This window comes from Paenibacillus sp. 1182 (assembly GCF_017833915.1).
In the GTDB taxonomy this organism is placed as follows: domain Bacteria; phylum Bacillota; class Bacilli; order Paenibacillales; family Paenibacillaceae; genus Paenibacillus; species Paenibacillus polymyxa_D.
In genome coordinates this window covers 1-115343 of the sequence record NZ_JAFICR010000013.1, presented here as the reverse complement: position 1 = coordinate 115343, position 115343 = coordinate 1, and the positions used below count along the sequence as shown (strand labels likewise).

Annotated in this window: 112 protein-coding genes and 1 riboswitch (1 of these 113 running past the window's edge); of the genes, 34 read left to right on the top strand and 78 right to left on the bottom strand. The window is 44.7% G+C overall.

Annotation, left to right across the window (positions count from 1 at the left end):
• Positions 1–638, top strand: the end of a protein-coding gene (locus JOD82_RS23160; protein ID WP_029517595.1) for a helix-turn-helix transcriptional regulator. It extends 688 nt beyond the left edge of the window; only the last 638 of its 1326 coding nucleotides appear in the window; its start codon lies off the left edge, out of view; it ends in the stop codon at positions 636–638.
• Positions 613–1413, top strand: a complete 801-nt coding sequence (locus JOD82_RS23155) for a WYL domain-containing protein (protein ID WP_029517596.1) — start codon at positions 613–615, stop codon at positions 1411–1413. The genes JOD82_RS23160 and JOD82_RS23155 overlap by 26 nt, the downstream gene beginning before the upstream one ends.
• A gap of 86 nt (positions 1414–1499) precedes the next feature.
• Here JOD82_RS23155 and JOD82_RS23150 read toward each other — a convergent pair whose 3' ends face one another.
• From JOD82_RS23150 to JOD82_RS23100, 11 genes are all read right to left on the bottom strand, one after another.
• Positions 1500–2477, bottom strand: coding sequence for an aldo/keto reductase (locus JOD82_RS23150; protein ID WP_039272461.1), 978 nt, complete (start codon positions 2475–2477; stop codon positions 1500–1502).
• Positions 2478–2816: 339 nt separating this feature from the next.
• Positions 2817–3575: a TraX family protein gene (locus tag JOD82_RS23145; RefSeq protein WP_029517598.1), complete on the bottom strand. Its 759-nt coding sequence runs from the start codon at positions 3573–3575 to the stop codon at positions 2817–2819.
• 46 nt (positions 3576–3621) lie between these two features.
• Positions 3622–4401 carry a LytR/AlgR family response regulator transcription factor gene (locus JOD82_RS23140; RefSeq protein WP_029517599.1) on the bottom strand — a complete coding sequence of 260 codons (780 nt, stop codon included), beginning with the start codon at positions 4399–4401 and terminating at the stop codon, positions 3622–3624.
• Positions 4398–5636 (bottom strand): sensor histidine kinase, encoded by a 1239-nt coding sequence (locus tag JOD82_RS23135; RefSeq protein ID WP_230585094.1) that lies wholly within the window; start codon positions 5634–5636, stop codon positions 4398–4400. The genes JOD82_RS23140 and JOD82_RS23135 overlap by 4 nt, the downstream gene beginning before the upstream one ends.
• A 228-nt stretch (positions 5637–5864) precedes the next feature.
• Entirely contained in the window at positions 5865–6461 is a 597-nt protein-coding gene (locus tag JOD82_RS23130; protein WP_256026160.1) for an accessory gene regulator AgrB, read from the bottom strand.
• 9 nt (positions 6462–6470) lie between these two features.
• Positions 6471–8264, bottom strand: coding sequence for an ABC transporter ATP-binding protein (locus tag JOD82_RS23125; RefSeq protein ID WP_209949992.1), 1794 nt, complete (start codon positions 8262–8264; stop codon positions 6471–6473).
• Positions 8265–8278: 14 nt separating this feature from the next.
• Complete coding sequence (locus tag JOD82_RS23120) at positions 8279–8836, bottom strand: DUF5823 family protein (RefSeq protein ID WP_016819877.1); 558 nt, start codon at positions 8834–8836, stop codon at positions 8279–8281.
• Positions 8837–8851: 15 nt separating this feature from the next.
• Positions 8852–10123, bottom strand: a complete 1272-nt coding sequence (locus tag JOD82_RS23115) for a lanthionine synthetase C family protein (protein ID WP_069012940.1) — start codon at positions 10121–10123, stop codon at positions 8852–8854.
• Positions 10124–10133: 10 nt separating this feature from the next.
• Complete coding sequence (locus JOD82_RS23110; RefSeq protein ID WP_069012912.1) at positions 10134–13217, bottom strand: lantibiotic dehydratase; 3084 nt, start codon at positions 13215–13217, stop codon at positions 10134–10136.
• Positions 13218–13221: 4 nt separating this feature from the next.
• Complete coding sequence (locus JOD82_RS23105) at positions 13222–14163, bottom strand: S8 family serine peptidase (protein WP_209018268.1); 942 nt, start codon at positions 14161–14163, stop codon at positions 13222–13224.
• Between the two features lie 66 nt (positions 14164–14229).
• The gene (locus tag JOD82_RS23100) at positions 14230–14391 is read right to left on the bottom strand and encodes an epilancin family lantibiotic (protein ID WP_080561132.1); all 162 of its coding nucleotides are present in this window, start codon (positions 14389–14391) and stop codon (positions 14230–14232) included.
• Between the two features lie 326 nt (positions 14392–14717).
• Here JOD82_RS23100 and JOD82_RS29565 point away from each other — a divergent pair, with 326 nt between their 5' ends.
• Complete coding sequence (locus JOD82_RS29565) at positions 14718–14846, top strand: hypothetical protein (RefSeq protein WP_256026159.1); 129 nt, start codon at positions 14718–14720, stop codon at positions 14844–14846.
• Between the two features lie 944 nt (positions 14847–15790).
• On the opposite strand, the gene cysK is transcribed toward JOD82_RS29565, so the two are convergent.
• Positions 15791–16714 (bottom strand): cysteine synthase A, encoded by a 924-nt coding sequence (gene cysK, locus JOD82_RS23095; protein ID WP_209949991.1) that lies wholly within the window; start codon positions 16712–16714, stop codon positions 15791–15793.
• Positions 16715–16930: 216 nt separating this feature from the next.
• On the opposite strand from cysK, the gene JOD82_RS23090 reads away from it, so the two are divergent.
• The gene (locus tag JOD82_RS23090; protein ID WP_209949990.1) at positions 16931–18139 is read left to right on the top strand and encodes an MFS transporter; all 1209 of its coding nucleotides are present in this window, start codon (positions 16931–16933) and stop codon (positions 18137–18139) included.
• A gap of 129 nt (positions 18140–18268) precedes the next feature.
• Entirely contained in the window at positions 18269–18760 is a 492-nt protein-coding gene (locus JOD82_RS23085) for a DUF1036 domain-containing protein (RefSeq protein ID WP_165149987.1), read from the top strand.
• A gap of 124 nt (positions 18761–18884) precedes the next feature.
• Here JOD82_RS23085 and JOD82_RS23080 read toward each other — a convergent pair whose 3' ends face one another.
• From JOD82_RS23080 to JOD82_RS23070, 3 genes are all read right to left on the bottom strand, one after another.
• Positions 18885–19883, bottom strand: coding sequence for a glycosyltransferase (locus tag JOD82_RS23080; RefSeq protein ID WP_025721310.1), 999 nt, complete (start codon positions 19881–19883; stop codon positions 18885–18887).
• A gap of 54 nt (positions 19884–19937) precedes the next feature.
• Positions 19938–20975 carry an aminoglycoside phosphotransferase family protein gene (locus JOD82_RS23075; protein WP_209950020.1) on the bottom strand — a complete coding sequence of 346 codons (1038 nt, stop codon included), beginning with the start codon at positions 20973–20975 and terminating at the stop codon, positions 19938–19940.
• A 146-nt stretch (positions 20976–21121) separates the two neighbouring features.
• Complete coding sequence (locus JOD82_RS23070; protein ID WP_029517613.1) at positions 21122–21814, bottom strand: pectate lyase; 693 nt, start codon at positions 21812–21814, stop codon at positions 21122–21124.
• A gap of 554 nt (positions 21815–22368) precedes the next feature.
• Here JOD82_RS23070 and JOD82_RS23065 point away from each other — a divergent pair.
• Positions 22369–22941, top strand: a complete 573-nt coding sequence (locus JOD82_RS23065; protein ID WP_029517614.1) for a shikimate kinase — start codon at positions 22369–22371, stop codon at positions 22939–22941.
• A gap of 104 nt (positions 22942–23045) precedes the next feature.
• Here JOD82_RS23065 and aroD read toward each other — a convergent pair whose 3' ends face one another.
• The 3 genes from aroD to JOD82_RS23050 all read right to left on the bottom strand — a co-directional run bounded on the left by aroD (position 23046) and on the right by JOD82_RS23050 (position 26210).
• Positions 23046–23810 carry a type I 3-dehydroquinate dehydratase gene (gene aroD, locus JOD82_RS23060; RefSeq protein ID WP_069012909.1) on the bottom strand — a complete coding sequence of 255 codons (765 nt, stop codon included), beginning with the start codon at positions 23808–23810 and terminating at the stop codon, positions 23046–23048.
• A gap of 102 nt (positions 23811–23912) precedes the next feature.
• On the bottom strand, positions 23913–25169 hold the full coding sequence (locus JOD82_RS23055) for an MFS transporter (protein ID WP_165149983.1): 1257 nt from the start codon (positions 25167–25169) through the stop codon (positions 23913–23915).
• Between the two features lie 129 nt (positions 25170–25298).
• Entirely contained in the window at positions 25299–26210 is a 912-nt protein-coding gene (locus JOD82_RS23050) for a LysR family transcriptional regulator (RefSeq protein ID WP_069012907.1), read from the bottom strand.
• A 216-nt stretch (positions 26211–26426) separates the two neighbouring features.
• Between JOD82_RS23050 and JOD82_RS23045 the strand changes: the two genes are divergently transcribed.
• Together JOD82_RS23045 and JOD82_RS23040 are read left to right on the top strand one after the other, a co-directional pair.
• Positions 26427–27617 carry an MFS transporter gene (locus JOD82_RS23045; protein ID WP_029517617.1) on the top strand — a complete coding sequence of 397 codons (1191 nt, stop codon included), beginning with the start codon at positions 26427–26429 and terminating at the stop codon, positions 27615–27617.
• A 29-nt stretch (positions 27618–27646) separates the two neighbouring features.
• Positions 27647–28537: a shikimate dehydrogenase gene (locus JOD82_RS23040; protein WP_029517618.1), complete on the top strand. Its 891-nt coding sequence runs from the start codon at positions 27647–27649 to the stop codon at positions 28535–28537.
• A 151-nt stretch (positions 28538–28688) separates the two neighbouring features.
• Here JOD82_RS23040 and JOD82_RS23035 read toward each other — a convergent pair whose 3' ends face one another.
• The 8 genes from JOD82_RS23035 to desA form a co-directional block, all read right to left on the bottom strand.
• Positions 28689–29915, bottom strand: a complete 1227-nt coding sequence (locus JOD82_RS23035) for an RtcB family protein (RefSeq protein WP_165149979.1) — start codon at positions 29913–29915, stop codon at positions 28689–28691.
• Positions 29916–30158: 243 nt separating this feature from the next.
• On the bottom strand, positions 30159–31595 hold the full coding sequence (locus JOD82_RS23030) for a purple acid phosphatase family protein (protein ID WP_209949989.1): 1437 nt from the start codon (positions 31593–31595) through the stop codon (positions 30159–30161).
• A 248-nt stretch (positions 31596–31843) separates the two neighbouring features.
• Positions 31844–32845, bottom strand: coding sequence for a Gfo/Idh/MocA family protein (locus JOD82_RS23025; RefSeq protein WP_029517621.1), 1002 nt, complete (start codon positions 32843–32845; stop codon positions 31844–31846).
• A 197-nt stretch (positions 32846–33042) separates the two neighbouring features.
• Positions 33043–33684 (bottom strand): deoxynucleoside kinase, encoded by a 642-nt coding sequence (locus tag JOD82_RS23020; RefSeq protein WP_013308920.1) that lies wholly within the window; start codon positions 33682–33684, stop codon positions 33043–33045.
• Positions 33684–34304 (bottom strand): deoxynucleoside kinase, encoded by a 621-nt coding sequence (locus JOD82_RS23015; protein WP_029517622.1) that lies wholly within the window; start codon positions 34302–34304, stop codon positions 33684–33686. Before JOD82_RS23015 ends, JOD82_RS23020 begins: the two co-directional genes overlap by 1 nt.
• A 145-nt stretch (positions 34305–34449) precedes the next feature.
• Entirely contained in the window at positions 34450–35049 is a 600-nt protein-coding gene (locus tag JOD82_RS23010; RefSeq protein WP_029517623.1) for a response regulator transcription factor, read from the bottom strand.
• Positions 35046–36179: a sensor histidine kinase gene (locus tag JOD82_RS23005; protein WP_029517624.1), complete on the bottom strand. Its 1134-nt coding sequence runs from the start codon at positions 36177–36179 to the stop codon at positions 35046–35048. Before JOD82_RS23005 ends, JOD82_RS23010 begins: the two co-directional genes overlap by 4 nt.
• A gap of 68 nt (positions 36180–36247) precedes the next feature.
• A complete protein-coding gene (gene desA, locus JOD82_RS23000; protein ID WP_029517625.1) occupies positions 36248–37309 on the bottom strand; it encodes a Delta(5) desaturase DesA in 1062 nt (353 codons plus the stop codon).
• A 213-nt stretch (positions 37310–37522) separates the two neighbouring features.
• Positions 37523–37607, top strand: a riboswitch (ZMP/ZTP riboswitch).
• 113 nt (positions 37608–37720) lie between these two features.
• On the opposite strand from desA, the gene JOD82_RS22995 reads away from it, so the two are divergent.
• From JOD82_RS22995 to JOD82_RS22985, 3 genes are all read left to right on the top strand, one after another.
• A complete protein-coding gene (locus JOD82_RS22995) occupies positions 37721–38587 on the top strand; it encodes a bifunctional 5,10-methylenetetrahydrofolate dehydrogenase/5,10-methenyltetrahydrofolate cyclohydrolase (RefSeq protein WP_029517626.1) in 867 nt (288 codons plus the stop codon).
• Positions 38584–39219 (top strand): cyclodeaminase/cyclohydrolase family protein, encoded by a 636-nt coding sequence (locus tag JOD82_RS22990; RefSeq protein ID WP_069012904.1) that lies wholly within the window; start codon positions 38584–38586, stop codon positions 39217–39219. The genes JOD82_RS22995 and JOD82_RS22990 overlap by 4 nt, the downstream gene beginning before the upstream one ends.
• 213 nt (positions 39220–39432) lie before the next feature.
• On the top strand, positions 39433–40935 hold the full coding sequence (locus JOD82_RS22985) for a stalk domain-containing protein (RefSeq protein ID WP_209949988.1): 1503 nt from the start codon (positions 39433–39435) through the stop codon (positions 40933–40935).
• A 116-nt stretch (positions 40936–41051) separates the two neighbouring features.
• Here the strand turns inward: JOD82_RS22985 and JOD82_RS22980 are convergent, their stop codons facing one another.
• Positions 41052–42044, bottom strand: coding sequence for an iron-hydroxamate ABC transporter substrate-binding protein (locus JOD82_RS22980; protein WP_081317626.1), 993 nt, complete (start codon positions 42042–42044; stop codon positions 41052–41054).
• Positions 42045–42237: 193 nt separating this feature from the next.
• The gene (locus tag JOD82_RS22975; protein ID WP_068938572.1) at positions 42238–42630 is read right to left on the bottom strand and encodes a winged helix-turn-helix transcriptional regulator; all 393 of its coding nucleotides are present in this window, start codon (positions 42628–42630) and stop codon (positions 42238–42240) included.
• Between the two features lie 144 nt (positions 42631–42774).
• Here JOD82_RS22975 and JOD82_RS22970 point away from each other — a divergent pair, with 144 nt between their 5' ends.
• Positions 42775–43449 (top strand): NAD(P)H-dependent oxidoreductase, encoded by a 675-nt coding sequence (locus tag JOD82_RS22970; protein WP_209949987.1) that lies wholly within the window; start codon positions 42775–42777, stop codon positions 43447–43449.
• A 101-nt stretch (positions 43450–43550) separates the two neighbouring features.
• Here the strand turns inward: JOD82_RS22970 and JOD82_RS22965 are convergent, their stop codons facing one another.
• From JOD82_RS22965 to JOD82_RS22950, 4 genes are all read right to left on the bottom strand, one after another.
• A complete protein-coding gene (locus tag JOD82_RS22965; protein ID WP_209949986.1) occupies positions 43551–46400 on the bottom strand; it encodes an S-layer homology domain-containing protein in 2850 nt (949 codons plus the stop codon).
• A 422-nt stretch (positions 46401–46822) separates the two neighbouring features.
• Positions 46823–47530 (bottom strand): hypothetical protein, encoded by a 708-nt coding sequence (locus JOD82_RS22960; RefSeq protein ID WP_029517090.1) that lies wholly within the window; start codon positions 47528–47530, stop codon positions 46823–46825.
• A 136-nt stretch (positions 47531–47666) separates the two neighbouring features.
• Positions 47667–48593: a hypothetical protein gene (locus tag JOD82_RS22955; RefSeq protein ID WP_209949985.1), complete on the bottom strand. Its 927-nt coding sequence runs from the start codon at positions 48591–48593 to the stop codon at positions 47667–47669.
• A 390-nt stretch (positions 48594–48983) separates the two neighbouring features.
• Positions 48984–49400 (bottom strand): MerR family transcriptional regulator, encoded by a 417-nt coding sequence (locus JOD82_RS22950; protein WP_209949984.1) that lies wholly within the window; start codon positions 49398–49400, stop codon positions 48984–48986.
• Positions 49401–49740: 340 nt separating this feature from the next.
• Between JOD82_RS22950 and JOD82_RS22945 the strand changes: the two genes are divergently transcribed.
• Complete coding sequence (locus JOD82_RS22945; protein WP_209949983.1) at positions 49741–50781, top strand: NAD(P)-dependent alcohol dehydrogenase; 1041 nt, start codon at positions 49741–49743, stop codon at positions 50779–50781.
• Positions 50782–51361: 580 nt separating this feature from the next.
• On the opposite strand, the gene JOD82_RS22940 is transcribed toward JOD82_RS22945, so the two are convergent.
• The 3 genes from JOD82_RS22940 to JOD82_RS22930 all read right to left on the bottom strand — a co-directional run bounded on the left by JOD82_RS22940 (position 51362) and on the right by JOD82_RS22930 (position 54086).
• On the bottom strand, positions 51362–52741 hold the full coding sequence (locus JOD82_RS22940) for an amino acid permease (protein ID WP_061831603.1): 1380 nt from the start codon (positions 52739–52741) through the stop codon (positions 51362–51364).
• 382 nt (positions 52742–53123) lie between these two features.
• Positions 53124–53570: a GNAT family N-acetyltransferase gene (locus tag JOD82_RS22935; RefSeq protein ID WP_209949982.1), complete on the bottom strand. Its 447-nt coding sequence runs from the start codon at positions 53568–53570 to the stop codon at positions 53124–53126.
• Between the two features lie 48 nt (positions 53571–53618).
• On the bottom strand, positions 53619–54086 hold the full coding sequence (locus JOD82_RS22930) for a MarR family winged helix-turn-helix transcriptional regulator (RefSeq protein WP_209949981.1): 468 nt from the start codon (positions 54084–54086) through the stop codon (positions 53619–53621).
• 197 nt (positions 54087–54283) lie between these two features.
• Between JOD82_RS22930 and JOD82_RS22925 the strand changes: the two genes are divergently transcribed.
• The 6 genes from JOD82_RS22925 to JOD82_RS22900 all read left to right on the top strand — a co-directional run bounded on the left by JOD82_RS22925 (position 54284) and on the right by JOD82_RS22900 (position 59633).
• Positions 54284–55159: an SDR family NAD(P)-dependent oxidoreductase gene (locus JOD82_RS22925; protein WP_209949980.1), complete on the top strand. Its 876-nt coding sequence runs from the start codon at positions 54284–54286 to the stop codon at positions 55157–55159.
• Positions 55160–55325: 166 nt separating this feature from the next.
• Entirely contained in the window at positions 55326–56006 is a 681-nt protein-coding gene (locus JOD82_RS22920; protein WP_039272430.1) for a hypothetical protein, read from the top strand.
• Positions 56003–57409, top strand: a complete 1407-nt coding sequence (locus JOD82_RS22915; RefSeq protein WP_209949979.1) for a phage baseplate assembly protein V — start codon at positions 56003–56005, stop codon at positions 57407–57409. Before JOD82_RS22920 ends, JOD82_RS22915 begins: the two co-directional genes overlap by 4 nt.
• Positions 57410–57421: 12 nt before the next feature.
• A complete protein-coding gene (locus tag JOD82_RS22910) occupies positions 57422–58684 on the top strand; it encodes a pentapeptide repeat-containing protein (protein ID WP_209949978.1) in 1263 nt (420 codons plus the stop codon).
• The gene (locus JOD82_RS22905) at positions 58681–59211 is read left to right on the top strand and encodes a hypothetical protein (RefSeq protein ID WP_176715766.1); all 531 of its coding nucleotides are present in this window, start codon (positions 58681–58683) and stop codon (positions 59209–59211) included. Before JOD82_RS22910 ends, JOD82_RS22905 begins: the two co-directional genes overlap by 4 nt.
• A 5-nt stretch (positions 59212–59216) precedes the next feature.
• Positions 59217–59633: a DUF4280 domain-containing protein gene (locus JOD82_RS22900; protein WP_069012891.1), complete on the top strand. Its 417-nt coding sequence runs from the start codon at positions 59217–59219 to the stop codon at positions 59631–59633.
• Positions 59634–59746: 113 nt separating this feature from the next.
• On the opposite strand, the gene JOD82_RS22895 is transcribed toward JOD82_RS22900, so the two are convergent.
• Both JOD82_RS22895 and JOD82_RS22890 read right to left on the bottom strand, forming a co-directional pair.
• On the bottom strand, positions 59747–61225 hold the full coding sequence (locus JOD82_RS22895) for a protein adenylyltransferase SelO (RefSeq protein ID WP_209949977.1): 1479 nt from the start codon (positions 61223–61225) through the stop codon (positions 59747–59749).
• Between the two features lie 115 nt (positions 61226–61340).
• Entirely contained in the window at positions 61341–61790 is a 450-nt protein-coding gene (locus tag JOD82_RS22890; protein WP_209949976.1) for a VOC family protein, read from the bottom strand.
• 120 nt (positions 61791–61910) lie between these two features.
• On the opposite strand from JOD82_RS22890, the gene JOD82_RS22885 reads away from it, so the two are divergent.
• A complete protein-coding gene (locus JOD82_RS22885; RefSeq protein WP_209949975.1) occupies positions 61911–62849 on the top strand; it encodes a helix-turn-helix transcriptional regulator in 939 nt (312 codons plus the stop codon).
• A gap of 91 nt (positions 62850–62940) precedes the next feature.
• Here the strand turns inward: JOD82_RS22885 and JOD82_RS22880 are convergent, their stop codons facing one another.
• The 3 genes from JOD82_RS22880 to JOD82_RS22870 all read right to left on the bottom strand — a co-directional run bounded on the left by JOD82_RS22880 (position 62941) and on the right by JOD82_RS22870 (position 66677).
• Complete coding sequence (locus JOD82_RS22880; protein WP_238437976.1) at positions 62941–63312, bottom strand: hypothetical protein; 372 nt, start codon at positions 63310–63312, stop codon at positions 62941–62943.
• A gap of 158 nt (positions 63313–63470) precedes the next feature.
• On the bottom strand, positions 63471–65645 hold the full coding sequence (gnpA, locus tag JOD82_RS22875) for a 1,3-beta-galactosyl-N-acetylhexosamine phosphorylase (protein WP_209949974.1): 2175 nt from the start codon (positions 65643–65645) through the stop codon (positions 63471–63473).
• A gap of 12 nt (positions 65646–65657) precedes the next feature.
• Positions 65658–66677: a glycoside hydrolase family 88/105 protein gene (locus JOD82_RS22870; RefSeq protein ID WP_069012888.1), complete on the bottom strand. Its 1020-nt coding sequence runs from the start codon at positions 66675–66677 to the stop codon at positions 65658–65660.
• A 219-nt stretch (positions 66678–66896) separates the two neighbouring features.
• Here JOD82_RS22870 and JOD82_RS22865 point away from each other — a divergent pair, with 219 nt between their 5' ends.
• Together JOD82_RS22865 and JOD82_RS22860 are read left to right on the top strand one after the other, a co-directional pair.
• Positions 66897–67838 carry an AraC family transcriptional regulator gene (locus tag JOD82_RS22865; RefSeq protein WP_069012887.1) on the top strand — a complete coding sequence of 314 codons (942 nt, stop codon included), beginning with the start codon at positions 66897–66899 and terminating at the stop codon, positions 67836–67838.
• Between the two features lie 186 nt (positions 67839–68024).
• On the top strand, positions 68025–69452 hold the full coding sequence (locus tag JOD82_RS22860) for a pyridoxal phosphate-dependent decarboxylase family protein (RefSeq protein ID WP_165149965.1): 1428 nt from the start codon (positions 68025–68027) through the stop codon (positions 69450–69452).
• A 198-nt stretch (positions 69453–69650) separates the two neighbouring features.
• Here the strand turns inward: JOD82_RS22860 and JOD82_RS22855 are convergent, their stop codons facing one another.
• The 7 genes from JOD82_RS22855 to JOD82_RS22825 all read right to left on the bottom strand — a co-directional run bounded on the left by JOD82_RS22855 (position 69651) and on the right by JOD82_RS22825 (position 76005).
• Complete coding sequence (locus JOD82_RS22855; protein WP_069012885.1) at positions 69651–70220, bottom strand: SF0329 family protein; 570 nt, start codon at positions 70218–70220, stop codon at positions 69651–69653.
• Between the two features lie 54 nt (positions 70221–70274).
• Complete coding sequence (locus tag JOD82_RS22850; RefSeq protein WP_209949973.1) at positions 70275–71264, bottom strand: tRNA dihydrouridine synthase; 990 nt, start codon at positions 71262–71264, stop codon at positions 70275–70277.
• A gap of 359 nt (positions 71265–71623) precedes the next feature.
• A complete protein-coding gene (locus JOD82_RS22845) occupies positions 71624–71920 on the bottom strand; it encodes an N-6 DNA methylase (protein ID WP_245249115.1) in 297 nt (98 codons plus the stop codon).
• Between the two features lie 13 nt (positions 71921–71933).
• Positions 71934–73649: a 23S rRNA (uracil(1939)-C(5))-methyltransferase RlmD gene (gene rlmD, locus JOD82_RS22840; RefSeq protein WP_209949972.1), complete on the bottom strand. Its 1716-nt coding sequence runs from the start codon at positions 73647–73649 to the stop codon at positions 71934–71936.
• Between the two features lie 222 nt (positions 73650–73871).
• On the bottom strand, positions 73872–74753 hold the full coding sequence (locus tag JOD82_RS22835) for a diacylglycerol kinase (protein WP_013308843.1): 882 nt from the start codon (positions 74751–74753) through the stop codon (positions 73872–73874).
• Positions 74754–74926: 173 nt separating this feature from the next.
• Positions 74927–75715, bottom strand: coding sequence for a sirohydrochlorin chelatase (locus tag JOD82_RS22830; protein WP_209949971.1), 789 nt, complete (start codon positions 75713–75715; stop codon positions 74927–74929).
• Positions 75715–76005, bottom strand: coding sequence for a YerC/YecD family TrpR-related protein (locus JOD82_RS22825; protein ID WP_007428885.1), 291 nt, complete (start codon positions 76003–76005; stop codon positions 75715–75717). Before JOD82_RS22825 ends, JOD82_RS22830 begins: the two co-directional genes overlap by 1 nt.
• Before the next feature lie 226 nt (positions 76006–76231).
• On the opposite strand from JOD82_RS22825, the gene JOD82_RS22820 reads away from it, so the two are divergent.
• Positions 76232–76747: a tyrosine protein kinase gene (locus JOD82_RS22820; protein ID WP_209949970.1), complete on the top strand. Its 516-nt coding sequence runs from the start codon at positions 76232–76234 to the stop codon at positions 76745–76747.
• A 6-nt stretch (positions 76748–76753) separates the two neighbouring features.
• Here the strand turns inward: JOD82_RS22820 and corA are convergent, their stop codons facing one another.
• From corA to JOD82_RS22805, 3 genes are all read right to left on the bottom strand, one after another.
• Positions 76754–77713 (bottom strand): magnesium/cobalt transporter CorA, encoded by a 960-nt coding sequence (gene corA / locus JOD82_RS22815; RefSeq protein ID WP_209949969.1) that lies wholly within the window; start codon positions 77711–77713, stop codon positions 76754–76756.
• A 563-nt stretch (positions 77714–78276) separates the two neighbouring features.
• The gene (locus tag JOD82_RS22810) at positions 78277–79005 is read right to left on the bottom strand and encodes an amino acid ABC transporter ATP-binding protein (RefSeq protein ID WP_039272400.1); all 729 of its coding nucleotides are present in this window, start codon (positions 79003–79005) and stop codon (positions 78277–78279) included.
• Entirely contained in the window at positions 78998–80446 is a 1449-nt protein-coding gene (locus tag JOD82_RS22805) for an amino acid ABC transporter substrate-binding protein/permease (RefSeq protein ID WP_209949968.1), read from the bottom strand. The genes JOD82_RS22810 and JOD82_RS22805 overlap by 8 nt, the downstream gene beginning before the upstream one ends.
• Positions 80447–80509: 63 nt before the next feature.
• Here JOD82_RS22805 and JOD82_RS22800 point away from each other — a divergent pair, with 63 nt between their 5' ends.
• A complete protein-coding gene (locus JOD82_RS22800) occupies positions 80510–80653 on the top strand; it encodes a hypothetical protein (protein ID WP_155271710.1) in 144 nt (47 codons plus the stop codon).
• 32 nt (positions 80654–80685) lie between these two features.
• On the opposite strand, the gene JOD82_RS22795 is transcribed toward JOD82_RS22800, so the two are convergent.
• The 3 genes from JOD82_RS22795 to JOD82_RS22785 form a co-directional block, all read right to left on the bottom strand.
• Entirely contained in the window at positions 80686–81675 is a 990-nt protein-coding gene (locus JOD82_RS22795) for an inorganic phosphate transporter (RefSeq protein ID WP_029517123.1), read from the bottom strand.
• Positions 81676–81688: 13 nt separating this feature from the next.
• Entirely contained in the window at positions 81689–82303 is a 615-nt protein-coding gene (locus tag JOD82_RS22790) for a DUF47 domain-containing protein (RefSeq protein WP_007428879.1), read from the bottom strand.
• A gap of 188 nt (positions 82304–82491) precedes the next feature.
• Positions 82492–83586 carry a DUF3048 domain-containing protein gene (locus JOD82_RS22785; RefSeq protein WP_069012879.1) on the bottom strand — a complete coding sequence of 365 codons (1095 nt, stop codon included), beginning with the start codon at positions 83584–83586 and terminating at the stop codon, positions 82492–82494.
• A gap of 248 nt (positions 83587–83834) precedes the next feature.
• Here JOD82_RS22785 and JOD82_RS22780 point away from each other — a divergent pair, with 248 nt between their 5' ends.
• Both JOD82_RS22780 and JOD82_RS22775 read left to right on the top strand, forming a co-directional pair.
• Positions 83835–84353, top strand: coding sequence for a DoxX family membrane protein (locus JOD82_RS22780; RefSeq protein WP_029517125.1), 519 nt, complete (start codon positions 83835–83837; stop codon positions 84351–84353).
• 214 nt (positions 84354–84567) lie between these two features.
• A complete protein-coding gene (locus JOD82_RS22775; RefSeq protein WP_069012878.1) occupies positions 84568–85491 on the top strand; it encodes a hypothetical protein in 924 nt (307 codons plus the stop codon).
• Positions 85492–85563: 72 nt separating this feature from the next.
• Here the strand turns inward: JOD82_RS22775 and JOD82_RS22770 are convergent, their stop codons facing one another.
• From JOD82_RS22770 to JOD82_RS22760, 3 genes are all read right to left on the bottom strand, one after another.
• On the bottom strand, positions 85564–86355 hold the full coding sequence (locus JOD82_RS22770) for a dioxygenase family protein (protein WP_029517127.1): 792 nt from the start codon (positions 86353–86355) through the stop codon (positions 85564–85566).
• A gap of 92 nt (positions 86356–86447) precedes the next feature.
• Entirely contained in the window at positions 86448–87272 is an 825-nt protein-coding gene (locus JOD82_RS22765; RefSeq protein ID WP_029517128.1) for an alpha/beta hydrolase, read from the bottom strand.
• A 271-nt stretch (positions 87273–87543) separates the two neighbouring features.
• Positions 87544–87843, bottom strand: coding sequence for a hypothetical protein (locus tag JOD82_RS22760; protein ID WP_029517129.1), 300 nt, complete (start codon positions 87841–87843; stop codon positions 87544–87546).
• 219 nt (positions 87844–88062) lie between these two features.
• Between JOD82_RS22760 and JOD82_RS22755 the strand changes: the two genes are divergently transcribed.
• Positions 88063–88494, top strand: coding sequence for a hypothetical protein (locus JOD82_RS22755; RefSeq protein ID WP_069012877.1), 432 nt, complete (start codon positions 88063–88065; stop codon positions 88492–88494).
• Positions 88495–88655: 161 nt separating this feature from the next.
• Here JOD82_RS22755 and JOD82_RS22750 read toward each other — a convergent pair whose 3' ends face one another.
• The 10 genes from JOD82_RS22750 to JOD82_RS22705 form a co-directional block, all read right to left on the bottom strand.
• Positions 88656–89603 carry an ABC transporter substrate-binding protein gene (locus tag JOD82_RS22750; protein ID WP_069012876.1) on the bottom strand — a complete coding sequence of 316 codons (948 nt, stop codon included), beginning with the start codon at positions 89601–89603 and terminating at the stop codon, positions 88656–88658.
• Between the two features lie 129 nt (positions 89604–89732).
• On the bottom strand, positions 89733–90758 hold the full coding sequence (locus JOD82_RS22745; protein WP_069012875.1) for a FecCD family ABC transporter permease: 1026 nt from the start codon (positions 90756–90758) through the stop codon (positions 89733–89735).
• Positions 90758–91843, bottom strand: a complete 1086-nt coding sequence (locus JOD82_RS22740; RefSeq protein WP_069012874.1) for a FecCD family ABC transporter permease — start codon at positions 91841–91843, stop codon at positions 90758–90760. Before JOD82_RS22740 ends, JOD82_RS22745 begins: the two co-directional genes overlap by 1 nt.
• 201 nt (positions 91844–92044) lie before the next feature.
• Entirely contained in the window at positions 92045–93019 is a 975-nt protein-coding gene (gene abnA, locus JOD82_RS22735) for an arabinan endo-1,5-alpha-L-arabinosidase AbnA (protein ID WP_029517134.1), read from the bottom strand.
• A 222-nt stretch (positions 93020–93241) separates the two neighbouring features.
• Complete coding sequence (gene ilvA, locus JOD82_RS22730) at positions 93242–94528, bottom strand: threonine ammonia-lyase IlvA (RefSeq protein ID WP_029517135.1); 1287 nt, start codon at positions 94526–94528, stop codon at positions 93242–93244.
• Positions 94529–94739: 211 nt separating this feature from the next.
• The gene (locus tag JOD82_RS22725; RefSeq protein ID WP_029517136.1) at positions 94740–95579 is read right to left on the bottom strand and encodes a carbohydrate ABC transporter permease; all 840 of its coding nucleotides are present in this window, start codon (positions 95577–95579) and stop codon (positions 94740–94742) included.
• A gap of 3 nt (positions 95580–95582) precedes the next feature.
• The gene (locus JOD82_RS22720) at positions 95583–96545 is read right to left on the bottom strand and encodes a carbohydrate ABC transporter permease (protein WP_029517137.1); all 963 of its coding nucleotides are present in this window, start codon (positions 96543–96545) and stop codon (positions 95583–95585) included.
• Between the two features lie 27 nt (positions 96546–96572).
• On the bottom strand, positions 96573–97865 hold the full coding sequence (locus tag JOD82_RS22715) for an ABC transporter substrate-binding protein (protein ID WP_069012873.1): 1293 nt from the start codon (positions 97863–97865) through the stop codon (positions 96573–96575).
• Positions 97866–98105: 240 nt separating this feature from the next.
• A complete protein-coding gene (tlp, locus tag JOD82_RS22710) occupies positions 98106–98330 on the bottom strand; it encodes a small acid-soluble spore protein Tlp (protein WP_025721177.1) in 225 nt (74 codons plus the stop codon).
• A 72-nt stretch (positions 98331–98402) separates the two neighbouring features.
• Positions 98403–99014: an alpha/beta hydrolase gene (locus JOD82_RS22705; protein ID WP_069012872.1), complete on the bottom strand. Its 612-nt coding sequence runs from the start codon at positions 99012–99014 to the stop codon at positions 98403–98405.
• Between the two features lie 213 nt (positions 99015–99227).
• Between JOD82_RS22705 and JOD82_RS22700 the strand changes: the two genes are divergently transcribed.
• Complete coding sequence (locus JOD82_RS22700; protein ID WP_029517140.1) at positions 99228–99539, top strand: autorepressor SdpR family transcription factor; 312 nt, start codon at positions 99228–99230, stop codon at positions 99537–99539.
• The gene (locus JOD82_RS22695; protein WP_209949967.1) at positions 99536–100189 is read left to right on the top strand and encodes an SdpI family protein; all 654 of its coding nucleotides are present in this window, start codon (positions 99536–99538) and stop codon (positions 100187–100189) included. The genes JOD82_RS22700 and JOD82_RS22695 overlap by 4 nt, the downstream gene beginning before the upstream one ends.
• A 91-nt stretch (positions 100190–100280) precedes the next feature.
• On the opposite strand, the gene JOD82_RS22690 is transcribed toward JOD82_RS22695, so the two are convergent.
• Both JOD82_RS22690 and JOD82_RS22685 read right to left on the bottom strand, forming a co-directional pair.
• The gene (locus tag JOD82_RS22690) at positions 100281–101105 is read right to left on the bottom strand and encodes an aldo/keto reductase (RefSeq protein WP_209949966.1); all 825 of its coding nucleotides are present in this window, start codon (positions 101103–101105) and stop codon (positions 100281–100283) included.
• A 44-nt stretch (positions 101106–101149) separates the two neighbouring features.
• Entirely contained in the window at positions 101150–101443 is a 294-nt protein-coding gene (locus tag JOD82_RS22685) for a putative quinol monooxygenase (RefSeq protein WP_069012869.1), read from the bottom strand.
• A 160-nt stretch (positions 101444–101603) separates the two neighbouring features.
• On the opposite strand from JOD82_RS22685, the gene JOD82_RS22680 reads away from it, so the two are divergent.
• From JOD82_RS22680 to JOD82_RS22660, 5 genes are all read left to right on the top strand, one after another.
• Positions 101604–103277 (top strand): ATP-binding protein, encoded by a 1674-nt coding sequence (locus JOD82_RS22680; protein ID WP_069012868.1) that lies wholly within the window; start codon positions 101604–101606, stop codon positions 103275–103277.
• Complete coding sequence (locus JOD82_RS22675; RefSeq protein ID WP_069012867.1) at positions 103270–103998, top strand: response regulator; 729 nt, start codon at positions 103270–103272, stop codon at positions 103996–103998. Before JOD82_RS22680 ends, JOD82_RS22675 begins: the two co-directional genes overlap by 8 nt.
• Before the next feature lie 200 nt (positions 103999–104198).
• Positions 104199–105179, top strand: a complete 981-nt coding sequence (locus tag JOD82_RS22670; protein WP_069012866.1) for an ABC transporter substrate-binding protein — start codon at positions 104199–104201, stop codon at positions 105177–105179.
• Positions 105176–106180: a FecCD family ABC transporter permease gene (locus JOD82_RS22665; RefSeq protein WP_069012865.1), complete on the top strand. Its 1005-nt coding sequence runs from the start codon at positions 105176–105178 to the stop codon at positions 106178–106180. The genes JOD82_RS22670 and JOD82_RS22665 overlap by 4 nt, the downstream gene beginning before the upstream one ends.
• Complete coding sequence (locus JOD82_RS22660; protein ID WP_209949965.1) at positions 106177–107154, top strand: FecCD family ABC transporter permease; 978 nt, start codon at positions 106177–106179, stop codon at positions 107152–107154. The genes JOD82_RS22665 and JOD82_RS22660 overlap by 4 nt, the downstream gene beginning before the upstream one ends.
• A 63-nt stretch (positions 107155–107217) precedes the next feature.
• Here JOD82_RS22660 and JOD82_RS22655 read toward each other — a convergent pair whose 3' ends face one another.
• From JOD82_RS22655 to JOD82_RS22610, 10 genes are all read right to left on the bottom strand, one after another.
• Positions 107218–108456: a serine hydrolase gene (locus tag JOD82_RS22655; protein ID WP_069012863.1), complete on the bottom strand. Its 1239-nt coding sequence runs from the start codon at positions 108454–108456 to the stop codon at positions 107218–107220.
• Positions 108457–108639: 183 nt separating this feature from the next.
• Positions 108640–109065: an OsmC family protein gene (locus JOD82_RS22650; RefSeq protein ID WP_029517152.1), complete on the bottom strand. Its 426-nt coding sequence runs from the start codon at positions 109063–109065 to the stop codon at positions 108640–108642.
• Between the two features lie 54 nt (positions 109066–109119).
• Positions 109120–109869, bottom strand: a complete 750-nt coding sequence (locus JOD82_RS22645) for an amino acid ABC transporter ATP-binding protein (RefSeq protein ID WP_280921462.1) — start codon at positions 109867–109869, stop codon at positions 109120–109122.
• A gap of 35 nt (positions 109870–109904) precedes the next feature.
• Positions 109905–110552: an amino acid ABC transporter permease gene (locus tag JOD82_RS22640; RefSeq protein ID WP_209949964.1), complete on the bottom strand. Its 648-nt coding sequence runs from the start codon at positions 110550–110552 to the stop codon at positions 109905–109907.
• An 85-nt stretch (positions 110553–110637) separates the two neighbouring features.
• Entirely contained in the window at positions 110638–111495 is an 858-nt protein-coding gene (locus tag JOD82_RS22635) for a substrate-binding periplasmic protein (protein WP_069012862.1), read from the bottom strand.
• A 99-nt stretch (positions 111496–111594) separates the two neighbouring features.
• Positions 111595–112272 (bottom strand): TetR/AcrR family transcriptional regulator, encoded by a 678-nt coding sequence (locus tag JOD82_RS22630; protein WP_061832076.1) that lies wholly within the window; start codon positions 112270–112272, stop codon positions 111595–111597.
• A 511-nt stretch (positions 112273–112783) separates the two neighbouring features.
• A complete protein-coding gene (locus JOD82_RS22625; RefSeq protein WP_019685981.1) occupies positions 112784–113131 on the bottom strand; it encodes a winged helix-turn-helix transcriptional regulator in 348 nt (115 codons plus the stop codon).
• A 160-nt stretch (positions 113132–113291) separates the two neighbouring features.
• Complete coding sequence (locus JOD82_RS22620; protein ID WP_165149917.1) at positions 113292–114038, bottom strand: SDR family NAD(P)-dependent oxidoreductase; 747 nt, start codon at positions 114036–114038, stop codon at positions 113292–113294.
• A gap of 175 nt (positions 114039–114213) precedes the next feature.
• Positions 114214–114624 (bottom strand): HAD family hydrolase, encoded by a 411-nt coding sequence (locus JOD82_RS22615; protein WP_245231537.1) that lies wholly within the window; start codon positions 114622–114624, stop codon positions 114214–114216.
• Positions 114625–114969: 345 nt separating this feature from the next.
• The coding region (locus JOD82_RS22610) for a DinB family protein (protein WP_209949963.1) at positions 114970–115343 on the bottom strand (374 nt) is incomplete at its 5' end.

Genomic DNA, 115343 nt, shown 5'->3' with positions numbered 1-115343 from the left:
ACGAAGCCCATATTCATCCGCTTCTACACGCCATTCGGCAACGCCGCTGTGTAACTTTTTTATATTTTTCGACATCCAAACGAAGCATGTACGGGTCACAAAACACAAACCCGCTGTTTGAAAAAGAGACCGACGGCCGTGAACACACCATTCTGCCCCTACAAGTCATCTATGATCATCAATATGGACGTTGGTATATTCTGGGTCATGTAGGCGGTAAAGGAATCATGAAGTTTCGTATGGAGGGCATGACTCAATTGGTGGAGGGCAAGCCTGTACCAGAGCAGTTTCATGCCGATCTGCTAGCGGTGTTGGAAGAAAAAATGCGGTACAGCTGGCTTGTTGATACGGGTCGTCCTGTGAAGGTGCGGGTACGTTTTTTCAATCCTGAGGGCGCGAAGCGCAACTTTATTCGGGAACGTGTGCTGTCACAGGGACAATGGGGTACGATCGCGGAGGAGGAAAGTGAATCCTTTATCTATGAAATCACAGTGAATGGAATCACTGAGATTAAACCGTGGATTCGCAGCTTCGGATCAAGCTGTGAGGTATTGGAGCCTCAGCGGCTACGGAAGGAATTCAGACAGGAATGGAAGGAGCTGCAAGCCTATTATGAGCCTGTTCGAGAAAATATTTAACTACCAGATCGTCTCACGGCTGGATGAATCGGGCGCTTTTGCTACCACATCACAGGAAAGAATTTGGCTCAAATCTATGCTTGCAGACTCGGCAGCGACAGAGGGTTTTACCCCGGCTACACTTGATAAGCTTCGGCAATTACTTGCAGACGACGAGCCGCTGGAGGCCGATGGAAGTTTGCGGGAAAAGGCAGGTATCCCTGCTGTCTCGGTATACCATCCACTCTTGCGTGAATTGCGTTCCATTCTGCGATCCCGTTCTGGCATCTGTGTGACCTACAAACTGCGCAACGGACGCTTGCATGAGCGAATGTCCGGTTTTCCATATAAGCTGGAGTTTTCCATGGTCAAAAAAGAATGGAGCCTGCTGTGGTATAATCGCAGACACCGCGCGCTCATGTCTACCAAGCTATCTAATATCGTGAACATCACGGAAGATGAGCTTCTACCCGAAGAGGCCGATAAATTCACCCAACGTATACTCGGTATACTGGAGTCGCGCAAGGAACAGGGCATCATCGAAATTGTTCCTGTATATAACGGTGAAATGTCTCGTATTTTATATGCTTTTTCCTGCTTTGAAAAAGAGGTCGAATATGTTCAGGAAGCAGATACCTATCGTATTACACTCACTTTCCAGGCAGACGAATGTGAATATGTGTTATCCAAAATCCGTTTCCTGGGCAAACGTGTCAAGGTCGTCCAAGGCTCCCGGCTGATCTCACGAATGAAGGAGACAACAGCCAAGGCCCTTGCACGCTACGAAGAGGAATAGCTACTGAGGCAAATATGAGATTCATCCATGTAAATAGCCCCTCCCTCCGTCTGTTAATGAGACGAGGGAAAGGGCTTTTAAACGAGTTATGGCAAGGCTTGTCCGCGCGCACTGACGTACAATTCATACCATTCCTCACGGGTCATCAGCTCGCTCTGGCGTTCCGCATCCTGACATGCTTTGATTCGTTCAGGATTGGCGCTGCCAATGACAGGCTGAATCCGTGCTGGATGCTTCATAAGCCAGCCAAGGACGATCGCTTCACGTGTCGTTTCCTTTTCAGAAGCCAGCTTCTGCACCAGCTCTGCCGTCTTAACGACATGCTCAGGCGCCCCTTCCAAAGAACCTCCGCTAAAACGTCCCTGCGCCAGCGGTCCCCAGGCTTGGAGCTGAATATCCTCGGTTTGGCAATATTCTAGCAACCCTTCACCAAAATGTACATTCGTCCCCGCCTGCTGGTTCACATGTACGGTCTGATCTACAAAATGCAGATGTGCCAGGCTCATCTCCAGTTGATTAGCGATCAGCGGCTCCGTCAGGCTCCGCTCCAGAAAACGAATTTGGCTTACATTCATATTAGAGACGCCAAAATGCCTTACTTTGCCGGATGCCTTGAGCTCACTGAACGCTTTCGCTACTTCTTCCGGCTCTACCAGCGGATCGGGGCGATGCAGCAGCAAGATGTCCAAATATTCCGTACCCAGACGCTTCAGGATCCCATCCACGGACTCCATAATATGAGCATATGAGAAATCAAAACGGCCCGGGAGCGTACCATCTGGCAGAAAAATACCACATTTGGACTGAATTACGATTTGCTCACGCAAGCCCGGCTGTCCCTTTAAAATCTGACCGAAAATCTCTTCCGCTTTCCCCATACGATAAATATCCGCATGATCGAACATCGTAATCCCAATGGATCGTGCAGCTTCTACAGCTCTCTCCGCTTCAACGACATGCTCCTGCGTAAACGGTGCATGGCTCCATTCTCCACCAAAAGGCATACAACCAAGCGCCAGCCGACTATCGGAGATTCCACGTTTCTGTAAAGGCATAATCTTCATGCTGCTCCTCCTTCAACCTTCAAAATATTCCCTGCTTCATCCACATATGAAGAGTCCGTGGGACCGCTATCACACACCTATTTTACCACTTACTTACGGTCGTGTTCGACAATGCTTGTATTGAGTTCAGTCCTTCCACAGCATACTGAAGAAAGAACTGATTCACCTTAATCGTTATGAAATCCGGGACGAGGCCAAGCAAGGTATTTTTGCGTATATTGGCGGACTTTCACCGCCAAGTTATCATTCATACCGATCGCACTATATAAAAAAATAGACGGAAAACATGTCGTTTCCCGTCCAATTTTTTTATTTTAGTTACTTATTAGACAGCCCTTCTTATATGTAATAATCAATAGCCAACTTCAGCAGATAAAGCGCGAGCAAATGCAGCGGATAAAACAAATAGAAAAAGGTTCGTGGGCCTTTTCCCCTCTCTCCATTATATCGGGATAGCAGAGGGAGTGCAAAAATACAGGCCCCGCCGATCGCAAACGGATAAAGATATTCGTTCATTGTGCTGGCGTTGATGCCCATGATGCTGAGCGAATCGGGAACAGCCCATATAATGATGACTCCGAAAATGAACATAAGCGCAATTATTGCAATAATCCATCCGTTGTAAATCTTCTGTTGTTTGCGAGCGACATAGAAAGCTAGAACCAGTAACACTCCAATTACACTCCAGTCTCCCAAAAAAGAGACTACGCAAAGAGCCGAAATCGCCAAGTATTTAAGTACAGGATTGGTCGTGTTGTCATAGAACCATATTGCCAGTAGGCCCATCAACAACGTTAGCATGATGTTTCCCGAAGTATACCAATCTTTAAATACCAATCCGTAAGGCACCACACTGGCTAGCCCGGTTAGAGCAAGGCGTATTGTATATTTTTTGAAGCTTCTGGTATGGATATATCCTTCGGCTACAAAAAAAGCCATGATAGGCAATGTAATTCTGCCTACCACCTGAAAGCCCAAAAAATCGGCAAAAAATAGCCCTCCAATATGATCAATTAGCATTGCTAATACTGCAATTAATTTTAAACTGGTGGCATCAATGCCCTTCACCTCTGCTTGAACGGATAATCTTTGTTCCATATTCCTCCCCTTTTCTTCCCGAAGGACTATGCCCTCCATATCTATTCTATTCGTAAACAGGTCTGTTCAGGAGGCTCCGGTCTCCCATCTTATCTAAGAGGTGCTTCAACAATTGGCGGGAAACGGGAATAATGCGCCTTGCTTCTCCGGAATTCTGATTGGTTTGAAAAATGATCTCCTTCTTGCTCTTATCTATAGATTCCACCTTCATCAGGTTTACGATAAATGCCCGATGACACCGGAACAACCTGGGGTCCTTAGCCTCAATATCTTTCAGATCGCCGTAAAACTCAAGAGTTCTGTTTTCGGAAACCAGACGGATTTTGTGGGGAACACCGGTTGTTTCAAAGTAATAAATGCTGGAGAAGGAAATTTGAAATTTCGTAAATTTATTGTCGAGTATAAACCAATCATCGACATCCAACACAGGCTTTCTTTGATGGGCAACAGCAAGAACGTCTCTTACCTTTTTTTCCATTTCATCCTGAGTAGCATCCTTGATAATGAAATCAAGAGCTGCTACCTTGTATTGGAAGGTAAGCGGAGACAGATGACCGTGGGTAGTTACAAAGACAATATGCCCATACATATCATATTTTCTGATTTCTTGGGCAACTTCCAGTCCCTTCATCTGGCAACCCGAGATTTCAATATCAAGGAAATACAAGTTATTCGCACAAGCTTTAGATTCAAAAAGCAGGAGATCCGGCTTACTGGTGACAATGAGATTGCTGCAGCAGATGCCAAGTTCCTCGCAGCTTTTACGGACCATCTTTTCCATTATGCGCTGCTGGATAAACTGATCTTCCAGGATAAAAATATTCATGATGTCGCTCTCTTTATAATTAATGTTTGCGTGAAAAAATCCGGTTCCTTTTTGGTATCCAAAGTTACATACTTGTTGCTGCGCAGCACCTTTGCTATATTGTACAAGCCAAGACCCCGATTGTCCGCTTTCGTTGAAAAGTTCCGTTTGTAGAGATCATTCACCTTAATCCCGTCAAGTGCAGAATGATTATAAGAGTTTCGTATCGTCACCGTCTGAATATCGTCTTCATGGATCAGTACAATATTTATGGACGGATTGCAGGTCTCTAATGCCGCATCGATTGCATTGTCCAGGAAACAAGAGATTACTCTGCAAAGGTCTATAATATCCATATACATTTCACTGATACCGCTATCAATTTCCAGTTTTACGTCAACTCCACGCTTCTTTGCCACCAGCACCTTGGATGTAATAATACTCTTGAGCTCACTCACGTCCAGATTAATCAGGTTATCCAGACTATAGGAATATCCGTTCAACTGTGAAGCAGTAGGTTGGATAGAACTCTCATATATCCGCTTGATCATCGACAAATCCCCAGTTCTGATCCCCTCGTCCAGCATTAACAGGATATTGGTATAGTCATGTCTGAAGCCGCGGATGTCTTCGTACATTTTTTCAATCTCCATAATATAAGCCTCCAGCTGCAGGTATTGTTCCGTCTTGTTCTTCTCTAGCTCACGTTCACGCAGGAAGCGATACAGCCAATTGATCGTCATCAGGAAGATGGAGGTCAAGCCGATCAGCATCAACACAATCTTTAATCTGCTTGGATACGGATTGTTGCTTTCACACTCCGAATAGATAATGAGTCCGAGTCCGATGATCCCCAAGACTAAGATTAAAGAAGCTCCGACGATAAGCTTAATCCGATATAGCTTCAAAAGCCTGACCGCCGGAGTAGGAAACAAATAAGACACAAGCTTTCGGAGCGCCAAGTAGATCAGCGGAGGTGAACAAGCGGTTAGGAAGGGCGCCGTCCATTTGTTTTTATATTCATAAGGAACCGCATAGCTGATTACCGTTATGAAATAACCCAGCAGTGTCGTAATAAAGATGGTAAGGATGGCGTAGAAGCCTATGACCCACAAGGATTCATATTTGTCGGTCAACCACCCGTATAATGCCAGTAGCACAAATAGAAATAGGTAAACAATCAGTCCGAAGTTATTCAGAGCTGTTATTCCGATAAAATAATACATGACTAAAAACAGCAGCAGCTTATAATTCATACGGAAAACGCTTAGACCATTGCCGCTGACCATATGATATATTACAAGATAGCTGGTGTATTGCAAAAAATAAATGCCGGATGTAATCATTTTTTGTTCAATTTCCAAACTTTTGGGTTGACTGGTTCATAGAACAACCCGAAACAAATCCCTCCTCCTTCACCTCTTTTACTCATATGCTCCAGTAGCTTAGCCTTGAGTCTCTGGGTATGGTTGTTTCTGTGTTCTTTAATATTCTTGATATTGTTCATAATTAGCATAACTCCTTCTCATTATGGAATAGAATACTGGTGTGATGACGACTGCTTCAAGAAACAGCCCGAATATTAACCAAGGATAAAAATCTAGTGCGATGGCCACGAAAACAAACACTATACTTAAAAAGATAGCTTGTAATCTGCATGCTCTTCTTAACTTCGGATCTACCAATGGATTGCACTCCGTATCGGCCGGAGCGTATCTGGCAATCAGAATGATAGAAAGCAGACAGAGCGTCGCCAAAAAAAAGCGGTTCCATTCTACTTCCTTTAAGAGCCAGGGAAGAAACACAAAGGTCAGTAGACTGACCCAGGTGCAATGATGCGACTTGCGAGCATGCCAGCCAAAGGACTTTCGCCGGACCACTGTATAGGAAAGCAGCATCGCAGCCGTTTCGGCTAATACACCGAGCAAACAGGCACTGACCAATACAAGAAGTATTTTTTCTGTGCCAGCCAGTATGTTCTCTAGATAATAAAGCACATAAGCACGCTTCTCCGCTTCCAATTCTTCGTCTTGAAAGTATTTATCAATGATCCACGTTGACAATTGATGATACAACGCCACCGCCCCTCCCTAACTTAATTGTGTAGGAAGCTGGAATTGAACATAATCACGATATTTATCATGCCAACTCATTAATTCGTGATGCGTGCCTACCCCCGTTACTTCTCCTTTATCCAAAAAGATTATCTGGTCCGCTTTGTAGATGGTTGACAAACGATGAGCGATAACAATGGTCATTTTATTCTTGGAGAGAAGCTTGATTACATCATGTACAAGCTGCTCTGACTCGCTATCCAGATTGGCGGTAGCTTCATCAAACAGCAGAATCTCATGGTCTGAAAGCAAGCATCTGGCAATCTGGATTCGCTGCTTCTGTCCCCCCGATAATTTGACTCCCCTTTCTCCAACAAAGGTATCCAAACCATCCGGTAATTGATAAATTACCTCCTTCAAGCCTACTGTATCAAGAGCCGCATAAATCTCATGGTCATCCGCGTCTCTGTTTAGGCCATATACCAGATTGTCTCTCACTGATCCTACCAGTAAGTCACTATCCTGCATAACATAGGATATTTTGCGACGCCATTCTTCCGTCCTAATCTTATCCAAATATACATTATTGTAATAGATTTCTCCATTATATTCTGAGTAAAATTTCTCTATTAAAGAAAATATTGTTGTTTTTCCCGAGCCGGAAGGCCCTACGATCGCTGTAGTGGTACCGCCTCTGAAGGTTAACTCCACGTTGGATAATACCGGTTGGCCCTGGTTGTACGAGAAAGAAACATTGGCAAAATGCAGGATATCCGAATTCTGATCATGACTTTTCATGTCCGGCACACTGCCTAACTTTTCTTGCTTCTCATCCTGCTGGTTATATATAGTATAAATTTCCTTACTTGCTCCCTTGGCCTTCTGATACTGCGAGAAAAAACTGCTGAGCTGGGTCAGAGGCGAAACCATTGTAAACAAATAAAAGATCATGGATACCAAAGTACCTGTAGTGATATGTCCAGCGGCAATGCCGGCGCTTCCATACCAAAACATTCCTACCAAAGCTAGCATGATGATAATTGTTACAATCGGCTCAATGACAGCTGACAATATTCCCTCTTTGATGTTCAAGCGAAAGATACGTCCAAGTATCTCCCGAGTATATTTCATTTCAAGCTTTTCCGACGTCGTCGCTTTAATGAATCTGATGTTATAGAGAATTTTGGATAACTCACCGGAAAAATCTGCGGCTGCATCCTGTGCCTCAATCGCTACTCTATTCATCCTTCTTCCAATGGGATAGATTAGTAGCGCCGTTATAGGAATCAGAGCAACGAGTACACTCATTAATCTCCAATCCAACACAAATAACATGATGATGCAACCAGTGACCATCAGGACATCAGCCAGAATAGAAGGCAGAGTGATAGCCAGAAAATTACTTACAATAGCAAGGTCGTTCGTCATTCTGCTGATGATTTTGCCGTTCTCGTTGTTATCAAAATAATTAACCGGCAAATGGATAATTTTTTCCCAAATTTTCAGTCGCAGTTCCTGAAAAAACTTGCTCCCCACATATCTGAGGAGCAGAGAAGACACGGCGTTTAAAATCCCTCCGGCCAGAAACAGCGAAATAAGCACAGCTGCGGTCTGGATCGTCAGCTCCATAGCTGAGATCTTATCGACAAGCTTGCCTGTAATGATCGGCAATACTAATGAAAAAGCGGCGGAAATCAGTGTAAATACGATGCTCCAAGCAAGCGCAAGCTTGGGCCATCTCGCAATTTTGATTAACTCCAGCAAGGAATGGACCGTTTGTTTTTCTTCACCAATCTTTTTATATGCCGTGCTCTCCATATTCAATTCCATTATGGCTTAATCACCTATTTCTCTTTGTGATTTTCGTATTCTAGCAAAAACTTCATTGCCATTGTATAGACACCTGCGGCTATCGCTACCATGACAATATAGGAGAGCGACAGCTTGGTTCCTATCCAGTCCGTTTGGTTGCTTAATTGGAACAGTAAGAAGCACACGGCGCTTCCGGCAAGAAACTCCAAAGAGTAGGAGAATTTCCGCCCTCTCTTCAACCTATCTAGTATAATATCCACTATAATTACAGCGGATGTAAGCATAAAAGAAATTTTATACAGCATAATCTTATCTCCAGCAACAATCTGCTGATCCTCAAAACTTGCAAAGTATCTGGCCAAAATTGTACCGATTACTAGGTATAATACGACAACTAGCACATTTATTCCGACACATTCGGCTGTGCTGTAGGTAATAGTCCCTTCGCTTCGTTGAACCAGGGTCGCTGCCAAGCTTGAAATAAACAGGACCAGAAACCAAATATAAAAATATGCATCCAGTTGAAAAGAGAGAAAATCGGTAATCAGTCCCACCATGACTGTAATAATTTCTTTTAATAAAATGAACATTACCGTCTCCTCCTTTTAGCTAAATACCAGCATCTGCTTCCATGTACTCAAGTTCTCATTATCACAGGTCAGCAGTGTCAGCAATACACCTGCACATCCATCGAGCAGCCCTACTTTATCGAGAGATAACGGATCATCAACTCTTCCCTCAAGGTCTGTAAAGGGTACTGCCTCTTGAGTATTCCGGTATGATAACATACGATGCAAAAAATCATTCTTGAACGGTATGGCTGCCGTACGGCTGAAATGGTGCTGAATCAGGAGCAAGCCTGCATAGCCGTGACAGATCGTCGGTGAAATTACCTTTCTTAGCGAATCTGGTCTGGAGTAGACGGTATTGAACAATTGCAGAGCCTGCTGCTGCAGCGCTTTGTCCTCCAGGGCCAATCCCAGCCGGAACATAGCCACAGAAGCTCCCGGTGTGCCGTAACACCATGCATCTCTGTGATAACCTGGATTCCGACTAGTCTCTGCGGATTCATCCGGTGTGAACATATTAGGTATGACAAGGGTGCCGTTCCACTCTCTGATATTTCCGAGTAGAAAAGTCTTGGCAACTTCCAGTACTTCTCTCAATCCTGTTAACGGGTAGCGGCGGAGATGTGCAACAGCCAGCAAATTAATGGCTCCTGTAATTCCGTGCGCCATGCCAAGATTATAGTAAATGGTCTGTTCGGGAAGTTCCCCGAAATGTCTCAGCTTGCCTACAGCATCCGTAATCAGTTGAAGGATCTTAAGGAGCACCGCATCCAGCTTCCCAGCGTATCTGTCTTGGCGTTCCTTAACCTCCATTAATGCAGCTGCAATCCCCGTCCATCCTGAAATCAAATCCAAGTCGCTATCCTCAATCAAGGAGTCTTCCAATTTCCCCCTTGTCTCCTCATAGAATTCCCCATAGCTGCTAAGAAACATATCCAGCGTCTGTGAGAGCACATTCGTATATCTTGTTGAACCTCTTGAACACTCGTTGAACAGATAAATAACACCTGCCAATCCGGTATACAGTGACAATGAATGGAACGGTATATTGCCGATTAAGCGCACAATCTCCTGATTGTACTTGAAAGCAAGCGCATCCCACCCTTCCCCCGGGTAGACTTCATCTAGTTTATCCAGAAGAAGGCTGATCCCGGGATATCCTGAAGCCAATGATATCAGCTCCATTTCAGGGTAATCATGCATGGCGTGCTTCTTGATTAGCAGGGTTACAGTATCTATATCTTTGTAAATTTCTGCGCTTTGCCTGACTATTTCAGATAAATTTCCCGGGACTTGTTTGACCGCCATAAGCTCCTCCTCAATAAGCAACATGGTATTTGCTTACCTGTAAATAATCTTCCAAACTGTAGTAGCACAGGTGTAGGGCAAGCTCTTCCTTTTCCCGGTCCAGGCCGAACACTCTGTTGCAGAACATGTGCATGATGCTGAACATAATATCATCGTAATAATTGGTTCTGTCGTCAGCTTCCCGGATAGCCGTGAAATATGCAGCGTATTGCCGCAACCTGTCGCCTGTATCGCTTGCTGGCAAGGATATGGAACGGGTCTGTTGAATTCTTTGGAATAGCGCTTCTTTGTGTTCCCGATACTCCTGTCTGAATTTCTTTGGATCAATAATCGCAGCCATAGCCTTCAATTGATCTTCTGCCAGCGGATACGCGCAGTTCACAACCTCAAAAAGTCCGGTACAGCAAAATAACATCTGATCGGTTGCATTAATTGACCTCTTGCCTGCATAATAGCCTGAAACTAGATAAGAATCGATAGCAAATAACCTCTCCGCTTGTTCAATGAAGGCTGCGCCGCCATACCGCAAAATTTCAGGCCGGTAAGGAACAACCGAATAGGAACTAACCAATCCGGACGAGGTTACAGTATTCAGGAAATCAAAAACATAGTTCAAGGCCGTGAAACGCTGATGCTCTACGCTTCCCGACATTTTGCACCTTAGCCTGATATGCGGCTCCTTATCTGCATACTGGACAAAAAAAACCTGGTCAATGAAGTACTCGGCGCTATTGTCCATGAATGTCTTAAACGCACTGCCCAGCAAATCGGTTAGCATTTCCTGATTGTAATATACCTGCAGGGATATCCAATCCGAACCTGGATAATAAACGGCATTCACCGAAGAACTCAGCACTTTATTTAAGCTTTTATCGGTAGCCTGTGCAGACAATCTGTCTATCGGCAAGTACTGAAACATCGGGCTTTTGCAAAAAAATACGCACTCCTCCATATATCGGTTAGCGGAAGCGAACAATTCTTTCTCCGTTTCCATAATAACGGCCGCCTTGCCTTCCGGATTCCGGGTATATTCTTTGTGCAAAAGCTTTCGATGATGATGGCGATCCAAATCCAGCAACAGCTTATTGTCCAGCTCCACCAAATATACATATCGCGGAATGTTATACTTTATGATCCAATCCTCCAGAAAGGACAGAAACTGTTCTTCGCTCTGGAGCTGTTTATCCGCATATAATGTCCATTTTTTGGGGCAGATGATGATATTTTTATAGGTTACTCTCGGTGTAAAAGAAGAATCATAGAGATACTCCTCCAGATGGGACCATCCGGTCTGATACTGCAGATTAATATCATTCAGAAACCGGATCAGATAAGGCGCCAGCTCTGTATTGTACATGCTGCTGAGTTTGGGAAATACCAGTTCGCCTGTTTCCCTGTGCTTCAGATAAAAGTATCCCGAATCCTCCACCCCTACCAGCAGCTGGGAAACATCTAATTTCCGATTCTCGGGAAACGTGGCCATATCCATAGATTGGTCTGGTGTCGGGCCTGCCGTCATAATATTAGTTATTTTGGGACTGAATGGGTAAAATGAGATTTCAGCGGCGCTCTCCCCTGCTTTCTGATCCTTCGGGTTCCTGACAAAATTGAAGATTTCATCACGGCTATCCTTGTCAAACATGTAGGCAAATCTTCCGAAGCTCTGACACGCTTCCAATGATCCGGCTCTGTTGTTTAAATAAAACGTAACTTCACCTTGCTCATTCTCCATGCAGGAATAATACAAATCGAACGAGACATGGACATTCTCCAGACTCAATTCAGACAGCTGTTGGATTTTGACCTCGTCAAGCACGATATCCGAATGATTGACAAGCGCTTCGGTCTGCCACTCCGCAATTAGCGCCTTAAGCTGTCGGAACCTGCCTTCATCCTTGTGCCTGTACTTATCTCCGTTCTGGTAGTGGCTCTTGTACTCTTCAGGTTTGCCGAGCCCCAAGGTTTTACTGAACAACTGCAATAAGGGCACTTCTTCATATACTCCGTACTTCTCAGTAAATTGCTGACGATAGTCGGAAAGTGTATCCTCTTTCCTGTACGTAGAAAGCATGCTCAATATTGAAGCTATTTGGGCCAACGATTGCCTATCGCTGTCCGACAATAGAATTTCATTTACCTGATTCAGTCTTACGTCTATTTTGACCAAGTCGCCCTGATAATCGGGAAGGATAAGCTGGACTAGTTTTCGGACAGCCTCAATGCCTTCGCGTTTGACCGCAGCAACTGTAATGTCCTGAATGGCTTGTCCAACTCTCTCCAAAATATCTGAGTAATATGCTGCCTTGGGAGTAGCAAGCAGCTTTAGTGTACGTATCAGATGCGCCAGAGGAGCGCTATCCCGAGGATTGGGAATCATCTCACTTACCAAAAAGCCTTGTTCTATCAATTGCTGCAAAAAATCTGTGCTGATCGTGTCATCCACGCCGAAGGCGTCTTTTATAGCTTGCATAAGCTGCAGAAAAGTCTGCTGCTCTTTATCAAGGATCTTCATGATGAAATCTATGACCGGGGTTTTGAGAATAGATATATTTTCAGTGCTTCGTTCCTCCTGATCTGCTGCAAACAGAGTCTGATAAGAGATGACGAGCCTGTGATGGTCAATGTAAGAGGTGTTATTTACACTCAGTCTCAATTCATTGCGGACATCCGTATCCCCATGGAAAAGCCCTATTAAGCGGTAAATTAGGCTATAATCCGGAGTTGCCCAGACGACATGTTCCCCGGCGCCTCCCGTTTTTCCAAATCGGGAAATGCCTACTCCCGCGAACAGTCCAAACGGTGTTGGTCTACAAATTGCCCGCGAAATGAACTTGCTTAGACTTAGGATAAGATTCCGCTTTTTTTTGGACTTCAATGTTCTGCCTTGTTCCAGGCTTTGCAGTGCAGCGTAGGTCGAGGGGCTGGAGACATAAATGGAATCTATCAACCCCTGCTGCTGAACGAACCGTACAAGTCTGTCAAGGTATTCATCATCATCTAGTTGTTCATGATCAAATATCTGCGTATAATACTCCATGCCAAGCAACGTTTTCCGGTACATGTAATTTTCCGAGATTTCAAAGTTCTCCAACATGCAATCAACCTCTCATCTGTCTTAAAGCACGAATTGAACCGGCAAGGCTTACTTCATAATAATTCCGCTGAACATCAATCAGTCTCGCGCCTTGACGGAGCAGACACTCCATTTCTGTGCGTCCGGCATTCATCCCCTGCGCGATAAGCTCTCCGCTAAGAGAGGCAACAACTCCGCTGAATAAGGCGCTGGCAATACTCGTACCGATACCCACTGTGTATGCTTTGTCAAATCCCAGCACTTCATATAAGTAATCCTCTGTGTCGAAGCTCGATTTGGCAACCATTACCCAATCATTGTTGTAATTGATTTCATACTCATCACCACTCGGCGCAAAAAATTGATCGTTGAGCGTATTGCTGAACCCGGAGATATCCCCGTTCTTATTAGTTGATCCAATTGGGTATACTCCCTTTAAATTCGCAGGTACTCTGTACTCCTGCGTAATATCGCGTCCATCGTTTCCTGCGGAACAGACTACCCATATGCCTTGCGCATTGGCGCAGTCAACCAAAGCCTGAAACCTATTGAACTCGAATAAGTCGACCTCATATTCTGTACGATAGCTGACGTTGATAATTGGATATCCTTTAGCAATACCCTCTTCCAGCGCTCTATACAACCATTCAAGCTTGCTTATTCCTTTTTTGTCCGTAATTTTGTAGACAACAACCCGAGCGAAAGGGCATATCCCCTTCAATATATATTTGCCGGTAACAGAGCTAACCATTTGTGTACCATGCCCGACGTAATCGCTTAGACAAGGCTCATAAGGTACAAATGACTTGCATTCTGCCTCAACTAGATTACCTTGGATCTCTGAGTGGGATTTATCGACGCCTGTATCAATAAACAGGATAGTAAGCGGCTGACCAACAGTTGCACCACAACTAAAATGATCGGTCAGCCGGGCTACATGCCAATTGTATATATTAGGTTTTATCATGCAATCTCCATAATGTAAGTAGGGGTAGCCTATTTCACTACCCCTGACTTACGAATCGCTTATGAATTATTTACAATTGGAACAAGAACCGGTACAGATACAGGTAAGAGTTTTACATACTGCTTTGGATACCTTAATGGTTGTTTTGATGATTGAAGCTTGTGGGCTAAGCTCACTGGCCTCATAGCTCTTTCTTAAATCAAGGTCAAACATTTGATCTACTTTCATTTTCCTCTTCCTCTCTGAATTAGATTATAATAAACATGATTTCAGTGGTACCCCTAAATCACGTTTATTGTGAGTGACCGTATGTCATATCTTGCTGTCGATGAATAAAGAATATATCTAATTCTCCCGTTTTTTATACTTTATTCCTGAAAGGTATTCCAAACCTCCTAAATTGCAGTCATTTTGCTGCCCATGCGGCATGGCATAAAAAAATACCGACACAGAGCGAAACGATTGACGCTTAGAGCATGGCGTATGCTTGCAAGAATCCGATATGTTCTTATACAGGTGTCTCGTATAAATCGGCTGAAGAAGAGATGCTTAGCATGAAGCGCTCGTCCTATGGCTACGATGTGCTGGCTCTTGTGGACGAACTGCGATTCAAACAGGACATGACTGTAAAGGAACTGACTGACGCACTACAGGCATCCCAACAAGTACCCAAAATCTGTTGAGCGATATCAAGCTCTTTTTGCTGCATCTCGATGACCATATTCGTACGATACTGGCCGAAACGACGGAACAAAACGGTGACGTTCTCTTGTCTATGGGTGGAGTCCAGCCGGAAAAAGGCAATGAAAAATTGTACGTCTTGCGCGAAGTCTTTAGTGGAAACGTACTAGCCGCCAAAAATATGAAAAGCGAGGCAGCGAGCGATCGTTTGCTGTTCAGTCCATTTAACCTCTATAGGTGCGTTCGGAAGAGTTGTGGCCTGATGGTGTGCGAGTGGTCACAATCGATACGTGGACAACCGATCAACCCACTTGCGTAGCCGCTGCATATTTTTGATAAATAGCTTGAATTGGGTATAATCGCTGCACGAATATTAGAGAAGCCAAAAAATGTCAGCGTACATTATACTATTTTCCACAACCATTTAAGCAGTCAACTAATAAGTTGACCCGTTTGAGGCAGCTCTTGCTGAAATGGATAATAGGCTCGGTGTTTCCTTCTCTGATTATTTGGGTTTTTCAAGAGGATCCTGAAGAGACAAATAAGATCGAAGAACGGAGCATGAACCGTGAGACTTTTAAAATTCTCACGAATATAAGCTATAATCGACAATTAATAAGCCACAACCTTATGGATTGTGGCTTATTAATTGTCAGGAGTGAAATTAACCTATGAATTATGAAAAGGATGTATTCAATGTCTATGTTCCTCCATTGAAAAAGAATCTACTATATCGCTCCCATCATCCTTTATTCTTTCAAAGATAATATTTCAAGGTCGAGCTATAATAGGCTAGTGAAGAAGTAGGCGCTCCAGGAGTCATCTTGTTATACTTGTGTATTCTTGATTGCCATATCGCCAATTCACTTTTGTTACTTCGCTTAATGAGGCTGGATCATACTACATATAAATGAGTCGAATCACTTTGGTCCCAATCCACATCTTTTTATCCGAATATCCCCATGCTCAGATATCGCTCTCCGGTATCCGGGGCAATGCAAAGTACCCGTTTGCCTGCTCCCAAACGCCGAGCTTCCTGAATCGCCGTCCATATCGTAGCTCCGCTAGAGAGGCCCACCAGAATCCCTTCCTGGGCAGCAATCGCCCGTGTCATTGCAATCGCATCCTCATCCGAAACCTGCACGATTTCGTCATACACTTCCGTATTCAGCACGGTGGGAACAAAGCCTGGACTGGTGCCAACCAGCTTATGTGGACCGGGTTTTCCCCCAGATAGTACTGGCGAGCCCTTCGGCTCAACTACAACAATCCGCAGATCTGGCAAATGCTGACGCAGCACTTCACCCGTTCCCGTAATGGTACCGCCCGTTCCCGAAGAAGCGACGAACACATCCAGTTTCCCTTCCGTCTGTTCCAAAATTTCAAGTGCTGTGGTCGTACGGTGAATATCGGGGTTTGCCTCATTTTCAAATTGATGCGGGATAAAGCTCCCATCAATTTCAGCCCCCAGTTCAAGTGCCTTGCGAATTGCTCCTGGCATCCGTTCTTCTGCTGGTGTCAGTACGACCTCAGCCCCGTAGGCTTTTAAAATGTTGACCCGTTCCTTCGTCATATTCGAGGGCATCACCAAAATCGCACGGTAACCCCGGGCTGCCGCATTCATCGCAAGGCCAATTCCCGTGTTGCCACTCGTCGGCTCAATAATGGTGCCTCCCGGCTTTAGATGTCCTGCCTTTTCCGCCTCGGCAATCAGGTTGCCCGCCGCTCGATCTTTAACACTGCCGCTTGGATTAAAATACTCCAGCTTCACATACACTTCCGCATCCTGCGGCCCTGTGAGCCGTTGGAGCCTTACACAAGGTGTATCTCCTATTAAATCTGTAATACTATATACCACTTTAGGTGCCATCGTTGTATCCTCCTTGGATCGTTCCTTACAACGTTATTTACGATCTTCATATCATACTACCAAAATAACACACTTGGCTCCTTCCTACCTGTCGCTTTTGTAAATTACATAAAACTTATCAACTTAGTATGTAAAATTCTTGCAAAATGGGTCGCCAGATATCGCCTGTAGTGATATACTCGCATTACTATTTTTTCAGGAGGATACAAGACACTTATGAGTACTCAAGAAAATATGACAGCAAACCGCTTCCCTCCCTCCTTGCTATGGTTGACCCTTGGTGCCTTCGCCATTGGCATGACCGAATTCGTCATTATGGGACTACTGCCCAATGTAGCCCATGATCTTCATGTTACAATTCCGCAAGCCGGGCAGTTAATTACCAGTTACGCACTTGGTGTGGCTATTGGTGCACCTGTGCTTACCGTATTAACTCATAAGGTACCGCAGAAAAAGCTGCTATGCCTACTAATGACCATATTCATTTTAGGTAATCTTTTTTCCGTCATTGCTCCCAATTACGAACTTCTGATTGCTGCCCGTATGGCTACTGCATTATCGCACGGAACCTTTTTGGGAGCCGGTTCCCTGATCGCTGCCCGATTGGTTCGTCCTGACAAACGCGCGGGTGCTATTTCTATGGTGCTGACCGGTTTGACCGTGGCGAACATTATAGGCGTACCCTTTGGTACCTTTATCGGACAACAACTCGGCTGGCGTGCTTCCTTTGGAGCCATTGTGGTCATCGGCTTGATTTCTCTGTTTGGTATCATTCGTTATATTCCGGTGATTCATCAGGACAAGCCTTCCAGTCTCAAACAAGAAGTCCGAAGCCTGTTTAATCCAAAAGTGCTGCTGATGTTGCTCACAGGTGCAGTCGGTTGTGGCAGTCTGTTCACTGTCTTTACGTACATTACGCCTTTGCTTACGGATATTAGTGGCTTTGCCGAGCATAGCATTACCTGGATTCTCGTCCTGTTTGGCCTAGGGGTAACGATCGGCAACATCGTTGGCGGCAAGCTTGCGGATTGGAAACTGCTGCCATCCCTGATCGCAAACTATGCTGTACTGGCTATTATTTTGGCCATTCTGACGTTTACGCTTCAAAACAAGGTACTGGCGGTTATTACAGTCTTTATCTGGGGCATTGCTGCGTTCGGCATCATGCCGGGTATTCAGGTTCGCATCATGAATCTGGCCTATGAGGCTCCTTTGCTTGCCTCTACCTCCAGCCATTCCGCATTGAATCTGGGTAACGCAGGCGGCGCTTTTATCGGGGGAGCTGTTATTAATCAAATGGGGCTAGCCGCTATTCCATGGGTTGCATCGCTAATTACTGTCGGCGGTCTGCTACTCATGGTAGTTAGCTACATTGTGGATCGCAAGACAGCTCATACTGAAGCGATAGCAGAGATACAATCATAGAATCGTTTAGTAAATTGGACGTAAACGATTGGTTCATTTTTCATAGATTGAGAGATATTGTCCACTCTCTTCCTCCAAATTCCTCATAGTATAACATTGTAATACCAATTTATGAGGAAAGAAGTGTGTATGATGAGCCTTTTTTTTACAAACAACACGAGTAACACCATCTATGCTGCCTATGCTTATCCTGATTCCGACTGTCATCCCATGAATTATTCTAAAATGGGCTGGTATCGGCTAGAGCCTGGTGATACGAGAGAAGTATGGAGCGGGTCTGTAGGGGGAACCACATTCTATTATTATGCTGAGAATCACTCCAATAGGTGGCGTGGTACGTACCGCACACGGCTTCCGAGAAGTACTGACCATGATTTTCATTGGTGTTGGAACGATAGCAGTGGATCATCCAGACGAGTGGGGATGCGCCGACTTGCCATTGATTCATCTGTAGACAATTACACTGTTGAGTTCAGCAGAACCAATCAAAGCTTACTGTCAACAAAGAAAACTCGTAGAGCATTACCTTCCAAATCGGAGGACTCCGGCATTAACAGAATTCCGAGAAGACCGGTTCGCTTTAAAAAAGGAACCCCGGTTCCAGTAAAGTCCAAACGATAAGTCAATGATGAACCGTAACCCGCAAGATGGAATTTTTGAAAAAAAGTGACCCCCTTGCGGGTTATTTTTATTTCACTCTGGATACCCAAACGCGAGTTGCAACCACAGTATTATGCCTCGCTGCTCAGCTTAACCAATGATCAAAAAAGTCTCGGTATCCCTGCTTCATCACCTGACTTGAAAACTGTTCCATGGCGTATGCCTGATTTTCTGTAGAAACCCGACGGGGTGAGGCGGCAGCCATATTGACCAGCTCAAACCAGTTTTTCTCATTCCCTGAAAAAGAATGCGTAGAGCTGATATGTCCATAGCAAGGATGCTCTGGCTTAACCACGATTTTACCCATAGCGAGCGCTTCGGTCAGCGGCATGGCGAACGTATCAAATTTGGAGCAGCTCCAGTACACCTTCGCCGTGTTCATCAGCGCAAACACCTCATCTTGCGTCAACGCAAATTGAAGTTTAACATTGTCCGGGATATCATATTTCTTCATACTTTCCTTGTAGCGTTCACCGCCAAATACCATATAGACATCCTTGTCAGGATTATGCCTCGCATACTCCAGTACCAAATCCGGACGTCGGTTCTCCTCATCTCTACCAATCCACATCACCCGGTTCTCTACCACTTGCGAGGGATCAAAATGCTTTTCCACCAGCCGCTCATTAAATCCGATCGGGATGACTGTCACATCGGTTACGCCAAACTTCGAAGCCATCTCCTGCTTGAGAAAGGCAGTCTGTACGATAGCCTTGTCCACGATCTGATAAAAAGGCTTCATCATTTCATAGCCTGTCAGTGCCGGATCAGGAAAACTATGCGGAAAAAGCACGCTGTTTTTAAAAAACATGTTCAAATAGGTAAAGCCAGATACCGTATAAATAACGTGCTCAATCTGCTGCTCATGGAGTTGGTCCAGTACGACGTCATAATTGACCAGGTCGCCTTTTTCGTGTTCATAACCCGGAAGCCAGTCATGACTGCTCACATGGCGCTCCGGTGATACAAATACGATGTCCACCCCCAATTCCAACCCGATCTGCTTCAGACGCTCTGCAAAAATACGTGGACCCTGTGCTTCAGCAAATTGTATTTTTCTCATGACCAAACCAACTTTTTTCATGGATATATTCCCTACCTTCTTTGGCTAACTAAATACGGTCTATGTCTTAAGCTACTATCTACATCGCTGGGCTTGTCCCCAATTCATCATCGCAGCACACTGGTTCAAACAGGCTAACGTTTCGTCCAACTGGGACTCTAATTGCTCTTTTGACCATTTGTCGCCGTTTCTATGCAGGTGCGTTCCAATCCTTTGCAAATCACTTGTGATTAACAACAGCATCCAGAGCGAAAATACCACAGCAAACATGCCATATTCCAGCATAAAAGCCGTTCGATCCACTCTTATCCCCAACAGCTCCAGCTGCTCCACGTAGGTGTCCAGTATACGAATACGCAATTCGGACGTCATGCGTCGGGGAAACAACGGATGGGACATGTCGATCAGGTGATATACATCCCACAGCGGTGTGTTCAGATGAGTATGCTCCCAATCCAGCACCATAAGCCGTTCCCCGCTCAGCGCATAGTTCCCCGGATGAAGATCACCATGAGACAGTACAAGCTGCTGTGAAAAAGATACATGCTCCAGCTGTACATACATACGCTGCATCTGTTGCTTAGATAATCCTAGTGAGCTGCAAAGCTGTAACACATCCGGCTTGCGCGTGTATAGCTCGGACACCATCTCCTGAATGAGTGGCTTTGGTCCCCGCAGCGGTATCCCAGCAAAACGATCCGTCGGCAAAGCATGCCACCATGCAACAAGTCTAACAGCTCGCAATAAAGTTTCGTCTGCGTGTAGATGATGTAACGGACCAAGATCCTCAAAAACCATCCATTCTTCTCCGCCATCCACACCTGCATCAGACCAGGCTAGCAATCGGGGATAGATCGGTGATAACGCAGGAAGCACATGCTCATACACCCATCTCTCCCGCCCCTTCTGATCATCGTTGGTTAGCGGTTTAAATATATAACTTTCAGAGGATGACACGTAAAAACGTTCCACATGCCGGCCATTCGTACCTGTATATAAAACCTCACGATTCCGCACCAGCGTATCATTTAAGGTACCGTCAACATTCACATATTTATGAAAAGGATTCATAGCCACCCAACTTTTTTGTATAAAATGTAATAGCACGATCATATCACAGTCCTCGTTCCGAACGAAGCCCAGATCATTTTGGGGTAACTCGCTGCACCCAAAAAGGGGCTTGCCCAAGCAGATCATACGACCTGTTGGGCAGCCCCTTATCACATCCGTACTCCTATCCTTACTCTCTTCTATACCAATTAATATTGAGTATTGCCGGATTCACTCGTATTACTGGATTTAAAACCTTTGAACAATTGTTTTACATTATGATAACGAGTATTCGTAATTTTAGCTTTGCTGTTAGGACCGTCCGATCTCAGGATCGAGTCCTTTACATTGGAAATATCCGAGTTATCCAAAGTCATATTCACTCTGAATGTAGAGCCCCCAAGTTGGCGAACCAGCTTACCGATATCATCGGCTCTAAAGTTTTTAATGTTAATCGTACCTTCGGCATTAATTTGGAATACTTTATCATATGCGTGGAACGCTCCACCACCCGTAATGTTTACCGTGCCTGGTTCTTTAAGCGTCAAGGCATCTTCACCGACATCCTCCCACGTTACGTTGGAGATTGTGCCGTTGCCATATACATGCACCCCATCCGCAGCAGGGGCAGCGATGATCACATTTTTCAGTGTTGCATTATTTTCAAGCTTGAAAATAGGCTTTTGGGCCTCTTTCTGGCTTCCATCTCCCAAGGTATCGGGATCAGCCACTACAGTCTTGCCTTTACCATCGTAAACTTCTCCAGCTTTAACAAGTATGGTCTTATGAACGACTTCTGGAGCTGCATGTGCAGAATAATTGCCGACAAATAAGGCGACCAACATTCCTGATAAAGCGATACTGATTCCCTTTTTCAATACGTTAGCTGTGTTTGTTTTCATGTCAATTCATCCCTCTCGTAGATATTTTTCATTGTTCCAACTCTTCGTTGACTAGAACGTGTAGACCGTATCACCACCTTCGCACAATGAACCCAATGACCGATACACGTCTATAAAGCATCATTCAACTATTTGCATATGTATACTTGGTTTTTGGTTCAAAGTAATTTTGTCTCATAAATTATATAAAGCACAAATTGTAAATAGAGCGATTACATTTACAATTTGTATAATTCTATTATAATCACACTTCCAGTAATTTCAATATATTTCTCGGCAAAATATGTCCTTTTTTTCAATTTAGTACATAAAATTGCCTCTTTTATACTTGTACAAGTTTGTATTTCTTCAATTTACACATTAAACAATACTTGAATACCTTGTTTCGTTTGCCTGCTGTTTATCACTTAATTGGTATTCAGAATCCCTTTTATCGTATACCTCATTGCTGATGTGATCTATACTATTGAATGACACGTTTGATGAACGTATAATGTATTTAGTGCTTTGAAGCGTTACATCTCAACATTACTGGTGAGAAAAGAGTGGTTATCGTGCAAAACAATAGTGAGATTCCATTAAAAGAACAAAATATTGTGCTCATCGGCTTTATGGGTGTAGGCAAAACAACGATCGGTTCCCATCTAGCGCGCAAGCTGTATCGCGATTTCGTGGATATTGACCAGGAGATTGAACAAGAATACAACATGCCAACAACAGAGATTTTCAAGACTTATGGAGAGAAGCGTTTCCGTGAGATTGAAAAAGAGCATATTTTGAAGCTGTGCAGCAACACACGCCTTAAAATCATTTCCGTTGGCGGTGGTGCATTTTTACAGGAAGAGGTGAAGCAAGCTTGTTTGGCTTCATCGATTGTTTTCTTCTTGGATTTAAATTGGGATTCCTGGAAAGATCGGCTCAAGATGCTGATTGACACCCGTCCTAATCTACAAAACAAGACTTTAGGGGAAATTGAGGATTTATTCCGTTCCAGACAGGACATCTACGCGGTGAATCACTCCAAGATCGATACAGATCAGTTGGATGCGGAAGAAGTCGCAGACTATATTATTCAAACGCTGAATCTAGGTTGGGAGTTATATGAACCTACTCGGGGATTGAATTAAGAGTTACACCAAAAAGGAGGGCTCCAGCATGCTTATCGCATGGGGGCCCTCCTTTTTGGTTCACTGCGGATATATTACTGACTGGCGAGCATGCCATCCGTCTTTTAAGAATGGCTATGCAGCACCGTCAATATCTCTCTCAGTTCAGTGACAGGAATCTGCCCCGGTGCGGAAGCTTTCTTAGCGGCACCAAAGGTCAAAGCCGAACCAAACAGTTCTCCGGTCAGGCGGCTCACGACACCTTTCCCCGCCATCGACATCGTAATAATCGGCCGATCTGCATGCTCTTCTGCCATAGTACGCGTGGCATCCAGCAAAGTGAGCACATCGGCTGTATTGGTCGGCATCACTGCTATCTTAGGCAGATCGCCTCCCAATTCCTGCGCCTTACATAACCGGGACACAATCTCCTCCTTCGACGGCGTCTTATGAAAGTCATGATTAGATATAATCACATACACGTTATGCTTATGTGCTGCTTCTACCAGCGTCTTCACATCAGCCTCCTCATTAAAAAGCTCTACATCAATAAGTTCGACTTGCCCCGTTGCGGCTATTGTACGATTCAATTCCACATAACTCGCCGCACTGATTTCCTTTTCTCCGCCTTCCCGAGCGCTACGGAACGTAAATACGAGTGGAATATTGGCTAAAATAGACCGAATTTCATGTAAGGCAGCCTTTACCTTTTCCAGATCCTCCACATGTTCGAAAAAATCGACTCTCCACTCCACGATATCCAGGTCGAGCGTACGTAAATAAGTAGCTTCTTCCTTCAACTGCTCCAACGTTTCTCCCACCATGGGCACACAAATTTTTGGCGCTCCTTCACCAATCAGGACATCTTTCACCTTTACGATTTTAGCCATCTCTTTCTCACTCCCAAATTACAGTTTCAAGTCGAACATGTACAATAATTCATAGTATAACGCATTCTGAATAAGCATGCAGATGATATGATCCAGTCGTCGTTATTTGGGTTCAAGTGCAATTTTAGGCGACAATTTGCGACTTGCTGGAAAAACTAAACTGTACCGAAAATTAACAAACACCGCCAGTACGATCCCTAGCACATTCACAATAATAGCTAGCATAAAAACACTCGATATCTGAGAATGTTTCAACAGAAAGCCTGTAAACACAGGAATGATCGTGTATGAAAGCGAGGTTGCTGTATAAACAAACCCGGTAATCTGTCCTTTTCGTTGACTAAAAAATTCACTCATTACGGTTAATGTCAGCTGAAGTACACCTGATATTGAAAACCCGATAACACTCGCACAAATAATGGACGCAGCCCCTGACTTGAAAAGGAGAAGCGCTCCAAAAGCCAACAGGGAAATACATGGATAAATAAGAATAATGTGAACTGGTTTAACCCATTTTCTTAACACAATGACCAATACAAACACGGAAACCAGCGAACCCATATTGTAATAAACTAATAATCTGAGAGACTCTGATTCGGTCATACCGATAAACTGTTGTCCAAAAGTAGGCAACCATAACTGCACAATATAAAGCAAGGTAGGTCCCGTAAATCCGAGCAAGATAAGGCATAGCCCTTCCTGCCAAAACCGCGGCTTACTCCGGTCATTTGCCTCCAATTTTCCCGCTAGGCTTGATACAGAATTACCGCCACTTTGCCCCTTGGCGGGCTGCACGCGCATGTCTGGGAACTTCATTTTGAACAAGTACATTGCATTCAAAGCAAATATGAGGGCAGGTAAAAAGAAAGAGAACCCGTAGAAAATATCGTGATTCATAAAAAAGATAATCATTAACGGTAAAAATGCCGCCCCAACGGATATAAAACCTCTCACCAATACTGTAGCCGAACCAGAGGATTGGGGGAAAGCTTCGATCAGCGCTGGATAAGTACCTGAATCAAGAAAAGAATTCGCTACGCCTGCCAGCACAGCCAGTACGATCGCCATCTCAAAGCTGGAACTCAGCGGTATACCGACCAAGAATACAGCCATCAGTAGCCCGGCTGCCACAATAAACGGTTTGCGACCATAACGGTCGGAGAGCACCCCGGATATGTACAGGGTAAACAACCTGCCAAATCCCATCGCAGAAACCAAGAGACTGATGCCCGCCTGATCTGTATGCAAATGCTCTGTTAAAAAGGACATGTGCGATGCCAGCATAATATTAAACATGCCGAACAAAAGATAGTTTACATAAAGTCCTGTCGCCACTGGAAAAGAAGTACGTTTCATCATGAATTCACCTGCTTTTGTAAGTAAGTCTTGTAGTATCAAAACGTGAATCATTTCACATTGCTTGTGTCGATGATGAAGTATAGAACACAATTTAAAATTTATCAAGTTTAAATATTGCGAGACTCCGGCTTAGACACGCTGATGTGTTTTCAAATAAAACTCCTTGCCATAACTTAGGGCAAAGTTCCGAAACTCTACTACTGCCGGGGATAAATATCTATTTTTAATGCTGGCTAGGTAGATAAAACGCTCGTATTCTGGATTAATAATAGGCAATGTTTTGACGTTAAAATAATCTAACGATGAAATGCGGGGCATAACTCCGATCCCGTAATTGATAGACACCAGTCCTGCCATTGCCGTATCTTCTTCAATCTCGCAAATAATCTGTGGCGTAACGCCCGCCTTGGCAAACAAATTCTCAATAATGGGCCGAACCCCACTCTTTTTGTTGAAGAAGATCACCGGGTAATCTGCTGTATCCTTGAGATCAATTTGGTCCAGAGAAGCCAGCGGATGATCAGGTGAAACAATGACCACCAGTTCCTGCTGAGCCAACGGAATAAACTCCACATCCGGTTCATTTTCCACGTGAGAGCAGAACGCCACGTCATAGTGTTCCTGCTTCAGGCCTTGAATAATATCGTTCGTATTCCCTTGGTGAAACGAAAAGGAAATGTCTTTACGGGCATCCAGAGCTGAAAAGGCTTGGATTATTGCTGGAATGAAGTGTGAACCTAGTGTGTAAATGAACGCCAAATCTATATTACCATGACTTGGACTCACTAATTCCCGTAAGTTATGCTCCCCCTTTTCCAATTCATCCATCGCGTGCTCCACATACTTCAGAAAAAATCGTCCGTATTTGTTTAACCGAATATTTCTCCCCTGCTTCTCAAACAGATGAACGCCCAAATCCTTTTCTAATTCTGAAATCGCATGACTTAAACTGGGTTGAGTGATACATAGCCGCATAGCTGCCTGAGTAAAATGCTCCATCTCCGCAAGTACACGAAAATATTGTAAGTGCTTCAGGTTCATAATTATGTAATTCCCTTCTTTAATTCATATTTTAAATTATAGACCCAAACTATGAAAAATGATAAAAATATGCATTGGATTTATAATATCACCCCTTATATAATTAAGACATAGACATTATGTGAATATTTTCACTTGTTTGTGGGCGTACTTTAATACACCTGGACGATGCCTACCTAGGCCATTGATCTAAAATTTATGTTGGGAGTTACACTTATGAAAAATCCTTATATCAGAATGGCAACAGGGCTTTATATCAACTATTTTCTTCTGGGTATGATTAATGTTATTCTCTCGTCGAATATGAGCTTTCTGACCGTGCAATTGAACACGGATAAAGCAGCCATCGGCTATCTGGTGTCAGCGATTGGAATCGGTAAACTGCTCGCTCTCGGAGTAGCCGGAAAAATGTCAGATAAATACGGAAGGAAACCACTGATTGTTATTGCATCATTTGCTTATTTAATCTTCCTAATCGGTATTCCGCTTGCACCTAACTACACGTTGGCATTCGTGTTTGCCATTATCGCAGGGCTCTGCAACTCGATGATGGATGCGGGGACTTATCCCGCACTCATTGAAGGGTTCGGAAAAAAAGCCGGGTCTGCAACCGTCCTAGTCAAAGCATCCATCTCGATCGGTGCCATTGTTATTCCATTCATGATTGCATTTTTTATTAATCACGATATGTTCTATGGATATTCCTTCTTTATTCCAGCAGGAATTTATCTGCTGAACGGGATTTTCTTGTCAATGACCGCTTTCCCCAACCACAAAGCCGAGGAACAAAAGGCTCCAGCCGAGACTGGACAATCAACGGATTCGTTCCACAGCGAGCCTAAGTTTTGGCAAGAAGGTTTGTCTCTGATTATTATCGGTTTTACTTCAACTGTATTGTTCATGATCGTGCAGCTATGGCTTCCTACCTTTGGACAAGAGGCTCTTGGCATGGACAAAGCCAGCGCCATTAAGCTGCTTAGCTACTATAGTATAGGTTCACTAGTTTCCGTTATTTTGTTGGCTATGGTACTTGGTAGATTCATTAAGCCCATTACCGTCATGATTGTGTATCCGCTTATTGCCCTGCTTTCTTTGCTGGCTTTAATTGTATGGCACAATCCTGTCGCTACCTTGATCAGTTCATTCTTAATCGGCTTGTCTACCGCAGGCATATTCCAAATTGCCCTTACGGTAATGACGGAATTTTTCCGCAAGAACAAAGGAACTACGACTTCTCTCGTAAACATAGCAGCCAGCCTATCGTTCATCCTGATGCCTTTGGCTACCGGGAGCATGTCCAAAAGTCTGGGAATTACCTCCGTATTCATTCTGGATATTGCGATTGCTGTAGTCAGTATTTTGCTGGCCGTGTTTGTTGCTTATCGATATAAAAAAGTGTTTCATTAAACTACACACGTTACTTGGAGGCTTATATCATGAAAAATGCTGGACGTATTGACGGAAGAACACAATTAATCGGACTGCTAGCTACACCGATCGGACACTCTTTGTCCCCGGCTATGCATAATCTTGCGTTTGAAAAGCTGGGCCTAAATAACGCGTATATGGCCTTTGAAGTAGGCAATGAACAGCTTGAAGAGGTCGTACGGGGGATGCGCGCTCTGAACATACGCGGTTATAACGTGTCCATGCCTAACAAAACAGCTATACTCCAGTATCTTGACGAGCTAGACGACAGCGCTAAATTTACAGGTGCCGTCAACACTGTCGTGAATACGGATGGTAAGCTGAAAGGCTACAGTACAGATGGATCAGGTTATGTTCGTAACTTGCAGGAGAACGGCATTGATCTGAAAGGTAAGAAAATGACACTCGTCGGCTCAGGCGGTGCTGCAACGCCGATTGCTATTGAAGCCGCTCGAGCTGGTCTCGCTGAAATTTCAATTTTCGCTCGTAATGACCAGTTCTTTGCCCGGGCGGAAGAAAATGTCCGTATGATTAATGAAGAGATGAAACATGCCCAAGTCAAGGCGAATATCTATGCATTAGAGAATCAGGAGAAGCTGCGTGAAGAGATTCTTACAAGTCATATTTTCGCTAATGGTACAGGTGTGGGTATGAAACCGCTGGAAGGCAAAAGTGTAATTGAGGATGTGTCCATGCTTCGTTCCGATCTGATTGTAACCGATGTAGTATACAGCCCAGCTAAATCCAAGCTGATGGAACAAGCTGAATCCGTAGGTGCAACCGCCATTAACGGTCTGGGCATGATGCTGTGGCAGGGCGCATTAGCCTTCGAACTGTGGACAGGCCAAGAGATGCCAGTCGCTTATATTAAAGAACAGCTTTTTGCTGATCAACTGTAAGATTTAGAGCTGCTCAACAAGCACATCAAGCCATGAGTTCCTTCTATTATATACGCATATATGTACTTTAAATACGATGCTCGGCGAATGAACACTTCTGCCGGGCATCGTCTTTTTTATGGGTACAGCCCCGTTCTTCCTTCTCTTTTCATTAATCCTTATACGGGTCAAACTCATTGGCCCCAGCCATGCATACCCCGATTGGCTTCAGCACATGCATAACTTCCACGGTCTCGGAATGAGCGTCCAGTACCTCGCGCAGTTTGCGGTAGACGAACGGACTTTCGTCTGTACCTGCTCCGCGCAGCTCGACACCGTAGTTCCGAACAGCCTCCTTCATCTGTACATCCGTGATTTGTCCACCACTCCGTGTGCGGGTTTTCCAATTCATTTTACCGGCTGCCTGGGTACGACTCATAATACGACCTGCGCCATGGACTGTACTATAGTAGGAATCCCGATTTTCTACCGAATCTTTCCCACGCACAATCACCGAGATATCGCCCATGCTTCCTCCAATAAAGCCCATTTGGCCAGGGGCCGAGGGGGTTGCGCCTTTGCGGACTACAATGGTGTCGCGTCCATCATGCTGTTCCTTCCACGCGTAATTATGGTGGTTATGCACCGTAAAATCCGCTTCGGTCCCCATAATACCAAGCACTTGTTCTATCACATAGTCACGTCCCGCATACGCATAGCGTCCGGCAAGGCGCATCGCACGGTAGTACATGTCTCCCAGCTCACTGTTCATATCCAGCAGTACAGGCGGCTGATCCATATGTTCTCCCGGCGCCTTTCCGAGAAACTCCCGTCCTGCAGCCAAATTTAGAAACCCGCTTGCTGTTTTGTGCCCAAAGCCTCGGCTGCCGAAATGATTGGCAATCCAGACCTGTCCTGTCGCTTCCTCCACAAATACATCAACAAAGTGATTACCACTCCCTACTGTACCCAGCTGTTCCCTCGCCAAGGACTTCAGTTTGTCATGTTCTTGTTTCCCAATCGCCGCATATACTGCCCAATCCGGGTCATCGAACAGCTCATGGTCTACCTGAATTGCATTCACACGGCCTACGCCAAACGAAATATGACGTGCAATCTCATCCATCACGGCTGAAATACGTGGCATAATATCTGCGGCAAACAGCTTGGATCTTACCGCCTTATTCCCGCAGCCGATATCATACCCTACACCTGAAGGTGAAATTTGTCCGTCATACACCATCACACCGCCAATCGGCTGACTGTAGCCTTTATGATGATCTGCCATCAGTAGCGCCTGAATCACATTACCATTTTCGGCACATGTGCGGGCTTGAGATAGTGCTCCCGGGTCAGGTGATCCCCATACGCGTACTCCATTGATTTCTTGATAAGCCATCGCTTTATCCCTCCATATTTTGCAAGAAAATTTCTATATGTAAAATTGACTACTTTTGAACTTTGGATCTCTTAATAGCATTATGTACGGTTTACCCGCTTCCGAACAGGGCGTAAGTATTACAAGCACAACATCAGACGTCTCTATAAGAAAGTCCCTATAAGAAAATGAAAAAGGATATCCATGCAGCCGACCAGACTGTAGGATATCCTTTTATGATTATTTAGAAACCATTAATCAATTTTACTGATATTTTTTGATGATTCCGAATTGATCCACAATAAAAGGTTTGGCATCATTTTTGTTTTGATCAATTTCGTACGTTACGGCTGTAAGTTTATTTTCGTCTACGGTGATGCCAACAAAATTCTGTACCTGTCCTCGTACAGGTCTACGATTGTCACTCGGATCCGGGCCATATACTGCCGCATGATTCTCTTCAGCTAGTTCAAAGAGATTATAGTACTTATCTCCAAGTTTTTCACTCGGGTTCTTGTAGTAGACTTTGGGGCCAGCAGTTGCTGGGATGACATAGATACTTCCATCCGGATTCACACTATATTCAATCGTCTTTTCATTTAATCTATCTTTTAATTTGGTTGGCGTTGTTGCTTTACCCTCTTGGTTGATTGGCTTCGTACGAGCGTAAATATGATCGTGCCCCTGCACGACAAAGTCGATATCAAGTTTGTCCATGAGTGGAGCGATTTGGTTACGAACTCCATTGTTATCCATGATGTCAGAATCTGTTGCATGATTAGAGGTAGTGTAGGGACCTTTGTGAATGTTAACAATGATCCACTTTGCACCTGCCCTTTTGGCTGCCGCAGCATCTTTCTTTAACCATTCAACTTGATCTTCAGAAAAATTGGCATATTTCTCTGAGTCCTCATTGGAGTTCAGTACGATAAAGTGAGCATAGCTGTAATCAAAGGAGTAGTACGCTCCTGTTTTAGTAGCAGAACCAGCTGGTTGATTAATATTAAAGTGATCATAAAAAGCGTAGTTCTCATCCTCATGATTACCTGCTGAAGGAACAATGGTTGTATTCAAAAGACTTTTTTGTGAATGTCCCAACAACCAGTCCCACTGCTCTTCTTTGGTACCGGTGTCTACGATATCTCCGTTGTGGACTACAAACTGAGCATTACCTACAGTTTGAAGTGCTTTTTCGAGCGTCTGTGAAGACAATATGGCTTCATCTTCGCTTTTCGCTTGTGTATCAGCTAAATCAATGAAGGTAAATTCGCCGCTCTTAGGAGCCGTTTGAAACGTACCTGTTTCGCTCCATATCCCGCGCGCTGCATCACCCACACGATAATAATAAGCTGTGTCCGCTTGAAGACCTGTAGCTACAGCTTTATGGACAAGCTCTTCTGGAGAATTGGTCGATGGAGAAGAAGTCCCTTCAAATGTAAGAGCACTCGTAAAATCAGCTTCAGAAGCCGTTTTCTTGATTACTTGAACAGTGCTCTTCGTGGAAAGTTTTGAAGTATACCAGGTAAATCCTTTGGAACCTTTTGTGTCTCCATAAAATGTAGCTGTAACTTTACTAATACCATGATCTGTATTCCCTGATGACTCAGCATGGACAGGCAAGGCTGACATGCCCGTAATCAAACCTAGTGCAAGAGCAACAGACATAGATGTTGCTGACCATTTTTGAAACTTCTTAAACATGTGTACACTCCTCTGTGTAGTTAATATGTAAAAGTTATAAATATGATCATATCAATCAAATGTTAATACGTTGTTTTAGGAAATATAGTAATTTGTAAAAACGAGGTGTTAAGTGACCTAGCGATTGAGGAGAAGGATAACTGCTTTACCCTTTTAGGGCTACAAAGCCAAATAAGGCTAACCGTATATTTGCAAAGTTTGCAAAATCGGCAGCCCTTTGTGCATTGCAATTTCGATCATTCCACTGACTAATGTGCAGAAGTATTTTTCAAATCTGCTTCATAACGAAGGCCGAATTGTTGTCTTGCCTCCTCCATCACTTCAGCGACTGTAAGTGAACACTCCAAAGAGTTAATGGAACTGTTGCGTTCACCAATCTTGATCAGATCTATAAATTCCTGAATTTCATAATACATGGGCTCACGCGTCTGAGCTTTGGTCAGATCCTCAATCGTGCCGTCCCGATAATGAATTTTCACCTCATAGGGCTGACTGATTTTGTCGATCACCATCGTTCCATTCTCACCCTGAATTTCAGCAGGCAGATAGGAATCTGTAATTTTGGAATACATGACGATAGCATCCATATCAGGATACTTCATCACGATACTGCCCTCGCCATCGACACCAGAGGATAAAAGCACACCAACCGCCCGAACCTCCTCAGGTTTGCCGAACAAAGTCACCATAGGATACAAACAATACACGCCAAGGTCCATCAGGGAACCATTGGAAAAGGCCGGGTTAAACGCATTCAATACCTTACCTTGCTTAAAAGCATCAAAGCGGGAGGAGTATTGACAGTAGCTTGCAAAATAACGCCGAACCCGGCCTATTTTATACATATGATCCTTTATTATTTTAAAGTTAGGCATAAGTGTGGATTTAACGGCCTCCATCAGCAGAACATCGTTGTTGCGCGCGGCTTCGATCATACTCTTCACCTCTGCTGCATTAGACGCAAAAGGTTTCTCACACAACACGTGCTTTCCGTGATTCATACATAAGATCGCCTGCTCCGCATGTAAGGAATTGGGGCTGGCAATATATACGGCATCGACCTGGTCACTTGCGGCCATTTGCGCCAGGTCTGTAAAAACCTCCGGCTGGCTGTTATATTTGTCAGCAAAAGCTTTGCCCTTATCCTCTGTGCGTGAGTATACCGCCGTCAGGGAAAATTCGTCCGTCTCCATCGCAGCTTGAATAAACCTCTCTGTTATCCAGTTGGTTCCAACAATACCAAAACGCATCACAGTATCCCATCCTTCCCGTGAGTCATTACAATTCATATGTACCTATTCTCGCATTCCAGCCTAAACTTGTCCACTATACCGTTAGTCATATCTCGTGCTTCAACATGTTTATTCGACAAAAAAAGACTGCGGTCTATCAGCTTAATTTATACTGATTGTACCACAGTCCCTGTCAGTTATTTGGGGTTATATCTCTATTTTTTTGATATTACTTTTCCTACTTCTTCCAAAATAGCATCCATGGAAGCAGGGTCATGTACATCATACTCATCAATGTTCAGACGCAGTACAGGACAGGCATCAAATTCGTTGATCCAATTGGAATATCTGCGATGCATTTGCTCCCAATAAGAACGCTCGGTCTGGATCTCCATCTCGCGACCGCGCTCCTCAATCCGACTCAGAATGGAGGGCAAACTGCCTTCCAGATAGATCAGCACATCAGGGTGAGGGAAAAACGGTGTCATCACCATCGCCTCAAACAGGCTAGTATACGTTTCATAATCGGTAGGATTCATCGTTCCCTGATCGGCATGCATTTTCGCAAAAATGCCTGTATCCTCATAAATAGAACGATCCTGCACAAAGCCTCCACCAGACAGGAAAATATTCTTTTGTTCCTTGAAGCGTTCCGCGAGAAAATAAATTTGCAAATGAAAGCTCCATCTTTCGAAATCGTGATAAAATTTCTCCAGATAGGGATTATGATCGACCTGCTCCAAAGAGGTTTTAAAACCAAGGCGTCCGGCCAAAGCACCGGTCAACGTGGATTTACCTACACCCACTGTGCCCGCTACCGTAATCAAGGCATTTGCAGGAATGTTGTAATTATTCACTATATAAGCTCCTTTACATCGGAAACAATTTGTTTAAATTGTGCCTGATTTTCTACAAAATCAATTTCATTCCCGTTCACGGTCAATATACGAGGGGAAGGGGACTGTTCAGCGAGAAACTGCATGCCTTTATCATAATCTATGATCAATTGCTCCAGATAGGCAGGGTCCATCTCCTGTTCAAAAGAGCGTGCACGCTTGCGAATTCTCCCCAGCAAGGTATCCAAATCTGCTTTGATATAAATGATAATGTCCGGCTTAGGCATATCATCTGTGAGCAAATGATAGATTTGACGATATTTTTCGAGCTTCACACCCTTAAGCGTACGTTCAGCAAAAATCAAATTCTTGTAGATATGATAATCAGAAATAACAGGCTGAGCTTTCTCGATATATTGCAGACCAGTATCCTCCAACTGCTTATACCGATTGCAGAGGAAGAACATTTCCAACTGGAAACTCCACTCATCTATATTCTGATAAAATTTATCGAGAAATGGGTTCTCCTCGACAATCTCTTTGATTATCGGCCAATGTAGCTCGGTTGAAAGCATCGAAGCTAACGTCGTTTTGCCTGCTCCGATGGGCCCTTCAACGGCTATAAATGGGGCTTGTTTCATGCGGTTCTGCTCCTCCTTGTACTCCAGTCCATCCTGTGGACAACTATCCTATTGTATCACAAGGTAGTACGCTAAAGGCATACCAAATCTATGGATAAAACAAAAAAACAGAGCGCTATATTTTGCTTCATAGCGTCTCTGTTTCTCATTTAAACCAACCTTTTTCATTAAAACGTGTAATCGCTTCGATCCGGTTACTGACACCCAACTTATCGAGAATGACTGAAATATAATTGCGCACCGTCCCTGTCGTTAAATACAGTTCACCAGCAATCTCTTTTGTGTTCTTTCCGTCAGCGATGAGCGCCAAGACGGTCTTTTCACGCTCTGTTAGCGGGTTGACTTCGGCATAAGCATCATCGACCAGTTCCGGAGCATAGATACGCCGACCTGCCATAATACTGCGAATGGAGGAAGCCAGCTCTTCACTGGGACTGTCCTTGAGTAGATAACCGTGTGTCCCCGCCTTGATCGCTCGTTCAAAATACCCAGGGCGGGCAAACGTAGTTAAAATCAGCATCTTGCAGTTCAAGCCTTTGAGTTCTTCAGCCGCATCCAATCCGCTCTTTATTGGCATTTCGATGTCCATAATGCATATATCCGGTTGATGCAGCTTCACCAGTTCTATAGCTTCTTCCCCGTTGCTTGCTTTTCCGACTACTTTCATGTCCTCTTCCAAGTCTAGCAGAGAAGCTAGAGCACCCAGCAGCATACGCTGGTCTTCTGCAATGACAATTCGAATCATGGCCCCACCTCCTCGTTCGGCTTTTCAGGGATATTGGGCACTTTAATGACCAAGGTCGTTCCCTGATCTGAACGCAGCTCCATACATCCGTTCACGAATTCGAGCCTTTCCTTCATACCTTGCAGGCCGTTTCCACGAAGGGTTCCATTTTCTCTCGTAATACCGACTCCATTATCCTGAATCCGAAGAGTTAATTCCTTACGAGACGGCTCAATCGTGATGGAGCAAGCGGTAGCTCCACTGTGTTTCACTACATTGGTTACGGCTTCCTTCATACACATGCTAAGAACATTTTCATTCATTAATGATGTATGCTCCAGCTTCGGGTCGCCCTCTAGAGTTAATTCAATGTGAGCAGCCTTTAAAATCTGCCGAATACGTAGTAGCTCATCCTCTAGTCGCATACCGCGCATTTGAGTAACCATTTCCCGTACCTCTTTTAACGCGCTTCTTGCCGTGAGACGAACATCGTTAATTTCGACATGCGCCCGCTCCGGGTACTGATCCATCAGTTTGCCCGCCAAATCGCTCTTCAGCCCAATGAGTGACAACTTCTGACCTAAGGTATCGTGCAGGTCACGCGCAATTCTTTGCCGTTCCTCCAGCTTAATCAATTCCGATATTTTCTTATTGGCATCCTCCAATTGGACTTGGAGCCGATCGCTTTTGTTGCGATTAAAATTCGTAATCGGAAGGAGAATCACACCGATCAGATTAAGCAGGATAAAAGGAATCTGTTTAATAAAAACGGGATTCTGAGAAACAAAACCATAATTGATCAATCCAATCGTAATAACCATTAAAATAATATACAGCGTCGTAAATGCAGCCTTACTTTTAATATTACCGATCAAATAGGCGATAAATATGGAAAAGTACATATAGCTGAACAGCAGTGTCATGGTAATCGATATGGCAATCTGTACACTGGTCCAAAAGTATATGAGCCAGCCTTTTGAGACAAAAGCCAGTACATAACATGCAAAGAATACCAAAATAATAGCAGTACCCAAAATAATATGACCTGTAGATGAAGAGCTAAAGTAGTAAAAGGGCAGGATGTAAAAGACGACCCAAACATAAGGGCTAAGCCCTGTATTTCTTTGGAAGATCTGATACCATTTTTGCATCCTGCCCACCCTCTTCTACTTCACATGACTTATATTCCTTATCTTATCATACCAGGTTTTGTTCAACGTTATTTTCTTTCTGTGCCTACAACAGGTGTAGGCATGGGTTTCGTAACTGCTACACGTTTGCTGAGGAGCGGCTTCACTTGTTTAAAGGTCAAAAAGGTTTTCGTATTTTCATCCCAAAGTCGGAACTTCAACGATTGCAGACTGCTACTCACTGTGATCGTGGTCGCCTTTTGAAGTAACGGTGTCGCTTCATGTGCTTTTTCCAAATTATAATTTGGAACTTTGGGACTCAGGTGATGAACGTGATGAAATCCGATATTGCCCGTAATCCATTGCAATACTTTAGGAAGCTTGTAGTAAGAACTGCCTTCTACGGCTGCATTAATATAACTCCACTCTTCATCGTGCTCAAAATACGAATCCTCAAATTGATGTTGTACATAGAACAACCAGATTCCCAACATACCGGATACAAAAAAGATAGGTGCCTGTACGAGAAGGAAGGCCTGCCATCCAATAGCCCAGCACAACAGTGCATACAATGCAACGATGGATATATTCGTCACATGAGTGTTCATTTTTTCCTTGCGTTTGGCTGTCTTGATATTAAAGCGATAGGAAATCAAAAAAGTATAGATCGGACCTAGTCCGAACATAACCCAAGGATTTCGGTATATGCGATAGGCCAACCGTGTCCATGTGGAAGCCTCTGTGTACTCTTCTACCGTAAGCACCCACATGTCACCTGTGCCTCTTTTATCCAGATTACTGCTGGTTGCATGGTGGATCGCGTGACTATTTTTCCATTGGTGATAAGGGCAGAGCGTAATAATACCTGTAATCGTTCCCACAATGTCGTTCAGCTTGCGGCTTTTGAAGAAGGATTGATGACCACAATCATGAAAAATAATAAACGTCCGTACCACAAACCCCGATGCAACAATGGCAATGGGAAGCGTCAGCCAGTACGAAACCGACAGGCTAAGATAAGCAGCATACCACAATAGGATCAGTGGACCCAAAGTATTGATAAGTTGCAGAACGCTGGATTTCGTGTTTATTTTCTCGTAGGGAGCCATATTTTTTTTCAATTGGGCTAATGGGAGTTGTGTCATACTCATTATGATCCTCCTTAAAGATGACGCCTATACCTTGATCCTGTTAGGCGTACATGTTGATCTAATCTCAGTATAAGGAGAACGCTCTAGGCGCTGTAGTCATAAACGTCAGTTCGTGTATATGACATTTGTCATATAGACAAGTAACATAACCCGTTTTCCAAATGTTCGCGGGTTTCTTTTCTGATGATTGTTTGTTAAAATATAAGGTATAATAACGCTGTATGTGACTGGCGAAGTCAGTGGAATGAACCACGAGGGAGCATACAAAAAAAGCGTACCGTTCGCCTGGGAGAAGTATTTGCAGAGGATTCGTCTGTCTTGACGACCTTGTGCAAATACTTTTTTTCGTTTTACAAGACCATGACACCCTGTTGATTCCATTATGCAATAAATTCAGAGGAGGCTCGGACTATGGCTATTATCATGAAATCCAAAGAAGCAGCTGAGCAAGTATATGCAACGATCCGTTCACAGGTAGAAGAAATGAAGCAGCAAGGACACCGTCCCCATCTGGCAACCCTATTGGTAGAAGGTGATCCGGCATCTGCATACTATGCACGGACCAAGCAAAAAATAGCGGAGAAGCTGGGCATCTCATTTCATCTCCATACGTTTGATCGTCATGTTAGCGAAACCGAGCTACTGCACCTGATCGGCAGTCTGAACGATGCATCCCATGTACATGGCATTATGCTGGAACTGCCGCTTCCCCAACATCTTTCCGCCTCCGTTATTAAACAATCCATTGCCCCCTACAAGGATATTGATGGGATTACACCCGATAACAAGCTGGCTACTGTAACAGGTGACGCCGGACTATATCCCGCAACACCTCAAGCCTGTATCGAGCTGCTCAAGCATTACGGTCACACATTGGCAGGCAAAAATGTCACGCTCGTGGGCATCGGACAGACAGTGGGACTTCCCCTTTTCCACATGTTGCAAAGAGAAAACGCCACCGTTACCGCCTGTCATGCAGGTACGCGTGATATTGCAGAGCATCTGAGCCATGCAGACATTGCCTTCGTGGCAGTCGGATGCCCTGATGTGATTACGCAAGATATGGTTCATCCCGGTCTGATTTTGGTAGATGCGGGAATTAATGAGACGCTAGAGGGAAAAATAGTGGGAGATGCCGCTTTAGACGTGGGGGAAAAAGTACATGCTATTTCTCCGGTTCCCGGCGGTGTTGGCACCTTAACGACTGCGATTTTGTACAAAAATTTGCTTAAAGCGATACATCTGCAACACTACTCCAGAGAGGTGGTTTACTCATGAGTGAACTGTCGTGGAATCATTCCATCGGACATTTTCTGAAAGAGGCTGCAAGTGCAGCTCCTACCCCTGGCGGAGGAAGTGTATCCGCACTGGCTGCGGCACTAGGCGCGGCTATGACCTCCATGACCGCCAACCTTTCACAAGGAGAAAAATACGCGCACATCCATGAACAAATCACGGACGTCATTAGCAGCATGGAAAGATTGTCTACACATTGTGAGGAATTAATGGTCGCAGACATCCAATCCTTTGAACAGTATATGACTGCCCTGCGTTTGCCCAAGGAAACAGACGAAGAAAAGCGCTATCGTACCCATTCCTTACAGACAGCGGTGATCGCTGCCATTGAGGTACCCATGCGCCTGCTGGAAGTATGCCGAGACGGATTGTCGCAAGCCTATAACATTGTGGAAGTGTCCAATAAAAATGTGATTTCGGATCTTGGCATCGGCGCGATCCTGTTCGAAGCCGCCGCTCAATCTGCCCTGCTTACCGTCGACATTAACCTTGCTTCGCTGAAAGATTTGGATGTCAAACAATCCTACGAAGCTAAAACAGCCGCACTCCTCCGTGAAATCGGACAAATCAAAGAACAAACCTTATTGATGGTGCGCAGCCGAATAACGGGCTGACCATTGGAAGAACCCGTCCCAAGTCATATTCTGCTTCCATGCTCAAAAATAGCCTCTCAAACCCGCCTCTGCTCGTGGGTTTGGAGGCTATTTTATTGGAATCCAACGATTTGTGGAAAACTTTTCTATATATTCTTCGTCTATTGATAAGGAGATATTCCCCAAGGCGTTATTTAACCTTATATACATTGATGAAGAAATGAGGAAAAACGCATGAAAAGACGTACTCTGTTAATCAGTATGATCGCGCTGTTATTGTTCAGCTCCAGTGCATGGGCGGCCGGTGATGAATCGGCGTCCCGTATTCGTTCATATGATTCCGGGAGTCTGATTCAATCCGATGGAAGCTTGTGGTTATGGGGCTATAATCAATCCGTACCGACTCGTGTAGAGGATAAGCCAAACGTTGTAAGAACATTTTCGAATATAATCCAGGAAGGCGATCTGATATTTACCTTACAAGATCATTCCGCCTGGTATGTGCCAAGAAACAACATTTCTGAATCCGTGAAATTCATTTCTCTGGAAGGACTACCAAACATCATAAACGTGCGTATTATGAATGATCATGTGCTCGCCCTAAACGCCGAAGGAACCGTATTATCTGCTGATCGAATCGAAAATGGTGGCAACTTTGCTCCTTTTCAAACCCTATCCGGCATCGAAAATGTTACAGAATTGGATAGTTACTATGAAAAAAGACCGCAATATGAGGAACGCTGGATCTTCTTGAAGAAGGACGGAAGTGTATGGAAAAATACAAGGTCCTTGCAGGGCTTCGAGCTTGTTCCATCATTAAAGGATATTACTGCTATCTCCAAAAACATAGCCTTAAAGAAAGACGGTACTGTATGGACATGGCCCAAAGAATTTGATAAAAATGTAACTCCGTCCGAAACTTTATCCGTATCGCAGATTCAAGCCTTATCGGACATCAAAATAATTAAGACCAATGGAAGTTCCAATCTCGCGATTGATCGACAAGGACGGTTATGGTTCTGGGGTGAAACGGTCACAGGTTACTCAGATAATACAACCTATCACAATGAAAATACCCCTGTGCTATTATCAGGAGTAAAAGATGTTAAAGACGCCTTTTTCGCCGAACGCTCCATACTCGCCCTCACCACAGCTGGGAATGTATATGTTGCGTCTCTAGATGGTGAAAAGTTACCATCCAACGCCCCCTTTACATTGCTTGCTAAAAATATTCAAAGTATCAAAGCAGGTCCACGGCACGTAATCATGCAAAAAGCAGATGGGGCCTTATGGGGCTGGGGTGTCAACAAACACGCGCAGCTAGGTATAGGAGACTATGAGTTTCTGTATAGTTCACCAGTTCCTGTACAAAAACCGATTCTTGTCCGTCTCAATGGTTCGCCTGTCTCTCTGAGTAATGGTGTCATTACCCGCAACGGGCAAGCGTTTATTCCCCTTCGTTCTGTTTTTGATAAACTGGGGGCCGAGATCGCTTATGATTTCAACAGCAAAATAGCAAAAATAGATCAGTCCAAGGTAGAAGATCACCCTGTCTTTCTAGAAATAAATTTCAAAACCAGCCAAGCAAAAGTGAACGGTAAAGCTGTAAAGCTTACCAATCCGCCCTTCATGGTGAATGGTATTGGTTATCTTCCATTAAGGCTGATCAGCGAAACGCTGGGGGCCAAGGTAGATTGGATACAAAAAGAAGATACTATTGAAATTACGACAAAATAGTAAATCAAAAACCAGTCCAAACATGATTCATGTTGGACTGGTTTTTAATGCTATATACTGTGTATAATATGCGATCTCTTATCTATTTCAACAATTTGTTATAGCGCAGAATCTGCTTATTGTTTAGCTTTATTCTCTTTTTCTCTTTCGACCAGCATATCTACGATCATATCAATTTGCCCGGTAATAGCGATTGGATCATAGCGATAATACGTATCAAAATCGTTAAAGAACACTCTATTGTTCTTCACCGCAGGAAGATTCCCCCATACAGCGGACGACTTCAGTTGCTTGAGCGCGTCACCCTTTTTCTCGGGATCATACGTAGTCAGGAACATATAATCTGCGTCATACTGTGGCAATACCTCCATCGAAAGCTGCACCGTTTGTTCCTTGGAGTTCACAGTTTTCTTTGGCATATTCAGTTTGAGCGCATTGTAGACAGCTTGTCCGCCTCGACCCGCATTGTCGCCAAAGATCCAAAGTGCGTGCTTGTCCGTCAGCTCATACAGACCGAAAGTTGCCTTTTCGTCAATCACACCTTTAAGACGTGCGCGACCTTCAGCGGCCTTTTTATCAAATGCAGCAATAAATTGCTCAGCCTTCTCCTTTTCCCCGGTGATATCGCCGAACAACTTGACCGTATCATAAATATTAGTCGTCGTGCCGTACGGAATATACAGGGTAGGTGCAATTTTAGACAAAGCCTCATAATTCGTACCCTTCATAACCACGATCAGATCGGGTTTGAGTTCCAGCGTCTTTTCCAAATTGGTCGGATCACCCACCTCTTTGGTTCCCTTTTCCTTCAGCAAATCGGTCAGAAAGGGATTTTGAAACGTTGTCGGCTCTACACCCACCACATTAGCACCTACGGACAGCAGTTCTCCACCGTAAAAATCCGTTACAATACGCTGTGGCTTAGCAGGAATTTGAATATCCCCTTTAACCGTATTAAAGCTTCTAGTCTCTCCAGTAGTAGCTGACTCTTGCTTATCTCCTGAAGATGAAGCCGGATTACTCCCATTATTATTTCCGCCGCAAGCGCTGATGAATACAGACAATACAAGTAACATAGCTGTCATCATAAAATACGATTTTCTTCTCAACTGATTAGCCCCCTATATATTGTGGAGAGATCTCCCCGATACACATGATAATGATTATCAATATCGTAAGAAATATATCAAGCGTCGTCCTTGCTGTCAACTGAAAAACGAACTTTGTACATTCCTCCTTAATAAATCAAAAGACCTGCCAAAATGATGGTCAGGTCTTTTTCGTGGAGCCGTATTCAAAAGCCTACACATTGGGGCTAGGTTGCTGAAGGCTGCTTTCTGGTGATCGCTGTTTTGTTTTATATTCTTCTCCCCAATCTTTCATCAAGTTAATAATCGGGATGAGCGTTTTCCCGAATTCGGTGAGAGAGTATTCAACCTTAGGCGGAACCTGCTGGTATACTTCACGGTGAACGACACCATCCTCTTCCAGCTCGCGCAATTGGAGTGTCAGCATACGCTGGGTGATCCCCGGACAGATCCGCCGAAAATCACTAAATCGCTTAGTCCCATACATGAGATGATATAAAATAATCCCTTTCCATTTGCCCCCAATCACGTCCAGCGTGAACTCAACTGGACACGCCTGATCATTTCCAGCGGTACATTCCCCAAAGCCGCCTTTCCGATTACGCATAGGCTTTTCTCCTCCTTAGTATCATTTTATATACTACAGCACATTAATGTGCGTACTTCAAAAACGGTCATGTATATTCTAATATTAAGCATGTCACTTGGTAAGCGTCAATCTTAATCAACATCTATAAGGAGTGGAATAACGATGGAAACCTTAGCTACTACTAAAGATCAAATCTTATCTGCATACGAGTTCAGACATGCAACGAAGGAATTTGATAGTCATAAGAAAATTAGCGATTCCGATTTTGATTTTATTCTTGAAACCGGTCGTTTATCTCCAAGCTCGTTTGGCTTTGAACCCTGGAAATTTGTTGTCGTTCAGAGTAAAGCTATGCGTGAGAAGCTGCTGCCTTACTCTTGGGGGGCACAAAAACAACTGCCAACAGCCAGCCATTTTGTACTCATCCTCTCTAGACTTCCTGAAGATATGGTAGCCTCCTCCGATTATATCAAGAGTATGATGGAGAACGTGCAGCAATTACCAGCTGAAGTGATGCAAGGCAAAGAGAAAGTATATGACGCCTTCCTAAAATCAGATTTTGCGCTGGAGGAAAACAAAAGAGCCTTGTTCGAGTGGGGCTGCCGACAAACCTACATCGCACTGGGCAACATGATGACTGCCGCAGCTCAAATCGGCATTGATTCCTGCCCTATCGAAGGTTTTAATAAACAGGAAATCGAACGCATCCTCTCCGAAGAAGGCATTATGGATGCCAAGCATTTCGGTATTTCTTGTATGGTGGCATTTGGCTACCGTCTCAACGAGCCGCGTGGCAAAACTCGGCGACCTGTAGATCAGGTTATTGAGTGGGTGTAAAACCTTTTCTCTAAAACAAGGGGGTGTCCCCACAGCCATTTCGATGGCTGTGGGGACACCCCTTTTTCATAAAACCTCAGCTCTTAATTTTTTCCAATTACTTACTGATAATTCACTTCTTCTGCAAAGTAAATATCCTTCAAACGATCCTTTACGCGTTGAATTTCATCCGCTGTTAAAGGAGCCGTTGGACATAGCTTGAAGTTCCTTCCGGTGACATAGCTTACGTCCGTGTGACCATCCAAGTTGTAGTCCATCTTCGGAACCGGCTTTTGGGTATAATCGGTAAAGTCAATAATGGACCATGCCGCATCTCCATCCTCTTTGGATATAATAATCCGCTGTGAGGCATTTTCGGTCCACAAATAGCGCAGATTCGCTGGTGAATTATTGGAATCCATAGCCGTCTTAATACCTGAGCCTCTAAACATGAGCGTAAACTCCGTATGATCATTATTGGATCCTGCTACCGATTCATAAATCTGTTTCAGCCCGTCCACGCCTACAATCTCAACCTTGCGATCAACAGGGAAGTGGTTCACAAAATTCTCCCATATTGGAGCCATGTTATGGGTGTTGGCAAGTGCGTTGATGTCCAAAATAATGGACAAGTAGTTTACCGTATTTATACGTTGATAAGGGTTATCCAAATATTGCTGTACTATATACAGTTGTGGTGCTGCATCCGTCTCAGTCACATATGGGTCAAGCGGATGAAGAGTCCAGCGTGAGGAATCTTTCGTATAGCGTGATCCAATCGGATCAATCGTAACCGAGTTCATGAATACGGTACCGCTATTATCTGCTAGTCCCTGTGCGGGAACAATTGGATTGTCCTTATGGGACCAGTAAGGCATCAATGGAGAGCCCTCACCATACATACCGTTCACATTATATTGTGTAGCCGACCATCCCATCGCGGAAGTAATCCGATAGTGATCTTTAAGCCATTGAGTCTGTTCGGGATTTACCGTAAAGCTGGTCAATGATTTCGGAAGATACTTCCGATATTGGTCTGTATCCATGCTTTCAAACACCGATGGTGATCCCATTGTACCGGATTGGTGCAGCTCATTGAATGCATTGTAACGATACATGTACAGCCACTCATCCATCTTTGCTTCCCATATAGGAAGCTCGTACTGGTTCGGATACCCCATCAGAATTCCGACTTCATCTCCATACTGATCGACATATGCCAAAACCTGTTTAAGCTGCGGGCGATTTGCTTCTACAAAAACAAATCCGTTTTCCATCGCCCACGTCACTTTGATATTGGGACCAAAGTGGTCCATCAGCAATTGACGCGCTTGCTTGATTTGATCTACCGTCGTCGCGCTTCCCTGCAGCATGATGGAGACAGCAAAGTATTGCTTTTTGCGTCCCCCGGGTTCTACCGTTAATTCCGCATCAGATGTGAAGTGAACCCCTTGAGATGGTGACTCAACCGTGATCTTTAATGGAATGACCGAGTTTACTGTCGGAATCAAATGCAGGTTGGCAATCTTCCCATCCTCATCAAATATTCCTCTGGAATCCTCTACCCGAAGTATCAAGTCTGAGGGCAGCAATCCAGGAGCTATAACCTCTCCATTAGCATTATGAAATACGTAGGACATATTCCAAGCAGCAGGATCTAAAGTAGCAGCCTCTGAAATGGTATACGTAGCCAAGTATACGGACCTGATTACGTTCGGTGGCTCTGCCGGCGGAGTCTTCCCTTTCACGATTAGCTTGGCCTGAGCTGTAAGGACCTGATAAGGTTTGGCAACGGTGACCTTCATTTCTACAGGAATGAAGCTGTCCGCAACCGGAATATTTTCGGGATGTGCAATTTTCCCTTGTTCATCAAAAATACCTAACCCATCACTAAATGTGTACGTAACACTTGTGACGCTGGCAGCAGGAATGCTTACGGGTCGCCCTTTATTGTAGAGCTGAAAAGATAGCTGATACGAAGGGTATGTCTCCGGTTGATTTACCAGCTCCTGCGCCTTGATCACGACCTCATCTACCAGAAAATCCGAAGAATGATCCGGTGGATCTACCGGAATTACTGGTGGTTTGGGTTTAGGTCCCGGCGGTGTCACCGACGGTTCCGGCTTCGGTTCTGGTGGTGTCACCGGAGATGCTGGTGAATCAGGGCTTGGGCGATGCCTTTTAGGCTCCTCGACTTCCGAATTCACAGGTTGTTGACTAATTTCCGGTGTCACATCGACCTCGATCTTCTTCGATTCTTGTTGGCTGGTCGTCTGAGGCATCGTTGCAGTTCCATCTCCTAATGACCCTAGCAAACGCTTGGCACGTTCTCTCAGACCGTCACCGCCTAACCATATTCGATAAGCAACCAGCGTGGCATCCTGCCGTCTCACAGACTCTTTAGGATGGAAATAGTGATTCGTATCTCCCTCGATCAGTTCCAGCCGTTCCATCAGCCATACGCTCGTTTGTGCATAATCTGATATATCAGATTGATCCACAAAACTGGATATACCAGCCGATCGGGTATCTTCAGTAACACCAAAATAGCGGGCATACCAAACGGCCATATCCTGACGAGTCATATTGTGCTTGGCACCGAATAATTGATCACTAATTCCTTTCGTAATGCTCTCTTCCTGTAAGGCCTGTACATAAGGTAGAGCCCATGGTGACACATCACGAAAAGAAGTTACGCCTCTGTTATTCGATGTTCGCTTTAAGGTTTTAGCGAAAATGCTTGCCCATTCCTGTCGCGAGATAAAATGTAAAGGTCGAAAGCTCCCATCCTGATAACCCGTAACATAACCTTGAGCAGCCATGGCCTCAATCGCATCAGCTGCATAGGAATGTTCGATATCGTTAAAGGCTCTGTCCGCAAAAACAGGCGCACTATGTATACAGAACAACCAGACAGCCAGTAAACCAGCCATGTAATGCCTAATTTGTTTTAACTTTTTTTCATAATTCATTATTCGGAATCATTACACCTCCTTTACTAGATAGCACTGAGCCACTTTCGCCTGTACTTTCATATCAACTTTGAAAATTAGTCTCTCTTGTTTTCAATCGGTTTTTCATTACTGTTAACACCAAACTGTATATACTTGAATTATCGGAATAATCTCCCTAGGATTGAATAAAGCCAGTAAAAAAAGTAGTTTTGGCAATCTACTATCCTGTTTATTCACCATCTTTTTTTAAGCCGTAATTCCCTATCACTAAACAATGGTTTTCATTGGTAATTAAATATTTATCATCTTTTTGTGTTACTATGTTGATCCCGTATACAAATAAAAAAAGAGATAACATCTGTATCCGCATTCGCTTGAAGAATACAAAATGTTATCTCGTTCTCGTGTACATATATACTTATAAAATCCTGTCTGCTGTTTTAATTCTCTTTAAACTCAGAACCCTTATAAACATAAAAGTAGCCGTTTAAAGCCCCATTTTGTGGATAGGCAGCAGGATCTTTGCCTTTTATTTGACCAACCAACTCTCGATTTATAAACGCAGGGGGGCCTTCCTCAACTAGCGCTTCAGCAGACATTCCAGTGATTGATTTTACTGTGTTGGACCAGAATGTAACTAAGTAGACATCGTCAGCATTAAAATGATAGCGTCCTTCACTTGGAGTTCCCTCATAAAACAGCTCTGCCAAAGAAGCTGCCTCAGACCCTCTCATAAAAATTCGAATCTCATCGGTTCCGTTCCATGTATGAGGAACTCCACCTTTTGGATTAACGTATTCTACAGTTTCTGGCTCCTTGTCGCTAATAAAATCAACAACTGCATATTTATAAACCTCATCTGTTACACTCTTGGTTGCAATTTCAGTTGTTTTCTCTGTTCTATAGCCACTGAACTTTCCATACACATTCGGGGTTTTGCCAATAGCAGCTAAGGCCTTTTCCTGATCCATGAATCCGGCTCTTCCAGCTACTGGTGTCAGCCTGTACGTCTTGATTTCAGTCCCCTTGTACTGATCCCAAGTGTATTCGTAATAATATTTCGCATAAGATACTCCACTGTTCCAGCCTACGGATAACAGCATGAGAATACCTATCATGAATACTAACGGCCATTTTTTCAACTTCATACCCTCAACCTCTTTTCTCCAAGTACACTCAAATCATCATTAGCATTATAGCTTTTCAATAAATCTATCGACAGTTAAATATTAGAAGAAAGTGTGGATAAATTATGTCCTTGATAATTTACTATTTGCCTGTGTTTTACTGATCGGTTGCAGCTTTGAGACGTTTTTCCATTTCTGTAGACACCATAATGTTTAATAGCCCCATAAGATTATTGGTCTCATCTCTTGCTTTTTGATAGGCCGCAGCGAAGGCTTTTTCATTCGCGGCAGGGTTTTTAATGTCACTTAGTTTCTTCCACTCGGGCTTAACGCGTTGATCGTACATATCGTACAAGCTGATGTCTGTAGGTGTCTGGGCAACAGGCATCATAGACTCAAATTCTGAGGCAACCTTAAAAAATCCCAGCGTATTTTGGACCGATGGACTAGTGTAATCATGCGTCTTCATCGCTTCTTCTAAAATATGAAGTCCCTCGCGTGACAAATAAAGCATCTTGACGAGTCCTCTTTCTGTATTAGAAGTTTCCTCCCACTTCTTGTAGGACTCCCCTGGAGCAACTCCCTCTGTAAAAAAATTATAAGCTTCATGAATAAATTCATCTGTATTCAGGTGGATGGGTTCTTCTGTATATAAATTCACGACAGAATCACTGTAATTTGCAATGTTTACATGTTTTCCGGTTGGATCGGAAACTCGCCGAATCGGATGATCCTGCACTCGTACCAGCCCATAACGATCTGCAAAGGTAAGAAGCTGCTCCTGCGTCGTATTTAACCCTATTTGTCCTGCTGGCCGATCGGGCTTCGTTGCTTCTTTAGCCACGTCGGAATACGTCTTCCCATTACCTTTTGTAGCTTGGTCTGTAGTATTGCTCACAACACCATCCACACCAGCCTGTGCCGCATTGTCCACCTTGGCATTCTGTGTAGTCGTAGTCGTTGCCGTTGCTGCTCCAGTCGTAGATTCACCTTCAATTTGCTTCTTGGAGTCACCGCATGCAGTCAGCAAAGCAGCTAAACTTATTACAGCAGTCAACAAAATAATATACGCTTTTGCCTTCATTAGTATCTTCCTCATTTCCTTATGTATCTTTCTTTATACCTTCGCGGTCTGATTGTAGCCTTCAATAATATGGAATTAATCTTATCAAAAATAAAAATGAGGGAATACTGGACCATACTCCTGATTATCTTCGATGATTCTATAGTAATTCGTTGTTTTCTGAACTAAAGTCGTGGCTCTCAACCTATATAATGGGTAAATTGCCCGTTGACTTTCGGAATACTTGATCCTCGGTACTACTCCTGTCTGTTCAAGTTACATCATAGTTGGTTCCTAGTTTTCTAAAGCAGATCGTGCTGTTTTAAATCAGTAGGTTGTAGTAAATCGAATATTACAAACGAAAGCACCTGTAATTCATATAGAAATGGATGAATTACAGATGCTTTTCTATTAGTTAGTAATGAGACTCCCTATTTTATTGTTTTTATGAATATTTTCCGTTCCGGCTTCCAATGCAGTTTTGTAATATGAGCATTTATGTTCAATAACTTCCATTGTTTTTTTAAGTTCTTCCATTTGTGCTTCTACAATAGCTTTTCGTTCCATAAACATGTCATATCTTTGTTGTAGTGTGGAATCCCCACCAGAACACCAATCAATGAAATTTTTAATTTCTTTGATCGGCATCCCGGTGGATTTTAGACATTCAATTATTTTTAAAGCGTCGATATCGGATTCTTTAAATAATCTTGTTCCGCTAGATGTCCGTTCTACAAAAGGCATAAGTCCCTCCTTGTCGTAGTAACGCAAAGCGTATGCTGTAAGATTCAATTCTTTTGCAACTTCGCTGATAGAATATGTCTTCATCATATATCTCCTATTTTTAATGACATAGACTTCGAGTTAACTCTATGATACAAGGGGGATTTTATCAAGTTATTTGTTGAATGTCAAAGTCCCCTTATAGGAAAAGTAGAATCAGGTGCTATCTAACGAAATATAATTAGCAAGAAAACAACATTACTGGATAGAGGCTTATAAATCTGCGCTTGACTTAGAGTTAACTATAAGGATTAACATTGATTTGCAAGAGAAAAAGTATAATTGGAAATAAATGAAGAGGAACTTCAACCGACTTCAGCTAGTTTTCAATTTATACCGATATAACTGCATTCTCTTGAAAAATATAAATAATAGGAGGCTATTTATGATAACTGCTAAAGCACGAGCTGTCGATGGCCCAGACAAACCATTTCGATCGGCTGAAATTAAACGACGGGATCTTGTTTCACACGATGTTCTGATTGAAATTAAATATGCCGGCATATGCCATTCTGACATCCACACTGCTCACGGCGAATGGGGGCCAGTGAACTACCCTCTCGTACCTGGACATGAAATTGCAGGGATTGTCACGGAGGTAGGATCTGAGGTTACAAAGTACAGAGTTGGTGATCGGGTAGGGGTTGGCTGTATGGTTGATTCCTGTGGCGAATGTGAGAACTGTCGTAAAGGAGAGGAACAATACTGCCTTAAAGGAAATGTCCCTACCTATGCTGGTGTTGACAAATACGGCGAGCCTACACAAGGCGGATATTCTACCCACATTGTCGTAACTGAGGATTTTGTAGTAAAAATTCCAGATAACATTGAGCTTGACGTGGCTGCTCCATTACTTTGTGCAGGTATTACGACTTATTCACCGTTGAACCGCTGGGGTGCTGGTCCAGATAAGAAAGTGGCCGTTGTGGGAATGGGAGGCCTTGGCCATATGGCTATCAAGATCGCACATGCTATGGGTGCTGAGGTAACCGTTCTATCCCAAACATTAAAGAAAAAAGATGATGGCTTGCAATTTGGTGCGGACCACTATTATGCTACAAGCGAACCAGAAACATTTAAAAAACTTGCTGGGCACTTTGATTTGATTATTAACACGGTAAGTGCTGCCATCGATATGGATGCTTATTTTGCACTACTCAATCTAGATGGAACTTTGGTGAATGTCGGTGCCCCTGGGGAGCCGTTGTCACTAAATGTGATGTCCCTTATCGGACATCGCCGTTCATTTGCTGGTTCAATGATAGGAGGCATCCGTGAGACACAGGAAATGTTGGATTTTTGTGCAAAACACAATATTGTTCCTAAAATTGAAGTAATTTCGGCCGACCAGATTGACGAAGCCTACAAACGAGTGTTAGCTTCTGATGTGAAGTATAGATTCGTGATTGACATTAGCACAATGTAAGCTATGTAAATCATAAGTTGTACAAGTGATTTTAATTGTGAAGGTGTCCCCAAAGTATTACTTGGGACACCTTCACTTTATTCTGTGTACCATCCTATTGTCCATTTCCTCTTTTTGTATTTATTTGTAATCCAAAGATTCCACCCTTAGAATATAATACATTAGGAATAAATAGGAAGGTGGAACTTATCTATGTTTAAGAAAATGGATATTTACAAAATCCTCACTTTAATATTTGCTGTAGTTGTTATGATCTCTTCCTCTTTATCACTCGCATACCCAAACACCTACGAGGATTTGTACAAAGTCTCACAATTTTTTCTAGGGTTTATATTTTTATTTTCGGGAATTACAGAGTTTAAGGCTAACCGTAAGAGTATGGCAATAATCAACTTCTCCATTTTCGTTCTCACTTTTTTTGTATTTGTATTTACACTTGTAGTGCGAACTGGATAACCACACGGTTCTATACCTCAGTAACAACCTTTCCATAGCCCCTCCCTCGTCATGTAAAAGAAAAGCCGAGCGAACTCAGGTCATCTGAATTGCGCTCGGCAAATGTTACGTATTTAGCAATCTTTTAGTTTTCCTCTAATTCTTCAATTCTCTGCCGCTTTCCTATGCCAAAGACAAAATATCCAACAATGACGATCGCCATGAATGTTGCCCCGACAATCAACGACAAGCGTGTGTCTGGATTAAACCACATTCCAACGATCACAAGCAACAAAAAGACAATGGTGATGTAATTACTGATTGGAAAAAAACGAGATTTAAAGGTGTGATCCTTCATTTCATCCTTCCACTTTTTCCTGAATTTAAATTGACTGATGGCTAATGCAAACCACGGTACCATGCCTGGAAGAACACTGGCGCTGTAAATATACAGAAACAGTTTGGAATCAGGCATTAAATAGTTAAATAACACCCCTACCAGTAGCAAGGAAATGGTCGTTATTATACTATTTCTAGGGACGCCGCTTGGAGAAACTTTCCCAAAGAACTTAGGAGCTTGTCCGTTCTTAGCCAATGTATATAACATTCTGCCCGCACTGTAAATACCACTGTTACAACCAGACATCGCAGCTGTAAGTACAACAAAGTTAATGATACCCGCAGCAGCCACAATTCCTACCTTGGCAAAAGTCAGAACAAATGGACTACCGATCTCGCCTATTTGGTTCCAAGGATAAATCGTAACAATGACAAAGATTGCACCCACGTAGAAAATCAGAATACGCCAGATGATGTTTTTAATGGCTTTTCGCAGTGTCATTTTCGGATTTTCTGCTTCACCTGCCGTAATACCCACCATCTCTATCCCTTGGTAAGCCGCTGTTACAATGCAGAGTGCAAATAGAAACCCTTTCAAACCACCTGCAAAGAAGCCGCCCTGGCTGTACAGATTGGATAGACCTATCGGTTGTCCACCGTTACCGAGGCCAAAGAAGATCATCCCCGTACCCACTACTAGCATGAAGATAATGGCGACAATTTTAATCATCGCAAACCAAAACTCAAATTCCCCATAAAATTTCACAGCCGCCAAATTGGCCAATGCAATAATAATTACACCTGCCAAAGCCGGCAACCATTGCGGGATATCCGGGAACCAGTAGCCCACATATACCCCAATCGCAGTGACTTCTGCCATCCCTACGGTAACCCATAAAAACCAATAGCTCCAGGCGGTCAAGAAACCGGCTAAAGGGCTGATATATTTATGAGCAAATGTAGCGAATGAGCCTGTCACCGGTTCAAGAATCAGCATTTCCCCCATGATCCGCATGACAAAAAACATAATAATCCCAGCTAAGAGATAAGCCAACAGTACTGAGGGACCTGCCCATTTTATCGTACTTGCCGACCCCATAAACAAACCGACGCCAATCGTGCCTCCAAGCGCAATCAACTCAACGTGCCGTGGCTTTAGCCCTCTCGTTAATTGTTTCGATTCCAAAAGAACGCTCCCCTTCGTATATGTTCATCATCAAACGCTAATGATCCGGAAAACTGCCCCCAAACATTATTAATTTTTCAGACTGACGTGGTCGTGAGTGAACGACTACAAAGTAGTTCCACGATTCTTAAATATACAAGGAAACCACGTCCTATTTACCGTCCAAACCTTACTGTTTCTAAGACCGAGTCCGTAGCATTAGATGCATTGTATGACAAAAAACGCCTAAATACAACTGCTAATTCGCAGACATATTTAGGCATGAAATGGAAAGGAAGGTGATTCATGTTTTCTGAACAATGGTCAATTTAATGCGATGCATTAGAGTGCTAAACATAACTAGTTTTTCAATGATAAATATCACGATATTAAGCCTATGTATTTATTTGAGACTTTTTATAAAATTTTTCTGATCCTTGGTAAACATATAGCCACGTCGTTCATAGAACCTGTGAGCCTGTATCCGACTTGGGTGAGATAACAGTTTGATCCCGGGAAATCCATGGGACTTTCCCCACTGTTCAAGACGCTCAATCAACATGCTACCTACACCTTGATTTCTATACTTTTCTTTAACAACAAATCCTAGTATATTCACCAAAGATTCAGAAAAAAGTAATTCATGTGGGCTTCCATGAATATATCCTAATACCTCGTTGTTTTCTTCATAAACAAAGATTACATCTTTTGATTCCTTTATAATCATTTCAATTTTCTCTTTTACTTTTACTTCAGGAAATAGATATAGATTGGGATTAAAGTCTTGGTTTAACAAATAAATATCATGATATTCAGTTCCCCTAATTTCCCTAACATTTTTTTCTTTCACTTTTGAAATGCCCCCTATTTTCATCATCCGATGCTTTATGTCGAATCATTACTCCTCGCAATCTTGACCGTTAAAACAATTCAGCATACCAATAAACGCTTCAAGTTTGGAATCCTCCCATGTTGAAATGCGTTGATAAAACTCATTTTCTTTTTCTTTTAAAGCTTCTAGGGCTTTTTCACGACCATTAGCTGTCAGGGATATTAACACTCCCCGACGATCCTCAGGGTGAGTTTCACTTTTTACATAATTCAAGTGTTTAAGCTGAGTAACAAGTCGGCTGACAGAGCTTCGATCCATAGCGGTGGATTCCGCCAAAAATGTAGCGCTTGCCGGACCGTACGAAAGAAGGCAGCGTACGATCAGAAAAGCCGCAGGTTGCAATGATGGATCGAAAAGTGCCGCTGTTCTTACATTGAGTGCATGTGACGCGCTTATAAGTGCATTAAGTTGTTCACCAAGATTCAGTTCTAATTGCTCTCTTGTAGAATTTGAATGTTGAGTTTTATGATCCATATGTCTCCACCTTATTTGAATGAGTTCGAATATATTTGACATATATCAATTAAAATACATATACTTGATATATATCAATCATATTTTCGGCTTTGGTAAGTGTCAAGCAGAAGATCTACAGTATAAAGCATCTACAACCGTAAAGCGTAAGCATGAATAAGAATGTAATTGGATCGAGAATTAGGAGGATGATGTATATGTCGACATACCCGACTATTGTAATCACTGGTGCTACTAACGGTCTTGGACAATTAGTAGCAATTGAATTAGCCCAACGCGGAGCGCATCTAGTCTTAACAGCCAGAAATGAAAAGCGTGCTGAAACGACTAAAAATATTCTAAAAGATCTGGCGCCAAGTACAAAGGTAGACTTTTTTTTCGGGGACTTGTCTCTTATGAAGGATGTCAGGCGTATTGGTGATGAAATTAAAGCTAATTATCCAAAGATTGATGTATTAGTGAACAATGCTGGATTACATGGATTTGAACAGCGAATAACCTCAGAGGGTTTGGCAGAAATGATAGCCGTAAACTATCTTGCCCCGTGGCTGTTAACGCATACCCTACTCAATTCACTCATGGAATCCACAAATGCTAGGATCGTCAATGTGGCTTCTGAAGCGTCACGCAACCATGGCGAATTAAAATTACCGGAGGATTTAACAGATATATCTGCATTTACCGCAAGAGGTTCATCTAAGATATACGGAAAGACTAAACTTCTTAATATCATGTTTACAGAAGAACTTGGACGCCAGTTGGATGGAACCGGAATCGTAGTTAACGCACTTAATCCAGGATTTAACGTTACTGGCCTTGGCCGTGAGTTGGGATTTTCTTCAGTACTTGCAAAAATATTGAACACTTTGCATATTGGAGACCCACGGAGAGGAGCAGAAATTATTATTCGTTTAGCAACAGAATCTCAATATCGAGAAGTGACAGGTGGATATTTTAATGTTGGCACTGGTAAGCCGATTGTGCCGACATATCCTGGTGGGGATAGCAAGATGCAACGCCTACTTTGGAGTACTACTACCGAATTGTTACGGCAAAAAGGGGTTATGGCATGAAATAGGAGCTATTATCAAATAATGCCCCCCCAACGAATGGTTCATTTTGTAAACTAAATCTCTCTTTTAACCGATAAATACATATGCTGGTTCTGTACTTAAATATCTCCTCCCATCTTTACATATTCAAGTACAAACGTGTATTTTTCCTAAAAGGGGGCTTCCTATGAACTATCTAGACGAGCATATACTTAGCCTCAAAGCTAAAATGGTGGATCGGAAGACAGCTAATAACGATAATGTGAAATCCATTCCAGCTCAAACTCAGAAATCGGAACAGGACGGTTCCATGTTTGAAGAAACAAAGCTACTTCATATTGAAAACGATTATCTCGCATTGGAGCCCATTACAATACTACACGGAGAAATTGGTTTCTACATTCCCAAGTCCTTTACTCCTATGCCAATGGAGCAAGCTATAATCAAATATCCTTCAGAGCATCGACCAAAGGTCATTTATACCTCATCTGAGGAGACTATCAATATCACTTTTAATCCTACAGATACTGCCCTGGAAGCGGAAGAACTGCCCGATTTTGTAGAGCAAATGGCGGATATTTTACGGTCTGTACAACCGATTCGCAACTGGTTAGGTACCGAAATGGTTATCAACGGTTCCGGACTTTCAGTTGGGCAGATTCGTTTTGTGGCGGCGGGGATCGACGGTAATCTATACAACGAAATGCTATTCTTCATCCACAATGGACGAGTTGTCATAGGTTCCTTTAGCTGTCTGGAGGTAGATCTCGAAATCTGGTTACCTGTAGCAGAATACTGGGTTCAATCCCTTTCTGTCCTTCCACCCTCCACCTATTCTACAAATGAGAAAGGAATGACTACACCATGAGTCATCAAATTCACATTCACCCTTATGAACAAATGGATCTAGAAGAGCTCACCTTAACGAAAAAAGTTAACGAGCATACTCGGCTTTATTTTACAGGTGTTATCCCCGAAGACTTGCAAGACAGTTACGTGGAAACGACAGAAAAAAATACCATCATTGAAGTCAGTCAACAAGATGAGTCTGGCGTAAGCAAACCGCTATTTAGTGGGATTGCCCTCTCGGTCGAGGTAAAAGTCGTGCGAGGTGTGTACTATCTGGAAGTGGAAGCTATTTCCCATACGTACCGGATGGACATCAAGCAGCGTACCCGCTCTTTTCAGTATACGAAAATGACGATTCCTCAAATGCTGGAGCACATAGGTAAGGACTATGAAGGACTGGATGTGATCGACGGGGCTACTGGCGGAGAAGCCATCGGGCGGCTTGCCATTCAGTATCAGGAGACAGACTGGGCTTTTTTAAGACGCATAGCCTCCCGTTATCATACGAGTCTGATGCCTGTAGCCCGTTTTGACAGTCCCAAATTTTATTTTGGTATTGAGGACAGCCCTGCACAGGCGATACTGGATCATACCCGTTATACCGTACGTAAGCAATTGCTTCCTTTTCGTTATTTTCAGGAGAATGAACAGACCAAACTGAGTGAACACGATTTTATTTTTTATGAGGTAGAAACAGATGAGGTACTCGACTTGGGCGCTCAGTTGAATTTTCAGGGGCATAACTTGTATGTCATGGAAGCCTACACCGCCATGAGTCAAGGACTGCTGCGGCATCAGTATGTGTTGGGTTCTTACCAGGGATTTCGGCAAAAAAGCTACTACCAGGATAAGCTGGCAGGAGCCTCATTAAGCGGTACTGTGCTGGACGTACGTCAGGATCAGGTGCGCATTCATCTGGATTGTGACGAACAACAGGACGCAAGCAAGGCACATTGGTTCAACTATTCTACTGTGTACAGTGGCGGTGGCCATACCGGCTGGTACGTCATGCCAGAAAAAGGCGATTCCGTTTCCCTCTATTTCCCCGGTAGTCGGGAAGAAGATGGCGTGGCAGGTAGTGCCGTGAGACGGGCAGATCGCAAGAGTACGCATAACCATTTTTCCAATCCGCAAATGAAAATATGGCGTACCCCGCATGGCAAGGAAGTTCGACTGGGACCGGATGAACTGGTCGTTACAGCCAAGGACGGCGCTATTTACATCAAACTGGATGATAAAGAAGGCATTCATATCACCAGCAGCAAGCAAGTGAATATTTCGGCAGGAGGCAATCTCAGCCTGTCTGCGGGAAAGACGATGAGCCTGTCCGCAGGTAGTCAGCTCCGTATGGATTGTAACGGCAGTCATATTGAATTAAGCGGGTCAGCGGATATGAAAGGCAGCGAAGTGAAGTCAAATTAAGGATGATTAGCAATGGAAAAGCAAACAGATGTGTTAGATCAGCAACAAGCAGCTCTTCAACAGGCTTGGTCTCTCATTCGCAAAGAATGGGCGTTGAAATGTACATCAACACAAACACAACGATTACAGCATATAGTAGAACATTTTCGCGCCTTTTGTGAGCTGGTTCGGCAAAAGCAACTCACAGGTCGTAAAGGTCATATCGGTTACATCACCTACTCCATGCTGCGCACCACATGGCTTGAACAGAAGCCCGTTTATCTTGTTGAAGCTACGGATGCCTTATGGATACTTGATGCTGAGCCCGTTCAGTTGGAATACGATGCAAGTTGGATTTTTCTCTATTGGACTCAATTACATGAACAACTTGGGGCTGAAACCTTGAACCAGCAAGTCTCCCTTTCCGAACTTGAATTAGAGCAGATCATGCTGGAAGCAGCGGGATATCTTCATACGATGATCGTTAGTCTGGTTCGTCAGGCTATGAAGCAAGCAGTCCACCTACCAGAGTTTGAGGCGTTGGATCGTGAAGAAGCTTTTGAGATTCGCGTCGGAGAGTATATGGATCATAGTGTCTCCGTGTACCGGGAAGATCGAAGACCCGTGGATGCTAACATCATAAAGTCTTGGCTGGAGGAAAAAGAAGGATCGGCCTACAGCTACCAAGCACTGTCTCAAGTGCAATTGTCGGATGGGGATTACAGTTCCTTGGATTTTCGTTATACAGTCTTTCGCCAGATCGGGATGCAACAAAGCCGATTGCATCACTGTATCCTCGTAGGCACGGTATGGCAAGAAGCTCAGCTAGATGGAACCGACTTTTCGCACAGCCTGCTTCACGGAGCCGATTTCCGTGGCTGTTCCCTGCAAGAGGCTGTGCTGGACGAAGTTATAAGCAATAGCGAATATGGATCGGATGCTTGGCTGGATTGGGAACCGCTAGGATTGGATGGAGTGGATTTTACAAGAGCTAATTTACAGGGAGCTCGTTTTCAACATGCACAGCTTCAAGGAGCTACTTTCCAAGATGCCGCGCTGCAAAGAGCTTTATTTAACGGCGCGGATCTAACAGGTGCCTGCTTTGTAGGAGCCGATGTTACTGGCGCTTCGTTTATAGGTGCATGTTTAGTAAAAGCTAATTTTACAGGGGCAAAGCTACACCGGGCAATCTTTACAGATATCCAACTAAGCGAAGCCATTGGTCTTGCTGCTGTAGAAGCACCCCTGGCTACACAGGTAACAGATACAGTGAGTAAGGAGAGTGGGGGTAAATGAGATATTTTCGACTCATGGTGGACGAGCGCGTAAAGCATCGGGTAGAGACTGCGCCCCTGTCTCCCTTGCAGGTGGAAGAACTCCTTTCGGGTCATACCATTCAGGCGGAGGACACTCCCCTGTTTTTAGCAGTACATACAGATCCACGAACCGTATATCCGGATTTTCTGGAGTTCCCTTTGCCACTGGTTTCAGACTCCATGAAAGTCCTGTTGGAAAAATATATGCCGGAGCTGGAATGGAAGGTCGCTATACTTACCGATTTTCAGAAGGCCAGGCAGGATGTGTACTGGATATTGCGTCCACCTGTGGTGGATTGTCTTTCCTCACAAACCGAGTGGTATCCTGACCATACCTTGAAGCAGTTGGTACTTAAACACGGAAAAATCCAATCGTCTATATTTCGGATCGCCGGCTTGTTGGAAGCTCATATCTATATCAATCTCGCGGTAGCGGAAAGTCTGCTGCGTCGTCCATTTACAGGTGTTCGTGTGCAAAAAGTGGAGATGTCCACAAAGGAGGAATAATCCGTATGGAAGAAGCAAGTGTGCAGCCTGGGTCAGGTGCGAAAAAAAGCTATGTCGTGGCAGGTGCGATTTTAAGCTGTAGTTACGGTACACAGCCTACGCGTTTGAAGCGCCCTTTTAGCCACGGGGTGTATGTCAAAAATAAAGCCCAGATGAATATTGGAGATTATGTGCCTGGAGTGAACATAAAATCTTTTGGAAATTGCTCCAGTCCGCTGAATCCGACTGTGCAAGCCAGTGAGATGGTCGATATTTATGGGGTGAAAAAGGCTCCATGTATTCCTGTTCTTACGATGCCTTGGCTGAACGGAAAAAGCGACATGCGCATCGAAGGCCAGCCTGCTCTTACACAGAACTGTACGCATCAATGTCTTTATTGCGGGCACATACAAATCGAAAATGACGGTCAAGAGCTGGATTAATTAGTTGCAGCCTACCAAAATAAAAACAAAATGCGCTGGTGAGAGAATGGCTATCTTCTCCACCAACGCATGAAATAGGTTATCATCGAGTTGTTCAACATGATTACATTACATTAGGTACCGCAAAAGGTTCGGTATGAGCAGTTGGATTTCTCAGGCAATGTAGAGTAAATAGCCTGTTCGTCAGAATAAGCATAAGGGTTCGAAAGAACTTCAAGGAGATGCTCCATCACATGGTAGTCTTCTCGTTCCACCGCAGCTTCCAATGCTTCTTCTACTCGGTGGTTGCGCGGGATGATTGCAGGATTGCTGCTGCGCATCAGCTGATGCGATGAATCTTGGGATTCCTGCTGTCTGCCCAGTCTCGCCTGCCACTGCTCGTGCCACTGGGTGAATTCCTCAGTGCTGAACAGAACCGTATCCTCCAGCTTGTCCAAAGTTAGGGCACGGAAGGTATTGGTGTAGTCAGCACGATGCTTCTGCATGATATTCAGAAGATCCTCAATAAGAGATTCATCCTCCTGCTCTTCGTTAAAGATCCCTAGCTTCGCTCGCATTCCTGCAAGCCAGTGACTGTGAAACATTTTTACAAAATCTGAAATTGCATCCTCAGCCAGTGTGACAGCCTGCTCCCTGTTGTCATGCAGCAGTGGCAAGAGCGTCTCAGCAAATCTCGCGAGATTCCACGCAGCAATATGCGGCTGATTGGCATAAGCATAGCGTCCCTGCCTGTCGATGGAACTGAATACCGTCTCAGGATCATAGGTATCCATGAAGGCGCAAGGACCATAATCAATGGTTTCTCCGCTAAGGGTCATATTGTCGGTGTTCATCACCCCGTGAATAAAACCAACCAGCTGCCATTTGGCAATCAGCTCGGCCTGACGCTTAATCACTTCCTGAAGCAGTGAAAGGTAACGGTTTTCGTCATTGGCAACTTCCGGGTAGTGTCTTTCCAATGTATAATCAGCCAGAGCACGGAGATCTTCGGACGTGCCCCATGCTGAGACGTATTGAAAGGTTCCGACGCGAAGATGACTGGCAGCCACACGGGTCAGAATGGCACCGGGCTGCTCGGTTTCCCGGATGATCGTCTCACCTGTGGATACCACCGCCAAGCTGCGGGTGGTAGCAATACCTAGCGCATGCATCGCCTCACTGATGATGTATTCACGAAGCATCGGACCAAGTGCCGCACGCCCGTCACCACCACGGGAGTATGGCGTTCTGCCAGAGCCCTTGAGCTGAATATCAACCCGTTCACCCAAGGGATTGATCTGTTCGCCAAGCAGCAGAGCACGACCGTCTCCTAACATGTTAAAATGCCCGAATTGATGTCCTGCGTAAGCTTGAGCAAGAGGCGTAGCCCCTTCAGGAACCTGGTTGCCGGCCAGCTCCGCTACGCCATCATTCCCTTGCAGCGCCGTGCCGTTCAACCCCAGTGATGCTGCCAACGGATGATTAAGTATAATCAGCTTTGGTGAGCGGACAGGAGTCAGGTTGAGCTTTGTAAACATGGATTCTGGCAGACGAGAGTAACTGTTGTCGAAGTTCCACCCTATTTTATCTGCTATTTCTTTTTTCTCCGTCATAGTGTCTCCTTTTCTGCTGTGGTATCTTGGATTTTTCCCTTTTAGTTTTTACTTCTGTCCATTTATTATCCACTTTTCACCATGCTATTGTGCTTTTTAGCTTTTAACAACCTTTTTATTGTAATCGATTATCAAACATTAATTGTATTTGAATACCGAACGGGTCTTCAATAATACCGTAGGCTTGGCTAAACATATTATTAGATAAAGGCACGATAATTTTCACGCGATTATCTGTAATTAAGCTATGATAAAAATGTTTAATTTCTTCTAAGTCAGCACTTTGAATACATAATGAAGTGTTATTACCAACTATATATTTTTCACTGGGATTCATTGTATCTTCTGCTATCATTACTTTTGTTTTTCCGATGGATAAGACAGAATGAGCAATATAATTTTTATTTTTATCCGTAAGCTGTATGGAACTGTCACGTTGGGCCATGTCTTGATAGGTAACCAGAAACAATTCCTCTGCGTTGAAGTGTTTTTTGTAAAAATGCATAGCTTCCTTTGCCTTTCCGTTCATGGATAAGAAAATAGCTACTTCCAGTGTTGTACTCATGGTATCAATCTCCTTTTATATGTGCTTTTAGTCAGATATTTTATGAATTTGATATATTCCCTTGAACTTATTATCATATATAAAGGTATCAAAACATGACACCTTTATAAGGAGATTTAGATGAAGAAATCAGAAAGATTAAATGATATGATCAGATACTTAAACAGTCGAGAGTTCTTTAATTTAAATGACCTGATGGATAAGTACCATATTTCAAAAAGTACAGCTCTACGTGATATTCATTCATTAGAACAATTAGGTATGCCTATTTTTTCGGAACATGGCAGACATGGACGATATGGTATCTTAAAAAATAGATTGTTATCCCCCATTATTTTTACGATGGATGAAGTATATGCACTGTACTTTGCAATGTTGACGTTAGAGGCTTATCAATCCACCCCCTTTCACTTAAGTGTTAATAAACTAAACGAAAAGTTTGAACACTGTCTTTCTAAAATACAAATAAACCAGATTCATAAAATGAAAAAGGTTCTACAATTTGAAATATATCAGCATACTCATATTAGTCGTTATTTAGATAAAATTCTAACAAGCATTCTTAATGAGAGCACCTGTAAAGTTAAATATGTAAAAAATAATCAGAATAAAAGTTACTATGTTCAATTTTTCAAAATTTCCGCTAAGTTTGGTCAGTGGTATGCTACTGGCATAGAGTTAAATACGAATAAATATAGAGTTTTCAGATGTGATCGAATCACCTTTGTAAAAGAAGAGGAGAGCAATTCTGGCTTTTCTATAGATGAGCTCCTTAATCGTTCATTAGAAATGTATCAATCCGAGAAGAGCATTGACTTTGAAGTAGAGATTGTAAAACAAGCGAAGGACATTTTCTATAAAGAACATTATCCCTCTATGAAAATAGAAAATGGTGATAAGACAGTCATTAAGGGATTCTATAATCCTGGAGAAGAAGAGTTTATCGCTCATTATTTTATGAGATATGGTCATTATGTACGATCTGTGAAGCCTGAATCTTTAAAACAGATTATTAAAGAAAAAGTTGAGCATCTCTTGAACCACTATCAAAAATTATAAGATCATCGAAGGTTTGTTCAACATTTCCTCTACCTTTTAGCAAGGAAAAGAAGGATCAAGCTTCTTTTCCTTGCTAACGATGACATTTGAATTATGGCTTCCGTTTGGCGATAACAGCATAGGAGACCGTTCTTGTGAATCCAGTTGGATTCCATGCAGTAAAGAACCATCTGTCTTCCGCCGCAGAATAGTTATCGAGAAGAAACCCTTGCTGATTTCCAGAGAAAATCCATGAACCGCTAATCAGATTGTAGGCGTTACCGTTAATCGTAGTGCTTCTAAAGCTATTTGGGGGGATAGTAACCGCAGCGAAAGTGAAACGCGCAAATCCATCTCCAAGTTGAGTTACACGAATGGCTTTTTTAAGATTCATAACCACGTGACTTCTTTTTTTTAACTTTCTTCCCAACTTGGCTTCCGCATTTTTAATTTTCATTAAGGTTGCCTTTCTCAAAGAAATCATCTCCTTCATTGTTTTACTTATAGTTAATGATGGAGTAGATACTTTTGAATGGACAAAATCCCCGGTAAATTGGCTGGATTTTCTGGAGGTGCTAAAACAAAGAGCCCTTCCTTAAATAAAGGAGGGCTTGACACCGCTACTCTTATTATTTTCCGTTTCTATACCGATTTTGTTAAGCCAATACGAGTGATCATGGTGTCATACGGATCTAATTCCATCGTTTGTTTGCCATATTCCGTATCAACCGTCGTTCTTTGAAGTTGATCGCTATTGTTAATAACCACCAACATTTTACTTTCTGGATAATAAGCACACTCTGTATATAGGTTATCCGTAATGTACTTCGTTTCATGTAACTCATTACCTGCAAAGCGAATCATATTCAGCAACAACCTTGTGTTTTCCCAGCTGAATTCGAATGAAGGAAGGTAAATTCCCTTTCCTTTACCGAAGGCATGTGTAGACAGTGTTATCATACCACTTGCTTCCTCCACTACCGCAGCTGACCCATCCGTAAGATAAATGCTATTCTTTGGCGTTATACTTGCCCCCTCAGGCACCAAACCATACTCATCCCTAACCTCATATGTCCATCTTCCATGACCTACCCTGGAGCCTGTATCCTCATCCAGTCCGAGAACATGCGCCATTCTAAAAAAGCTGTCGTGACCTTCTACCGCCGAAGGCTGATTGATGCCAATAAAGATACCACCTTCGTAAACCCATTGGGTCAGTAAGTCCACACACTTGTTGTCATTCCAGTACTCCCCACCACTCCATGCTGAACCAGCAGAGCCGGCATTGATCACTACATCACAATCCTGTAGAATTCCCTGACGGATATCTTCAAAGTCAATGAACTGCACTTCAATCGGCAATCCAGATAAAGCTTCATTGACATGAATCAAATCATGCATATACGTTTCATGGAAATGTCCGGACAAGGTCCACGATCTCAATTTTCCCCAGCTATGCAGAATAGCTACCTTCGTCTTCATATGATAGGGTTTGCCTTCGTGGTGCAGTTCTTTAATTTCTCTGAATTCATTGGCAATCTTTTCGATGTAATCGCAAAAATCCGGGTAAGGCTCTACAAGGTGCAAATATCCGCCCAATCCAATCCGGTCAATAGGCTCCCGCAGCAAGGCGCGCCGGATATTAATCCAATACTTTTTGGCATCCAGCGTGGGGTCGCCCCCCTCCATAAAGGTAGGAAGCCCGCCTAAGCCAACCGGAAATAAGTATGGATGCAGCCGAATCTCATGCGTATTCACTTTCACACCTGAACACAGCCTCGCCTCATAACCTGAGAACACACATTTGATCAATCCGTCAAAACCAAGCTCTTGGAAACGGTCATTATAGGGCTCCATACCAACCCAACTGTCATCATAAAACACATAGGCCAGCTTGTCGTGCTTATGCACAATATCAATTAATTTCTTGCCAAATTCGATTACAAAATCATTGATAAATGCCATCCAATCCAGCTTGCGCTGCTCAGCCGGGATATGACTGACGCGGTATTTCCCGCCATTCACAAAATCCTCGGCAGTCATCGAATACCCGTATTTCTTGGCAAACAGATCAAGCGCTCTTGAACTTACCGTAAAATCGTATGAACCCCAGTCAGAGAACAGATGGCGATTGCGCTCATCGCTGCCCCAGATCCAGGCGAAATTATAAAATAAGGAAGTAAACCGAACAACCGTGGTTTCCTTATGATGGAGACACCAATCTTCCATCCAATCCAGCAGATACTGTTGCGTTTCTGCATAGATAGGATCTATCTGCATCAAATGCTCTTTGTCCCAATGATTAGTGGTGTGATTGTACATGGAAATCTCTTCCCAGATCCGGTAGACCATGAAGCTCACCGTGTATTTATGCCAAGGAGCAATTCCGGTAATGACCACGTTTCCGGATTCCCTTTCATAATTCCACTGTTCTCTTGGAACTTCCTCTCCGGTCGTTCTGTCAAAAACCTGCCAATAGTTAAACGCCTCTTTGGAATCATTCACTTTGAACTGTTCAGCAAAAAAATCCTCCATCAGATAGATGGATACATAATCTTGTACAGCTACCTTTGGATTTGTAATTAAAAAACACTGCTGCAGCTTATCCAGATGGTGGGACGCCCACTCATTATGATCTCTGATGATACAGATTGTCGAATATATGCCGTACCCAGCATTTATAATCTCATCGGACAATTGCGTGCCGTCACTATCACGGATGACATCGGCACCCCACCGTTCAGCTAATTTCAGGGTCAGCGCCTCATAACCGGATTCTCCCGGTAGTGTAAAGTTCCCCGTAGTTTGTTTGGACAACTTGCTTCCCTCCTAATTCAACATATCAGACAGAAAGGCCAATGCCAGGCCTTGACCCCAGCCCTGAATCCAGTCCTTTGGAATATTGCGATACCCATCCCGATCTTTCATAACCGCTGTGCCGCCCGACACACCTAGTACCCGACCGTCCTCGCTAATATGGTTCAAGATGCCCTCCAATGCCTTTTGCACGTACTTGGTATGCAGCGGATTGCCGTTATTGATCATGGCCGCCGCGATACCGCAAGATGCCGACACTTCTTCATAGGACTCCTCGTCATCCAGTACCGTCCGCCACAAACCATTCTCCGTTTGAACACCCTTTAGTGCCGCCAGTTGATCCCGAAGCGAACACTCTACGTCCATGCATTGCGGATACAAGTACCAGTCTTTTAAATGAATTTTGACTTGCGACATGGTATATGCTCCCCAAGCATTCGCTCTCCCCCAGAAAAATCCGGACATGTGATCCTGCTTGACATTATTGTAGCCATGGTACCAGAGACCGCTACTAGGGTCTTGCAGGTATTTGATATGCCAGTAATATTGATTTAAGGCGTCCTGGATCATTGCCTCATCCTTTAATTTGGTTCCTACACGCAGCAGAAAAAATGCCGCCATAAACAATGTGTCCGCCCATGCCTGTTCTGGAAAATCATTAGCCACGGATACCGTATGCTGCAAAACATGGTCTCCGAACCGGAGAGCATTGTTTTGGATGTAATCCACCTTGCTCATCACAATATCCCAATATTTTGGGTCTCCTGTTTCTTCATACAACGTGATCAGCATATGGCCCATAGCACATGTGTTTACCGTCCAGTGCGGCAGACCCAGCTCGATATATTCATCCGCCCACTGCACAAGCATATTTAAATACTCTTTATTTCCTGTTTTCGTATAGGCTCTGGATACACCATAGTAAGCCACACCGCAGGGCCAATCCCACGTTAAATCCATCGTCATGGTTTTTCTGACGACTTTGTCGATAACTTTTAATATCTCTTCCTTGTCACAAACCAATTGAAGCATCTTTATTCCCCTCTCTTAGCGCCCACGCTCCCCAAAGCGCTTGAGAGCTGTTCGTCACTATTTTGAAAACGCTTTACTTATTCCATTCTACGCAGTAAAATAGTCTCCATCTAAGCATATTCGCAACAAAACTGCGCATTTCCAATCATTTATGTGAGGATTTTACAAAATCCTGATGTATATCTGCTGGTTAAAACCAAAGTCATGGGGGTATTGAATATGCCCAGAAAAAAGAAGCCCGTTATAGAATATCGACACTATAGCTTGCCCATAAATTTCCCTGTCTTGCTATTAAGCGGTGAACGTTGGAAGATTTCTGATATTAAAAGTGAGCATCTCCATTTCCATAACCATTTGGAGATTGGTATATGCTATTCAGATAGCGGCGTCATGGAGATCAAAGGAGAATCTGTACCCTTCAAAGCCGGCGATGTGACCTTCATCCCCAGGTATCTTCCTCATACCACGTATAGTTCGCCAAATACAGCCAGTCTGTGGTCTTATATCTTTTTTTCACCAGAGGATCTCTTTCAACATTCATTTAAAAGTGCTTACAGCAACTTCGAACCAAATTTGTGGGTGGTGAAGGGAAAAAACTGTATATTGAATAAGGAGCAGTATCCCAAGGTTTATACACTTGCAACTTCGATCGTAGAAGAATTAAAACAGCAGAATCCTTACTATCAGGAAAGTGCCTATGGCTTATTGCTATCCCTTTACATAGAACTCCTTAGAATTCATTCCAGGAATGAACTGTTGGCAGATCAAGAAACAGAGCATAGCCTGAAAAACGATTTTGTCATTTCTCCGGTTTTGGAATACATCACGAAAAACTATATGAACCCCATTACGATGGATTTTTTGGCCGACCTGTGCCATTTAAGTACAACTCATTTTCGAAGAAAATTCCATGAAATTATGGGGACGTCGCCTCTCGATTTCCTAAACAGCACCCGAATCGAAGAGGCTTGCAAGCAGTTAAAAAGCACGGAGGATTCTATTCTTTCGATCTCCGAACAAGTCGGTTTTCACTCCATTTCCAGCTTCAACCGTTGCTTCTCCAGGCTTATGGGAAAGCCGCCAAAAGAATGGCGTAAAGGGGCACAATCTGAAGCGCAATCTGCGAAAGCGTCTATACTGGAGTTTACGGGATGGGTTTAGCATAACAGCAGAAATAAACTTGATAAAACGAACTCAACCTCATGAATATGGATTAAACCTGAGCCATATAAATATAGTCTGCATGTGGAGCCTAAAAATAAACGTAATGATGAAATCGGTGAATCTCACAATATGACAACAGATGTTATATTATACTTTGGTTGAAGTTAAACAAAGGAGATGCTTATGATGAATCAAGAACTAAATCAACAATTAGGTGAGATTATTGAGCAGTTCATACATTCATTTATAGCAGAAAACAATAACATTCGATCTCAAAAAGTAATCAACACTGCAGATGGGGATACAATAGCTCATTTAAGGGGAATTGGTTTTCCGAAAAAAGGAAGACCGATACAAGAGGTCGTCGATGAAATGAGGAAAAACGTCTATCCTCACCAAACCTTCATGCAACACCCTCGCTTTTTCGCATTGGTTCCTGGTCCAATGTCTCTTTACTCGTGGTTAGGAGATATCATGACTAGCGCCTATAATACCCATGCCGGAAGCTGGATGCTGAGTTCGAGCGCAAGCCTTTTAGAGGGGGAAGTGATACGGTGGATGTGTGACCAAGCAGGATATCCCAATACTGCTGGAGGCTTATTTCTGTCGGGCGGATCGCTGTCGAATTTGACCGCTTTAGCGGCTGCACGCAATGCAAGGTTATCCGAGCAGGAATATGCCATTGGAACTGCTTATGTTTCAGATCAAACTCATTCATCGGTCGCCAAAGGGCTACGCATCCTCGGATTCCGTAGTGATCAAATCAGAAAGGTTCCAAGTGATAAAAATTTTCGTATGGATGTTTCAGCCTTAGAGAAAAAAATAATGGATGATCAGGCGACTGGCATGAAACCTTTTGCGATCATTGCCACGGCAGGCACAACCAATACAGGAAGCATTGACCCGCTAAACGATATTGCTGACCTATGTGAAAAACATAATATTTGGTTACACGTGGATGGAGCTTACGGTGCATCGATTTTGGCCTCTTCGAAATATAAGCCCCTTTTGAGCGGAATATCGCGTTCAGATAGCATTACCTGGGATGCACATAAATGGTTAATGCAGACATATTCCTGTAGCGTAGTTTTAGCCAAAGAAAATCAACAGCTCAGAAACTGCTTCAGCACACATCCAGAATATTTGAAAGATGCCGAGACTAATGAAGAACATATTAATTATTGGGATCTGGGTCCTGAATTAACGCGGCCTGCTCGAAGTTTGAAACTATGGGTGACACTACAAGCTTTAGGAACTAATGCTGTCGGTGAAGCCATAGAGCATGGAGTTCAACTCGCAGAATGGGCTGAAGATGAAATCAAAAAACATAATCATTGGGAAATTGTATCCCCCGCTAAGTTAGCGATTGTTAACTTTCGATATGCGCCAACTGGATTATCTGAGCAAGAATTAGATTCACTGAATAGAAGGATCTCCCAAGAAATGACGACAAACGGATACGCCTCTGTGCTTACAACACAACTTAATGGAAAAACGGTTCTCCGAATCTGTGCAATTCACCCAGACACTACGGAAGATGAGATAAGGAATACAATTCAGCTTTTATCGAATATAGCAAGATCATTGAATGAGAGAAAAGTTTTTTTATGATGATAAATTATGAAAATGAAGTGCTACACTTTCTGTAAATAAATGAAAATGCTCAGCATTACGAAAATAAGAGGGGCACACCGCCCCTCTTTGCTGTTTTCCCAGACATCCAAATTATTTGCCATTGTGCAATGCAGCAACAATGAACAGCACTTAATCCTGACACGACGTGCCCCCATCAATGAAAGTTATTTATTTTCATAACGTACTACGCCGTAGTTCATAAAAATACTGCACAATGGGATGCTTTAACTTCATCTTCTCGGTCATGTTTAATATTCGTTTTTTTCCAACTCGTCTGTCCACTAAAGCTAAAATATTCAATAAGATATCATTACTCTCTAAGCTTTCCTCTATAGAATTAGTTAAAAATTTATTAGCTACAACATTAAAATTAGCCTTGCTTAATGAGGCCTGTGCTGAGAAAAGCTCCTTTGCATGTTCTGATATTTTTCTACCTCTTGCAATTACTTGTAGACGCTCCTCGGGAACGTTACCATTAGTATCTTTTCTGACCGTTTCAATGTCTTCATTGCTGATAGGAACTTGGATATCTGGATCATTCTTGATTTCCAACTCCGTCTGATACCATTTGATCGAACTAGTGATATCATTCATATTGAGTATGTTCTTCTTATCTACAGTTATATAACAGATTCCAGACTTATCAGGCAAATAACGGTAACTGGTCGCTCGGTATTCGACTCTTCCGTCTAACGCAGGACAGCGGAAGCTCTCCAGTTGTTGCTTCAATTTACTCCAGGACATATATCCTCCTATGTTTTCAATGCCTACTAACAGCCCGTCTCCCAACTTGGCAATTTAATTTCCACGTTCCTCTACCTCATCATGATCCTTGCTTCCAAACTCATCAAGCAATGTACGCACTTCACTTGTTGATTTGGCGTTCATTAAGCTGTTTCTGAGTTCACTTGCCCCTCGGAATCCACGGACATATATTTTGAAGAAGCGGGCGAGAGGGCTGAACGAACGTGGCTCCTGCGCTGAATAATGATCATGGAGATCTAGATGAAGCCGTAGCAGTTCAAGCAATTCCTCACTGCTGTGTTCCTTCGGCTCCTTCTCAAACGCAAATGGATTCTGGAAAATACCACGCCCAATCATAATGCCATCCACACCATATTGCTCAGCGAGCTTCAAGCCGGTCTGACGGTCCGGAATATCTCCGTTAATGGTCAGCAGTGTATCTGGTGCCACCTCATCACGAAGTTTCTTAATCTCCGGAATTAGTTCCCAGTGAGCGTCTACTTTACTCATTTCCTCTCTTGTCCGCAGATGAATGGACAAATTCACAATGTCTTGTTTCAAAATATGGGTTAACCAGTCGCGCCATTCGTCTACGGCAGTGAAACCGAGCCTTGTTTTTACACTCACGGGCAATCCCCCGGCTTTGGCGGCCTGAATGATATCCGCTGCGATTTCGGGATGGCAGATCAGGCCGCTTCCCTTCCCATTCTCGGCTACATTCGCTACAGGACAACCCATATTAATATCGATGCCTTTGAAGCCTTCTTTCGCCATACCGATGCTCATTTCACGGAAATATTCCGGCTTATCTCCCCAGATATGGGCCACCATGGGCTGTTCATCCTCTGTAAAAGTCAAACGCCCGCGTACACTTTTGTTCCCCTCCGGGTGACAATAACTCTCTGTATTCGCAAACTCCGTAAAAAACACATCCGGTCTGGCTGCTTCACTTACGACATGGCGAAACACAACATCCGTCACATCTTCCATCGGTGCCAGTATAAAAAAGGGTCGTGGCAACTCACGCCAAAAATTATTCGTCATATCAAAAACTCCTCTATAAATACCAGGACAAATCTTTGGTCCCAAAATGGTAAAGCTAATCTGTTCATGTCCTTGCTTCTTCTTCACATATATCATGTTTAAGCAACGTAGTTCAAACGGCAGTATATGTTAAGCATAGACATCTAAATGAGTATATCATACTCAATAGAGGAGCATACTCCCCAAAAGACTCGCAAAAAAAGGAAGAGCGCCCGCCCCTCCTTGCCATCTTCTATAACGTACTGCGCCGCAGTTCATAGAAATACTGCACGGCATTACTTCCCCCAGCCTATGCCGTTCCCATGCGAAATAGCTAAAAAAAGCCAGGAAATAATATCCTTGGCCCACTTCGTCAATTTCTACACATGAATACCCAAAATTTTCAGCTGTTCATTGATTTTGGCTTCAAGTTCAGCGATTTCTTGTTTATCTTGCTCTAAAAGCTTACTCACTTCGGCAAGGTTAATGACTTGCTCTTCTTCAAACGTATCCACGTAGCGAGGAATATTTAAGTTAAACTCGTTTTCTTTGATTTCTTCAAGTGATACCACGTGAGCATATTTATCAACATCTACACGATTTCGGTACGTTTCGATAATCTTATTGATGTTTTTATCAGTAAGTTTGTTTTGATTTTTACCTTTTTCAAACGCCAATACACCTCAACTATTAATCTTTTCTGACCAACAGCGCAACACTCTCCACATGAACCGTATGCGGAAACATATCTACAGGCTGTACTTCCACTGTTTTATACCCGCCATCCTCCAGTATCTTTAAATCCCGCGCCAGTGTGCTTGGGTTACAGGATACGTACACCACACGTTCTGGCTTCATCTCCAGAATGGTGTCGAGCAGGCGTGGATCACAGCCCTTACGGGGCGGATCGACGACGATAACGTCGGCGGTGATGCCTTGCTCTTTCCACGCAGGAATGACGTCTTCGGACGCGCCTACCTCAAATTTCACATTACGCATTTCGTTCAATAGCGCATTACTTCGTGCATCGTCGATGGCTTCTTTGACGATCTCCACCCCATACACCTGGTCTGCATGCTGAGCGAGGAACAGAGAAATCGTACCGATGCCGCAATACGCATCAATCACCGTTTCTTTGCCTGTGAGCCCGGCATATTCGACGGTTTTGCCATACAGCACTTCCGTTTGTACGGGATTCACCTGATAAAAGGATCTCGCAGAAATCGCAAACTGGACGTTTCCAATGTAGTCATAGATCACGTCACGTCCCCACAGTACACGAGTCTCGTCGCCAAAAATAACGTTCGTTCGCTTTGTATTCACGTTCTGGCATATGCTTGCCACGTGTGGAATATGCTCACGGATACTGCCGATCCACGCATCTGCATGCGGAATATCTCGTCCATTCGTGACGAGCACCAGCATCATTTCACCCGTGCGAAAAGCGGTCTTTACAACGACATGGCGCAGTAGCCCACGTCCGGTTTCTTCATTATATGCACTGATGCCCAGCATTCGGCCAATCTCTTTCACACGTGCGACAACTTCGTCATTACGCTCGTCCTGAATGAGACAGGTGTTCATATCCACAATCCGATGGCTGCCACGTGCGTAGAAGCCACCGACAAGCCCGCCCTCTGTGACACCAATCGGCACCTGGGCTTTGTTGCGATATCGCCAAGGCTCACTCATACCGAGTGTAGGATGCACGACTACGCCATGTACACTCGACAAATCAACGGACGTGCCGTCGTCACTAGTCACACTCAGCTTCCCGATACGCTCCAGCACGTCCACGACATGCTGGCGTTTCCAGCTGAGCTGCGCTTCGTAGCTCATATGCTGGATCTGGCAGCCACCGCATTGATCGTAGATGGCGCACGGAGCTGCAATCCGGTCAGGGCTAGCCTGCGCAATATCCAGCAGCTTGGCATAGCCGTACTGCTTTTTCGTTTTCAACACCTTTACTCGTACCTTTTCACCTGGCAATGCACCCGGAACGAACAGCGTAAAACCCTCGACACGTCCTACACCCTCGCCATCGTGGTTCATGCCGATGATGTCTATCACGGCCTCATCGTTCTTTTGTACAGGCAGATCGCTACGCTCTACACTAGACCGGTTACGATTGGAAGCATCATGACTTCGTCTACCGTTGGAAGAACGACGAGTATCTCGTCCGTTCTTTCTCTTCTTCCGATCCGAATCATTCACATTTTCATTCACATTTCCATTTTTATGTTTGATTTCGGCTTGAAGTAGCCCATTTCCAGCTCTAACTTGAGACTGTTCTGGTTCGCTCTCTCTTGTCGCCTTCATAGTGTTTTGGTGCTGATTTCCTTGAACAGGAGTTGCTGCTGCTGCATTCCGGCGGCTTTTTCCACGTCCGCTACGGTTATTCGTCATGAATGTCACTTCTTTCTGATCTTTTTTTTATGCGGTATTTTCTTTCGTACGTCTAATTTGAATGGTCATCTAAACATACAAACATCAACTCGAAAATGCCGTTACTCCCCACGGAGAACGGCAAGAACCAATATGCTCACACAAAAAAACAACTACCTACTCTGCATTCCATATACTATATTGCGTTGCCGTCCGGAAGCAGAAATATTTCCTCATCATTCCTCACCGGAAAACATTCAAATGATGCGGTAAATTCCGGAAGGTCGCTGGCAAGGTGCCCCCTAATTCGCCATCCAGGTTAAGCTGGACATAGCCAGGTGAGGTCACTTCCATGTAATCTGTTTTGAAATAAACAATCTTCTTGTCCTGCAAATGCTCACCACGCAGCGCGAGTGTTACCAATCGGATCATTTCCGCCAGATTGCATTTCCGCACAGCGATGACATCGAGCAGCCCATCATCTATTGTCGCCCCGGGAGCAAGCTTTTCAAACCCACCCACCGAATTCGTATTTGCAATCAGGAAGAGCATAAACTCGTCGTGGATCACTTCCTGACCCGATGCCTTGATGATCAGCTCCTGTGGTGCAAGGCTGACCATCTTCTCCATACCTTTAAAATAATACGCCAACTGGCCAATCATCGTTTTGAGCTTGCTCGGAACTTCATACGTAAGCTCGGTTAAAGTTCCCCCGCCTGCAATGTTGATAAAGTAGCGGTCATTCGCTTTTCCGATATCCAGTGGCTTCGGATTTTGACGAATAACGAGGTCGCAATAATCCTCCCAGTGCTTGGGGATGCCCAATGCTCTGGCGAAATCATTCGTCGTCCCCAGAGGAAACACACCTAGGGGCGGGCGGTTTTCTCTTTCAGCCATGCCGTTAATGACCTCATACAATGTACCGTCGCCACCAGCGGCGATAATCATGTCATACCCACGCTCAATGGCCTCTATTGCCGCACGTGTTGCGTCCCCTTCACCCGTAGTTGCATGGCAAGAGGCTTCAATACCACCTTCATCCAGGCGCTGCAAAACATCCGCAAGACGACGCTTCATTTCCTCACGCCCAGAGGTCGGATTATAGATTAATCTAGCTCTTTTCATTCCGTTACGCCACCCGTATATTTAATGATATTTATATTCACATCGCAGTTCATCATATTCAGTCTGTACAAAATATCATCATACTGGAAAAAGACCTCTTTTACAATAAAAGAAGCCAGACTTCGCCCAAATAAGGAAATTTAAGGCTTAAATGACGTTATAGCCGAACCAGACTATCTATTACTTGACCTCGCTTGCTTCTGCATGCTTTGCAATAATTCATGAATTTGCCTGTCTATCCAGCTTGTGAGCAAAGGATGCGGCAATAAAGGATCTCCCGAATAACGGTATTCGAGCCCCTGCAAGCGTTTAGGAATTATGTGACTTGTAAAATATCCCGAACTCAAAAATAGCGGCGCCACAATAACATCATGACCCCGATCCTGATTCCAGTACGCTGCCTTGTCGTACACACTCTCGGGATTTAGCAAAGCGTAGTCCGTGATGATACCACTCACGTTTTGCACCGTACGGGCCAACGAAGAAATCCCCTGCTCCCAGCGCTGAAAAAAGCCGTTGTGCACACTGCCGTGACCTACGAGTAAAATAACCTCTCCCGCAGGATCGGCCGACAGCAGGCGAACCTTGTCCCACACCATGTGAGCAACATCTTCTCCGTCATCCAGCGGGCTACCAAAATGCACTCGGGCTTTCAATCGAAACGGCTCCAAATCTGTTTCTTTGTCCGGCGCATCTTTGACACCCAGCGCATAGCTAATCTCATCTACATGCGTACTGCCTGATGACACAAACAAAGGAATAACCAATATATCTGTTACACCCAAGGCTTCCAGACGGTCAATACCATTTTGAATCAATCTTTCTTTAACCGTTTCCAAAAATGAAACCTCTACCGGTATTTCTTCCGGCAAATGAAGCTTTGCAACTGCCTGATCCACCTGTTCTACCCAATATGGCTCCCTAGAGCCATGGCTGATGACCAGTATCCCAGGGCTCCGCATTAGCGTCCCAGACGTTCCAGAGTCATTTTGTACCCGTCATTACCGTAGTTCAGGCAACGTTTAACACGTGAAATGGTAGCTGTACTGGCTCCTGTCTCTGCTTCAATCTGATTATATGTGCTGCCTTTGCCTAGCATACGGGCAACCTCCAGACGTTGGGAGAGGGATTGAATTTCGTTAATCGTGCACAGATCATCAAAAAACACATAGCATTCTTCCAAATTTTTAAGAGTTAAAATAGCTTCGAACAATTGATCAATACTTTTATCATTAAGCTTTTTAAGCTGCATGGATTATCATCTCCCAAGGTTACGATCTCTCCTCATTGTACCTGAGGAATAGTCAGTTTTTCAAGCATTAACGGTTTCACGCATTACAGAACAACATTATGATCATAGAAACATACCGTACGAATGCCCAAATCCGCTTTTATACCTGATTTCGGGACACGCGCCTAAACCCACTGTGCGTTTGTAACATACAGTAGAGTATCAACCTGCAAAGGAATGTGATCTCATGCCTGGACATTACTATCATCGGAGGGCGCAAACGCGTGCCATTTCCGATCCGTATAGTTCATCTCCTTATCCTGGACTCGATCCATACAGCGAGGTTCCGCAAGTCGATTCCTCCGCACTGGTTCCTTACGAGGCGCCAGCGAGTATAACAGACTCTGCCGTGGTTACGCCAGACCCCGCCCCTGCCAAAGGAGGACTGCTTGGCGGCCTTGGCAATCTTGGTAATCTCAACGATATTAAAGGTATTATTGACCGTATGGGCGGTATTGACGGGATTGTTGCTACGGTCGGCAAGGTACAAAAGATCATGTCTAGCGTGCAGCAATTTGCTCCGATGGCAAAACTGATTATGGGCTCGCTCCCAGCATTCAACAAAAACACAAGCAAAAAATCTACAACACAAATTACTGAGGAACTGGATGAATATACACCACCACGCCGACGCCGGAAAAAGACACAGCGCAAAAGTACCACTACCCCGCGCAGACGTCCGCGCAAACGCACAAGAAAGTAGACTATACTATTTGAACCAGCCTCGGCGCATAAACCAGACTACCATGGCAACACTCAACAAAAACATGAAAAACAGTACGCCAAAATATCCATATTTCCAGCCCAACTCGGGCATATTCGAGAAATTCATACCATAGATTCCTGCAATCAGCGTCAAGGGCATAAAAACGGTCGTAATTACGGTTAGCGTCTTCATAATTGAATTCATGCGATTGGAATTGAGCGATATATAACTGTCTCTCAGGTCGGCTGTCATCTCGCGGTCGGCCTCCAGCATGTCTGTCAGCTTCAATAAATGATCATATATATCGGTAAAATAAGCCATATGATCTCCTTGGCCCTGCACATGCTGCGAATTCAAAACTCGGTACATCAGATCACGCATAGGTACGATGGTACGGCGTAGCTTGAGCAGCCTGCCACGCAGGTCAAACACCTGCTTCATTAATTCCTCTACGGATTCGCGACCGCCCAAGCCCTCCAGCTCGGCCAATTCATCCTCAATCATAAAAAGACTCGGAAAATAGTTATCTACCAGCTTGTCCATCACCGTGTAGGCTGCAGACAGCGGTCCTCGCGACCATATTTTGCGTTCATTCGCATGCTGGACAATCCGCTCCCAGGCTTGATCCAGCTCCTCTAACTCATGATGGTGATATGTAACCAAAAAACGAGCGCTGATAAACATATCCACTTCTTCCGCAGCTAACGTATCTACATCGAGCGCATGCACGACCAGAAACTGCACATCCTCGTAATAATCCAATTTGGGACGTTGCAGAACATGCATACAATCCTCCACAGCCAATGGGTGAAAATGAAAATAACTCGTCAGCAGCTCCGTCTCCCGATCTGTAGGCTCGCTAAAATCTACCCACATCCATATGTAATCCTCCATGACGATCTGATCCAATGGTTTTCCCACTGTTACCTGATGATCATGGCCTATAGCCAATGTACGTATCACCGTACGTCCCCCTCGCTTGCATTTCCGTCTTATATGTTATTTATATTTTATATAAGCCAATCAGCATTATACAAATCTCACGCACTACATTTCCATACACTAAATAAGAAAAGGATATCTCAGGGTCAACAAGCCGTCCCAAGATATCCTTTATCCTCGTGCAGAGCAGTTCTTATCTTCAAAGCAAGCCTTTCACTTCAGAATTTTGCAAAATTCTCACTTATGAAAATAAACATCATAAGCCACAAAGCGGTCGGATGCTTACCTCGCTATATCCCCCTCGGCGCAGCAAGCACCGAGCTGCGTCGCGCCCTCTTCCCCTGCACCCACTCATTCAAAAGTGAGGCAGGCTCATGGCACGAAAAGGGCAATCAGCGAGCCGTAGCGTAGCGGGCCATTTGAATCTGGAGAAGCGAAGCGTTCGCCTTTGCCCTAGAATTTTCACCTTATAAGGTCTTTTATAATCGAAAAAATTCAAGGGCAACAGCGATCGAAAGATCAAATGGAACGCGGAGCGGTCTCACACTACGTCCTCACCTGCACTCACGGCAAACCTTGCCCACTTACAATACTTTTTCTAAGAAACTAATGGTCCGCTCGTTTTTCGGATTACCAAATACCTCTTGTGGCGTTCCTTCTTCTACGATGTAACCACCGTCCATAAACACAACACGGTCGCTTACTTCGCGTGCAAAACCCATCTCATGCGTTACGATCATCATCGTCATGCCTTCACGCGCCAGATCATTCATTACGCCAAGCACTTCGCCCACCATTTCAGGATCGAGCGCCGAGGTCGGTTCGTCGAACAGCATAATGTCCGGGTTCATGGCCAGCGCACGTGCAATCGCCACACGCTGCTTCTGACCGCCGGAAAGCTGCCCTGGCAGTGCATCTGCCTTATCGGCCAACCCCACACGATCCAGCAGCTTCATGGCCGTTTCCCGGGCCTCTGCCTTGGACTGTTTCCCCAGTTCAGTCGGCGCGAACATAATGTTCTTAAGTACGGTCATATGCGGAAACAGATTAAAATGTTGAAATACCATACCTATATTTTCACGGACTTTGTTAATGTCCACGTTTTTGTCACTCAAGTTGTAGTCATCGACAATGACCTCACCTGCGGTAATTTCTTCAAGCATGTTCATACAACGCAAAAACGTACTTTTCCCCGAACCAGACGGGCCAATGACACACACAACTTCGCCTTCACGTACTTGCATGTCGATGCCTTTTAGCACTTGATTACTACCATAGCTTTTTTTAAGATCTTTAACGATAATTTTACCCACGGCGAACTCTCCCTTCAAGACGGTTGGAAATTTTGGTCAGGACTGTAATGACGATAAGATACATCACCGCTACTACCAGCCAAATATCAAAGGATTGGAATGTCCGCGCAATAATGATCTTACCCGATTGGGTCAATTCGACCAGACCGATAACAGACAAAATGGACGTATCCTTCAACGTAATAACCAACTGATTGATAAACGACGGGATCATGATTTTCACAGCTTGTGGCAAAATGATTTTAAGCATAGCTGTCCGATAGGGTAGACCAAGCGAACGAGCTGCTTCCATTTGTCCCGGATCAATGGACTGAATACCGCCACGGATAATCTCAGTTACATACGCACCCGCATTCAGGGATAGCGTCAATACAGCTGCAACAAAAAGCGGCATTTTGAAATCCAGTGCCTGTGGAATACCAAAGTAAATAAAGAAAGCAAGCACGATCAGCGGAATACCGCGGAATATATCGACGAAAACAGTTGCAATACCACGGAACACCTTGTTATGGCTTACTTTCATAAAGCCAAACACCAACCCTAGAATAAAGGCTACGAGTAAAGATACAAGTGTGTACAGCAACGTATTTCCCATGCCTTTAATCAGCGAAGGCAGCGAAGCGGAAATCAGTCCCCAGCGGCTGGTCTCTACAGGCGCCACACCTTTGCCCGATTCGCCAAGGTATTTAGCCAATATCTTATCGTATTCCCCGCTATTACGCAGATTAACAAGCCCTGCATTAAATTTCTCCAGCAACTCCTGGTTCTTGCCCTGGTTAACAGCAAACCCGTAAGAAGCACCTTTTTCCTTATCTGTTACCAGCTTAAGGCCGTTATTCTGGTTTACACCGTATGCCAGTACCGGATAGTCATCAAAGCAGGCAACCGAATTACCTGTTTTAACTTCATCATACATTTGAGAAGAATCGTCGAACGGTACTGTAGTAAAGCCATATTTGGCCTTAATGGATTCTGCGAATGTATAACCTTCCGTGCCTGTTTTGACAGCGACACGCTGCCCTTTCAAGTCCTCATAGCGTTTAACCGTATCATTATCCTTGCGGACCGCCATGACGACGCCTGAATCAAAATAAGGCTCAGAAAAATCAAATTTCCGCTTGCGTTCATCGGTAATACTCATCCCGGCAATGACACCATCCACTTGATTCGTTTCAAGGGCCTGCACTGCCGCGTTAAAGCCAAGAGGCTTAATGGTATATTCAAAATTCTGATCCTTGGCAATAGCTGCCAGCAAATCCATATCAATTCCGACGAATTTACCATCTACATCTTCAAACTCAAAAGGCGCGAACGTTGTATCCGTGCCGATATCATACTTTGTTTTATTTTCTGCATGTGCCACTACACCGAAATTACCGGCCAGGGCAACCACAAAAAACAAACAAATGATAAGTGCTATTAGTTTTCTAGATTTTTGCATAATTTCCTCCAGTCAGTTGAACGGTTCAAAGTTTTCTGTTTATTTTACAGGAGTTATTAAAAATTGACTACTTTGATGTCAGGTATTTTTGAAAAACGTTTCATGGAACTATCTGGAGGTGTAAACTTTGAAGAAGCCGTTTTGCCCCAGAATGCCAATAAGCCCCTGCCGCAAAAAGCGGACGGAAGCTTATTGTGTGTTCTATAGTGTGTACCTATTTTTCAAGAAATAATAACGAACTAGAAAAGAATTTTGAAAATCAATCCAGATAACAGCGCAGCAATCGGTATCGTTATCACCCAAGTAATAATAATTCGACCGGCCAGCGACCAACGCACAGCGGAAAAACGCTTCGCAGAACCCACACCCAAAATAGCCGAAGTAATGGCATGAGTGGTACTTACGGGCAAATGAAGCAATGTAGCTGTGAAAATAACAGAGGCTCCCGAAATGTCGGCTGCAAATCCGTTAATTGGCTCGATTTTAAAAATCTTGGTTCCCATCGTCTTGATGATTTTCCAGCCCCCGATAGATGTACCTAGCGCCATGGCTGTTGCGGCTGAAATTTTTACCCACATGGGTACTTCCAAATGGTCCTGATACCCCGACGAAACGAGTGCGAATGTAATAATCCCCATCGCCTTTTGAGCATCATTCGTACCATGCGTGAACGACTGAAGCGCTGCTGTAATGACCTGCATTGTACGGAACCCTTTGTTCACCGTATGCGGACTACGATGAGCGAAGATGTATTTTAAAATCATCATCACGATGTAACCGACAACAAAAGCAATCAACGGGGAGAAAATAAGTCCTTCGACAATCCCGATGAAGCCGCTCCAGTTTAATTTTTCCGATCCTGCACCTACATACACCGCTCCAGCCAATGCACCAATCAATGCATGAGAAGAGGATGAAGGAATACCGAACCACCAGGTTAAGAGGTTCCAGATAATCGCAGCGATCAGCGTCGCAATGACGATATCAATTCCATTCGTAAGCTTGGTTGGATCAGCCACACTTCCACCAATCGTCTTCGCAACCCCTGTAAACAATATTGCCCCGAGAAAGTTCATGACCGCAGCCATAATAATCGCACGTCGCGGGGTCAATGCACGGGTCGATACCGAAGTTGCAATCGCGTTCGCCGTATCATGAAACCCATTAATAAAATCAAATGCCAGAGCAAGAAAAATAACAATACCCAATACCAGTAAACTTGTATCCATGTAAAAGGACTCCTTACGAGTTACGCATAATGATGGATTCCAGCATATTTGCAACATCCTCGCATGAATCCGTTGTCGTTTCAAGGCGTTCGTACAATTCTTTGCGTTTAATCAGTTCAATAGGGTCAGTTACAGTTGCAAACAGGTTTTTGATGCAAATACGCAACAATTCATCCCCCTGATTTTCCAAATCATTCAGACGAATAGTGTATTCACGAATGGCCAGCAATTTTTTCTGCGAAAGCAAATGTACAGCTTTCTGAATTTCGTAAGCTGATTGACGCAAAATATCAGCGAACTGCACAATATACTCGTCCGGCTCCGTAATGTTGTACATATAAAAACGGGAAGCCGTCGCTTCAAGACCGTCCAACACATCATCCATGGTTGTTGTCAGTTCCATGATGTCGTCGCGTTCCAACGGCGTAATGAAGGTCTTGTTCAGTTCAGTAATAATCGTGTGTGTGTAATCATCACACTTATTTTCATACTTCTTCATTTCATTTGTAAACAAAGTCACATCTTGAAGATTTGAAGTATGTTGGGCAAAATAATCGGCTGCTTGCACGATCGTATCTGCCATATTTTCCAACGTCTCGAAGAATATATCCTTTTTCTTCAATCTCATAACGATTACCCCTTTACGAAAATATCCGCAACCTGTTTCGACTGCAATAGACAACCTTTGCTATCTTATCACACTCATCAATGTTTTTGTAATGTTTGTAAAAGCAAATTTCATGATATACGTATACAGTGCCCGACATATAAGCTCATTATCCGACAATTTTTTCCTAAAAAGGTGTAATTCGTTTTCTAATTCGCTTCTATGGTTACATGTTCCTTTAGTGGCGTATCTGCAGGCACCACATGTATATAGGATGTACCTGGCGTTAACGGAATTTCAACCCCATTCTTCATAAAACGAATCGCATCACCTGGCGTATGTTGCCACTCAGCCTGTATTAACTGTCCTTGTTGAAACACCATGGCCTCTCCGCTGCCGTCCAGTTCAACACTTAATCTGCCTACATCATCCAACGTTCGATGCCTGGTGCTCATCACAATGACATTGGCTGCTGAGAGCTGTTGGTTATTATTTTGATCCACATGTGACTTTTCGTTCACAAAACGCTTATATTGTTGATCCGCTGGATCATAGGTATAAGATACCCGGTAGCTTTTAAGCAAAAACCGGATTTGTAAAGATGTTGCAGTCTCGTCCACCATAACTGGGGTTTCGCCAGATTTAAGGTAAGTATATACTGGAACGTCCGTATGCGTAGCATACCCTTTACTATCGCTTCCTTTGCGCAGTCTATTCACGTCCGTGTATAGATTATGCGGAGGACGACGATCTTTGCTTCGCCAGAAGTATGCCCCTCCATTTGAAATCTCATCTAAATGTTCCTTCCGCTGCTGCTGTAAAATCGCATAGGCATCTGTGCTTCCCCCTGCGTGTATCGGCAACGCACCATAAGTTTCGCCCAGCTCAATCAAATACGGACGAATGCTACGGACCGGACCAACCTTTACATCTCCGCCATGACTTTGGAAAAAAGCGACCAGACGGGTAATTCCGCCTTCTGCAAGAACTTCATATACCATATCTGCCTGACTAAGTCCTGCCTGCGGACGTGCTGCTGGAGCATTGTTAATCATGACAGCGAGCGGTCGCTCCAAAACTGGCTGCTCCACCGGAAGACCGGTAAGCGGAGCTGTAAATGCCGGAGTAGACTGCTCCTTCGGCGGTTCAAGCGCCTCCTTCTCTGTTTTATGCTTGGTCGGTTGAGGAACGGGTTCAGTATCTCCCGTATTGGACATAGCAGAACAAGACATCAGCGTCATGCATAACAGAGCTGAGGCCATTACACGCAACCAATGATTTCGTTGGGAAATGGGCCCGGACAAGTTCATCCCTCCACTTCGTTATTTTTCTCATTATAAGCTTTATTTCCTGTTTTTGTCTTGATTGAAGCATGACCTCTCTATAGAATACTTATCTGAAGACATTAAAATTTTAAAAATATTCAGACTTTGTGATTTTTATCACAAATAACTGTAACTGAACCTACTACAATAAAGGTGTAGCAAAGATGATCATCCCAACAAAATGAAATACAACCAACATTATAGATTAAGAAAGAGGAGTGGTTTGAATGTTTAATAGCTGGTTACGTGAGAACAAAGTCGCAATGTGGTTGCTGACTGTCGTACGGGTTTATCTAGGTTATGAATGGATGACTCACGGACTTGAAAAGCTGACAGGTGGATTCGATGCAGGCGGATTTATCTCGGGGGCCATTGCTAAAACAGGTGGAGACCATCCCGCTGTACAAGGCTGGTGGGGATCGTTCCTCGAAGCCTTTGCCCTGCCGAATGTAGGTTTGTTCAACGTCCTGATCCCGTTGGGTGAGTTCTTGGTCGGGGTTGGCCTGCTTCTCGGTACATTGACTACACTGGCTGCTTTGATGGCCATGGTTATGAACTTCTCGTTCCTGTTCTCGGGTACAGTAAGCACCAATGCAATCTACCTGCTGTTTGAAATCTTCCTCGTAGTTGCTGGCGCAAATGCCGGAAGAATTGGCTTTGACCGTTGGGTACTGCCCTTCCTGCGTGGACTGTTTGGTAAAAATAAAGATACCTTTCCAGCGGACCCTAGTCGAAAAATCGCTTAAACATCCCCCAAATAACCGTTATCCTCCGGGATAATGGTTATTTTTTGCGCTGTTATGCTCACAAGGAGGATTTTAGCTCCTCCTAACTCGGACTCTTTTATCGGATTCATTATCCTCCCCAAACGTTTACAAGTTGGATACAACATGGAATGCTCACGATACATTTACCCTATACACTACAGTTACATCAAAGAACGTAATGGAGGGTTATATCATGAAAAAAATCACCAAAGCCTATCTCATGCTCGCAGCAGTAACTTTCACAGTGCAGACTATGGGATCGGGATATACGGCATCAGCCCAAGCGGCGACGTCTACTACGACATCTCAGGCAGAAAGTGTACAACATATCTCCAAGACCTTCGAGCAGCTACTAGGCCAACCCGGCAAGCTATCTCAGGCATTCACTTATTTGCAAAAGCATATTCAATCCATTCCAGCTTCTCAAGCTACCCTCATGGTGCTTCATCTGGAAAATGCACAGAACCAGCAATTGGATTCCTATGCACAGACCCTATACCCGACCTCTGTTCAAACCAAAATAAATCAAATCTATAAACCCGGTGATTCGTTCACAAATGTAATCAGCCGTACAAGCGATGCGAACCTGAAAAAGTTGCTAACTCAAACAAGAGATGCCGGCTACAAACTTGAAACCGCAGAAGGCATGTATTACCCAATCATCAACTATGAAAAATATAAAGTATTCGGGAAGCACACCACGGTAGATATCCGCAGCTATATTGACATCATGTCGATGGAATCCGGACAGGCTGCTACCAAAGATGCCGCGCTCCGTATCGGCTATCAACAGTTAGCCGGACGAGTGCTGGCACAGGAATTGTTTTTAAACCAATATCCACATTCCAATCGTACACAAGCTATAAAAAAATTGCACGATCTGTACTTTTTCTATACTTTCTACGGCACGAACAATACGCCATTATTCGATCATGATACCGGGAAGATTCATCCGTATGCCAAAAAAGGGTATCAATGGTTCGTTCAACGTAATATGGATTCGAAGAGCACCTATATTCAAAAGCTGAAAGCATTTATGACACTGTTGGATCAAAATGGAGATCAACGTACTTCGCAGGTATCCACTTGGCTAAAAAAGAACGTGCCTTCTAATTAATCGAAGACGCAAAAAACACAAAAGAACTTCCATTCCCACACAGCATGTGGATTCGGAAGTTCTTTTTTACATTTACGTATCACTTTCTTGACCAAAAGCCCAACAATTGAGACTCAGCGAGCCAAGGACATACGACTGAAAAAGCTTATGCGCGGAGCGCTCCTGATCCGCAGCCCCCATCGCATAAAACAAAGGTGAAAAATGCTCTATTCCATAAGAAGGTACCGCTTGTTTGGCATATGGAGCCTTCTTGTCATATTGGAATAAGTGACGTAAATTCCAGTCTTGAAGCTGCTGTGCAATCCAGTCATCATATTGAACGGCCCAATCGGCTGGCTCACTCGTCTGCTTGAGTGTCCGCAAGTTGTGGACCAATCCGCCGCTACCGATAATCAAAATCCCTTGTTCTCGCAACGGCGCCAGCATCCGTCCAATCTCGTATTGCTCTTGAGGAGCGCGCCGAGAATCAATAGATAACGGTACGACCGGTATGTCCGCATCAGGATATATATGCCGCAAAACCACCCATGCTCCATGATCCAGTCCCCGGTTCCGAACCGGCTGGTGGAACAAGTTATGCTGACTGAACAGATGCTCTATCTCCTCATACAGCTTTGGATCGCCTGGTGCAGGGTAATCGATTGAGTACATTTCTTCAGGAAAGCCATAGAAATCGTGCAACGCTGCATGCTGATCATCCGCGCCAATACATTGATCGGGGCTATCCCAATGCGCGGAAAAAATGACAATTCCTTTGGGTCGGGGCAGGCTCGCGCCCAGCTTTGCAAGAAAGCTGGTATATGCGTTATTTTCTACAGCCAGTGTCGGTGAACCATGCGCAACAAAAATTGAGGGTAATGTCATCGCTGCCAACCTCCACACGCCAGTATAGTGTTACTCTTCCATTTTACTCCGGCGGAGGCGCAATTTCCAATACAATCCGTTACACACTGAAATCAGATCATCCAGTGCTGCCAATCACGTTGAATATTTTCCTGTTCATCCAGCCATTCAAGCGTCCGATCAATGAGCCGTTGCCGCTCTTTACCTGACGAGAAAGTGTGATCTCCCTGGAAAATAATCTCTTTATCACAGCGTCCCTCTGGACGCATCCAGAATATCTTTTGAAACAGAAATGCATAATCGACAGGAATAATATCATCCGAGGTTCCATGAATGACGAGCACATCCCCGTTAAATTTAACGGCCTCCTGGAACGGCTGAAATTGAGCTAACGACTCAAAGTAAGCAGGCGTAAACTTATAGCCCAAATAATCGGCATGACCAGTTTTAACAGACTCATCGTACACGCTTCGCTCCGTAATTTTGACGATGTCATTGAACGGATAGCCCACTGCTGACCAAAGGACCAGATTTTGTACTCTCTTGTCCCGTACGGCTGTGAGAAGAGCAACCGCGCCCCCCAGACTGTGACCGATCAGCGTCACCTTGGTCGGGTCAATGTCCGCACAATTGACGGCGTAATCCAATACGGTACGTGTCTGATTAATCATGGACTCGAGCCCCTGCTTGCCGTATTCACCTGTGCTCTCCCCACAACCGGCAAAATCAAAGCGCAGGACAAAATATCCCCCTTCGGCCAGTTCACGCGCAGTCTTGACGAATAATCGATCTACGCCGATACGATTGCCTACAAAACCGTGACATATAACAACGAGGGGAACTCGTCTCTGACGCTCTCCCTCATTTGTACGGTTTGGATAATGAATTGTTGCGGCCAGCTCTTCATGTTCAAAACGAATTCCAATTTGCCGTTCCATCCTGATTCCCCCTGTTTCAAGCTTCACTACACATTTATGAATTCGAACTCATATAGTAACGTGGAATATCCATCCAGGATATTTATTCACTTTAATTCCGATAAGTTTAATAAGTTTTATAGTAAAGTCAGTCTATCATCGCCCTGCTTCCTTGTCAACCTGTCAGTTCACATCGTTAAAAAAGTAAACAAATAGCGCTCCCCGATGCGATTCCGGAGAACGCTATACTACACTTATGTGAGTGAATCCACTACATTTAAAGTGACATTCGTTATTCGTAGCTGTTCCTGAACATTTGGTGGGTCTCCGTTCGTCCTTCCCACTGCAGTTTACAAGAGTCGCCGTTATGTTCATCCTCATGCCACAGGCTGCGGTAGTTCTGTGCACCTAGCTCACCTGCAAATTCTGTATCCTCAGCCACTTCGATATCGTCCACTATACGGTACGTTGGAGATGTTCCTTGAACGCTCCGGTGACTCACATTTGTAGACGAGGCCGCCCCGCTATTCCCATTCGAAGCGTTTCCCAGTCGTTTTTGGACTAAATAATCTGCCTGGTTCTCCAGTTTCATGATGCCACATCCTCTCAACGTTTATATTCAGGTTGCTCCACGTGCTCACCCTCTATCCAGTTTGAGGAGAATGCAACGGTAATATACATGCTATAGATAAAGTCTTTTGCCATCCGACGCTTCCTCACGTATACTGTCTTTGTTACGAAATGGCGGTTCCATCAGCCCGGGATACGCTCATAAAGCAGGAGGAAGCAATGAATAAAGCAGGAGGAAGCAATGAATAAAGCAAAAAATTATACGCTTATTGCATGGATTGCCTTGTCCATGTTTTTCTTGACACAGGCGATTATCGGATGGTTCGTCACCTTTACAGGCGGAGATCTCAAACCCTTTGAAGAAATCAGCCTATCCACCCTTATCATCATCGCCGCAGGAGCCATTCTACTCGTTGAAGCCCTGATGAATTTTATGGACCGTCCCGAAGATGACGAGGAGACACAACAGCCAGACCACGCCCCTGTAAAGCCCCAGATGAATCTTAAATCCATCTTGATGTATGTTGTGTTAGTTGTCGTGATTCTTGTCGCCGGACTAGCGCTGCGCAGTGTACTGCCGGTATTCAGGATCTCACCTTGGGTAAATTTAATTCTCGCCGCCATCGGCTTTATTGGACTCAAACCAATTTTTCTGCGTAAAAAACGTTCATAGCCCGCAATTTCATTATATGGAGCTGCCCCATTTTGGGTCATAGCAGCTCCTTTTCATTTCGATCAGGCAATCGACTTACAGCTGGGGTGTGCGCCAAAAAGCCGTATTCCTGGCCTGCAAGAAGCTGCATGGAGAAATACGGCTTGATATACTTTATAAACTTATTTGGAAAATAGTTGTTCTGCATTATCCAGAGCCATTTTGTGTCCCATTGCGGAATAGTCCAGCCAAGGCTGTCCGTCCAACATGTAGACATGCCCTTGCTTCACCGCTTTGAGACCTTGCCATACTGTGTTTCCTTCCAGCTGCTTGTATACCTTTTGGGCATCCGCGCCTTTACTGATGATAACAAGAATCGCATCGGCATCATAATCCGGTAAAACCTCTTGGGAAACCACCTGATAAGCCTTGTTGATCTTTTCTACACCTTTGGCTGGCTTCAAGCCCAAATCCTGATATAACAGCGGTCCTACCGGACGCTTCATCCCCATAACACGAACCTCTTTCGCCGTCACACGTACAGCCATAACCGTTCCGTCCCCAATTTTTGAATGAATCAGCTTTTTGACTCGTTCCCTCTGTGTATCATAGTCTTTTAGAAATGCGTCTGCCTGTGCTTCATGTTTGACCATAACGGCTATTTTTTTCAATTGATCTTTCCATGTGCCTTCATCCAGATCAAAAACGTCGGTCGGCGCAATTTTTTCAAACTTGGCCACATCGGTTCCCGAATATTTTTTGTCCAAGAAAATATGATCAGGTTGAAGCTCCAGTACCGCTTCCATATCCGGATCAGTGACAACACCTAGCTTATGGGTACTTTGAAGACGATCTTTTACATGCGGTAGAAAATCCTTCACATCTCCGCCAATGACCGAACCAGCCGGAGTAATGCCCAATGCCAGCAGGTTGTTCGTCAAATGAATAGACATCGAAGCAATACGCGAATCCGCACTAATAGTTGTCTGCGCACTGTCCGCCGCTTTCGTATCGGCAGTCTGTTTGTCGGCTGCTTGTCCGCAAGCAGATAGCATGATCATGCATACAACAAGAGTTGTGACTACCCATGAACGTTTAAAACCTGAACCCTCAAATTTGTGCTTTCTCATGATTACTCTCTCCTATGCTACAGAAACTCTACATTATAATGATCAATATAGAAGGCTTCTACTTAGTTATTAATTTCAGCGGCTTGTATCATTTGCATCATATGATTTCATATGTACCTATTCCTTCTGTCATTTTGTTCGGGACAACAAGAATAGAAAATACGGAGCTCCTACCACAGCAACCACCACACCTGCGGGAATCGCATTTGGCTGAAACACCGAACGCCCAATCGTGTCGGCGGTGACCAGAATGACGACCCCGACCAAACAGGCTACTGGCAGCAAATGCTGGTACATCGGCCCAACCAGGCGGCGAGCCAGATGAGGCGCAATGAGCCCGATAAAGCCAATGCCTCCGGCCATGGATACGCTGGCACTGGATAGAGCCACGGCTGCGCCCAGCAGTAATAGGCGCTGGCGCTTCACACTTGTACCGATTCCAGCCGCGGTCTCGTCGCCCAACGACAGGTTATTCAGACTGCGCGTCTGCGACAGAACGTAGGGTAATACAATGACTAACCAAGGCAGCAAAGCTGCTGCATGTATCCAGTCCCGGCCCCAAACGCTGCCAGCCAACCAACGTGCGGTAAATGCGTATGTATCCTCATCCAGCCGCAAGGACCAATACAGCGTTATAGCGCTAAGGCCCGAGGCTACACCGATACCGGACAAAATCAGACGCACTGGCACGATTCCTCTGTTACGGCTATAGGACAACAAAACAATCAGCACCGCCGCAATGACACCTCCTGCAAAGGTAAACAAGGGGATCAGGACGGCGGCCGAACCGTCCAAGTCGCGAAAAAAGCTAACGAACATTACCAGTCCCAACGCAGCCCCTGCATGAAGACCGAGCACTCCCGGATCAGCAAGTGCGTTCCGCGACAAGCCTTGCATGACCGCCCCGGCTGCGCCTAGTCCCGCTCCAGCCAGCACCGTTACAGCAATACGAGGCAGACGATACTCGAACAGAACGATATGATCACGTCCGCTGCCACCGCCAAACAACGTATCCAGCACGCGTAGCGGTGGAATACGAATCGTTCCGGTATTCAAACCCAAAACAAGGACGGCAAAGCTGATTCCCGCCAATACCAAACAAACGAGCCAAGCCTTTTTCGTTCTTGTGTCCCCAATCCCTAAAGAGCGACTCACTATAAATCCCTCCTTTCCTTACGGGCGAGAAAGAGGAAAAAGGGTACTCCGATAAAAGACACCATAATTCCAATAGCTAGCTCCTCTGGCGGATTTGCCATTCTCGCTCCCAAATCTGCCAGCACCAGTAACACGGCTCCCAATAACGCAGACAGCGGCACGATCTGGCGATAATCCACACCGATTAGCTTGCGAGCGATATGTGGGATAACCAAACCTACAAAGCCGATGGCTCCAGCAGCCGATACAGAGAGTCCGGCCAGTACCACTACGGTCAGCAGACCCAAAAGCCGAATGCGCCTGAGATTCACCCCAAGGTTTAACGCCACCTCATCGCCCATCGAAATCAGCGAAATAGAACGTGCCAGCCCCATAGACCAGGCGATCACAATAAGCAAAATCGGTGCAAGAATCTCAAGCTGCGACCATTTGATCCCGGCTACACCACCCGCATACCAGAAGGCTAAATCCTGACTTAAATCAAAATAAATCGCAATCCCCGAAGTCATGGAACCTAACAGGGCAGCCGTCACAGCTCCAGACACCGTCAGTCTCATAGGTGTCAATCCACCAGGCGCAGATGCTCCCAGACCAAATACCAGTAAGGTACTCATCAGCGCCCCCAGGAACGACAATACTATTAACGTCCCATAAGGAAGATCGGGAAAAAAGGCAAAACTCACTGCAACTACAAACATCGCTCCTGCGTTAATGCCCAGCACACCTGTATCTCCCAGCGGGTTGCGCGTAATGCCCTGAATCAGAGAACCTGCAACCGCAAGCGCAGCTCCAATAACAGCTGCACCGAGTACACGCGGCAATCTCAACTCATGAATGATCTGATGTGTCATCAGCGAACGATCATAGTGAAATACTGCCGACCACACGGTGCTTACGGTCAAGTCCTTGGCTCCGAGAGAAATGGCGGCGAATATGGCCAAACCCAACAATACAGCCGAAGCTGTGAACAACAACGCCTGCCGAATCCTACCCGCTCGAAGTACTGGACGTGCTGTTATGACTACTTCAGGAACTGCCCTCTCTGTCCGAGCTGTATGTTTGTCCATGCTGTCTTTAGACTGCATTTGGTGAGGTCACTCCCTCCGTACCTGAAAAAATCATTATGTTTTCCAAAACAATAACGATAATGATAATTGTTATCAACTTGATACATAATAGCATGTTTCTATGACATTGCAAGCCAAAAACTGTTCCCCATAAGAGGAACAGTTTTTGAATATATCTATATGATTTTACTACATAGGTGACTCCAAACGGTCCTCTCTTTAGTACGTAGGCCAGCCTGCCGAATCCCATTTTAAATCACTAATCAGAAGTTTTGGATTTCCTTTATCAGTGGCATCATAGGCATGACGCGCAATGACACTGTTGTTATAGACGGATTGGCCGCCCGGTCCCTTCCAACGGTCATTCCCCGCATCCAGTATCGTTCCGCCACCGTCCATCAGGCTTTTGCCGCTCTTGTCCACATACGGTCCAGTAATACTAGTAGAGCGACCGTAAATAATCTTATAATTACTATCTACGCCTTTGCAGCAGTTATCAATGGAAGCAAACAGATAATAATACCCATCGCGGTATGTAACATGGGGCGCTTCCAAACCACCCGCCGTACGCTTGGCGATAGAATAGATCTGCCCCGTAGGCTTCATCGTATTCTTGTCCAATCGAGTCACTTTCAAGCCTGAATTCCATGAACCAAAGGAAAGCCACGGGTTACCGGAAGCGTCAATGACGAGATTCGGGTCAATCGCATTATAATCGTTGGCATCCGTCGTACGCAGCACGAGTCCATCATCTCTCCAGCTCCCCGCGCCAATGCTTGTTGCTGAAGTCAATCCAATGGCCGAAGTGCGTGACCCAAAAGTAGAAATGGAATAGTAAACCCAGACACGTCCATTGTACTTCTGAGCGTCCGGTGCCCACACATCGTTAGGCTTTTGCTTAGGTACATACGATTTCCACCATGATGGCGGCGACAGGAATATTTGCGGCAATCTGTAAAAATTGCGTCCGTCGTCCGATCTTTGAACCTGTATCCCCTGCCCTGTGGAGAAAATATACCAAGCGTTGCCTTCTTTCGTAATGGACGGATCATGTACTGCCACATCACCAGTTAACGCCCAGTGCTCTGCGGATGCAGATGGCATCACTGAAAGTAACAAAGCAGCCGAGGTTACAGCAGCAAACGCCGTTCGGGTCAATTTACTCCGTACTGATTTTTTCCATGCTTTCAACATTTCTTTCGCACCTCCGAATGAGTATCTTATAATGAAATTCAGGTGACACACCTATTACATTAGTGTTTATACTTATGAAGTTACCCATATATTAACCTATCACATTCTGTTTTGTAAACGCTTTATTTCAAATAAAAAGAAATTTATAAACTACGCATAACGCTTTACATACGAGGATTTTGCAAAATCCTGATACAAAAAGGGGAGCCCGCAGGCTCCTTTTCAAATTAGCATATTAAATAGATTTTCGTTTTTATTCAGTTCCGTATATTTAAGCCCCTTGCGGTTCATTCGTTCAATTAAAGGAAAATAGTCTTCCTTGTGGAACAGCTCAATGCCGACCAGAGCTGGTCCATTTTCCTTATCATTCTTTTTCGTATATTCAAACCTAGTAATATCGTCGTCCGGTCCAAGCACATCCTGTAGAAACTCACGCAGTGCCCCAGCTCTTTGCGGGAAATTCACCATAAAATAATGCTTCAGTCCTTCGTAAATTAGGGACCGTTCCTTAATCTCCTGCATTCGATCTATATCGTTGTTACCACCGCTGACGATACAGACAACCGTTTTGCCTTGAATCTGCTCGCGGTACAGATCAAGTGCTGCAACAGGCAGTGAACCCGCAGGCTCCACAACAATCGCATTTTCATTATACAGCTCCAGAATCGCGGTACATGCTTTACCTTCCGGTACCTTCACAATATCGTCCAAGGTATGTTTACAAATATCGTATGTCAGCTGACCCACACGCTTCACCGCAGCTCCGTCAACAAACTTATCTATTTGATCCAGTGTAACCACCTTGTGTAAACGCATCGCTTCCGTCATCGACGCCGCGCCAAGGGGTTCCACACCAATTACCTTGGTGGATGGACTCACGGTTTTAACATACGTACCTACGCCTGCCGCCAAACCGCCGCCGCCAATCGTTACGAACACATAATCCATAGGTGTATCTAGACTCTCCATCACTTCCATCGCAATCGTACCATTGCCCGCAATAATTTTCGGCTGATCAAACGGATGGATGAAGGTCATTGCCTGCTCGCTACACACCTTCATGGCCTCATCATAAGCATCGTCAAACGTATCTCCGGTCAAAATGACCTCTACACTGTTTCCCCCAAAGCGACGAACCTGCTTCACTTTCTGATTAGGCGTTGTACTCGGCATAAATATTTTACCGTGGATACCAAGTGCATTACATGAAAAAGCCACACCTTGCGCATGATTCCCTGCACTCGCACACACGATGCCTTTTTCCATTTGCTCAGGGGTCAAGCTACGGATCATGTTGTAAGCTCCACGGATTTTAAAGGACCGCACGACTTGGAGATCTTCTCTTTTCAGATACACATTACAGTTATATTTGGCCGATAGGACGGCATCCCTCTGTAAAGGTGTACGTACAATCACCTCACGCAGCATATGATGCGCCCGTACAATATCCTCCATGCCAACGGTTGACGCCATGGCCGGGTCAGTTTTCTGGGTTTCTGTTGGTTCCATAGGTTCTCCACGCTCCGCCTGAATATTTCTGTATTTGAAATCTTTCAAATATCATACCACGTTTACCCATAGCTTGTGCAGATGATAGACATGAAAATGAGAATGAAAATCAATCGAACCAAAAAAAAGGCAGATCGGGACAAAGCCCGACCAGCCCTTTCTGACGTTGCACATTTCTTGTATTCATTCGCTCCATTGAATACCTTTCCGATTACCCTTTTACTCCACCTGCCGTCATTCCTTCAATAAAGTAACGCTGGAAGAATAGAAACACGACCAGAATCGGTAAAATAGCCAAAACGGAGCCCGCAATCAGCACATCATAATTGTTGCCATATGGCGTCAGCAGACTGGACAGTCCAATGGGCAGTGTCAGCATGTCGTTGGTCCGCAATACAATCATCGGCCACAGGAAGTTATTCCAACTGTTCATCGCCTGCAAAATAGCCATTGCCGCAAATGCAGGCGCCATTAGAGGCATCATAATGCGTACGAAAATGCCATATTCTGAACAGCCGTCAACCCGCGCAGCATCCATAAAATCCTTGGGTACTCCACTCAAATATTGACGGAAGAAAAAGATTGGGATTGGCGCGACGACGAAGGGTAGAATTACACCCCATACTGTATTAATCAGCTTCATGCCGATCATTAGCTTGTAGAGCGGCAGCATGATAATTTCTACCGGAATCATCATTACAACCAGCACTAGTGTGAAAATCACATTTTTCAATCTAAAACGGTACATCTCCAGACCATAGCCCACCATCGCGGACAATATCAGACATAACACCGTAAACAAGACGGTAATAACAATACTGTTCCAGTACCATTGAAAATAATCCGTCGTCCCCTGAAAGATGAACGCATAGTTTTTCAAGGACATGATGTCCCACTCCAGCTTAAGATTCAAGCCGTAGCGCAACAGCTCCGTAGATGGCTTGAACGAGGCAAGCGTCACGGCAAATAGCGGAAACAGGGCAAACCCGGCAAACAGAATGAACAGGACAACGAGCAATGCGGATAATGAGCCTTTTTGTTTCTGAGCCATCGCTTAATCCTCCTTCCGGAACATGCCGAAAAATTTGAGCTGGATCAGGTTCAGCACGAGTGTAAATACGAGCAATACAATGCCCACCGCAGCTCCGAAGCCCATACTGTTCTGCTCCAGACCTTGGCGATAGAGATAGCCAACAATCGTTAAACCAATATCGTTCGGGGAGTTATTTCCGTTCCACAACATGTAGCTTTCCGTGAACATGGACAACCCCGCATAAATGCTAATCGTAAATACGTAGATCGTCACTGGTTTCAGCATAGGAATCGTAATCCGCCAAAATGAATCGAATCGACTGGCTCCATCAATCTGCGCAGCTTCATACAACTCGGGAGGAATGTTCTGGAGTCCCGACATGTAGTACAGCATATTTACGCCCAACCATCTCCACAAGGCCAGCACGATCAACGCTAAAAAGCCGGTGTTGGCGTTCATTAGCCATTTATACGGCTCCAGACCGAAGACCCCCAACAGGGAGTTCATCAGCGAACCATCCAATTCCCCGAACATGAGGCGGAAGATCGTTCCTGCTACCACCACCGAGGTTAGTGCAGGTATAAACATCACGGAGCGAAACAACCCTCTGCCCGGCATTTTAGGCGAATTCAGCAATACTGCCAATACCAGCGGCAGAGGAATCAGCACAACCAGTGTAAGCAGCGTGTACAGGACGCTATTCAATATCGCCTTTCCAAACGTAGGGTTGATTAAATCCTTATAATTTTCCAGTCCAACATAAGTTGTTATCCCTGGCAGGACTTCCTGGAAGCTCATAATGACCGTCGAGATGACCGGATAGGCAAAAAATAGCGCAAAGGACAGTAAAAATGGAAGGACAAACACATACGGTGCCGTACGACTGGAATGAATAAATCGGCTCCATTGGCTTCTGGCCGGACGCTGAGTTTTTGGCGGCTGACCTGTCGGTACATTAGCGTTCGTATGAACGGGCGTTGCCATGAATCTCACTCCCTTTCCTGTTGGGGTCTATCTCAGTTCATCTGCTAGCTCATGCAGCACCGTGGCTGGATCTTCGCCACTCTGTAGTGTCCGATAAAGTATTTTATTGCGTACAGCACTGGCGATGTCAGGCGTTTTCGGTCCAATATGCACCGCATTGATCTCATCTTTGACTTCGATCAGCGTGTCAAAAATATTTGTTCCGAAATACTCCGTAAATTTGTTTTTGGCTTTGGCTTCCGGCATTGTCCACACTTCACTGCGGATGGGATCAAACCCTAGCTGCTTCCAAATCTCCACATTCCCTTGCTTGGACAGCTTGGCAAAGGCTAGAAAACGCATCGCCAGATCCTGGTGCTCTGATTGGTTCGTGACTACCGTTCCGGTTCCGCCCATACCCGCTGAGCGATAGCCGCCTTTTTCCCACGCCGGCATGGGTCTGATGATAATTTTACCTTTCAGGTCAGGCATGTAATCCGTAAAACGCCCCATGTACCACATCGGCATCCATACCGAAGCAGCCCCGCCTTTGTTCATAAACCCGTAGTATTCCTCCATATGATGCCCGCCGCCCGGTGAGGGAATAGCGACTTTGTCTTTTACCATCTGTTGAAGAAACTCAAGTGTTTTAATATTGGTTTCGTTATCCAACGTCAACTCGCCCTTGTCATCCAGAAAATCTGAATTTTGCTGGGAGATCATCGGCCAATAGCTCCACAGGTCATTCGTTTCTAAGGTCGCCATTGGCTTGCCTGTTTTCGCAAGTACTTGCTTGCCTGCAGCAGCATAGTCTGCCCAGGTGACGATGGAATCCGGGTTTACCCCCGCCTGGTCCATAATCTCTTTATTGTAATACATCACTTCGGCTCCAACGTGGAAGTCAATGCCGTAATATTTACCGTCTTTGCCGTAAATCTGTACTCTGGAAGGTACAATGTTATTGATCTCGGGGTCAATCACCGGATTGAGCGGGACCAGTTGCGGTATCCCTTTGAGGAAATTACCGATCTTGTTCACCTCGATATCCGCGATATCCGGCGCTCCCACCCCCGATTGCAGCGCAATCGACAGCTTGCTGTGATGGTTGTCATAAGGAAATGTATTCGCTTTCAAATTAATCAATTCATCAGGGTGCTGTTGGTTCCATTGGTCAGCCATTTGCAGAAAAAACTTCTCATGCAGTTCATTGAACGTCCATAATACAAGTTCTGTTCCCGGCCCTTCCTTTTCATCGGTCTTGAAAGAACAGCCTTGCAGCAGTCCAGCCATCAAAACCACCGCCATAAGCATCAAAGCCATGCTTTTTCTTCGCAGCAGCATATCCTTCCCCCTTCGCATGATGAAATCCTAATTCATAAATGATTGCGCTTTCTTTTATTATTTAACATCAATACAAATTAGTTTACAACAACATTATTTATAAAATTTTTATTTTCAACGAAGATTAGCGTCTCCACTGCATTATAGGGGGCAATTGAAATGAATACAGTTATGATGATTTTTGCATAAAAAAGAGGCCCCACCCGAATTAAAACTCGAAGTTGGGCCTCTCTATTTTTACTACTCTTGGGAATGAGCTGCTTCGTCCTTCACTTCTTCGCGAAATGATCTAATACTTTCTTTACGACGATTATTTTTTTCTTCGATCTGCTGACGCTCCTCGTTGCTGATTTCAGAGGAAAATTCATTTAGATATCCTTCAGCTTCACGCAGGTTCTGCTGTGTGTTCTGAATACTTTGTTGCAAGTGTTCAACATTATCGGCTCGATTATCCGGTTTTGCCATTGGTTTGACGCCTCCTAATATAGAATCGCTCACGGGAGCGCTAAACCGTAGCTTGATCGTTATCGAGTTATTTTATACATTAAAATGCTTTCCAAACCATTGGCCTGCGGCGGCAGCTTCTGTACGGGTCAATTGATGACCATTGCGTTCCCAATATGCTTCCACCTGCGCTCCGGCTCCCTCCAATAATGCTTGCAGCTCCCGGGATTCCGAAGTCGGAACAATCGGGTCATTTTCACCGGAAGACAGAAATACAGGGACACCGTTCAATTCAGGCAAGTCCAGCCCACGCAACGGCACCATTGCATGGTGCAAAATAGCTCCGCGTAACGCTTTTGCATCGTGAAAGAGCATGCTGGCGGCTATGTTTGCACCATTGGAATAGCCCAGAGCCACCACGTTATTACGGTCAAAATCGTATTGCTCTGCAGCTGTGTCCACAAATTCGCTCAGTTCTTTGGTACGAAATACGAGATCCTCAATGTCGAACACTCCTTCTGCCAAACGGCGAAAGAAACGCGGCATCCCATTTTCCAGCACATTTCCTCTTACGCCTAACACAGAAGCTCCCGGTGCTACCATCTCAGCCAAAGGTATTAAGTCTTGTTCATTCCCGCCTGTACCATGCAACAGCAAAATAACCGGGGCTTGCGGATCATTTCCTTTACGAAAGACGTGTTTCATATCTATTCCCTCCTCTAATTAACTTTAAATTAAGAATCTTATTTTTTGTATAAATTGATTATAGCCCATTTCACTACTTTATACAAACATAATTGACCTCGTTAATTTTTTCTAAAATGATGTCTTGTTCCATTGACATGTAGTATAGCTGTATTTTACTATGGTGTTAGATATTTAGAATATTATCTAAATATCTAAAGGAGGAAATGTATTTTGAACGATGCCTTCAAAGCTTTGGCTGATCCGACCCGGCGTACAATCTTGCAGCTTTTAAAGGAAAAAAGCATGAGCGCAGGCGAAGTAGCTGAACATTTTCAAATTAGCAAACCCAGCATCTCCCACCATCTCAATATCCTAAAGCAGGCTGGGCTGGTGCTGGATGAACGACAGGGGCAAAACATTATATACACCCTGCATACAACGGTTGTGGCGGATGTCATCGGTTGGATGTTCAGTATAGCCCACTCCGATACCCCTGCCAGGAAAAATGTGAATCATATTAAGGATGGGGAGGAATCTGAATGAAATTTCGAACACCTTGGAGCTTGACGGATGTTTTGACAACTTTGATTGCCTTATCACCCGCCATAGGCGCTATACTGCTGTACGACCGGCTTCCCAATGTTCTAGTCTCGCATATTAACTTTAACAATACAGCAGATGGGTATACGAGCAAAAGTGGTTCTATTATCATGCTCGTGTTGTTGGGCCTAGTCCCGCTGGTCATTCGATTGGCACGCCACATGGACCCCAACAGAGCAAATTTCGAGAAATTTGCTAAAGCCTATGAGGTTACGCGTGTAGGCACTTCGCTCATTCTCGCTATAGCCGGTTGGGGAATGCTGCTGTATAACCTGAATATACGACTGCAAATGAATGCTATAATTTTAGGGTTAATAGGCCTGATGCTGATGGTGATGGGGAATTATATGACTCAGGTACAGCCGAACTATACGTTCGGTATCCGCACGCCGTGGACTCTGTCTAATCCCGAGGTATGGCGTAAAACGCACCGTTTCGGGGGGCCTATGATGATGCTTGGCGGTGCTTCAGCGTTGGTGGCGGCATGGATCGGTGGAATGGCCGGAGTAGTCATTTTCCTAACCGTACTGATCATATCCGTTATCTCTCCTGTACTCTATTCTTACTTGTTGTATCGTAAGCTAAACAAGTAAATAGACAAAGCCACACCTGAACCTAAAAAAGGAACCTCCCAAACCGCGATAAACGCAGAATGGGAGGTTCTTTTTACAAGTGAATATTTATTTAAAACAACAGCTTATCGGGATGGGTGCCTACACGCTCATCCAGATGAAGACCATTAATTCGGTCAATATCCTCAGTCGTTAGTTCAAAATCGAACAAATCGGCATTTTCGCGGATACGATGCGCGGTAACCGATTTGGGAATCGTCACAATCCCCCGATCCAGATGCCAACGCAAAATGACCTGCGAAGAGGTTTTACCGTATTTGGCAGCAATCTCAACGATGTCCGCTTGCTCGGTTAATTTCCCCTTCATCAGCGGGCTCCACGATTCTAGCTGAATCTGGTGCTCCCGGCAGTATTGATGCAGCTCTTGTTGTGTCAGACGTGGGTGAAGCTCCACTTGATTGATGACAGGAACCATGTTGCTATCTTGGAGGAGGTCTTCGAGATGGTGAACTTGGAAGTTACTAACGCCGATAGCGCGTACGCTTCCTTCTTCATACAAGCGTTCAAATGCTTTCCAGGTTTCCTTGTACTTATCCTTACCAGGCCAATGAATGAGATACAGATCAATGATATCCAGACCCAGCCGTTTACGACTTTCCTCAAAGGCACGCAGTGTTGAATCGTAGCCCTGATCCTGATTCCATAGCTTGGTGGTTACAAACAGATTTTCTCTAGCCGCTCCACTATCACGAATGGCTTGTCCAACCAGTTCCTCGTTGCCGTAGATCGCCGCTGTATCAATGTGACGGTAACCGACCTCAATAGCTGTTTTGACCGCTTCGTAGACCTCATTGCCTTCCGCCTTGTAAGTACCGAAACCGAGCCAAGGCATCTGAACTCCGTTATTCAGTACAGTTGTATCCACAATGTTCCCCATGTCTATTCCTCCTGTTCCTGATTATGAATTATCCAACGGGATGATTACAGTTTAGTTGCATCCTGAAAAGCATTCACTTGAAGCGGAGCAGCCAACAATTCTTTAGCCGCGGCAACAAATGCCTGGAAATGGGCAGAATTATTATGGAAATCTACAGCAGCAGCATCTTTCCACTCTTCAACCATCGTAAATGCGTTGGAATCATTCAGATCCTGCATTAACGTGTAGCGTACATTGCCTTCTTCAGCTTGGGATGCGCTGACCAGCCCTTGGGTTTGTTGCAAAAAAGCCTCTCTTTTTTCAGGTAAAACTTTCATATCGGCATGAATAATAATCATATTATGTTCCTCCTCGTATTATGTAACTATTTCTATTATAGACCATTCTTTCGAAAGAATAAAAGTGCGGGCGTTTCTGTAATACAGTAAAATAGATCGTATGGGGGAGAGATCAACTGATCCGTTCCTCCTATATTTTGTTTAACGGCGGTGAAGGCATGTGCGTTTTCAGACAAAACTAATGGTATTTATATCCCTATTAGTACTGGTAGTTACCGGGCTGTTGGGATTATCCTTTCGATATATGATCACCTCCGCTCTATATGATGAAATCGGAGAAAGGGCGCTCACCGTCGCCAATACCCTCGCCGTAGATGCGCAGGTCAGAGACGCTCTGGAGCAGACTGAGACGACGCAATTGCGTTCGCGTATCAACGAGGTCATAAAGCCTGTCCAAGCCAGCAGCGGCGCTGATTTTATTACTATTGCTGATCATCATCTCATCCGGCAGTGGCATGTAAACCCGGAGCGCATCGGCACGCCTATGATAGACCCCATGAATGATAAGGTACTGCAAGGGCAGTCCTTTATCACTGAATCGACGGGCTCTCTCGGACCGTCAATACGCGCCAAAACAGCCGTTTATGATACGCAAGGTAAGGCCATCGGGCTCGTCTCTGTAGGTTTTTTAATGACAGATGTGCAGCAAAATATTCGTACATACACATATGCATGGCTCTGGTTTATGGTGGGCGCGCTGATGATCGGCATATTGGGAAGCCTGGTTATAGCGCAACGGGTACGCCGCGCACTGCATGGACTGGAGCCAGTGGAGATCGGACGGTTGTACCAGGAAAAGCAAGCCATTATTGAGTCCATCGGCGAAGGGATTATCGCGGTTAATAGTAACGGACAAATCACACTTGCCAATCCACAGGCAGCTCGCTTGATCGGACTCCCGCCGGAAACCTCTATCTACGGATGCGACCTTCGTCACTTGACTGGTGTTCCGGATGTACTGGTTGATATGCTTGTTGCCGATTACACAGTAGAGCATTCAACGATGGGGCCAGATCAGGGACAGTACATATGGAATGAGGAAATTGAGGTCCAACAGCGAATTGTAGTCGTCAGCCGTGTGCCGATCCAGGATCGTTCCGGTCGCATCATGGGCACGGTTGCCAGTCTGCGTGACAAGACCGAACTGCTCCACATGACACAACAGTTGACAGAGGTCAAAGATTACGCGGAAGTACTGCGATCACAAACACACGAATACGCCAATCGGCTGTATCTCATATCCGGCCTGATTCAGTTGGAGTGTTATGACGAAGCGGTGGACTTTATCACCCAGGAATCAGAGGAATATCGTGTACACAGGCCGATTGCCACAGCTCTCCTGCCCGATTCAATCATCGCCAGCCTACTGATCGGTAAGAAGAAACAGGCGCTGGAAAAAGGGGTTTTACTCCATTCTGATATTAAAGGAGCATTCTCAACCCAGTCCCCTACGTTGGAGTGGTCCTTTCTCGCTTCCATAGCCGGAAACCTGCTGGACAATGCCATGGAAGCTGTTGCGATGTCCTCCATCTTTGACGGACAGGTCTGGTTCCGGCTTGAAGAAACGACTGAAGCCATCATCGTCGAAGTTGCGGATAACGGATCGGGAATTTCGGACGATATCCAAGAAAAGTTGTTTGTCAGAGGAGCTTCGACCAAAGCAGAAGCAGGACATGGATATGGCCTTGCTCTCGTGCTGGAGTACACTGAACGAATGGGCGGCTCTATAGAAGTGCACAAACGTCCTGGTGGAGGAAGTATTTTTGAGGTTTACATTCCTTTACATAGAACAGATACGAGTAATAATGCAAAAGGAGGTTATGCCCATGAATGAGCAGGTTTTATCGGACATTGAGGTTCTTATTATTGAAGACGATCCGCGAATTGCGGAGATTAACCGCCGATTTATTGAAAAGGTGGACGGGTTCACCGTATGTGCAATCGCGACGAACGAATTTGAGGCAAAACTTCAACTGGACGTGCTCCGTCCTCCTCTAGTCGTGCTGGATGTTTATTTTCCTGATACGGATGGTCTAACCCTGCTATCGTTCATCAAGCAACACTATCCGGGGACAGATGTTATTATGCTGACTGCCGCCAAAGAAGCTGAAACAGTGGTACAAGCCGTTCGAGCAGGCGTGTTTGATTTTATCGTAAAGCCGCTTATATTCGAGAGATTGCGTGCGACCTTGGAGGAATATGCCCGGTTTCGGCGACAAATCACAACATGGCAAGAGGAACAATCCACAGTCGAGCAATCTGAAATTGACAGTTTACTTCAAAGCGCGGGCACCGGTCGGATGGCGGGGAACGGAGTCGGAGAACTATGGGCCAAAGGCATCGATAAAGTAACTTGCGACAAAGTGCTAGATCTCCTGAATCGACGGGGTGAGGTGACTACAGGTACAGTGGGAATCGAGCTGGGTATGAGCCGTTCTACAGCCAGAAGGTATCTGGAGTATTTAGTGGAAAGTGGCGACGCGCACCACGATCAGGTGTACGGAACCGTCGGCAGACCGGAGCGTATCTATCGCCGACAGCGGAGGGATGCATAAACCGTCCAACTCTGATGTCCTGGTACTTCCCCTCCTCCTATTCATAATTTTATTGAATTTAATTCACTTAATCGATCAAAACGGTTTAAATAACCACATTATTTACGTCCTCCTTCCCGATTGCTAGAATGATCAACAGTTAGTTGATTGATAATGATTATCAGTTTCTCTGATAATCATACTGGAACGGGGGATAACATATGGCAATACCGAAACAACCACTGCGCACAGGTATGCTGCTTGCAGCGATCCTGGCACTACTGACGGTCATTATGGCGGGATGTGGAAGCCAGTCACAAGATAACAGCGCAGTAGCACCTCAAGCAACAGGCGACACTCGAATGATTAAACATGAGATGGGAGAAACCAAAGTTACAGGTACACCCAAAAGAATCGTAACCCTGGAATTCTCTTTTGTCGATGCCACAACCCAACTGGGCGTAACTCCTGTCGGTATAGCTCAGGAAAATGACGATGATATTGATGGGCTGCTCGGCAAGAAAATCGACTTCACACCAGTAGGAACACGCAAACAGCCAAACCTGGAAACGATCAGCTCCTTGAAGCCGGATTTGATTATTGCTGATCTGAATCGTCATAAAAGCATATACAAAGAACTTAGTGAGATTGCTCCGACCATTGTTCTAAAGAGCCGCAATTCCTCCTATGAACAAAACTTGGCATCCTTCGGTGTCATCGCCGATGCGTTGGGTGAGAAGGAAAAAGGCGAGCAAATTCTCGCTACGCATAAAGCTACAATGGAAAAGTTGAAAGAAGGCATCAAAGCTGGTGAGCCACGCAGCGTATTGCTAGGGGTATTCCGTTCTGATTCACTATCGGCTCACGGCGCTTCATCCTTTGATGGACAACTACTGGAGCAAGCGGGTATCCACAATGCCCTTCAAAATACAAGCGAGCCTACCGTCAAGCTGACGCTGGAGCAAATTTCACAAGCGGATCCTGATGTGATCTTTTTGGTGGAAGCCGATGAGAAGCTGATTGCGGAATGGAAGCAAAACCCGCTTTGGCAAAACATTACGGCCGTCAAAAAAGGGGAAGTTTACGAAGTAAACCGGGCACTGTGGACCCGATACCGTGGACTCGGCTCAGCCGAAAAAATACTGGAGCAAGCCATTTCGCTTCTGTATCCCGCGCAAAGTAAAGGAGACGGCTCCCGGTGATCGGACAAGCCTCACGCGACCGGCTGAATAAGCCGGTCTTCTTTGCACTTATCGCTGCGTTGCTGGCTGGACTGCTGCTCAGCGTGGCGATTGGCCCAGTCAGGATGGACATCCCCACCATGCTGACTGCGCTGTTCACGGAGCATCCGTCTAAGGATCAGCTCATTGTCTTGACGGTACGCCTACCGCGTGCCGTTATTGGCCTAATCGTCGGGGCCGGGCTTGCCGTGGCTGGAGCTCTGATGCAGGCCATCACACGCAACCCGCTGGCTTCGCCGCAGGTATTCGGGGTCAGCTCAGGCGCTTCGCTGGCTGTCGTGCTGTCCGTCGTGCTGCTGCCAAATATCGGATCGTCCGGCAGCATTTATTTTGCTTTTGCCGGGGCCATCGCAGGCGGTTCCTTCGTATATGCGCTGGCCGGAACGGCGGGCATGACGCCGGTCAAGCTGGCCCTTGCCGGGATGGCCGTGCATCTGCTGCTGGCCTCCATCACCCAGGGACTGCTCGTGTTCAACGAGCAAATATCCGATGTGCTATATTGGCTCGCCGGAGCCATCGACGGGTCCACTTGGGCCGACACGCGTCTGGTGCTACCATGGTTCGCCGTGGGTATGATTCTTGCGCTAGCGCTGGCCCCCTCGCTATCTGTGCTGAGCCTCGGGACGGAGGTCGCACAGGGATTGGGACAAAACGTACGTCTTGTCCGTCTACTGGCCTCGGCCTCAGTGATTATGCTGGCAGGCTCTGCCATAGCGGTAGCCGGTTCCATCGGCTTTGTGGGCTTGATGGTACCGAATATCATCAAGATGTTTACAGGCGACAATTACAAACGGGTCATTCCCCTGTCTGCAATCTGCGGAGCTCTGCTGCTGACCTATGCGGACGTGCTTGGACGATTTATTGCATTTCCTTATGAATCACCCGTTGGCATTGTAACCGCGCTGGTGGGTGCGCCCTTCTTTTTATATCTGGCGCATAAGAACGGGAGGGCTTCACGATGAAAAAACTGTGGATTTTACTCGCGCTCATGCTGGGTGTTGCTTTTATAGCTATAGGCGTGGGCAGCACCTACATTACGCCCTCTGAGCTGATCAAGGCTCTGACGGACCGGAATGCTTCTTCCTGGTTCATCGTTCACCATTATCGGCTGCCGCGCGGCCTACTGGCCATCATGGCAGGAGCTGGGCTGGCAGTAGCCGGTGTTCTGCTGCAAGGTATGATCCGCAACCCGCTAGCCTCGCCAGATGTGGTAGGTGTATCCAAGGGGGCTGGCTTTGCGGCGGTTCTCGTCATCGTACTGCTGCCCTCATCCCCAGTGGCGCTGTTGCCTGTAGCCGCCTTTGTCGGTGCCGGGCTAGCTGCACTGTTGCTCGTACAGCTTTCGATGAAGGGAGGCATGCGTCCCAACATGCTAGCCTTGACCGGACTGGCGGTGGGCGCTATTTTTCAGGCTGCGACCGACTATATACTGGTCAAGTATCCACTCGAAGCCAGCGACACGCTCACTTGGCTAGCTGGAAGTCTGTGGGGCAAAGGCTGGGACGAAGTGTATGGGCTACTGCCGTGGTTAATCGTGTTACTACCTCTCGCCTATGCACTACAGCGCAAGCTGGATATTATGAGCCTAGATGAGGAAAGCTCTGCTGGGCTGGGACTTAGCGTGAAGCGTGTGCGTACAGGACTGCTAGCCGTGTCAGTCGCCTTGGCTGCCTCCTGTGTCGCTGCCATCGGCTCCATCGGATTTATCGGACTGCTGGCACCGCATCTGGCACGACGGTTATTTGGCAATCGCCACCGCTATCTATTGCCCGGCTCGGCGATGATCGGCGCGCTGATTCTCGTCCTCTCCGACGCGCTCGGACGGGGTCTGAAGCCGCCGCTCGAAATTCCCGCTGGCATCGTGACAGCCGTCATTGGCGCGCCATATTTTTTGTATCTATTACTGCGGGAACGCAAACAGAAAGGCAGCGGATAGGATGAGGATAAGGAGTTACGCATCGCAGTTAAACGCTGCATTATACCGTAGCGTTTAGCTGCGTTACCTTCTCACCTGTACACCGATACGCTGATTAATTTCTTTTGTAAACGATTTATCATGTAGTAATCTCTTTTTAAAATCATTTATCATTTCAGGCAAGCTGGCATTTGTGTTAGGATCCAAATCGTTAAAAAAGACAGCTAGCTCTGTCAAATGCCCTTCCTTATCTGTTGCATACATTGTCAGTGTCAAAACGTAAGCTGTGGAGCCACCTTTTTGCCCAGTATGTTTCAAAAATTGCTGGTTTTCAGGAAGAACCATAAGTGGTTTCTCCATGACCTCGGACAATAACTTTTGCTCAACTTTTGTGAACCCTTGACGGCGGTTCAGCTTACTCATTAAAAAGGCATAATCGGCTGTCGTTGAAGCTATAAAACGATCCGTATTGATACGGTCATAATCCTGGTCATACCAGTTCTTAATATCTGCGTTTCTCTTGTAAGAACCACTCACATCACGGCGCAGCTTGTTATGAATCACACGGGCATATCGGCGAAACTCCGTGCCAGACATCGCCTGGATGGCTTCTTTGGCAGAAATATTATTCTTTGTATTATTCCAATTCTCACCTTGGCTCTCCTTCATACGTTCGTAAGGAATCAGAATAGAGGATACAAAAGGATAAATAGGATCATGATTTTGCAAACCCAAGTTGGCTCTCGTCCGATTGATCGCTTCCAACCCCAGTTTGTCCATTAAATACTCCGCATTGGCGTTGGAACTGAATTGAATCATCCCCTTGGCAACCTCGCGTACAGATACAGTTTCATTCTGTATCCGCCCTTTAGCTTCCATATCCTGTAGCCACGCCGCATGAGCACCACCATCCAAACCCGGCAAATAAAACCTTTCCAGCGAAATCAGCTTCACTCTCTTATCCGGGTTAATCTGACCCACCGCCGCTTGCTTGGCATATTCAATCGCAATGATCGTTTTGACGGTGCTCGCCAAAGGCATCATACGGTTCTCTTCTTGGCCTGCCAGCTTTTTTCCATCTCTCAGAATCGTAATCGAAACCTTTTCTGCATTCGCCTCCACAAAATGAAGTAAACGCGTGGCAGCATCCTGTTCCTTCGTTTCTTCCTTAACGTCAGCTGCAATCGCAGTTGTGGGTCGGACGGTATTCGGGGGATTAGCCACTTGATTCTGCACGAAAGATAGTAATCCTGTTGTCACACCCATAACGATGAGCACTGTAGCCACAATAGTTGCTATTATGATAAGGCACTTTCGTTTCACTATAACCTCCCCCTGTATGCATTTCATACATAGGTTTATTTTCCCATTTTTATATTTCAATTTCTATTTTAAACGAAAACACAGTACAAAAGGTTTCATTACGTGTCATATTTTCAAATAACATAAAAAAGAGAGTCTCCTGTATATAACACAGGCTGACTCTCTTTCATTATTCTTCAACACTTATGCTGGATAGGGTACTTCGGTTCCATTCAAAATGAGGTGCATTCGAATTTCCGCTTTTAAGGAATCGGATACGGCACAATATTTTTCCTTACCCATCTGAATTGCTTTCCATACGCGGTAATCCGGAATATCTCCATCTACGTGGAATGTCAGATCAATCGCTGTAAAGCCTGTCGGCGTTTCTTCCTTGCGCGTACCTTCTGCGTCAATATCAATGCGAGTAATGTCTGACAAGAAACGATCCAAAATCATTGTGATATCGATACCCATACATCCTGCCAGACCTGCCAATAGCAGTTCCATGGGTGTCATTCCTTTACCATCACCGCCATAAGCCGCCGTAGCATCCATCCCTACAGAATAACCGGATGGTCCCTCCGAAGTAAACGCGCGTTTGCCGTGCCAAGTTGTAGATACTTTCATGTTCAAAGGCCTTCTTTCCATTTTAATAATCTATGATTCATCCTCGATCTTATTTTAAAATTCACTGATTTGACGTAAAAATTTCTGTGTTCTCTCATGCTGGGGAGTGTCAAAAAACGCCTGTGGCGCTGCCTCCTCCAAAATGATTCCATCTGCCATAAATACGACCTTGTCCGCCACCTCGCGAGCAAATTTCATCTCATGAGTAACGACGACCATCGTCATTCCGTCTTGAGCCAGCTCTCGCATAACACCCAGCACTTCCCCTACCAGCTCGGGATCAAGCGCCGATGTCGGCTCATCGAACAGCATAATCGCCGGGTTCATCGCCAGCGCACGCGCAATGGCTACTCGTTGCTGTTGTCCACCGGACAGACGTGAAGGATGTACATCCTGCTTGTCCGATAACCCCACCCGCTCCAACAACCGTTGTCCGATGGACATAGCCTTGTCGCGCGGCATTTTTTTTACTGTCAGCAGTCCTTCAATGACATTGCCGATTGCGGTTTTGTGCGGATACAGATTGAATTGCTGGAACACCATCCCTGTCTGTTTGCGAATCTCACGAATGGCTGCTTGGCGGACACGAACGGGAGCCGTAGCATCGACCTCAATCCCATTCACCTCAAACTTGCCGGAAGACAGCTCTTCCAGACCGTTCAGGCAGCGCAGCAAGGTACTTTTACCTGAACCGCTCGGGCCGAGTAATACGACGATTTCACGAGCGGCAACCTGAAAATCAATGCTTTTCAGAACCTCTACCTGTCCGAATCGTTTACCTAATCCGTTAGTTGTTATCATCATCTATCATCTCCACCTTAATAAGCTCGAGCCAGACGCTAATAAGCTCGAGCCAGACGCTTTTCCACCCGCTCCAGTATAGCGGAGAATCCAATGCTCATAATCCAGTACATCAGGCCAATTTCGAGCAGAAACGGCATGTAAAGCAAATACTGCGCCTGTAAAAGCTGTGCCTGCCGCATCAATTCACTGACCCCGATAAACGACACCAGCGACGTTTCTTTAAGCATACCTACAAATGTATTCCCCATCGGTGCAATTGCGATCCGTACCGCCTGAGGAAGAATAATACGCCACATCGTTTGACCGGGCGACATTCCCGTTGCATAAGCTGCCTCGGTCTGTCCCTGGGGTATAGCTAAAATAGCTCCACGGAACGTCTCCGATAAGTACGCCCCTGTATTAATGCTAAGTGCCAGACAAGCAGCTGTCAGCGATCCGAATGATATTCCATAATCATCCAGCCCATAATAAATGACTGCAATCTGCACCAAAACCGGCGTCCCCCGAATGATCGATACATACATGCGCGCCAGCCATCGAACAGGTCGATTCCCCTTCAACCGGGCCACAGCAACAATCAAACCAATGATTAGGCCAAAAAACATAGAGACAATCGTAATATATAGCGTATAATAAGCACCCTTTAATAAAAAAGGGACGTTCTCCCACATTAATTCAAGCATTGGTTATATTCCCTTCTTTCAGACGAGTGGCCCCATGTCAGCATAAAAGCCAAGACTGGAGCCAGACGCCTCTAACAGGCTTACGTTATTCTTTTGGCTCCTCGCCAAACCATTTTTTGAAAATTGTTTTGTAAGTGCCGTCTTCCTTCATTTCCTTCAAAGCCTTGTTCAAGGCTTCTTTGAGCTCAGGAGTTTTCTGGTTAATGGCTACACCCGCTTGATCCGATTTAATTGGCTCGCCTACGGCTTTAATTTGGAACCCGTTTTTATCGATAATGGGCTTGAGAGCATACAGATTGTTGATTGTTGCGTCAATACGACCAGAGTTTAGATCCTTTAAGGAAGTAATGACATCATCATACGTTTTAATCTCAAAATCGCCTACCTTCGGCAGTACTTCATTCCGCAGATAAGATTCATCATTCGTTCCCAAGCCGACACCAATGGTTTTGCCTTTAAAGTCCTCCAGCTTGGTAATATCATTTGTTTTGCTGTTTACGATAATGTTTACATTGTTTGTGATATAAGGCTCTGTGAAGTCAATAGCCTTCTTACGATCCTCTGTAATCGTCACCTGACTAATCACTGCATCGAATTTTTTCTTTTGCAAACTTGGAACCAGCCCCGAGAATTCTTGTGCCGTGAACTCCGGTTTCACTCCAATCCGCTTCGCCAATTCTTTGGCGATATCCACATCAAATCCGTCCAATTCCTTGTTATCGTTCAAGAAATTGTACGGCGGATAGGTGCCCATCATGCCTACCTTAATCACACCAGCCTTCTTGATTGCTTCGAGCTGGTTACTCGCTGCCCCATTACTGCTACCCGCTCCATTGCTAGTATTAGAAGCTTCTGGCTTAGTACCGCAAGCGCTTAGCACAAGGCTGAACAATGCCACAGCCATGAGTATAGTTACCAAGAACCCTTTTTTACGTGTTTTCATGTATCGTTCTCTCCTGTCTGGATGTAAATGATTGAGTTCATATATGTGATTTGGCTATATTATTTGTTGCCAACTACCCATTCATGCGATGTTGACCCTCTAGCTTTGACCTAGTAGTCCATAAAACTCAAAATTAGCCGCCTCTGCTGCCAATCTTTTAGCAGTTATCTGCGTGATGTGGTCATATGTTCCCTCTGAACCGAATAGCCAGCGTGTAATGACACCTTCGATCATACTCATGAGTAGTGCCGCCCTTAATTCGACATCCAATTCAGCAGGCAACATGTTCAGCTCGATCGCTCTTTCCATATTGCGCCGGAATGCCAGCTCCATCGCGGCCCTTGTCTCTCGGATACTCTGGCGCACCGGTTCATCGACACCACTGCCGATCAGCAGCAAACCCATCAGATAGCGGTTCTCCAATGCAAAATCAAATAACCGAACAAACAGCGCCTCCGATGCCTTAACCATATCAGCCAGCGTTCCCGCATCACGGCGATATCCCTGTCCAATCGCTGACAGTAGTTGTTCACGACCGGTAGCGATAATCTCCAGCGCCAGTGCCTCTTTGCTTTTAAAATGCCAATAAAACGTGCCTTGGGCTACTCCCGCCTCTACCACGATATCTGAAATCTTCGTTTGATGGTAACCCTGCTCGGCGAACCGCTTCAATGCTATGTGAAGAAGCTGTGTTCTGCGGTCTGTTTCTTCTCCCGCGTGCTCGGCAGGTTGGTCATTTGAGACGGTCTCGGACTGCTTCGCCTTCCGTGGCTGCATGGGTTCCCTCCTCCCGATTGATCAGTCAGTCAGTTTTGTATTTTTAATCCTATAGGATAAGTATACTTTTGTCAAAGAAAAAAGTGTCAGAAGAAAATAAAGTTTTGCTGCTCCAAGCGGCTTTTAAATTTTAAAAACCGACAGATCCCATAAAATAAGTATTAGACTGGCGCCAACAAAAAAGACAGCGGCAGTCTCAGACTACCGCTGTTTTATTAAACTAACGTTTCTCGTTAGCGTAATGGGTTCTGTCATTAGCCTCAACCGCTTACTTGTTTGCTCAGACTCCTGGCAACAGCTGGGGCATGATGCTTTTGCCATAATCCAAGACGTACTTATTAATCTCTGAGACAAGTTTTGTGTCCTTAGTTTTGTAGTGCACCTTGTTAATTACGAAGTAACCTGTACTAGAATATTGCTCATCACTCGAAAACATCAACGTAAAACGATAAAACAAAAAAGCCGCTAAAATAGCGACTTCAAATGGGACTATGCTCTTGTCCCCCGACAGTTAATCCAGATACAAAATCTCAATCTCGCCCGGAGCGAAGGATTGCTCTGCGTAATTCCCCCCCCAATCACAAAGCGATCTCAAAATGGGTTCAAGTGATTGACCCAGTTCCGTCGTTGAATATTCCACCTTAGGCGGTACCTGATTGTACATCTTTCTGCGAATTAATCCGTCTGTTTCCAGTTCCCGAAGAGTTTGAATCAGCATCTTTTGCGATATATTATGAACGAGTCGCTTAAGCTCTCCCGTCCGTTTAGGTCCTTTTATTAAATAGTACAGAACAAGCCCCTTCCACTTTCCTCCGATAACCTCTAGTGTAACTTCCAGTTCACAGAAAAATGTTTTCATATCAATACACCATCTCCCGATCTAAGAATATCCCCTTCATGTATCGCTTGATCCTTCAAGGATCACTGAAGGAAAAATTGAACGTTACATGGAGGGGATAATACAATCGCCTTTAAGTTGATTTAAAAATCTTTGTCGTTTGAAAATTACTATGTCCTGGTTAAACTTGAGCTACTCCGCCATCTACGAATAATTCAACGCCGTTCATATAGCTGCTTTCATTAGAGGCTAGGAACATGACAGCATTGGAGATCTCTTCAACCTGCCCCACTCTGCCGAGCGGAATATCATTTTTTGCCTGTTCCAGTAAATGATCTAGTTCAGAGCCAAATAACTCATCGTACGCCGGCGTTACGATTGTTCCCGGACTAAGGATGTTTATACGAATTTCGGTCCCTCTCATATCAAGAATCCAGCTGCGGACGAGCTGTCTGATCGCTGCCTTGGATGCACCATAGATACTAAACGCTGGCATCCCCGTCGAGCCAGCAGTGGATCCCGTTAGAATAATCGAACCTCTTTTATTTGGAAACAAAGCTAATGCCTTTTGTACTGTAAAGATGGTTCCTTTCACGTTGACATCGAAAGTCTTGTAGTATTGTGCTTCTGTAATTTCTCCTAATGGAAGCAATGACCCTAGTCCGGCATTTGCAAAGAGAATGTCCAAGTGTCCCTTTTCTCGCTTAACTGTTTCGAATAATATATCTAGATCTTCCGATTTAGATATGTCACCTCGGACACCTGTAACATTCTTTCCGATCTGCTTTACTGCTTCATCCAGTTCACGTTGTCTGCGTCCCGTGATAAAAACGTAAGCCCCTTCTTTTACGAACTGTTGTGCCGACGCGAGACCGATGCCGCTTGTACCTCCGGTTACAACTGCTACCTTCCCGTCAAATTTCCCCATTCTATTACACTCCTTTTATAATGATTTATATGGTATAGGATGCTCTGTCTGCTTCATGAACCTCCTATGAACGATAGTATGGGGGAAAAGTTACAAGAAAAACAGTACCCACTTTTTTGTGATATAGTCACCAAAAAGTGATAATTGAGGCGGCACAAGCGTTTGTTTTTACAGCCTAACAGATGGAAGTGAGCTCCATTAAGTTTGAGATTGTATATGTGCTTTTAATTTCTGCCGGACTTATTTGTCCGGTTCTGTTGACCCAACAGGTGTCAATGCCCGACTGAAGACCACCATCTGAAATATGACTTATGACGTAATTGAAAAATTCTCCCTTCGGTTTTTGATAACCAATGCTTTGCGAATCAAAGATATCCTCGAAAAACTTATATAGCCCAGACTGCTTCAAGCGTTTGATTTGCGTGTGAGTGATACCATTCGTGATTACGAACATTCGATGGGTCTTTGATAAGCGATGACAGACATCCATTGCGCCTTCCATAAGCAATTGGTTTCCATCTCCCAACAATTCTCTATACAAACCTTCCCATTCCAAGCCGACCACGATTTCCCTCATTCTCAACATTGTAAAAGAGGGCTCCATTAATTACTCACCACATGATACCACGTATTTGAACTATCCTGCCCGTTAGCTTAAACAAGTACCGGCAGTCTAATGTGGTGTAGTGCTTATGAAAAGTAAATAAGCCCATAACCGTATTTGGAAGCAAATTAATTTTCCAATTTATAAGGGTATGGGCTCTCTTTGATCCTAAATAAGGCAGTGTAGGTTCTTATCACTTATAAAACACCATCGTCTGCTAATATACATTAGCATGTTGCTCTTATATGGTAAAAGCAATTTGTTGAGCTTTCGTACCCGTCGTTCAATGCCAATCCCATTCCGAGTAAAGGTGATTATTAGGCTCTGTTAGAGCCTCGCGAACGTGATGTAATCGACTTGGGCAGGCTCTGCCGATTCGATCCGAAGCGACCGGTTGATCTGTCCCCGGTGATATTGCCCATGTAAGAGGACCTGCGACAGGATGTCCCGGACGGACGTTCGGAACGGAACCCCACTCTGGTTCGCATAGTCGATCATCTCGTCCAACTCGGATTCCTCGAGCCCTTCGATATAGACGCGATATTGCTCGGCGTTTTCTTCGAATATCGTCCGGATCGCCGTCAGGTCTTCTGCTTCCTCCCACAACGAATATTGCGCGCTGCCCTTGCCCTGCAATCGGGACAGCCAGACTCGTTCCGCGACCGCGACGTGCCGAACCAGCTTCAGAAGGTCCTTGTTCT

Excerpts from the sequence above, each read along its gene's own strand:
- JOD82_RS23115 (WP_069012940.1), bottom strand. The coding sequence starts at position 10,123 with ATGGCGGTCAAACAAGTCCCGGGAAATTTATCTGAAATAGTCAGGCAA.
- JOD82_RS22850 (WP_209949973.1), bottom strand. The coding sequence starts at position 71,264 with ATGACGAATAATTTTTGGCGTGAGTTGCCACGACCCTTTTTTATACTG.
- JOD82_RS22855 (WP_069012885.1), bottom strand. The coding sequence starts at position 70,220 with ATGTCCTGGAGTAAATTGAAGCAACAACTGGAGAGCTTCCGCTGTCCT.
- abnA (WP_029517134.1), bottom strand. The coding sequence starts at position 93,019 with ATGTTGAAAGCATGGAAAAAATCAGTACGGAGTAAATTGACCCGAACG.
- JOD82_RS23015 (WP_029517622.1), bottom strand. The coding sequence starts at position 34,304 with ATGAAACAAGCCCCATTTATAGCCGTTGAAGGGCCCATCGGAGCAGGC.
- JOD82_RS23155 (WP_029517596.1), top strand. The coding sequence starts at position 613 with ATGAGCCTGTTCGAGAAAATATTTAACTACCAGATCGTCTCACGGCTG.
- JOD82_RS22695 (WP_209949967.1), top strand. The coding sequence starts at position 99,536 with ATGAAATTTCGAACACCTTGGAGCTTGACGGATGTTTTGACAACTTTG.
- JOD82_RS22805 (WP_209949968.1), bottom strand. The coding sequence starts at position 80,446 with ATGCAAAAATCTAGAAAACTAATAGCACTTATCATTTGTTTGTTTTTT.
- cysK (WP_209949991.1), bottom strand. The coding sequence starts at position 16,714 with ATGGCACCTAAAGTGGTATATAGTATTACAGATTTAATAGGAGATACA.
- JOD82_RS22970 (WP_209949987.1), top strand. The coding sequence starts at position 42,775 with ATGGAAACCTTAGCTACTACTAAAGATCAAATCTTATCTGCATACGAG.
- JOD82_RS22760 (WP_029517129.1), bottom strand. The coding sequence starts at position 87,843 with ATGAAACTGGAGAACCAGGCAGATTATTTAGTCCAAAAACGACTGGGA.
- JOD82_RS23120 (WP_016819877.1), bottom strand. The coding sequence starts at position 8,836 with ATGTTCATTTTATTAAAAGAAATTATTACAGTCATGGTGGGACTGATT.
- JOD82_RS22905 (WP_176715766.1), top strand. The coding sequence starts at position 58,681 with ATGAGATATTTTCGACTCATGGTGGACGAGCGCGTAAAGCATCGGGTA.
- JOD82_RS22985 (WP_209949988.1), top strand. The coding sequence starts at position 39,433 with ATGAAAAGACGTACTCTGTTAATCAGTATGATCGCGCTGTTATTGTTC.
- JOD82_RS23030 (WP_209949989.1), bottom strand. The coding sequence starts at position 31,595 with ATGTTTAAGAAGTTTCAAAAATGGTCAGCAACATCTATGTCTGTTGCT.
- JOD82_RS23055 (WP_165149983.1), bottom strand. The coding sequence starts at position 25,169 with ATGATGAAACGTACTTCTTTTCCAGTGGCGACAGGACTTTATGTAAAC.
- JOD82_RS22830 (WP_209949971.1), bottom strand. The coding sequence starts at position 75,715 with ATGCGGAGCCCTGGGATACTGGTCATCAGCCATGGCTCTAGGGAGCCA.
- JOD82_RS23080 (WP_025721310.1), bottom strand. The coding sequence starts at position 19,883 with ATGAAAAAAGTTGGTTTGGTCATGAGAAAAATACAATTTGCTGAAGCA.
- JOD82_RS22880 (WP_238437976.1), bottom strand. The coding sequence starts at position 63,312 with ATGATTTCTTTGAGAAAGGCAACCTTAATGAAAATTAAAAATGCGGAA.
- JOD82_RS22860 (WP_165149965.1), top strand. The coding sequence starts at position 68,025 with ATGATGAATCAAGAACTAAATCAACAATTAGGTGAGATTATTGAGCAG.
- JOD82_RS22650 (WP_029517152.1), bottom strand. The coding sequence starts at position 109,065 with ATGAAAGTATCTACAACTTGGCACGGCAAACGCGCGTTTACTTCGGAG.
- JOD82_RS22955 (WP_209949985.1), bottom strand. The coding sequence starts at position 48,593 with ATGAAGGCAAAAGCGTATATTATTTTGTTGACTGCTGTAATAAGTTTA.
- desA (WP_029517625.1), bottom strand. The coding sequence starts at position 37,309 with ATGAGTATGACACAACTCCCATTAGCCCAATTGAAAAAAAATATGGCT.
- JOD82_RS23125 (WP_209949992.1), bottom strand. The coding sequence starts at position 8,264 with ATGGAATTGAATATGGAGAGCACGGCATATAAAAAGATTGGTGAAGAA.
- JOD82_RS22770 (WP_029517127.1), bottom strand. The coding sequence starts at position 86,355 with ATGACATTACCCTCAATTTTTGTTGCGCATGGTTCACCGACACTGGCT.
- JOD82_RS22715 (WP_069012873.1), bottom strand. The coding sequence starts at position 97,865 with ATGCTGCTGCGAAGAAAAAGCATGGCTTTGATGCTTATGGCGGTGGTT.
- JOD82_RS22790 (WP_007428879.1), bottom strand. The coding sequence starts at position 82,303 with ATGAGATTGAAGAAAAAGGATATATTCTTCGAGACGTTGGAAAATATG.
- JOD82_RS22825 (WP_007428885.1), bottom strand. The coding sequence starts at position 76,005 with ATGCAGCTTAAAAAGCTTAATGATAAAAGTATTGATCAATTGTTCGAA.
- tlp (WP_025721177.1), bottom strand. The coding sequence starts at position 98,330 with ATGGCAAAACCGGATAATCGAGCCGATAATGTTGAACACTTGCAACAA.
- JOD82_RS22720 (WP_029517137.1), bottom strand. The coding sequence starts at position 96,545 with ATGGCAACGCCCGTTCATACGAACGCTAATGTACCGACAGGTCAGCCG.
- JOD82_RS23140 (WP_029517599.1), bottom strand. The coding sequence starts at position 4,401 with ATGAATATTTTTATCCTGGAAGATCAGTTTATCCAGCAGCGCATAATG.
- rlmD (WP_209949972.1), bottom strand. The coding sequence starts at position 73,649 with ATGACGAATAACCGTAGCGGACGTGGAAAAAGCCGCCGGAATGCAGCA.
- JOD82_RS22930 (WP_209949981.1), bottom strand. The coding sequence starts at position 54,086 with ATGGATCATAAAACTCAACATTCAAATTCTACAAGAGAGCAATTAGAA.
- JOD82_RS23035 (WP_165149979.1), bottom strand. The coding sequence starts at position 29,915 with ATGGCTTATCAAGAAATCAATGGAGTACGCGTATGGGGATCACCTGAC.
- JOD82_RS29565 (WP_256026159.1), top strand. The coding sequence starts at position 14,718 with ATGAAGCGCTCGTCCTATGGCTACGATGTGCTGGCTCTTGTGGACGAA.
- JOD82_RS22675 (WP_069012867.1), top strand. The coding sequence starts at position 103,270 with ATGAATGAGCAGGTTTTATCGGACATTGAGGTTCTTATTATTGAAGAC.
- JOD82_RS22615 (WP_245231537.1), bottom strand. The coding sequence starts at position 114,624 with ATGTTGAGAATGAGGGAAATCGTGGTCGGCTTGGAATGGGAAGGTTTG.
- JOD82_RS23040 (WP_029517618.1), top strand. The coding sequence starts at position 27,647 with ATGAAAAATGCTGGACGTATTGACGGAAGAACACAATTAATCGGACTG.
- JOD82_RS22625 (WP_019685981.1), bottom strand. The coding sequence starts at position 113,131 with ATGAAAACATTTTTCTGTGAACTGGAAGTTACACTAGAGGTTATCGGA.
- JOD82_RS22640 (WP_209949964.1), bottom strand. The coding sequence starts at position 110,552 with ATGCTTGAATTAATGTGGGAGAACGTCCCTTTTTTATTAAAGGGTGCT.
- JOD82_RS23005 (WP_029517624.1), bottom strand. The coding sequence starts at position 36,179 with ATGCAAAAATGGTATCAGATCTTCCAAAGAAATACAGGGCTTAGCCCT.
- JOD82_RS22750 (WP_069012876.1), bottom strand. The coding sequence starts at position 89,603 with ATGAGAAAGCACAAATTTGAGGGTTCAGGTTTTAAACGTTCATGGGTA.
- JOD82_RS22620 (WP_165149917.1), bottom strand. The coding sequence starts at position 114,038 with ATGGGGAAATTTGACGGGAAGGTAGCAGTTGTAACCGGAGGTACAAGC.
- JOD82_RS22685 (WP_069012869.1), bottom strand. The coding sequence starts at position 101,443 with ATGATTATTATTCATGCCGATATGAAAGTTTTACCTGAAAAAAGAGAG.
- JOD82_RS22990 (WP_069012904.1), top strand. The coding sequence starts at position 38,584 with ATGAGTGAACTGTCGTGGAATCATTCCATCGGACATTTTCTGAAAGAG.
- JOD82_RS23150 (WP_039272461.1), bottom strand. The coding sequence starts at position 2,477 with ATGAAGATTATGCCTTTACAGAAACGTGGAATCTCCGATAGTCGGCTG.
- JOD82_RS22925 (WP_209949980.1), top strand. The coding sequence starts at position 54,284 with ATGTCGACATACCCGACTATTGTAATCACTGGTGCTACTAACGGTCTT.
- JOD82_RS22920 (WP_039272430.1), top strand. The coding sequence starts at position 55,326 with ATGAACTATCTAGACGAGCATATACTTAGCCTCAAAGCTAAAATGGTG.
- JOD82_RS22765 (WP_029517128.1), bottom strand. The coding sequence starts at position 87,272 with ATGGAACGGCAAATTGGAATTCGTTTTGAACATGAAGAGCTGGCCGCA.
- JOD82_RS23070 (WP_029517613.1), bottom strand. The coding sequence starts at position 21,814 with ATGAAAACAAACACAGCTAACGTATTGAAAAAGGGAATCAGTATCGCT.
- JOD82_RS22645 (WP_280921462.1), bottom strand. The coding sequence starts at position 109,869 with ATGATGATAACAACTAACGGATTAGGTAAACGATTCGGACAGGTAGAG.
- JOD82_RS23050 (WP_069012907.1), bottom strand. The coding sequence starts at position 26,210 with ATGAACCTGAAGCACTTACAATATTTTCGTGTACTTGCGGAGATGGAG.
- JOD82_RS22950 (WP_209949984.1), bottom strand. The coding sequence starts at position 49,400 with ATGAAGACATATTCTATCAGCGAAGTTGCAAAAGAATTGAATCTTACA.
- JOD82_RS23075 (WP_209950020.1), bottom strand. The coding sequence starts at position 20,975 with ATGATCGTGCTATTACATTTTATACAAAAAAGTTGGGTGGCTATGAAT.
- ilvA (WP_029517135.1), bottom strand. The coding sequence starts at position 94,528 with ATGGAACCAACAGAAACCCAGAAAACTGACCCGGCCATGGCGTCAACC.
- JOD82_RS22965 (WP_209949986.1), bottom strand. The coding sequence starts at position 46,400 with ATGAATTATGAAAAAAAGTTAAAACAAATTAGGCATTACATGGCTGGT.
- JOD82_RS22670 (WP_069012866.1), top strand. The coding sequence starts at position 104,199 with ATGGCAATACCGAAACAACCACTGCGCACAGGTATGCTGCTTGCAGCG.
- JOD82_RS22895 (WP_209949977.1), bottom strand. The coding sequence starts at position 61,225 with ATGACGGAGAAAAAAGAAATAGCAGATAAAATAGGGTGGAACTTCGAC.
- JOD82_RS22960 (WP_029517090.1), bottom strand. The coding sequence starts at position 47,530 with ATGAAGTTGAAAAAATGGCCGTTAGTATTCATGATAGGTATTCTCATG.
- JOD82_RS22995 (WP_029517626.1), top strand. The coding sequence starts at position 37,721 with ATGGCTATTATCATGAAATCCAAAGAAGCAGCTGAGCAAGTATATGCA.
- JOD82_RS22795 (WP_029517123.1), bottom strand. The coding sequence starts at position 81,675 with ATGGATACAAGTTTACTGGTATTGGGTATTGTTATTTTTCTTGCTCTG.
- JOD82_RS23025 (WP_029517621.1), bottom strand. The coding sequence starts at position 32,845 with ATGCGTTTTGGTATTGTTGGAACCAACTGGATAACAGAGAGGTTTATT.
- JOD82_RS22755 (WP_069012877.1), top strand. The coding sequence starts at position 88,063 with ATGAATAAAGCAAAAAATTATACGCTTATTGCATGGATTGCCTTGTCC.
- JOD82_RS22915 (WP_209949979.1), top strand. The coding sequence starts at position 56,003 with ATGAGTCATCAAATTCACATTCACCCTTATGAACAAATGGATCTAGAA.
- JOD82_RS23010 (WP_029517623.1), bottom strand. The coding sequence starts at position 35,049 with ATGATTCGAATTGTCATTGCAGAAGACCAGCGTATGCTGCTGGGTGCT.
- JOD82_RS22900 (WP_069012891.1), top strand. The coding sequence starts at position 59,217 with ATGGAAGAAGCAAGTGTGCAGCCTGGGTCAGGTGCGAAAAAAAGCTAT.
- JOD82_RS22630 (WP_061832076.1), bottom strand. The coding sequence starts at position 112,272 with ATGCAGCCACGGAAGGCGAAGCAGTCCGAGACCGTCTCAAATGACCAA.
- aroD (WP_069012909.1), bottom strand. The coding sequence starts at position 23,810 with ATGGCTAAAATCGTAAAGGTGAAAGATGTCCTGATTGGTGAAGGAGCG.
- JOD82_RS22635 (WP_069012862.1), bottom strand. The coding sequence starts at position 111,495 with ATGAAAACACGTAAAAAAGGGTTCTTGGTAACTATACTCATGGCTGTG.
- JOD82_RS22740 (WP_069012874.1), bottom strand. The coding sequence starts at position 91,843 with ATGCAGTCTAAAGACAGCATGGACAAACATACAGCTCGGACAGAGAGG.
- JOD82_RS22660 (WP_209949965.1), top strand. The coding sequence starts at position 106,177 with ATGAAAAAACTGTGGATTTTACTCGCGCTCATGCTGGGTGTTGCTTTT.
- JOD82_RS22975 (WP_068938572.1), bottom strand. The coding sequence starts at position 42,630 with ATGCGTAATCGGAAAGGCGGCTTTGGGGAATGTACCGCTGGAAATGAT.
- JOD82_RS22870 (WP_069012888.1), bottom strand. The coding sequence starts at position 66,677 with ATGCTTCAATTGGTTTGTGACAAGGAAGAGATATTAAAAGTTATCGAC.
- JOD82_RS22890 (WP_209949976.1), bottom strand. The coding sequence starts at position 61,790 with ATGAGTACAACACTGGAAGTAGCTATTTTCTTATCCATGAACGGAAAG.
- JOD82_RS23045 (WP_029517617.1), top strand. The coding sequence starts at position 26,427 with ATGAAAAATCCTTATATCAGAATGGCAACAGGGCTTTATATCAACTAT.
- JOD82_RS23110 (WP_069012912.1), bottom strand. The coding sequence starts at position 13,217 with ATGTTGGAGAACTTTGAAATCTCGGAAAATTACATGTACCGGAAAACG.
- JOD82_RS23135 (WP_230585094.1), bottom strand. The coding sequence starts at position 5,636 with ATGAATTATAAGCTGCTGCTGTTTTTAGTCATGTATTATTTTATCGGA.
- JOD82_RS23100 (WP_080561132.1), bottom strand. The coding sequence starts at position 14,391 with ATGAAAGTAGATCAAATGTTTGACCTTGATTTAAGAAAGAGCTATGAG.
- JOD82_RS22865 (WP_069012887.1), top strand. The coding sequence starts at position 66,897 with ATGCCCAGAAAAAAGAAGCCCGTTATAGAATATCGACACTATAGCTTG.
- JOD82_RS22780 (WP_029517125.1), top strand. The coding sequence starts at position 83,835 with ATGTTTAATAGCTGGTTACGTGAGAACAAAGTCGCAATGTGGTTGCTG.
- JOD82_RS23145 (WP_029517598.1), bottom strand. The coding sequence starts at position 3,575 with ATGGAACAAAGATTATCCGTTCAAGCAGAGGTGAAGGGCATTGATGCC.
- JOD82_RS22725 (WP_029517136.1), bottom strand. The coding sequence starts at position 95,579 with ATGGCTCAGAAACAAAAAGGCTCATTATCCGCATTGCTCGTTGTCCTG.
- JOD82_RS22820 (WP_209949970.1), top strand. The coding sequence starts at position 76,232 with ATGCCTGGACATTACTATCATCGGAGGGCGCAAACGCGTGCCATTTCC.
- JOD82_RS23105 (WP_209018268.1), bottom strand. The coding sequence starts at position 14,163 with ATGATAAAACCTAATATATACAATTGGCATGTAGCCCGGCTGACCGAT.
- JOD82_RS22705 (WP_069012872.1), bottom strand. The coding sequence starts at position 99,014 with ATGAAACACGTCTTTCGTAAAGGAAATGATCCGCAAGCCCCGGTTATT.
- JOD82_RS22885 (WP_209949975.1), top strand. The coding sequence starts at position 61,911 with ATGAAGAAATCAGAAAGATTAAATGATATGATCAGATACTTAAACAGT.
- JOD82_RS23085 (WP_165149987.1), top strand. The coding sequence starts at position 18,269 with ATGATGAGCCTTTTTTTTACAAACAACACGAGTAACACCATCTATGCT.
- JOD82_RS22690 (WP_209949966.1), bottom strand. The coding sequence starts at position 101,105 with ATGGGGAACATTGTGGATACAACTGTACTGAATAACGGAGTTCAGATG.
- JOD82_RS22945 (WP_209949983.1), top strand. The coding sequence starts at position 49,741 with ATGATAACTGCTAAAGCACGAGCTGTCGATGGCCCAGACAAACCATTT.
- JOD82_RS23090 (WP_209949990.1), top strand. The coding sequence starts at position 16,931 with ATGAGTACTCAAGAAAATATGACAGCAAACCGCTTCCCTCCCTCCTTG.
- JOD82_RS22835 (WP_013308843.1), bottom strand. The coding sequence starts at position 74,753 with ATGAAAAGAGCTAGATTAATCTATAATCCGACCTCTGGGCGTGAGGAA.
- JOD82_RS22910 (WP_209949978.1), top strand. The coding sequence starts at position 57,422 with ATGGAAAAGCAAACAGATGTGTTAGATCAGCAACAAGCAGCTCTTCAA.
- JOD82_RS22775 (WP_069012878.1), top strand. The coding sequence starts at position 84,568 with ATGAAAAAAATCACCAAAGCCTATCTCATGCTCGCAGCAGTAACTTTC.